Origin of the sequence: Pseudomonas sp. SIMBA_067 (assembly GCF_046534675.1) — a bacterium.
In the GTDB taxonomy this organism is placed as follows: domain Bacteria; phylum Pseudomonadota; class Gammaproteobacteria; order Pseudomonadales; family Pseudomonadaceae; genus Aquipseudomonas; species Aquipseudomonas putida.
The window spans coordinates 114,647-227,926 of sequence record NZ_JAWRYH010000003.1; the positions used below are offsets into that span (position 1 = coordinate 114,647).

Annotated in this window: 102 protein-coding genes, 1 tRNA gene and 3 pseudogenes (2 of these 106 only partly in view); 57 read left to right on the forward strand and 49 right to left on the reverse strand. The window is 63.1% G+C overall.

Annotated elements, in window-relative coordinates:
* The 7 genes from SB765_RS08955 to cmoB all read left to right on the forward strand — a co-directional run.
* Window positions 1-915: the end of a TonB-dependent receptor gene (locus SB765_RS08955; RefSeq protein ID WP_410931215.1), read on the forward strand. The gene continues 1,134 nt to the left of window position 1, outside the view; 915 of the gene's 2,049 nt are visible here — the last part of the coding sequence; its start codon lies off the left edge, out of view; its stop codon occupies window positions 913-915.
* Between the two features lie 217 nt (window positions 916-1,132).
* Complete coding sequence (locus tag SB765_RS08960; protein ID WP_410931216.1) at window positions 1,133-2,467, forward strand: carbohydrate porin; 1,335 nt, start codon at window positions 1,133-1,135, stop codon at window positions 2,465-2,467.
* Between the two features lie 30 nt (window positions 2,468-2,497).
* Window positions 2,498-4,909, forward strand: coding sequence for a glucose/quinate/shikimate family membrane-bound PQQ-dependent dehydrogenase (locus SB765_RS08965; RefSeq protein WP_341796638.1), 2,412 nt, complete (start codon window positions 2,498-2,500; stop codon window positions 4,907-4,909).
* 240 nt (window positions 4,910-5,149) lie between these two features.
* On the forward strand, window positions 5,150-7,567 hold the full coding sequence (gene lon, locus SB765_RS08970; RefSeq protein ID WP_341796639.1) for an endopeptidase La: 2,418 nt from the start codon (window positions 5,150-5,152) through the stop codon (window positions 7,565-7,567).
* 109 nt (window positions 7,568-7,676) lie between these two features.
* A complete protein-coding gene (locus tag SB765_RS08975; RefSeq protein ID WP_016498183.1) occupies window positions 7,677-8,069 on the forward strand; it encodes a protease inhibitor I42 family protein in 393 nt (130 codons plus the stop codon).
* Window positions 8,070-8,158: 89 nt separating this feature from the next.
* Window positions 8,159-8,902, forward strand: a complete 744-nt coding sequence (cmoA, locus tag SB765_RS08980) for a carboxy-S-adenosyl-L-methionine synthase CmoA (protein ID WP_016498182.1) — start codon at window positions 8,159-8,161, stop codon at window positions 8,900-8,902.
* Window positions 8,899-9,855, forward strand: a complete 957-nt coding sequence (gene cmoB / locus SB765_RS08985) for a tRNA 5-methoxyuridine(34)/uridine 5-oxyacetic acid(34) synthase CmoB (protein WP_410931217.1) — start codon at window positions 8,899-8,901, stop codon at window positions 9,853-9,855. Before cmoA ends, cmoB begins: the two co-directional genes overlap by 4 nt.
* Before the next feature lie 71 nt (window positions 9,856-9,926).
* Here the strand turns inward: cmoB and SB765_RS08990 are convergent, their stop codons facing one another.
* Window positions 9,927-10,130 carry a hypothetical protein gene (locus tag SB765_RS08990; protein ID WP_003252072.1) on the reverse strand — a complete coding sequence of 68 codons (204 nt, stop codon included), beginning with the start codon at window positions 10,128-10,130 and terminating at the stop codon, window positions 9,927-9,929.
* Between the two features lie 320 nt (window positions 10,131-10,450).
* Here SB765_RS08990 and SB765_RS08995 point away from each other — a divergent pair, with 320 nt between their 5' ends.
* Both SB765_RS08995 and SB765_RS09000 read left to right on the forward strand, forming a co-directional pair.
* A complete protein-coding gene (locus SB765_RS08995; RefSeq protein ID WP_341796640.1) occupies window positions 10,451-11,125 on the forward strand; it encodes a heavy metal response regulator transcription factor in 675 nt (224 codons plus the stop codon).
* Window positions 11,122-12,504 (forward strand): heavy metal sensor histidine kinase, encoded by a 1,383-nt coding sequence (locus tag SB765_RS09000; RefSeq protein ID WP_410931218.1) that lies wholly within the window; start codon window positions 11,122-11,124, stop codon window positions 12,502-12,504. Before SB765_RS08995 ends, SB765_RS09000 begins: the two co-directional genes overlap by 4 nt.
* A 128-nt stretch (window positions 12,505-12,632) precedes the next feature.
* Here the strand turns inward: SB765_RS09000 and pdxJ are convergent, their stop codons facing one another.
* The 10 genes from pdxJ to rpoE all read right to left on the reverse strand — a co-directional run bounded on the left by pdxJ (window position 12,633) and on the right by rpoE (window position 22,638).
* Window positions 12,633-13,355 carry a pyridoxine 5'-phosphate synthase gene (gene pdxJ / locus SB765_RS09005; RefSeq protein ID WP_410910968.1) on the reverse strand — a complete coding sequence of 241 codons (723 nt, stop codon included), beginning with the start codon at window positions 13,353-13,355 and terminating at the stop codon, window positions 12,633-12,635.
* A gap of 61 nt (window positions 13,356-13,416) precedes the next feature.
* Complete coding sequence (gene recO, locus SB765_RS09010) at window positions 13,417-14,100, reverse strand: DNA repair protein RecO (protein WP_410910932.1); 684 nt, start codon at window positions 14,098-14,100, stop codon at window positions 13,417-13,419.
* A gap of 156 nt (window positions 14,101-14,256) precedes the next feature.
* Entirely contained in the window at window positions 14,257-15,159 is a 903-nt protein-coding gene (gene era / locus SB765_RS09015) for a GTPase Era (RefSeq protein WP_264360582.1), read from the reverse strand.
* Window positions 15,152-15,841 carry a ribonuclease III gene (rnc, locus tag SB765_RS09020; RefSeq protein WP_016488825.1) on the reverse strand — a complete coding sequence of 230 codons (690 nt, stop codon included), beginning with the start codon at window positions 15,839-15,841 and terminating at the stop codon, window positions 15,152-15,154. The genes era and rnc overlap by 8 nt, the downstream gene beginning before the upstream one ends.
* Before the next feature lie 161 nt (window positions 15,842-16,002).
* Window positions 16,003-16,857, reverse strand: coding sequence for a signal peptidase I (gene lepB, locus SB765_RS09025; protein WP_049276347.1), 855 nt, complete (start codon window positions 16,855-16,857; stop codon window positions 16,003-16,005).
* A gap of 5 nt (window positions 16,858-16,862) precedes the next feature.
* Window positions 16,863-18,662: a translation elongation factor 4 gene (gene lepA / locus SB765_RS09030; RefSeq protein ID WP_016498174.1), complete on the reverse strand. Its 1,800-nt coding sequence runs from the start codon at window positions 18,660-18,662 to the stop codon at window positions 16,863-16,865.
* Window positions 18,663-18,844: 182 nt separating this feature from the next.
* Window positions 18,845-20,245 carry a DegQ family serine endoprotease gene (locus SB765_RS09035; RefSeq protein ID WP_410910967.1) on the reverse strand — a complete coding sequence of 467 codons (1,401 nt, stop codon included), beginning with the start codon at window positions 20,243-20,245 and terminating at the stop codon, window positions 18,845-18,847.
* A gap of 209 nt (window positions 20,246-20,454) precedes the next feature.
* A complete protein-coding gene (locus SB765_RS09040; protein WP_410910931.1) occupies window positions 20,455-21,420 on the reverse strand; it encodes a MucB/RseB C-terminal domain-containing protein in 966 nt (321 codons plus the stop codon).
* Between the two features lie 8 nt (window positions 21,421-21,428).
* Complete coding sequence (locus tag SB765_RS09045; protein WP_016498171.1) at window positions 21,429-22,025, reverse strand: sigma-E factor negative regulatory protein; 597 nt, start codon at window positions 22,023-22,025, stop codon at window positions 21,429-21,431.
* A gap of 31 nt (window positions 22,026-22,056) precedes the next feature.
* Window positions 22,057-22,638 carry an RNA polymerase sigma factor RpoE gene (gene rpoE, locus SB765_RS09050; RefSeq protein ID WP_003252049.1) on the reverse strand — a complete coding sequence of 194 codons (582 nt, stop codon included), beginning with the start codon at window positions 22,636-22,638 and terminating at the stop codon, window positions 22,057-22,059.
* Window positions 22,639-23,082: 444 nt separating this feature from the next.
* Here rpoE and nadB point away from each other — a divergent pair, with 444 nt between their 5' ends.
* On the forward strand, window positions 23,083-24,687 hold the full coding sequence (gene nadB, locus SB765_RS09055) for an L-aspartate oxidase (protein WP_241799942.1): 1,605 nt from the start codon (window positions 23,083-23,085) through the stop codon (window positions 24,685-24,687).
* 275 nt (window positions 24,688-24,962) lie between these two features.
* On the opposite strand, the gene SB765_RS09060 is transcribed toward nadB, so the two are convergent.
* Both SB765_RS09060 and SB765_RS09065 read right to left on the reverse strand, forming a co-directional pair.
* Window positions 24,963-25,427, reverse strand: a complete 465-nt coding sequence (locus SB765_RS09060) for a protein YgfX (RefSeq protein ID WP_410931219.1) — start codon at window positions 25,425-25,427, stop codon at window positions 24,963-24,965.
* Window positions 25,411-25,665, reverse strand: a complete 255-nt coding sequence (locus SB765_RS09065) for a succinate dehydrogenase assembly factor 2 (RefSeq protein WP_016498168.1) — start codon at window positions 25,663-25,665, stop codon at window positions 25,411-25,413. The genes SB765_RS09060 and SB765_RS09065 overlap by 17 nt, the downstream gene beginning before the upstream one ends.
* Before the next feature lie 133 nt (window positions 25,666-25,798).
* On the opposite strand from SB765_RS09065, the gene SB765_RS09070 reads away from it, so the two are divergent.
* Together SB765_RS09070 and SB765_RS09075 are read left to right on the forward strand one after the other, a co-directional pair.
* Window positions 25,799-26,740 (forward strand): YgfZ/GcvT domain-containing protein, encoded by a 942-nt coding sequence (locus SB765_RS09070; protein ID WP_341796648.1) that lies wholly within the window; start codon window positions 25,799-25,801, stop codon window positions 26,738-26,740.
* Window positions 26,741-26,795: 55 nt separating this feature from the next.
* Complete coding sequence (locus SB765_RS09075) at window positions 26,796-27,602, forward strand: HDOD domain-containing protein (protein ID WP_341796649.1); 807 nt, start codon at window positions 26,796-26,798, stop codon at window positions 27,600-27,602.
* Between the two features lie 109 nt (window positions 27,603-27,711).
* On the opposite strand, the gene SB765_RS09080 is transcribed toward SB765_RS09075, so the two are convergent.
* On the reverse strand, window positions 27,712-29,091 hold the full coding sequence (locus SB765_RS09080; protein WP_016488836.1) for a sensor histidine kinase: 1,380 nt from the start codon (window positions 29,089-29,091) through the stop codon (window positions 27,712-27,714).
* Window positions 29,084-29,755, reverse strand: a complete 672-nt coding sequence (locus SB765_RS09085; protein WP_016498165.1) for a response regulator — start codon at window positions 29,753-29,755, stop codon at window positions 29,084-29,086. The genes SB765_RS09080 and SB765_RS09085 overlap by 8 nt, the downstream gene beginning before the upstream one ends.
* A gap of 200 nt (window positions 29,756-29,955) precedes the next feature.
* On the opposite strand from SB765_RS09085, the gene SB765_RS09090 reads away from it, so the two are divergent.
* The 5 genes from SB765_RS09090 to SB765_RS09110 all read left to right on the forward strand — a co-directional run bounded on the left by SB765_RS09090 (window position 29,956) and on the right by SB765_RS09110 (window position 35,469).
* Window positions 29,956-31,245, forward strand: coding sequence for an OprD family porin (locus tag SB765_RS09090; protein ID WP_063422238.1), 1,290 nt, complete (start codon window positions 29,956-29,958; stop codon window positions 31,243-31,245).
* Between the two features lie 46 nt (window positions 31,246-31,291).
* On the forward strand, window positions 31,292-32,272 hold the full coding sequence (locus tag SB765_RS09095; protein WP_049275301.1) for a Bug family tripartite tricarboxylate transporter substrate binding protein: 981 nt from the start codon (window positions 31,292-31,294) through the stop codon (window positions 32,270-32,272).
* Window positions 32,273-32,471: 199 nt separating this feature from the next.
* Entirely contained in the window at window positions 32,472-32,930 is a 459-nt protein-coding gene (locus SB765_RS09100) for a tripartite tricarboxylate transporter TctB family protein (protein ID WP_410931220.1), read from the forward strand.
* Window positions 32,931-32,933: 3 nt separating this feature from the next.
* The gene (locus SB765_RS09105) at window positions 32,934-34,448 is read left to right on the forward strand and encodes a tripartite tricarboxylate transporter permease (RefSeq protein WP_063422240.1); all 1,515 of its coding nucleotides are present in this window, start codon (window positions 32,934-32,936) and stop codon (window positions 34,446-34,448) included.
* Window positions 34,441-35,469, forward strand: a complete 1,029-nt coding sequence (locus SB765_RS09110; protein WP_410910929.1) for an AbrB family transcriptional regulator — start codon at window positions 34,441-34,443, stop codon at window positions 35,467-35,469. Before SB765_RS09105 ends, SB765_RS09110 begins: the two co-directional genes overlap by 8 nt.
* A gap of 61 nt (window positions 35,470-35,530) precedes the next feature.
* Here the strand turns inward: SB765_RS09110 and ung are convergent, their stop codons facing one another.
* On the reverse strand, window positions 35,531-36,223 hold the full coding sequence (gene ung, locus SB765_RS09115; RefSeq protein WP_049275302.1) for a uracil-DNA glycosylase: 693 nt from the start codon (window positions 36,221-36,223) through the stop codon (window positions 35,531-35,533).
* Window positions 36,224-36,348: 125 nt separating this feature from the next.
* On the opposite strand from ung, the gene SB765_RS09120 reads away from it, so the two are divergent.
* Window positions 36,349-37,455 (forward strand): enoyl-CoA hydratase/isomerase family protein, encoded by a 1,107-nt coding sequence (locus SB765_RS09120; protein ID WP_059395463.1) that lies wholly within the window; start codon window positions 36,349-36,351, stop codon window positions 37,453-37,455.
* A gap of 30 nt (window positions 37,456-37,485) precedes the next feature.
* On the opposite strand, the gene SB765_RS09125 is transcribed toward SB765_RS09120, so the two are convergent.
* Window positions 37,486-37,935, reverse strand: a complete 450-nt coding sequence (locus tag SB765_RS09125) for a hypothetical protein (RefSeq protein WP_410931221.1) — start codon at window positions 37,933-37,935, stop codon at window positions 37,486-37,488.
* Window positions 37,936-38,147: 212 nt separating this feature from the next.
* Between SB765_RS09125 and SB765_RS09130 the strand changes: the two genes are divergently transcribed.
* The 7 genes from SB765_RS09130 to SB765_RS09160 all read left to right on the forward strand — a co-directional run bounded on the left by SB765_RS09130 (window position 38,148) and on the right by SB765_RS09160 (window position 44,992).
* Entirely contained in the window at window positions 38,148-39,629 is a 1,482-nt protein-coding gene (locus tag SB765_RS09130; protein ID WP_341796653.1) for a diguanylate cyclase, read from the forward strand.
* Window positions 39,622-39,834 carry a cysteine-rich CWC family protein gene (locus tag SB765_RS09135; protein WP_080889236.1) on the forward strand — a complete coding sequence of 71 codons (213 nt, stop codon included), beginning with the start codon at window positions 39,622-39,624 and terminating at the stop codon, window positions 39,832-39,834. Before SB765_RS09130 ends, SB765_RS09135 begins: the two co-directional genes overlap by 8 nt.
* A gap of 9 nt (window positions 39,835-39,843) precedes the next feature.
* Window positions 39,844-40,536, forward strand: coding sequence for a 16S rRNA pseudouridine(516) synthase (locus SB765_RS09140; protein ID WP_341796654.1), 693 nt, complete (start codon window positions 39,844-39,846; stop codon window positions 40,534-40,536).
* 347 nt (window positions 40,537-40,883) lie between these two features.
* A complete protein-coding gene (gene phaG, locus SB765_RS09145; protein ID WP_197898586.1) occupies window positions 40,884-41,771 on the forward strand; it encodes a (R)-3-hydroxydecanoyl-ACP:CoA transacylase in 888 nt (295 codons plus the stop codon).
* Window positions 41,772-41,882: 111 nt separating this feature from the next.
* Window positions 41,883-41,956, forward strand: a tRNA-Gly gene (locus SB765_RS09150).
* Window positions 41,957-42,167: 211 nt separating this feature from the next.
* Entirely contained in the window at window positions 42,168-43,874 is a 1,707-nt protein-coding gene (locus SB765_RS09155) for a SulP family inorganic anion transporter (RefSeq protein ID WP_410931222.1), read from the forward strand.
* Between the two features lie 107 nt (window positions 43,875-43,981).
* Complete coding sequence (locus tag SB765_RS09160) at window positions 43,982-44,992, forward strand: DUF4917 family protein (protein WP_341796656.1); 1,011 nt, start codon at window positions 43,982-43,984, stop codon at window positions 44,990-44,992.
* A gap of 45 nt (window positions 44,993-45,037) precedes the next feature.
* Here the strand turns inward: SB765_RS09160 and SB765_RS09165 are convergent, their stop codons facing one another.
* On the reverse strand, window positions 45,038-46,252 hold the full coding sequence (locus SB765_RS09165) for a class I SAM-dependent methyltransferase (protein ID WP_410910925.1): 1,215 nt from the start codon (window positions 46,250-46,252) through the stop codon (window positions 45,038-45,040).
* A gap of 144 nt (window positions 46,253-46,396) precedes the next feature.
* A complete protein-coding gene (locus SB765_RS09170) occupies window positions 46,397-47,014 on the reverse strand; it encodes a TPM domain-containing protein (protein ID WP_410931223.1) in 618 nt (205 codons plus the stop codon).
* 186 nt (window positions 47,015-47,200) lie between these two features.
* On the opposite strand from SB765_RS09170, the gene bglX reads away from it, so the two are divergent.
* The 5 genes from bglX (at window position 47,201) to SB765_RS09195 (ending at window position 55,544) form a co-directional block, all read left to right on the forward strand.
* A complete protein-coding gene (bglX, locus tag SB765_RS09175; protein WP_341796659.1) occupies window positions 47,201-49,492 on the forward strand; it encodes a beta-glucosidase BglX in 2,292 nt (763 codons plus the stop codon).
* An 85-nt stretch (window positions 49,493-49,577) separates the two neighbouring features.
* Window positions 49,578-51,335: an ATP-binding protein gene (locus SB765_RS09180; protein WP_410931224.1), complete on the forward strand. Its 1,758-nt coding sequence runs from the start codon at window positions 49,578-49,580 to the stop codon at window positions 51,333-51,335.
* Window positions 51,329-52,663, forward strand: a complete 1,335-nt coding sequence (locus tag SB765_RS09185; protein ID WP_410931225.1) for a sigma-54-dependent transcriptional regulator — start codon at window positions 51,329-51,331, stop codon at window positions 52,661-52,663. Before SB765_RS09180 ends, SB765_RS09185 begins: the two co-directional genes overlap by 7 nt.
* Window positions 52,664-52,894: 231 nt before the next feature.
* On the forward strand, window positions 52,895-54,214 hold the full coding sequence (locus tag SB765_RS09190) for an MFS transporter (protein ID WP_016498146.1): 1,320 nt from the start codon (window positions 52,895-52,897) through the stop codon (window positions 54,212-54,214).
* Between the two features lie 190 nt (window positions 54,215-54,404).
* Window positions 54,405-55,544 carry a Fic family protein gene (locus SB765_RS09195; protein WP_410931226.1) on the forward strand — a complete coding sequence of 380 codons (1,140 nt, stop codon included), beginning with the start codon at window positions 54,405-54,407 and terminating at the stop codon, window positions 55,542-55,544.
* On the opposite strand, the pseudogene SB765_RS09200 reads toward SB765_RS09195, so the two are convergent.
* A pseudogene (locus SB765_RS09200) lies at window positions 55,523-55,792 on the reverse strand (hypothetical protein); the annotation flags it as partial. The gene SB765_RS09195 and the pseudogene SB765_RS09200 overlap by 22 nt on opposite strands.
* 377 nt (window positions 55,793-56,169) lie before the next feature.
* Here SB765_RS09200 and SB765_RS09205 point away from each other — a divergent pair.
* Both SB765_RS09205 and SB765_RS09210 read left to right on the forward strand, forming a co-directional pair.
* On the forward strand, window positions 56,170-56,496 hold the full coding sequence (locus tag SB765_RS09205; protein ID WP_410931227.1) for a hypothetical protein: 327 nt from the start codon (window positions 56,170-56,172) through the stop codon (window positions 56,494-56,496).
* 118 nt (window positions 56,497-56,614) lie between these two features.
* Window positions 56,615-57,220: a flavin reductase family protein gene (locus tag SB765_RS09210; RefSeq protein WP_341796664.1), complete on the forward strand. Its 606-nt coding sequence runs from the start codon at window positions 56,615-56,617 to the stop codon at window positions 57,218-57,220.
* Here the strand turns inward: SB765_RS09210 and SB765_RS09215 are convergent, their stop codons facing one another.
* Window positions 57,221-57,454, reverse strand: coding sequence for a hypothetical protein (locus tag SB765_RS09215; protein WP_041167964.1), 234 nt, complete (start codon window positions 57,452-57,454; stop codon window positions 57,221-57,223). It lies immediately after the preceding gene.
* Window positions 57,455-57,503: 49 nt separating this feature from the next.
* Entirely contained in the window at window positions 57,504-57,797 is a 294-nt protein-coding gene (locus tag SB765_RS09220) for a putative quinol monooxygenase (protein ID WP_049278214.1), read from the reverse strand.
* Window positions 57,798-57,999: 202 nt separating this feature from the next.
* Here SB765_RS09220 and SB765_RS09225 point away from each other — a divergent pair, with 202 nt between their 5' ends.
* Window positions 58,000-58,920: an AraC family transcriptional regulator gene (locus SB765_RS09225; RefSeq protein ID WP_341796665.1), complete on the forward strand. Its 921-nt coding sequence runs from the start codon at window positions 58,000-58,002 to the stop codon at window positions 58,918-58,920.
* A 72-nt stretch (window positions 58,921-58,992) separates the two neighbouring features.
* Here SB765_RS09225 and SB765_RS09230 read toward each other — a convergent pair whose 3' ends face one another.
* Complete coding sequence (locus SB765_RS09230) at window positions 58,993-60,630, reverse strand: 5-guanidino-2-oxopentanoate decarboxylase (protein ID WP_341796666.1); 1,638 nt, start codon at window positions 60,628-60,630, stop codon at window positions 58,993-58,995.
* Window positions 60,631-60,744: 114 nt separating this feature from the next.
* On the opposite strand from SB765_RS09230, the gene SB765_RS09235 reads away from it, so the two are divergent.
* Complete coding sequence (locus SB765_RS09235; protein ID WP_341796667.1) at window positions 60,745-61,620, forward strand: LysR substrate-binding domain-containing protein; 876 nt, start codon at window positions 60,745-60,747, stop codon at window positions 61,618-61,620.
* Window positions 61,621-61,656: 36 nt separating this feature from the next.
* Here SB765_RS09235 and SB765_RS09240 read toward each other — a convergent pair whose 3' ends face one another.
* Window positions 61,657-62,271 carry an NAD(P)-dependent oxidoreductase gene (locus SB765_RS09240; protein WP_341796668.1) on the reverse strand — a complete coding sequence of 205 codons (615 nt, stop codon included), beginning with the start codon at window positions 62,269-62,271 and terminating at the stop codon, window positions 61,657-61,659.
* A gap of 28 nt (window positions 62,272-62,299) precedes the next feature.
* Window positions 62,300-63,175 (reverse strand): MBL fold metallo-hydrolase, encoded by an 876-nt coding sequence (locus SB765_RS09245; protein WP_410931229.1) that lies wholly within the window; start codon window positions 63,173-63,175, stop codon window positions 62,300-62,302.
* Window positions 63,176-63,277: 102 nt separating this feature from the next.
* Here SB765_RS09245 and SB765_RS09250 point away from each other — a divergent pair, with 102 nt between their 5' ends.
* On the forward strand, window positions 63,278-64,183 hold the full coding sequence (locus tag SB765_RS09250) for a LysR family transcriptional regulator (RefSeq protein ID WP_410931230.1): 906 nt from the start codon (window positions 63,278-63,280) through the stop codon (window positions 64,181-64,183).
* 252 nt (window positions 64,184-64,435) lie between these two features.
* On the opposite strand, the gene SB765_RS09255 is transcribed toward SB765_RS09250, so the two are convergent.
* Window positions 64,436-65,305, reverse strand: a complete 870-nt coding sequence (locus tag SB765_RS09255) for an oxaloacetate decarboxylase (RefSeq protein ID WP_016498133.1) — start codon at window positions 65,303-65,305, stop codon at window positions 64,436-64,438.
* A gap of 362 nt (window positions 65,306-65,667) precedes the next feature.
* Between SB765_RS09255 and SB765_RS09260 the strand changes: the two genes are divergently transcribed.
* Complete coding sequence (locus tag SB765_RS09260) at window positions 65,668-67,119, forward strand: MDR family MFS transporter (protein ID WP_341796670.1); 1,452 nt, start codon at window positions 65,668-65,670, stop codon at window positions 67,117-67,119.
* Between the two features lie 99 nt (window positions 67,120-67,218).
* Here SB765_RS09260 and ttgR read toward each other — a convergent pair whose 3' ends face one another.
* Entirely contained in the window at window positions 67,219-67,851 is a 633-nt protein-coding gene (ttgR, locus tag SB765_RS09265; protein ID WP_016488872.1) for an efflux transport transcriptional regulator TtgR, read from the reverse strand.
* A 257-nt stretch (window positions 67,852-68,108) separates the two neighbouring features.
* Between ttgR and ttgA the strand changes: the two genes are divergently transcribed.
* The 6 genes from ttgA to SB765_RS09295 all read left to right on the forward strand — a co-directional run bounded on the left by ttgA (window position 68,109) and on the right by SB765_RS09295 (window position 77,227).
* Complete coding sequence (ttgA, locus tag SB765_RS09270) at window positions 68,109-69,263, forward strand: toluene efflux RND transporter periplasmic adaptor subunit TtgA (RefSeq protein WP_341796671.1); 1,155 nt, start codon at window positions 68,109-68,111, stop codon at window positions 69,261-69,263.
* 3 nt (window positions 69,264-69,266) lie between these two features.
* Complete coding sequence (ttgB, locus tag SB765_RS09275) at window positions 69,267-72,419, forward strand: multidrug efflux RND transporter permease subunit TtgB (RefSeq protein WP_410910920.1); 3,153 nt, start codon at window positions 69,267-69,269, stop codon at window positions 72,417-72,419.
* On the forward strand, window positions 72,416-73,870 hold the full coding sequence (locus SB765_RS09280) for an AdeC/AdeK/OprM family multidrug efflux complex outer membrane factor (protein WP_016498128.1): 1,455 nt from the start codon (window positions 72,416-72,418) through the stop codon (window positions 73,868-73,870). Before ttgB ends, SB765_RS09280 begins: the two co-directional genes overlap by 4 nt.
* 318 nt (window positions 73,871-74,188) lie before the next feature.
* Window positions 74,189-75,445: an OprD family porin gene (locus tag SB765_RS09285; RefSeq protein ID WP_410931231.1), complete on the forward strand. Its 1,257-nt coding sequence runs from the start codon at window positions 74,189-74,191 to the stop codon at window positions 75,443-75,445.
* 202 nt (window positions 75,446-75,647) lie between these two features.
* Window positions 75,648-76,571, forward strand: a complete 924-nt coding sequence (locus tag SB765_RS09290) for a LysR family transcriptional regulator (RefSeq protein WP_410910919.1) — start codon at window positions 75,648-75,650, stop codon at window positions 76,569-76,571.
* A 131-nt stretch (window positions 76,572-76,702) separates the two neighbouring features.
* Window positions 76,703-77,227, forward strand: coding sequence for a DUF962 domain-containing protein (locus SB765_RS09295; RefSeq protein ID WP_341796674.1), 525 nt, complete (start codon window positions 76,703-76,705; stop codon window positions 77,225-77,227).
* Window positions 77,228-77,340: 113 nt separating this feature from the next.
* On the opposite strand, the gene pcaC is transcribed toward SB765_RS09295, so the two are convergent.
* From pcaC to pcaR, 7 genes are all read right to left on the reverse strand, one after another.
* On the reverse strand, window positions 77,341-77,736 hold the full coding sequence (gene pcaC / locus SB765_RS09300; RefSeq protein ID WP_016498124.1) for a 4-carboxymuconolactone decarboxylase: 396 nt from the start codon (window positions 77,734-77,736) through the stop codon (window positions 77,341-77,343).
* 10 nt (window positions 77,737-77,746) lie between these two features.
* The gene (gene pcaD / locus SB765_RS09305; protein WP_410910917.1) at window positions 77,747-78,538 is read right to left on the reverse strand and encodes a 3-oxoadipate enol-lactonase; all 792 of its coding nucleotides are present in this window, start codon (window positions 78,536-78,538) and stop codon (window positions 77,747-77,749) included.
* Window positions 78,539-78,549: 11 nt separating this feature from the next.
* Complete coding sequence (locus SB765_RS09310) at window positions 78,550-79,902, reverse strand: 3-carboxy-cis,cis-muconate cycloisomerase (protein ID WP_410931232.1); 1,353 nt, start codon at window positions 79,900-79,902, stop codon at window positions 78,550-78,552.
* Between the two features lie 9 nt (window positions 79,903-79,911).
* The gene (locus SB765_RS09315) at window positions 79,912-81,201 is read right to left on the reverse strand and encodes an MFS family transporter (RefSeq protein WP_341796677.1); all 1,290 of its coding nucleotides are present in this window, start codon (window positions 81,199-81,201) and stop codon (window positions 79,912-79,914) included.
* Between the two features lie 185 nt (window positions 81,202-81,386).
* Entirely contained in the window at window positions 81,387-82,589 is a 1,203-nt protein-coding gene (gene pcaF, locus SB765_RS09320; protein WP_016498120.1) for a 3-oxoadipyl-CoA thiolase, read from the reverse strand.
* A gap of 260 nt (window positions 82,590-82,849) precedes the next feature.
* A complete protein-coding gene (locus SB765_RS09325; protein ID WP_016498119.1) occupies window positions 82,850-84,196 on the reverse strand; it encodes an MFS transporter in 1,347 nt (448 codons plus the stop codon).
* 326 nt (window positions 84,197-84,522) lie between these two features.
* Complete coding sequence (gene pcaR / locus SB765_RS09330; RefSeq protein ID WP_033732052.1) at window positions 84,523-85,332, reverse strand: pca regulon transcriptional regulator PcaR; 810 nt, start codon at window positions 85,330-85,332, stop codon at window positions 84,523-84,525.
* Window positions 85,333-85,871: 539 nt separating this feature from the next.
* Here pcaR and SB765_RS09335 point away from each other — a divergent pair.
* Both SB765_RS09335 and SB765_RS09340 read left to right on the forward strand, forming a co-directional pair.
* Complete coding sequence (locus SB765_RS09335) at window positions 85,872-86,072, forward strand: hypothetical protein (protein ID WP_410931233.1); 201 nt, start codon at window positions 85,872-85,874, stop codon at window positions 86,070-86,072.
* 311 nt (window positions 86,073-86,383) lie between these two features.
* On the forward strand, window positions 86,384-87,856 hold the full coding sequence (locus tag SB765_RS09340; RefSeq protein WP_341796678.1) for an inorganic phosphate transporter: 1,473 nt from the start codon (window positions 86,384-86,386) through the stop codon (window positions 87,854-87,856).
* Window positions 87,857-88,007: 151 nt separating this feature from the next.
* Here SB765_RS09340 and SB765_RS09345 read toward each other — a convergent pair whose 3' ends face one another.
* The gene (locus tag SB765_RS09345) at window positions 88,008-89,483 is read right to left on the reverse strand and encodes a helicase HerA-like domain-containing protein (RefSeq protein WP_341796679.1); all 1,476 of its coding nucleotides are present in this window, start codon (window positions 89,481-89,483) and stop codon (window positions 88,008-88,010) included.
* A gap of 170 nt (window positions 89,484-89,653) precedes the next feature.
* Here SB765_RS09345 and SB765_RS09350 point away from each other — a divergent pair.
* The 5 genes and pseudogenes from SB765_RS09350 to SB765_RS09370 form a co-directional block, all read left to right on the forward strand.
* A pseudogene (locus tag SB765_RS09350) lies at window positions 89,654-90,670 on the forward strand (cache domain-containing protein); the annotation flags it as partial.
* A gap of 261 nt (window positions 90,671-90,931) precedes the next feature.
* Window positions 90,932-91,528 (forward strand): annotated as a pseudogene (locus tag SB765_RS09355) (methyl-accepting chemotaxis protein); the annotation flags it as partial.
* Between the two features lie 237 nt (window positions 91,529-91,765).
* Window positions 91,766-92,887, forward strand: coding sequence for a glycosyltransferase family 4 protein (locus SB765_RS09360; protein WP_341796681.1), 1,122 nt, complete (start codon window positions 91,766-91,768; stop codon window positions 92,885-92,887).
* A complete protein-coding gene (locus tag SB765_RS09365) occupies window positions 92,880-93,644 on the forward strand; it encodes a DUF2334 domain-containing protein (protein ID WP_410910916.1) in 765 nt (254 codons plus the stop codon). The genes SB765_RS09360 and SB765_RS09365 overlap by 8 nt, the downstream gene beginning before the upstream one ends.
* The gene (locus SB765_RS09370) at window positions 93,641-94,633 is read left to right on the forward strand and encodes a lysylphosphatidylglycerol synthase transmembrane domain-containing protein (protein ID WP_016498112.1); all 993 of its coding nucleotides are present in this window, start codon (window positions 93,641-93,643) and stop codon (window positions 94,631-94,633) included. The genes SB765_RS09365 and SB765_RS09370 overlap by 4 nt, the downstream gene beginning before the upstream one ends.
* 187 nt (window positions 94,634-94,820) lie before the next feature.
* Here the strand turns inward: SB765_RS09370 and purU are convergent, their stop codons facing one another.
* Window positions 94,821-95,672, reverse strand: a complete 852-nt coding sequence (purU, locus tag SB765_RS09375; RefSeq protein ID WP_063422272.1) for a formyltetrahydrofolate deformylase — start codon at window positions 95,670-95,672, stop codon at window positions 94,821-94,823.
* Between the two features lie 285 nt (window positions 95,673-95,957).
* Here purU and mvaT point away from each other — a divergent pair, with 285 nt between their 5' ends.
* The gene (gene mvaT, locus SB765_RS09380) at window positions 95,958-96,335 is read left to right on the forward strand and encodes a histone-like nucleoid-structuring protein MvaT (protein ID WP_016498109.1); all 378 of its coding nucleotides are present in this window, start codon (window positions 95,958-95,960) and stop codon (window positions 96,333-96,335) included.
* 73 nt (window positions 96,336-96,408) lie between these two features.
* On the opposite strand, the gene sbcB is transcribed toward mvaT, so the two are convergent.
* From sbcB to SB765_RS09395, 3 genes are all read right to left on the reverse strand, one after another.
* Complete coding sequence (gene sbcB, locus SB765_RS09385; protein ID WP_341796684.1) at window positions 96,409-97,842, reverse strand: exodeoxyribonuclease I; 1,434 nt, start codon at window positions 97,840-97,842, stop codon at window positions 96,409-96,411.
* A gap of 42 nt (window positions 97,843-97,884) precedes the next feature.
* Window positions 97,885-98,244: a PilZ domain-containing protein gene (locus SB765_RS09390; RefSeq protein WP_016498107.1), complete on the reverse strand. Its 360-nt coding sequence runs from the start codon at window positions 98,242-98,244 to the stop codon at window positions 97,885-97,887.
* A 123-nt stretch (window positions 98,245-98,367) separates the two neighbouring features.
* Window positions 98,368-98,754: a tetratricopeptide repeat protein gene (locus SB765_RS09395; RefSeq protein ID WP_016498106.1), complete on the reverse strand. Its 387-nt coding sequence runs from the start codon at window positions 98,752-98,754 to the stop codon at window positions 98,368-98,370.
* A gap of 179 nt (window positions 98,755-98,933) precedes the next feature.
* Here SB765_RS09395 and pyk point away from each other — a divergent pair, with 179 nt between their 5' ends.
* Complete coding sequence (gene pyk / locus SB765_RS09400) at window positions 98,934-100,388, forward strand: pyruvate kinase (RefSeq protein ID WP_016498105.1); 1,455 nt, start codon at window positions 98,934-98,936, stop codon at window positions 100,386-100,388.
* A gap of 35 nt (window positions 100,389-100,423) precedes the next feature.
* Here pyk and SB765_RS09405 read toward each other — a convergent pair whose 3' ends face one another.
* Complete coding sequence (locus tag SB765_RS09405; RefSeq protein ID WP_063422274.1) at window positions 100,424-101,344, reverse strand: iron-sulfur-binding ferredoxin reductase; 921 nt, start codon at window positions 101,342-101,344, stop codon at window positions 100,424-100,426.
* Between the two features lie 296 nt (window positions 101,345-101,640).
* Between SB765_RS09405 and SB765_RS09410 the strand changes: the two genes are divergently transcribed.
* Window positions 101,641-103,164, forward strand: coding sequence for a fumarate hydratase (locus SB765_RS09410; protein ID WP_016498103.1), 1,524 nt, complete (start codon window positions 101,641-101,643; stop codon window positions 103,162-103,164).
* Window positions 103,165-103,207: 43 nt separating this feature from the next.
* On the opposite strand, the gene SB765_RS09415 is transcribed toward SB765_RS09410, so the two are convergent.
* A complete protein-coding gene (locus tag SB765_RS09415) occupies window positions 103,208-104,080 on the reverse strand; it encodes a carbon-nitrogen hydrolase family protein (RefSeq protein ID WP_410931234.1) in 873 nt (290 codons plus the stop codon).
* Window positions 104,077-104,667: a GNAT family N-acetyltransferase gene (locus SB765_RS09420; RefSeq protein ID WP_016498101.1), complete on the reverse strand. Its 591-nt coding sequence runs from the start codon at window positions 104,665-104,667 to the stop codon at window positions 104,077-104,079. Before SB765_RS09420 ends, SB765_RS09415 begins: the two co-directional genes overlap by 4 nt.
* A gap of 115 nt (window positions 104,668-104,782) precedes the next feature.
* On the opposite strand from SB765_RS09420, the gene SB765_RS09425 reads away from it, so the two are divergent.
* Window positions 104,783-105,181: a nuclear transport factor 2 family protein gene (locus SB765_RS09425; RefSeq protein ID WP_016498100.1), complete on the forward strand. Its 399-nt coding sequence runs from the start codon at window positions 104,783-104,785 to the stop codon at window positions 105,179-105,181.
* 126 nt (window positions 105,182-105,307) lie between these two features.
* On the opposite strand, the gene SB765_RS09430 is transcribed toward SB765_RS09425, so the two are convergent.
* The 6 genes from SB765_RS09430 to SB765_RS09455 all read right to left on the reverse strand — a co-directional run bounded on the left by SB765_RS09430 (window position 105,308) and on the right by SB765_RS09455 (window position 110,082).
* A complete protein-coding gene (locus tag SB765_RS09430) occupies window positions 105,308-105,886 on the reverse strand; it encodes a DJ-1/PfpI family protein (protein ID WP_016498099.1) in 579 nt (192 codons plus the stop codon).
* 44 nt (window positions 105,887-105,930) lie between these two features.
* Entirely contained in the window at window positions 105,931-107,088 is a 1,158-nt protein-coding gene (locus SB765_RS09435; RefSeq protein WP_341796686.1) for a phospholipase D-like domain-containing protein, read from the reverse strand.
* A gap of 1 nt (window position 107,089) precedes the next feature.
* Entirely contained in the window at window positions 107,090-107,671 is a 582-nt protein-coding gene (locus SB765_RS09440) for a YceI family protein (protein WP_016498097.1), read from the reverse strand.
* A 44-nt stretch (window positions 107,672-107,715) separates the two neighbouring features.
* Window positions 107,716-108,021, reverse strand: a complete 306-nt coding sequence (locus SB765_RS09445) for an amidase (RefSeq protein ID WP_341796687.1) — start codon at window positions 108,019-108,021, stop codon at window positions 107,716-107,718.
* On the reverse strand, window positions 108,018-109,100 hold the full coding sequence (locus tag SB765_RS09450; RefSeq protein ID WP_410931235.1) for a serine hydrolase domain-containing protein: 1,083 nt from the start codon (window positions 109,098-109,100) through the stop codon (window positions 108,018-108,020). The genes SB765_RS09445 and SB765_RS09450 overlap by 4 nt, the downstream gene beginning before the upstream one ends.
* A 94-nt stretch (window positions 109,101-109,194) precedes the next feature.
* Window positions 109,195-110,082 carry an acyl-CoA dehydrogenase gene (locus tag SB765_RS09455; protein ID WP_341796689.1) on the reverse strand — a complete coding sequence of 296 codons (888 nt, stop codon included), beginning with the start codon at window positions 110,080-110,082 and terminating at the stop codon, window positions 109,195-109,197.
* 157 nt (window positions 110,083-110,239) lie between these two features.
* Between SB765_RS09455 and olsB the strand changes: the two genes are divergently transcribed.
* Entirely contained in the window at window positions 110,240-110,995 is a 756-nt protein-coding gene (gene olsB / locus SB765_RS09460) for an L-ornithine N(alpha)-acyltransferase (RefSeq protein ID WP_016498093.1), read from the forward strand.
* Window positions 110,995-111,783, forward strand: coding sequence for a lysophospholipid acyltransferase family protein (locus SB765_RS09465; RefSeq protein ID WP_341798923.1), 789 nt, complete (start codon window positions 110,995-110,997; stop codon window positions 111,781-111,783). Before olsB ends, SB765_RS09465 begins: the two co-directional genes overlap by 1 nt.
* 259 nt (window positions 111,784-112,042) lie before the next feature.
* Here SB765_RS09465 and SB765_RS09470 read toward each other — a convergent pair whose 3' ends face one another.
* On the reverse strand, window positions 112,043-112,630 hold the full coding sequence (locus SB765_RS09470; RefSeq protein WP_410931236.1) for an ACP phosphodiesterase: 588 nt from the start codon (window positions 112,628-112,630) through the stop codon (window positions 112,043-112,045).
* A 150-nt stretch (window positions 112,631-112,780) separates the two neighbouring features.
* Here SB765_RS09470 and SB765_RS09475 point away from each other — a divergent pair, with 150 nt between their 5' ends.
* Window positions 112,781-113,083 carry an ArsR/SmtB family transcription factor gene (locus SB765_RS09475; protein WP_016498090.1) on the forward strand — a complete coding sequence of 101 codons (303 nt, stop codon included), beginning with the start codon at window positions 112,781-112,783 and terminating at the stop codon, window positions 113,081-113,083.
* A gap of 17 nt (window positions 113,084-113,100) precedes the next feature.
* Window positions 113,101-113,280, forward strand: partial view of an alkene reductase gene (locus SB765_RS09480; protein WP_016498089.1) — the beginning only. It continues 870 nt past the right edge of the window; only the first 180 of its 1,050 coding nucleotides appear in the window; its start codon is at window positions 113,101-113,103; its stop codon lies off the right edge, out of view.

Sequence of the window (113,280 nt, forward strand, 5' to 3'; positions counted from 1 at the left end):
AACCTGAGCCTGGGGGCACGCATGGAGCACACCCGGGTAGACCCGGACGCCAAAGGCAACGAAAACTTCGTCGATGCCGACAGCGCCAGCAGCTTCAACGCCTTCAGCCTGTCCACCGGTGCGGTGTACCAGCTCGACCCGATCTGGTCGCTGGCCGCCAACCTTGGCTACACCGAGCGCGCCCCGACTTTCTACGAGCTGTACGCCAATGGTGCGCATGTGGCCACCGGCGCCTTTGAAGTGGGTGACGCCAGCCTGAACAAGGAAAAGGCCATTTCCGCCGACCTGGCGCTGCGCTTCGACAATGGCACCCACAAAGGCAGTGTCGGGGTGTTCTACAGCCACTTCCGCAACTACATCGGGCTGATCGGCACCGGCAACCTGCGCGAGGGCGGACATGACCACGACCATGGCGAGGATGACCACGACCACGATCATGACCACGAGGGCTTTCCGGAATACCAGTACCAGGGCGTGCGGGCGCGCTTCTACGGCATCGAGGCGCAGGACCGCTGGCAGCTGGTCGAGAACCGCTACGGCAGCTTCGCGCTGGAGTTGTCCGGTGACTACACCCGGGCCAAGAACCTCGACAGTGGCGAACCTTTGCCACGCATCGCCCCGCTGCGCCTGAACAGCGGCCTGGTGTGGGAACTGGACCGCTGGCAGGCGCGGGTCGATGTGCAGCATGCCGCGTCGCAGCACCGCAAACCGGCCAACGAAACCAGCACCGATGGCTACACCACACTGGGTGCAAGCGTTGGCTACCGCTTCGAAGTTGGCCAGAGCCAGTGGTTGGCGTTTGTACGCGGCGAAAACCTGACCGACCAGACCGTGCGTTATGCCAGCTCGATATTGCGCGATATCGCACCGGCACCGGGGCGCAGTGTGGAAGTGGGGTTGCGTACCACCTTCTGAAATCGCGGGGGCGCTTTGCGCCCCCTTCAGACCATTGTTACCCGCTGAACAACAATCCCCTGCGACAATTTGTCTTTTTTTCTTACAACTTCCGCTATATCCTCCCCGCCTGAAGCTGAATCGCTTCACTGAAACCATCTTGTCGCCATATCCATTGAAGGGCACGCCCTTCGATGCGCTTGCCGTTTTTTCAATAATCAAAAGATAGCGCTATCTCATGCTCCAACTGCCCAAAACCTGTTACATCGGCCTTGCCCTCAGCGCTTTGGCGACACCCGCCGCCGCCAGCGAAATGTTTGCCAGCGACTCCCCATGGATGCTCGGCGACTGGGGCGGCACCCGCAGCGAATTGCTGGAAAAAGGCTACGACTTCACCCTCGGCTACACCGGGGAGATGGGCAGCAACCTGCACGGTGGCTACGACCACGACCGTACCGCGCGCTACAGCGACCAGTTCACCTTTGGCAGCCACCTGGACCTGAACAGGATCCTTGGCTGGCAAGACGCCGAATTCCAGCTGACCATCACCGAGCGCCACGGCGACAACATCAGCAACGACCGCATCAACGATCCCCGCGTTGGCGGTTTCACCTCGGCCCAGGAAGTCTGGGGCCGGGGCGAAACCTGGCGGCTGACGCAGATGTGGATCAAGCAGAAGTACTTCGATGGCGCGCTGGACGTGAAATTCGGCCGCTTCGGCGAAGGCGAGGACTTCAACAGCTTCCCTTGCGACTTCCAGAACCTGGCCTTCTGCGGCTCGCAGGTGGGCAACTGGGTGGGTGGCATCTGGTACAACTGGCCGGTCAGCCAGTGGGCCCTGCGCGTGCGCTACAACCTCAGCGACGAGCTTTACACCCAGGTCGGCGTGTTCGAGCAGAACCCCTCCAACCTGGAATCCGGCAACGGCTTCAAGCTCAGCGGCAGCGGCACCCAGGGCGCGGTAATGCCGATCGAACTGGTATGGACACCAAGCATCCAAGGCCTGAAAGGGGAATATCGCGCCGGCTACTACTACAGTAATGCCAAGGCACAGGATGTTCTCAAGGACAGCAACGGCCAGCCGGCCGCCGTCAGCGGCGCCGCCTACCGCAGCAGTTCGAGCAAGCACGGCATGTGGCTCGGCGCCCAGCAGCAGGTAACTTCGCTGGCCTCCGACCAGTCGCGTGGCCTGAGCCTGTTCGCCAACGCCACGGTGCATGACAAGAAGACCAATGCCATCGACAACTATGTGCAGGCAGGACTGGTATACAAAGGGCCTTTCGACGCCCGGGCCAAGGACGACATCGGTTTCGCCCTCGCCCGCGTGCACGTCAACCCTGCCTACCGCAAAAACGCCCGCCTGGCCAACCAGGCCGCCGGCCTCTACGACTACGACAACCCCGGTTTCCTGCCCGTGCAGGACACCGAGTACAGCGCCGAGCTGTACTACGGCATCCATTTGGCCGACTGGCTCACGGTGCGCCCCAACCTGCAGTACATCCGCCACCCGGGCGGGGTGTCGCAGGTGGATGGCGCCCTGGTCGGCGGCCTGAAGATCCAGAGCAGTTTCTAACCCCCTTTTTGACCTGACGGAGAACCTACGATGAGCACTGAAGGTGCCAACCAAGGAAGCCGCTGGCTACCTCGCCTGATCGGCGCGCTGCTGTTGCTGATGGGCCTGGCCCTGCTGGCCGGCGGTATCAAGCTGAGCCAGCTGGGCGGATCGCTGTACTACCTGATCGCCGGTATCGGCTTTGCGCTTTCGGGCATCCTGCTGCTGGCCCAGCGCCGCATTGCCTTGGGCCTGTACGGCCTGGTGCTGCTGGGCAGCACCGTGTGGGCCCTGCTTGAAGTGGGCCTGGACTGGTGGCAACTGGTGCCACGCCTGGCCATCTGGTTTGCCATCGGCGTGGTGCTGTTGCTGCCATGGGCACGTCGCCCGTTGACCGGCCCGGCCAGCAAGGCCAACACTGCACTGCTGGGCGTTGCCGTGGTTGCTTCGGGCGCATGTGCCCTGGGCAGCCAGTTCACCCACCCCGGCGAAGTGTTCGGCGAACTGGGCCGCGAAAGCAGCGAAATGGCCAGCGCCGCCCCGGCCATGCCTGACGGCGAGTGGCAGGCCTACGGCCGCACCGAGCATGGCGACCGCTATTCGCCGCTGCGCCAGATCACCCCGCAGAATGCCTACCGCCTGGAAGAAGCCTGGCGCATTCAAACCGGTGACCTGCCGACCGAAAACGACCCGGTGGAGCTGACCAACCAGAACACCCCGCTGAAGGTCAACGGCATGCTCTACGCCTGTACCGCACACAGCCGCCTGCTGGCCCTGGACCCGGACACCGGCGCGGAAATCTGGCGCTACGACCCGCAAGTCAAGAGCCCGACCGGCACCTTCAAAGGCTTTGCCCACATGACTTGCCGTGGCGTTTCGTACTATGACGAAAACCGCTATGTCAGCCGCGACGGCAGCCCGGCGCCGAAAATTACCGACGCAGGCCAAGCCGTGGCACAGGCCTGCCCGCGCCGCCTGTATCTGCCTACCGCAGATGCCCGCCTGATTGCCATCAACGCCGACAACGGCAAGGTGTGCGAAGGTTTCGCCAACCAGGGCGTAATCGACCTCACCACCGGCATCGGCCCATTCACCGCCGGCGGCTACTACTCCACCTCGCCTGCCGCTGTCACCCGTGACCTGGTGATCATCGGTGGCCATGTCACCGACAACGAGTCGACCAACGAGCCGTCGGGCGTGATCCGCGCCTACGATGTGCACGACGGCCACCTGGTGTGGAACTGGGACAGCAACAACCCGGAAGACACCAAGCCGTTGGCCCCAGGCAAGATGTACAGCCGCAACTCGGCCAACATGTGGTCGATTGCCAGCGTCGACGAAGACCTGGGCATGATCTACCTGCCGCTGGGCAACCAGACCCCGGACCAGTGGGGCGCCGACCGTACCCCGGGCGCCGAGAAGTACAGCGCCGGCGTGGTCGCCCTGGACCTGGCCACCGGCAAGGCCCGCTGGAACTACCAGTTCACCCACCACGACCTGTGGGACATGGACGTCGGCAGCCAGCCGACCCTGGTCCACCTGAAGACTGACGATGGCGTGAAACCTGCGATCATCGTGCCGACCAAGCAAGGTAGCCTGTACGTACTCGACCGCCGCGACGGTACGCCGATCGTGCCGATCCGCGAAATCCCCACCCCGCAAGGCGCAGTGAAGGGCGACCACACCTCGCCGACCCAGGCGCGCTCCGACCTCAATCTGCTCGGCCCTGAGCTGACCGAACAGGCCATGTGGGGCGCCACGCCGTTCGACCAGATGCTGTGCCGCATCCAGTTCCGCGAACTCCGCTACGAAGGCCAGTACACCCCGCCATCCGAGCAGGGCTCGCTGATCTATCCGGGTAACGTGGGGGTCTTCAACTGGGGCAGCGTGTCGGTCGACCCGGTGCGCCAACTGCTGTTCACCTCGCCCAACTACATGGCCTTCGTGTCGAAGATGGTGCCGCGCGAGCAGGTCGCCGAAGGCAGCAAGCGCGAAAGCGAGACCAGCGGCGTGCAGCCCAATACTGGCGCGCCCTACGCGGTGACCATGCACCCGTTCATGTCGCCGCTGGGCGTACCGTGCCAGGCCCCGGCCTGGGGCTATGTCGCCGCCATCGACCTGTTCACCAACAAGGTGGTGTGGAAGCACAAGAACGGCACCACCCGCGACAGCACCCCGGTACCGATCGGCCTGCCGGTTGGCGTGCCGAGCATGGGCGGTTCGATCGTTACCGCAGGCGGCGTCGGCTTCCTCAGCGGCACCCTCGACCAGTACCTGCGTGCTTATGACGTGAACAACGGCAAGGAATTGTGGAGTGCTCGCCTGCCAGCGGGTGGTCAGGCCACGCCGATGACCTACACCGGCAAGGATGGCAAGCAGTATGTGCTGGTGACTGCTGGCGGCCATGGCTCGCTGGGCACCAAAATGGGCGATTACATCATCGCTTACAAATTGGCTGAGTAAGTTACTGACTTAAGTATCGAGCCCTGCTTGCGGGGCTCATTCCCATCGCCGGCAAGGCAGCTCCCACAGATATTCCACAGCCCTTGAAAATAGTGGGTTACCTGTGGGAGCTGGCTTGCCGGCGATGAGGCCGGGGCAGGCAAGCAAAGATGAAACCCCTGGGCTGCTGCCTACATCTACCATTGAAACCCATTCCCCTGCGCCCCATCTAAGCACCATAGCCATTCACGCAGGTGCCCCATGAGCAACCAGCAGGATTTCCCGGAACACCCCGACGAAGACAGCGAAGTCGAGCACACCACTCCGGCCGAACCCGGCCATGCCCTCGCCCTGCCCGGCCAGAACCTGCCGGACAAGGTCTACGTGATCCCGATCCACAACCGACCGTTCTTCCCGGCCCAGGTACTGCCTGTCATCGTCAATGAAGAACCTTGGGCCGAAACCCTCGACCTGGTCGCCAAGTCTCCGGACCACTGCCTGGCGCTGTTCTTCATGGACACCCCGGCGGAGGACCACCGCCATTTCGACACCTCGGCCCTGCCGCAGTACGGCACGCTGGTCAAGGTGCACCATGCCAGCCGCGAAAACGGCAAACTGCAGTTCGTCGCCCAGGGCCTGACCCGGGTACGCATCCGCAACTGGCTCAAGCACCACCGCCCACCCTACCTGGTCGAAGTTGAATACCCGCGCCAGCCCGCCGAGCCGACTGACGAGGTCAAGGCCTACGGCATGGCCCTGATCAACGCGATCAAGGAACTGCTGCCGCTCAACCCGCTGTACAGCGAAGAGCTGAAGAACTACCTCAACCGCTTCAGCCCCAACGACCCCTCACCGCTCACCGACTTCGCTGCCGCGCTGACTTCGGCCACTGGCAACCAGTTGCAGGAAGTACTCGACTGCGTGCCCATGCTCAAGCGCATGGAAAAGGTCCTGCCGATGCTGCGTAAAGAGGTGGAAGTCGCGCGCCTGCAGAACGAGATCTCGGCCGAGGTGAACCGGCAGATCGGCGAACACCAGCGCGAGTTCTTCCTCAAAGAGCAACTCAAGGTCATCCAGCAGGAGCTGGGCCTGACCAAAGACGACCGCAGCGCCGACCTTGAACAGTTCGAACAGCGCCTGGAAGGCAAGACCCTGCCGCCCCAGGCACGCAAGCGCCTGGATGAAGAGATGGGCAAACTGGCCATTCTCGAAACCGGTTCGCCCGAGTACGCCGTCACCCGCAACTACCTCGAATGGGCCACCGCCCTGCCGTGGGGCGTGTACGGCAAGGACAAGCTCGACCTCAAGCATGCGCGCAAAGTGCTCGACCAGCATCATGCCGGCCTCGACGACATCAAGGAACGCATTATCGAATTCCTCGCCGTGGGCGCCTGGAAAGGCGAAATCAGTGGCTCGATCGTGCTGCTGGTGGGCCCGCCTGGGGTGGGCAAGACCAGCATCGGCAAGTCCATCGCCGAGTCGCTTGGCCGGCCGTTCTATCGCTTCAGCGTTGGCGGCATGCGTGACGAAGCCGAAATCAAGGGCCACCGCCGCACCTACATCGGCGCCCAGCCTGGCAAGCTGGTACAGGCCCTGAAAGACGTCGAAGTGATGAACCCGGTGATCATGCTCGACGAGATCGACAAGATGGGCCAGAGCTACCAGGGCGACCCGGCTTCCGCCTTGCTGGAAACCCTCGACCCGGAGCAGAACGTCGACTTCCTCGACCACTACCTCGACTTGCGCCTGGACCTGTCCAAAGTGCTGTTCGTGTGCACCGCCAACACCCTCGACTCGATCCCCGGGCCGTTGCTCGACCGCATGGAAGTGATCCGCCTGTCCGGCTACATCACCGAGGAAAAACTGGCCATTGCCAAGCGCCACCTGTGGCCAAAACAACTGGAAAAAGCGGGTGTTTCAAAGACCAGCCTGAGCATCAGCGACAGCGCCCTGCGCCTGGTGATCGAAGGCTATGCCCGCGAGGCGGGCGTGCGCCAGTTGGAGAAGCAACTGGGCAAGCTGGTGCGCAAGGCCGTGGTCAAGCTGCTGGAAACCCCCGAAGCCAAGCTGAAGATCGGCACCAAGGACCTGGAAGCCGCACTCGGCATGCCGGTGTTCCGCAGTGAGCAGGTACTGGCGGGCAAAGGCGTGATCACCGGCCTGGCCTGGACCAGCATGGGCGGCGCCACGTTGCCGATCGAGGCAACCCGCATCCACACCCTTAACCGCGGCTTCAAACTGACCGGCAAACTGGGTGACGTGATGAAAGAGTCGGCCGAAATTGCCTACAGCTACGTCAGCTCCAACCTCAAGCAGTTTGGCGGTGACCCTGGCTTCTTCAACGAAGCGTTCATCCACTTGCACGTTCCTGAAGGCGCCACGCCCAAGGACGGCCCGAGTGCCGGGGTCACCATGGCAAGTGCCCTGTTGTCGCTCGCCCGCGACCAGGCACCGAAGAAGGGCGTGGCCATGACGGGCGAGCTGACGCTCACCGGCCAGGTGCTGCCGATTGGCGGGGTGCGCGAGAAGGTGATTGCGGCGCGCCGGCAGAAGATCTTCGAACTGATCCTGCCGGAGCCTAACCGTGGCGACTTTGAAGAACTGCCGGACTACCTGCGCGAAGGCCTGACAGTGCATTTTGCCAAGCGCTTTGCCGACGTGGCCAAAGTCCTGTTCTAACCTGCACCGGCCACTTCGCGGCTTTGGCTTCGAAGTGGCCGGCACTGGCAACACAAAACTCGTCGATCATCGGTTATCCTCAGGTCATCGTCAGCCCCCCGGAGCCAACATGACCGCCCCTCGTCTGCTCGTTCCCCTGAGCTTCGCCCTGCTTTCTGCCTGCACGCAACACCCCACGCAGCCCGTAGAACTGGACGCCGAAAGTGAATGCCCAAAGCGCCTGCAGGTCGGTCAGATGCTGACCCTCACCCTGCCCAGCAACCCAACCACCGGCTACCGCTGGCTGGTACAGAACCCGGCACCCAACGTGCTGCAAAGCCTTGGCCCCGAGGTTTACAGCGCGCCGGAAGACGCCGGTATCGTCGGCAGCTCGGGTATTTCGACCTGGCGCTTCCAGGCCCGAGCTACCGGCGACGGCCAGCTGGTACTGGTCTACCAGCAACCCTGGGCTCCGGAAGTACGCCCGGTGCAGACCTTCGATTGCGCCATCCGGGTCAATTGAACGCACAGCGCTGGTCAGCCGACCATGCATCCAGGCTGCGGTTTGGCTAGAATGCGCCCCCTGCCTATCACCAGCCGCCTGGATTCGCCGTGAGCAAACAACCCGACCGCCTTTTCTCCCAACCTTTGGAGCAGGTGCCCGACTTCGTTTTCAACGAAGACGTGGTGCGCGTGTTCCCGGACATGATCAAGCGCTCGGTGCCCGGTTACCCAACCATCGTCGAAAACCTCGGCGTGCTGGCCGCCCGCTTCGCCCAGCCGCACACCGCGCTGTACGACCTGGGCGCCTCGCTGGGTGCAGTCACGCAGTCGTTGCGCCGCCACGTGCGCAGCGACGGCTGCCGGGTGATCGCGGTGGACAATTCTGCGGCCATGGTCGAGCGCTGCCGCCAGTACCTCACCGCCCAGGACTCGATGTTCCAGGAGTTGCTGCCGGTGGATGTGCTGGAAGCCGATATCCTCGCCCTGCCCTTCGAGCCCGCCTCGGTAGTGGCGATGAACTTCACCCTGCAGTTCATCGCCCCCGACCAGCGCCTGGAACTGCTCGGGCGCATCCGCCAGGCACTGCTACCGGGTGGTGCGCTGATCCTTTCGGAGAAACTTCGCTTCGCCGATGAGCAAGCGCAGGACCTGCTCAATGAACTGCACCTGGATTTCAAGCGGGCCAATGGCTACAGCGAACTGGAAATCGCCCAGAAGCGCAGCGCCATCGAAAACGTGATGCGCCCCGACACGCTCGAAGCCCATCAAGAACGCCTGCGCGCCGCCGGCTTCTCCAAAGTGGTGCCCTGGTTCCAATGCCTTAACTTCGCCTCGTTGATAGCCCTGCCATGATCGATCTGTCCCCCCTCGTCCGCCGCCTGACGGGCACGCCCCTGGCTTCCTGGTCACAAGGCCTGCAAGCGCAACTGGAAGCCAAGCTGGAGAAAGGCCACGGCGACCTCGACCGCTGGCGCGGTGCGCTCGACGCCCTGCCTGCCCTGAAACCCAGTGAAATCGACCTGGTCAACGGGCTGCGCCTGGACTGCGACTGCGACGACGCTACCCGCGCGCAGATGCGTCAGGCACTGATGGGCCTGTCGCCGTGGCGAAAAGGGCCGTTCGATCTGTTTGGCGTGCACGTAGACACCGAATGGCATTCGGACTGGAAATGGTCGCGGGTAGGCCCGCACCTGGACCTGAAGGGCAAACGCGTGCTCGACGTCGGCTGTGGCAACGGCTACTACCAGTGGCGCATGCTCGGTGCCGGCGCCGAGATGGTGATCGGAGTCGACCCCAACTGGTTGTTCTTCTGCCAGTTCCAGGCCGTACAGCAGTACCTGCCGGAGCTGCCGGCCTGGCACCTGCCCTTCGCCCTGGAAGAACTGCCTGCCAATCTGGAAGGCTTCGACACCGTGTTTTCCATGGGCGTGTTCTATCACCGCCGCTCCCCCATCGAGCACCTGCTGGCGCTCAAGGACTGCCTGGTCAAAGGGGGCGAGCTGGTTCTGGAAACCCTGGTGATCGAGGGCGATGAAAACCAGGTGCTAGTCCCTGAGGACCGCTACGCGCAGATGCGCAACGTCTGGTACCTGCCGTCGGTACCCGCCCTGGCGCGCTGGTTGCGCCGTGCCGGCTTCAGCGATGTGCGTTGCGTCGATGTGAGCGTGACCAGCGTCGAGGAGCAGCGCAGCACCGAGTGGATGCGCTACCAGTCGCTGGGCGACTTCCTCGACCCGAACGACCACAGCAAGACCATCGAAGGCCTGCCTGCCCCACGCCGCGCCACCCTGCTGGCGCGCAAATAAAAGAAGGCGCCCGGTTGGGCGCCTGAATACACCTGCGCCGAGGAGCTGTCGCGGCGCAGGTGTTTGTTACCTCAATCCTTGGCCACCTCGCGGGCCTTCTCTTGCGCTTTGCGCTCACGTTCTGCAACGGCCTGTTGCTTGTCGCCGTGCAGGCGCTGCTGGTCTTCGCGGAAGGCTTGCCAGAACTGCTTCGAACGCTCCGCGCCGCCCTCGGCATAAACACTGGCACTGCCCAGGGCAAGGGTGGCCAACAGCAGGTATTTGGTCAGGTTCATCGTGTTTGCCTCGTGATAACCGATCAGATGCGGCCATCCTAGCCAGGGGCGGCTAACAGCAAGGTGAGGCGGGGATTACAGTCCTGCAATGTGGCCTTGTGTTGCCTGTCGGGGCCTCTTCGCAGCACAAGGCTGCTCCTACAGGATCTGTGGGAGGGGGTTTACCCGCGAAAGGGCCCTGACAGACAGCCAGATAACAGCAGGATTACAAATCCGTTATCTGCGCCGCAGTGCCATATGCATGCCGTAACATCCTGCTCCTTGACCCTGATGTCACTACAGGGTCGAGAATCCCCCCCTTTCATCATATCGAGCCTCCCATGCGCCTACTGATCATCGAGGACGAACTGCGTACCGCCGATTACCTGCAACAGGGCCTGCGCGAAAACGGCTACGTGGTCGACTGCGCCCACACCGGCACCGACGGCCTGCACCTGGCCCGCCAACAGCCCTACGACCTGGTCATCCTCGACGTCAACCTGCCTGAAACCGATGGCTGGACCGTGCTGCAGCGGCTGCGTGCCGAATCGGCCACGCGCATCATGATGCTGACCGCCCATGGTCGCCTGGCCGACCGGGTCAAAGGCCTGGACCTGGGCGCCGATGACTACCTGCTCAAGCCCTTCGAATTCCCTGAACTTCTGGCGCGTATCCGCAGCCTGCTGCGCCGTAACGATCAGCAGCTGCAGCCCAGCACCCTGCGCGTCGCCGACCTGGAACTGGACCCCGGCCGCCACCGCGCCTACCGCGGCGGGCAGCGCATTGACCTGACCGCCAAGGAGTTCGCCCTGCTGCACCTGCTGATGCGCCAAAGTGGTGAAGTGCTTTCGCGCACCCAGATCATCTCGTTGGTATGGGACATGAATTTCGACTGCGACACCAACGTGGTCGAGGTTTCGATCCGTCGCCTGCGGGCGAAGATCGACGACCCGTTCGACAACAAGCTGATCCATACCCTGCGCGGCGTAGGCTATGTACTGGAGGCGCGCGCTTGAAAAACGCCAGCCTGTCACTGCGCCTGGGCCTGAGCGTGACACTGATGGGCGCCGCACTGGTGCTGCTGCTGGCCTGCCTGGCCGTGTTCGCCCTGGATCACGAACTGGACAGCCGCGCCCGCAAAGACCTGGCGCGCAAGATGCTGCAGGTTGAACACAACCTGCGCGTCGATCTGCGCAGCGAGGACTTGGGCACCCGCGCCCATCCGCTGCTCGACCTGGTAATGGGGCATGACAACCTCAGCCTCAGCGTACTGGCCCTGGACGGCCGCCACCCGCACCTGCTCAGCCTCGGCCCGGCCCTGGAGTCGCGGGTGAGCGAGTTGCACACCGATGCCCGCCTGGCCTTTCACGCATGGCGCGACAGCAGCGGCAACCAGTTCCTCAGCGTGACCCGGCTGATGCGCCTGCGCGACAACACGCCGGTGAAGGTGATGATGTCGCTCAACCGCGCCGACGACAACGCCCTGCTGCAGGCCTACCTGCATTCGACCTTGCTCGCCTTGCCACTGCTGCTGCTATTGATCGGTGCTGGCGCCTGGTGGCTGATGCAGCGCGGCCTGAAACCGCTCCGGCGCTTCCGGCGCATTGCCGGGCAAGTGTCGGCCCAGGACCTGCAACATCGCCTGCCGGCGACCGGCCTGCCGCAAGAACTGGCGCAACTGGCCAGCAGCATCAACGTGATGCTCGACCGCCTCGATCAGGGCGTGAGCCAGTTGTCGCAGTTCTCCGACGACCTGGCCCATGAGTTGCGTACCCCGTTGAGCAACCTGATGGGCAAGGCGCAAGTGACCCTGGCCCGTGAGCGGGACAACGCCAACTACCGGGAAGTGCTGGAAGACAGTATCGAGGAGCTGACCCGGCTCAACCGCATCATCAATGACATGCTGTTTCTTGCCCAGGTCAGCCAGCCGCAAACGCAGGTTGCATTGAAACCCTTGGCCTTGGCTGACGAGGCAGCGCGAGTTGTCGAGCTGTTTGCCTTCAGTGCCGAGGGGAAAGCAGTTGAGCTGCGTGTGCTGGGGTGGGGAACGGCGCTGGGGGATCGGCTGATGTTTCAGCGGGCGTTGTCGAACCTGTTGAGCAATGCCATCCGCCATAGCCCTGAGGGTGAGCGAGTCGAGTTGCGGATTAAACGTTCAGGCAGCGAAGTATGGCTTTCGGTAGAGAACCAGGGGCCCGGCATTGCTACAGAACACCAGTCGCGCCTGTTCGAGCGGTTTTACCGGGTGGGCCCGGGGCGTTCGCGGCTGGAGGGCGGAACCGGGTTGGGGTTGGCAATCGTGAAGTCGATCATGCAGCTGCATGGCGGGCGAGTCGAAGTGAACAGCAACCCCTTGGGGCCTACCCGCTTCACTTTGGTGTTTGCTGCAGAGTAATTGGCTGCCAGCACCGGCCCTTTCGCGGGTAAAGCCGCTCCCATAGGGACTTCACAGGCCTTGAGGCTTATACAATCCCTGTGGGAGCGGCTTTACCCGCGAAAGGGCCAGAACAGGCAACCACCCTATCAGCGCGAAGCCGCCACGATCAGTGCCTTCATCTCGGCCACTGCGGCTTTGAAGCCTACAAACAAGGCATGCGCCACCAGCGCGTGGCCAATGTTCAGCTCATTGATGCCCTTGATCGCCGCCACCGCCTCGACGTTGTGGTAATGCAGCCCGTGGCCAGCATTGACGATCAGCCCCTGCCCCACGCCAAACGCCACGCCATCAACAATACGCTGCAACTCCTCGGCCACTTCGGTCGGGGTTTCGGCGTCGGCATAACGCCCGGTATGCAGCTCGATGGCCGGCGCACCCACCCGGCGTGAGGCCTCGATCTGGCGCTCGTCAGCATCGATGAACAGCGACACTTCGGCACCGGTGCGGGCAAGGCGCTCCACGGCCGCCTTGACCCGTGCCTCCTGCCCCGCCACGTCCAGGCCACCTTCGGTAGTCAGTTCCTGACGGGTTTCAGGCACCAGGCAGATGTGCGCCGGGCGGATCTTCTCGGCAAAGGCCATCATCTCTTCGGTGACGCCCATTTCGAAGTTCATGCGCGTCTGCAGCACATCCTTGAGCAGCACCACGTCGCGTTCCTGGATGTGCCGACGGTCTTCGCGCAGGTGCACGGTGATGCCATCGGCGCCCGCTTCCTCGGCGTCCAGGGCAGCCTTGACAGGGTCAGGGTAACGCGTGCCCCGGGCTTGGCGCAGGGTCGCCACGTGGTCGATGTTTACGCCAAGAAGCATGCGGTTGCTGTGAGTCACGAAAGGCTCTCCTGAAGGTTAAGCCCCACAGCATACGTCGTGATCAGCGCTTGCGAAACAGTTCCCGGCTGACCAACGGTTTTGCGCCCAGGTGAACCGCCAGTGCCTGGCGCATCAGGCGCTTGGCCGCGAGCAAAGCGCCTGGAGTGCCCCAGTCGGCGTCGGCCAGGGCCAACAGCTCGATGCCGCGAAACAGGCCGGGTTGCACCAGTTCGACCCGCTCCAGGCCGGCATCCACACGCAAGCGGTACAGCCCGTCTGCGGCGATGGGTTGGTCGTTGACGTCATGATTCAAGGAGAACGCATAACCGAGTTCGTCCAGCAGCCGCCATTCGAACGAACGCAGCAGCGGCTCCAGCGGGCGCCCGGCGGCCAAGGCCTGCAAGGTCAGGGCGTAGTGCTCGAACAGGGCCGGGAACGGCGCTTCGGCGGGCAGCAGGCGCATGAGCAGTTCATTGAGGTACAACCCGCTGAACAGGGCATCGCCGTGCAGCCAGGCGGCGATGCCGGCGCTGTCCATCCGCCCGACATTCTTCAGCTCGCCACGCCCGCGCAGCTCCACCTCAAGCGGCACGAACGGCCGCACCAGGCTGCCGCCCTTGCCACGCGCACGCCGCAGTACAGCGCGCATGCGGCCCTGCGGCGTGAGGAAGTCCACCAGCGCGCTGGTTTCCTTGTAGGCACGGCTGTGCAGCACGTAGGCTGGCTGGCCGACAGTTTGTTCCATTAGCGTTCACCCAGCCCGTGGTTGTGGGAGCGGCCTCGTGTCGCGAAAGGGCCGCAACGCGGCCCCCCGGATTTCAGCATTGCCGCCAAAATGGCTGGGGCTGCTTCGCAGCCCTTTCGCGACGCAAGGCCGCTCCTACAAGGGCCGCCTTGAGCCTTAGAGGTCGCCGTAGCCCAGCGAGCGCAGGGCGCGCTCGTCGTCGGACCAGCCGCCCTTCACCTTGACCCACAGGTTGAGCATGACCTTGGAGTCGAACAGCACTTCCATGTCCTTGCGCGCCTCGGAGCCGATGCGCTTGATGCGCTCGCCCTTGTCGCCAATGATGATTTTTTTCTGGCCGTCGCGCTCGACCAGGATCAGCGCGTGAATATGCAGCACATGGCCCTGCTGCTTGAATTCTTCAATTTCCACGGTGATCTGGTACGGAAGCTCGGCACCCAACTGGCGCATGATCTTCTCGCGCACCAGTTCGGCGGCCAGGAAGCGGCTGCTGCGGTCGGTGATCTGGTCTTCCGGGAAGAAGTGATCGTTCTCGGGCAGATACTTGGCGATCTGTGCTTCCAGCGCTTCGAGGTTGTGCCCCTGCTGCGCAGAAATAGGCATGACTTCGGCGTTTGGCAGTTGCTCCTGCAGCCACTGCAGGTGCGGGATCAGCTCGGCCTTCTCTTCCATGCGGTCGGTCTTGTTGACCGCGATGATCAGCGGGCCGGTCACGTACTGCACACGCTCCAGCACCAGTTGGTCCTCGTCGGTCCACTTGGTGCGGTCGACCACGAAGATCACCACGTCGACGTCCTTCAGGGCCGCCGAGGCGTTGCGGTTCATGTAGCGGTTCAAGGCTTTGTCGTTGGCCTTGTGCATACCGGGGGTGTCGACGTAGATCGCCTGCACATCACCTTCGGTCTTGATGCCGAGCATGTTGTGGCGGGTGGTCTGCGGCTTGCGCGAAGTGATCGCCAGCTTCTGGCCCAGGATGTGGTTGAGCAAGGTCGACTTGCCCACGTTGGGGCGGCCGACAATGGCCACGTAGCCGCAGCGCGTCGGGTTGTTATCAGTCATTGCCATTCTCCACGCCCAGGGCGATCAGTGCGGACGCGGCAGCGACTTGCTCGGCAATACGCCGGCTAACGCCCTGACCACGACTTTTGTTGTTCAGCAGCACCACTTCGCATTCGACGAAGAAAGTACGGCAGTGCGGTTCACCCTGGATATCCACTACTTCGTAACGCGGCAGCTCACAGCTGCGCGATTGCAGGAATTCTTGCAGGCGGGTTTTCGGGTCCTTGTTGGTGTCGACCAGGGTCAGGCCTTCGAACTCGTCGGCCAGCCAGGCAAGGACGCGTTCCCGGGCCGTGTCCATGTCGGCGTCCAGGTAGATGGCACCGATCAGTGCCTCCAGGGCGTCGGCCAGGATCGACTCACGACGGAAACCGCCACTTTTGAGCTCACCCGAACCCAGGCGCAGGTATTCGCCCAGGTCGAAACCACGGGCCAGGCGGGCCAGGGTCTCGCCCTTGACCAAGCGCGCGCGCAAGCGCGACAGCTGGCCTTCGCGAGCCTGCGGGAAGCGCTCGAACAGCGCTTCGCCGGCGACGAAGTTGAGAATGGCGTCACCGAGAAACTCCAGGCGCTCGTTATTGCGCCCGGCGTAGCTGCGATGGGTCAGCGCCAGAAGCATCTGGTCCTGATTCTTGAAGGTATAACCGAGCTTTCGCTCCAGATGGGCAAGGGAAGCACTCATGCAACCACCCGTTTGTTGTTCAACGCGTTGTTCAAATCAACATCCTGAAAGACTGTTTGGCTGTGGCCCGCCGCCGTATGCGACGAATCTCCCGATCCCTGAGAACACAGCCTATGTCAGAAATGCATTCGGCGCTGTCTGCTGGACAGCGCCGATGGGTATCAATGGATCAGGCCGACCCGCGACAGGTTGGGCAGGTGGCTGAGCTTGGGCTCTGGCCAGCTCATCCACACCGCAAAGGCCTTGCCGACGATGTTCCGGTCCGGAACCATGCCGTGCAGTTCCTTGGGAATGTTCGGATCATCCCAGTAACGGCTGTCGTTGGAGTTGTCGCGGTTGTCGCCCATCATGAAGTAATGGCCTGCCGGCACGGTCCACTGCTGGTCCGGCGGCATGCGATAACGGCTCATTTCCTTGCGGATCAGGTGTTCGGCCTCTCCGAGCTTTTCCTTGTACAGCTCGGCGCTGCCCAAGGTGCCCGGTTCGGTGCCCACCAGTTGTTCGGCAATCGGCTGGCCGTTGACGAACAGCCGCTTGTCGTTGGTGTAGCGGATCTGGTCGCCCGGCAGGCCGACCACTCGCTTGATGTAATTGACGTTCGGGTCGCTCGGATAGCGGAACACCATTACATCACCGCGTTGCGGGTCACCCACCTCGATGACCTTCTTGTCGATCACCGGCAGGCGAATACCGTACGAGAACTTGTTCACCAGGATGAAGTCGCCCACTTCCAGGGTCGGTTTCATCGACCCCGAAGGGATCTGGAACGGCTCGACCAGGAATGAACGCAGCACCAACACGATGAACAGCACCGGAAAGAACGATTTACCGTACTCGACCAGCAACGGTTCCTTGTTCAGGCGCTCGACAACGGCCATCTCGGGCTGGCTGACGCTGCCCTGATAGTTGGCGATTGCCGCACGCCGGCGCGGGGCCAGGAACAGCAGGTCGATCAAGCCCAGCAGACCGCAGACAAAGACGGCGATGACTAGCAACAGCGGGAAATTTAGCGACATAGGACCTAGCTATCCAACCTGAGCACGGCGAGGAAGGCTTCTTGTGGAATTTCCACGTTGCCTACCTGTTTCATGCGTTTCTTACCGGCCTTCTGCTTCTCCAGCAGTTTCTTCTTACGGCTGACGTCACCACCGTAGCACTTGGCCAGTACGTTCTTTCTGAGCGCCTTGACGGTTGTCCGCGCGATGATCTGGCCGCCAATGGCTGCCTGGATCGCCACGTCGAACATCTGCCGAGGGATCAGTTCCTTCATCTTCTCGGTCAACGCACGGCCTTTGTAGGCCGCGTTGTCGCGGTGCACGATCAATGCCAGGGCATCGACCTTGTCGCCGTTGATCAGTACGTCCAGTTTGACCAGGTTGGCCGACTGGTAGCGATCAAAATGATAATCCAGCGAAGCATAGCCGCGGCTGGTGGACTTGAGACGGTCGAAGAAGTCCAGGACCACTTCGTTCATCGGCATGTCGTAACGCACCTGCACCTGGCTGCCGAGGAACTGCATGTCGCGCTGCACGCCACGCTTCTCGATGCACAGGGTGATGACGTTACCCAGGTGTTCCTGCGGCACCAGGATGGTCGCGGTGACGATCGGCTCGCGGAAGTCGGTCACAGCCGAGACATCCGGCAGTTTTGACGGGTTATCGACGATGATGGTTTCGCCGGTTTTCAGCTCGAGCTCGTAGATCACGCTCGGTGCGGTGGTAATCAGGTCCAGGTCGTATTCGCGCTCCAGGCGCTCCTGGATGATCTCCATGTGCAGCATGCCGAGGAAACCGCAACGGAAGCCGAAGCCCAGGGCGTCGGAGCTTTCCGGCATGTACTGCAGCGACGAGTCGTTGAGGGTGAGCTTCTGCAATGCGTCGCGGAAGTCTTCGAAGTCGTCGGAGCTGACCGGGAACAGGCCGGCGTAGACCTGCGGCTGGATTTTCTTGAAGCCCGCCAGCACTTCGACCTCGGGGGTCGAGGACAAGGTCAGGGTGTCACCCACCGGCGCACCGTGGATGTCTTTGATGCTGGCGATGATGAAGCCTACTTCGCCGGCTTTCAGATCAGCGGTCTGGGTATGTTTCGGGGTGAACACACCCACGCTGTCGACCAGGTGCACCTTGCCGGTGGACTTGACCAGAATCTTGTCGCCCTTCTTGACGCGGCCCTGACGCACACGCACCAGCGAGACCACGCCCAGGTAGTTGTCGAACCAGGAGTCGATGATCAGCGCCTGCAGGGGCGCGTCGATTTCGCCTACAGGCGCGGGGATGGTGTGCACCAGGCGCTCGAGCACCTCGTCTACGCCCATGCCGCTCTTGGCGCTACAGGCCACGGCGTCGGTGGCGTCGATGCCGATGATCTTCTCGATCTCGTCCTTGACGCGGTCCGGGTCGGCCTGGGGCAGGTCCATCTTGTTCAGGACCGGCATGACTTCCAGGCCCTGCTCGATGGCGGTGTAGCAGTTGGCAACGGACTGGGCTTCAACGCCTTGGCCAGCGTCCACCACCAGCAGTGCGCCTTCACAGGCCGCCAGCGAGCGCGAGACTTCGTAGGTGAAGTCGACGTGGCCGGGGGTGTCGATGAAGTTCAGCTGGTAGGTCTTGCCGTCTTGCGCCTTGTAGTGAAGCGTGACGCTGTGGGCTTTGATGGTAATCCCGCGTTCGCGCTCCAGGTCCATCGAATCAAGCACCTGGGCTTCCATTTCGCGCGCCGACAGGCCACCGCACATCTGGATGAAACGGTCGGCCAGCGTCGACTTGCCATGGTCGATGTGGGCGATGATGGAGAAATTGCGGATATGACTCAAATCACTCACGGGTCAACACTCGAAAAGGCTGCGAGCCGGGACGCCCGCCGAAAAATAGCCGGGAATTGTACCTCAAGCAGCAGGGATATGGGAGATTCCTCTATCGGGCTGTACCGCGCTTTGGCGCCCGCAATTGTGAATTTTCATGAAAAAGGGCAGCCGTAGCTGCCCTTTCCTGCCTGCAAAACCGCTTATTCAGCGAGCTTGAAGGTGATGAAGCTGGCACGCCCCTGACGCAGCACGCGCATGGACACCGAGCGGTTCTTCGGCAGTTCCTTGGCGATTTCGGTGAATTCCTTGGCCGAACCGATGGCCTGGTTGTTCAGGTGACTGATGACGTCACCCGGGCGCAGGCCGATCATCGCTGCCGGGCCATCCTGCACTTCCTTGATAACCACGCCGCCTTTGAGTTCGAGGGACTTTTTCTGCTCGGCGGTCAGGTCGGCCACCGAAACGCCCAGGCGGTTGCTGCTACGCTCGGCGCTGCCTTGGGCACCGGCACCGATGTCGGCATCGTCATCCGGCATCGCGCCGACACCCACATCCAGAGTCTGGCGCTTGCCGTTGCGGATGATCTCCAGCTTGGCCTTTTCGCCGTCCTTGAGGCTACCGACCAGGTGCGGCAGGTCGGCCGACATGACGATCGGCTGGCCGTTCATGCTCAGGATCACGTCACCCACCTGCAGGCCACCTTTGGCTGCCGGGCCGTCTTCCAGCACCTGGGCCACCAGCGCACCCGCCGGCTTGTCCAGACCGAAGGATTCAGCCAGGTCCTTGTTGACCTCCTGAATCACCACGCCCAGCCAGCCGCGGCTGACCTTGCCGTCTTTCTTCAACTGGTTGGACACATCGATCGCCACATCGATCGGGATGGCGAACGACAGGCCCATGAAGCCGCCAGAACGGGTGAAGATCTGCGAGTTGATACCCACCACTTCGCCCTTCATGTTGAACAGCGGGCCGCCCGAGTTACCCGGGTTGATGGCCACGTCGGTCTGGATGAACGGCACATAGGTCTCGTTGGGCAGCGTGCGGCCCTTGGCGCTGACGATACCTTTGGTCACCGAATGGTCGAAGCCGAACGGCGAACCGATGGCCAGCACCCACTCGCCCACCTTGAGCTTCTCGGAATCACCCAGCTTCACGATCGGCAGGTTCTTGCCTTCGACCTTGAGCAGGGCCACGTCGGTGCGCGGGTCGGTGCCGACCAGCTTGGCCTGCAGCTCGCTGCGGTCCGACAGGCGGACAATGATTTCGTCGGCGTCGGCCACCACGTGGTTATTGGTCAGCACATAACCATCGCTGGAAATGATGAAGCCCGAACCGAGCGATTGCGCCTCACGCTGACGGTCGCCACGCGGCGAGGGCGGCTGCTGCGGCATGTTGCGCTCGAAGAATTCGCGGAACATCGGCGGCAGGCCTTCCAGGTCCGGCATCTGCCCAGCGGCAACGCGACGGTCCGGCAGCTTCTGCTTGGTACTGATGTTGACCACTGCCGGCGAGGCCTGCTCTACCAGCGTGGTGAAGTCGGGCAGGGCTTCCTCGGCCTGGGCGGTGAGCACCTGGCCGAGCATGAGCACGGCGGCGAACATCGATAGGTAGGATTTCAAGCGTGGTGTTGACATACGACTCCCGTCACAACGAGCGGTAGTTTAGAAAGGCCCCTGCACAAAGCAGGAAAGGCCAGACTCCAAGAAGCCTGACCTATAAAAAATTTGCCAGTAGATTGCAAATGACAATGCTTTAATTTCATTTCAGGCGCATATCCATTCGCCTTCGCATGGCCCGCAAAAGCGCACCATTACTGGCGCGCCTGGGCATCCTGAGGGCGCATCGACAATGCGACGCGTTCTGCCGTACCCAGCGGAATTTCGCCGACCACGGTGACGATCACCTTGCCCTTGGGCGTATTCAGGCGCCGCGAAACCGCCGATGTCGGGCCAAGCTGGGTACGCACATCGGTCCCGGCATCGTCCTTCACGGGTTCAAGGAACACCGAGAAGCGCGCCAGGCCATCATCGTACATCAGGCTACTGACCGTGCTGTCACGCTTGGGGTCACGCCGTACCGAGCTGTTGACCAGCTCGAACCCTGGCGGGAGCCAGTCCGAGCGCCAGCCGGCGACACTGTCACTGCTGGCAGGGGCAACACGCTGCACCGGCTTGCAGGAAGCACTGGGGCGCAGGTCATCGTCGCTGGGCGGCTTGGTGGTATCGAGGCGAGTCATCTGGAAGCGCTCCAGCAACTGCCCTTTGTCGTTGAGCATCAACGAGCGAAGCGGCAGGCCAGTGTTGCGATCCAGGTGCAGTTCGAAGGCATAGCGGTGCTGGTCGCGGGGAGTGAGCGTCACGATCACGGCATCGCGCCCGGCGACCCGTGACTTGCCCGCCACGCTCAAATCGTACCAGCCCATCAGTTTCAGCGGATCAAGCACACGCTGAGCAGCATCCGCAGGAGTAGTCACACCGCTGACCAACGCCCCACTGACGCACTCCACCTTGCCATCCACGCGCAGGATTTCCTGGGCGGCGCCATCAAGCTGCAGCAGCCGCTCGCTGACCTTGCCGTCATCGACCCTGTGCCAGATATCGTGGGAAGAGAAGCTACCGTTGCGTTCGTAGACGAACGAGCCCTGATAACTCTGCTTTTGCTCGGCTTGTGCCAGCTTGCCAAGCCACTCGCTCGCTTGGGGCGAGGAGTTGGCTGCCAATACCGGCACAGTCATGCAGCTGCCAATCAGCAGCGACAGAAGAGGTAGCGCGCGCATGATCCTCCTTACTTAGCGGGGTTTCCCATGCTGGCGGCACGGGCGTACGGCAGGGCAGTCTCAGTGCCTTGGAGCGCGGACTCCTGGGCATGCTGACGCAGATAGCCCGGCAGACGCTGATCCCAGCCAGCCTGGTTTTGCAGCACACCGTTGGCCATCGGACCGGTCGGTTGCTCACTGCTTTCACTATAGCCTGCCAACACCGCCGGACCCTGAGTCTGTGGCATGCTCAGGCCCTGTTGTGCAGGCTGCTGCGAAGCCAGCTCGGCGCCGGTGATCTCGTCCTGGTTGTACATCCGCACGCCTGCCAGCACCGCAACGGTGACCGAGGCGGCGACCGCCAGGCGAGCGACGCTGCGCCATGGGCCCTTGTTGACCTTGGCCGGCACGGCTTCGTCAGCCAGCGCCGCAGACACCGCCGAGGCGATATCCAGGTTGGGCAGCAGCAGCTCCTTGTGCATGGCTGCACGCGCTACTTGGTAACGCGACCAGGTGGCACGGGTTTCGGCATCGTCTACGGCGCTCAGCACCCGACGCAGTTCCAGTTCGTCCGCTTCGTTATCCATCACCGCGGACAGCGATTCCTGCAAAGCTTCACGACTCATGGCGGTTCCTCTCTTGGCTGTCGCCGCTGTCTCAGGTTTCCTGCAACAACGGCTGCAGGGCTTTATCTATGGCCTCCCGAGCGCGGAAGATTCGAGAGCGCACGGTACCCACCGGACATTGCATGACACTGGCAATGTCTTCGTAACTCAGCCCGTCGAACTCGCGCAGGGTCAACGCCGTACGCAGGTCTTCGGGCAGTTGCTGGATGGTGCGATGGACGGTGCCTTCGATTTCATCCCGCAACAACGAGCGCTCTGGGGACTCGAGATCCTTGAGGCCATGATCGCCGTCATAAAACTCCGCATCCTCGGAGCTCACATCGCTGTCTGGCGGCCGTCTTCCACGGGACACCAGGTAGTTCTTCGCCGTGTTGATGGCGATGCGGTACAGCCAGGTATAAAACGCACTGTCACCGCGGAAATTGCCAAGCGCACGGTAGGCCTTGATAAAGGCTTCCTGTGCTACATCCTGGGCCTCGTGGGTATCGTGAACGAACCGCACGATCAACCCGAGAATCTTGTGCTGATACTTCAGCACCAACAGATCGAACGCTCGCCTGTCACCGCGCTGCACGCGCTCGACAAGCTGCTGATCCTCTTCCTGGGTTAGCATGAACACTCCTCAGTGAACTCGAAGGAGCGGTGCAACACCCATCGATCAGGCTTGCAACCATAGACTCGGGCTTTACGCAAAAGTTCTCCCCTCCAAGCAAGTTTCCTGCAGCCCTTGGTCGGCTGGCACGGAAGACGTGGCGCGGTCACGGCCGGCTACGTCGATAATCAGGTTTCGAATACGCCGGGACAGCCCGGACAGGCCTGCAACCCTGCGTCGCCGCGGCAAATTGTGACGTGCGGGCAACCTTCATAGGATTTCCGGCCATATCGGAAAGTTCCCACAAAGGTTGCCGCGCGCCTCGGTAAGTGGCCAAGTGGCATGGAAATTGGCCACCTCGGGCTGCTATAAAGGCAACCTGGCCAAGTTTAACGATAGTTTCACAATGCCATCTGCGCGTGACTATTGTGCCGCGCCCTCTCTAAAGATTACTAGTGTCCCGACATGAGCCAACAATTCCAACATGATGTCCTGGTGATCGGCAGCGGTGCCGCCGGTCTCAGCCTGGCACTGAACCTTCCCAGCCACCTGCGCGTTGCCGTGCTCAGCAAGGGCGACCTGGCCAACGGCTCGACCTTCTGGGCCCAAGGTGGCGTCGCGGCGGTGCTGGACAATACCGATACCGTGCAGTCGCATGTCGAGGACACCCTCAATGCCGGCGGCGGCCTGTGCCATGAAGATGCAGTGCGGTTTACCGTCGAACACAGCCGCGAAGCCATCCAGTGGCTGATCGAGCAAGGGGTGCCCTTTACCCGCGACGAGCACTCCAGCGTTGACGATGGCGGCTTTGAATTCCACCTCACCCGTGAGGGCGGCCATAGCCACCGACGCATCATCCACGCCGCCGACGCCACCGGCGCAGCCATATTCACCACGCTGCTGGAACAGGCGCGCCGACGCCCGAACATCCAGCTGCTGGAGCAACGCGTGGCGGTCGACCTGATCACCGAACGCCGCCTGGGCCTGCCGGGCGAGCGTTGCCTGGGCGCCTACGTGCTCGACCGCAACACCGGTGAGGTGGACACCTTCGGCGCGCGCTTCACCGTGCTGGCCACCGGCGGTGCAGCCAAGGTCTACCTCTACACCAGCAACCCCGATGGCGCCTGCGGTGACGGCATCGCCATGGCCTGGCGGGCGGGCTGCCGGGTGGCGAACCTGGAATTCAACCAGTTCCATCCGACCTGCCTGTACCACCCGCAGGCCAAGAGCTTCCTGATCACCGAAGCACTGCGCGGTGAAGGTGCGCTGCTGCGCCTGCCCAATGGCGAGCGCTTCATGCCACGCTTCGACCCGCGCGAAGAGCTGGCCCCGCGCGACATCGTGGCCCGCGCCATCGACCACGAGATGAAGCGCCTGGGCGTGGACTGCGTGTACCTGGACATCACCCACAAGCCGGCCGATTTCATCATGGGCCACTTCCCCACCGTGTACGAGCGCTGCCTGGCCTTTGGCATCGACATTACCCGCCAGCCGATCCCGGTCGTACCGGCGGCGCACTACACCTGTGGCGGGGTGATGGTCGATGATCGCGGCCACACCGATGTGCCAGGCTTGTACGCCATCGGCGAAACCAGCTTCACCGGCCTGCACGGTGCCAACCGCATGGCCAGCAACTCGCTGCTGGAATGCTTTGTCTATGGCCGTGCCGCCGCTGCCGACATCGAGGCGCATCTGGAACACGTGTCCATGCCCACGGCGCTGCCGGGGTGGGATGCCAGCCAGGTCACCGACTCGGACGAAGACGTGATCATCGCGCACAACTGGGACGAGCTGCGGCGCTTCATGTGGGACTACGTGGGTATCGTGCGTACCAGCAAGCGCCTGCAGCGCGCCCAGCACCGCATTCGCCTGCTGCTGGATGAAATCGACGAGTTCTACAGCAACTACAAGGTCAGCCGCGACCTGATCGAACTGCGCAACCTGGCGCAGGTGGCCGAACTGATGATCCTGTCGGCCATGCAGCGCAAGGAAAGCCGTGGCTTGCATTACACACTGGATTACCCGGGGATGCTGGACGAAGCCAAGGACACCATCCTCAGCCCACTCTGAAATGTGCAGCGTCTGTGAGGTCGAGCGCCGCCCGCGCGGCGCTTCGCAGCACAAGGCTGCTCCTACATCTGTTTCGGGCCAATTATTTCTGTGAGATTTGCGCGCGAACGCCTTGGAACACGGCTCGATATCGCGTCGTTCAAACAAGGAGGTCGCGCGCGTCTGCCACAGGCGATACTGGCCCGAAACAAAGGTAGGAGCAGCCTTGTGCTGCGAAGCGCCGCGCGGGTGGCGCTCGATCTCACAGGCGCTGAACCTGCTACGGCGAACACCTGTCAGCCCCGACTCGCCCCCGCCTCAGCCCACCTGCGCCGGCTGAACTTCAGCCGCACCCGCAAGCGCCGATGTTCATCCGCCCCCAGCGCATCGTGCGGTATGCACTGGCTCTGCCCCATCCATCGCCCCGCCCGCTCAAAGCGCAACACCACCAGCCGCGGCAACGCCACGCTGTCCCGGCACAATCGCACCGGTTGCCAGCCACGGGCACGGCAGAACACCTGCCAGCCGCGCACATCACGGCGCAGGCCGACAACGGCATGCTCATGGGTCAACAGGATTCGTCGGGGAATGGCCCAGCCAGCGTGGGCGATACAGGCGGCGACAACAGAAAAGGAGAGCCAATCAGGCAACGGGCTCGCCCACACGGCAAGCCACGCCAGCACCTGGCAACCCAGGTAGGCCGCTAGCAGCAGGCGCGAGCCTTGCCAGCGGCACTCGAAACACTCACTTGGGCTGGACACGGTCCAGGATGATGCGGACCATGCGTTGCAGCTCCGGGTCTTCGGACTCGGTGCGCTCCATGAACCAGCCGAACATGTCCTGGTCCTCGCAGCTCAACAGACGCACGTACAGTTCGCGGTCGGTCTCGTTGAGGGTGGAGTAGACTTCCTGGGTGAAAGGCACCAGCAGTACGTCCAGTTCCAGCATGCCGCGGCGGCTATGCCAGAAAAGCCGGTTGAGTTCAGTTTGTTCGACCATGGGGCCCTCCTCGAATGGCCCGCCAGTATACAGCCCGGCGAGCGCAGCGACACCGGGCGTTGGTCTAGTCACCTACCTATTTTGTTACCGGCGTTCTATGATGGCCGCCAGTCTTTAGCCACCGCGATGACCCATGGCCGATTCCGCTTTCTTCTGCCCCCTGTCCCACGAGGGCATCCTCGCCGTCCGCGGCTCCGATGCAGGCAAGTTCCTGCAAGGCCAGCTGACCTGCAACATCAACTACCTCAGCCAGGAACACGCCAGCCTGGGCGCCCGCTGCATGGTCAAGGGGCGCATGCAATCGAGCTTCCGCATCTTGCCCGAAGGCAACGGCTACCTGCTGGCCATGGCCAGCGAACTGCTTGAGGCGCAACTGGCCGACCTGAAGAAATACGCTGTATTTTCCAAGGCCACGCTGACTGATGAAAGCGCCGCCTGGGCACGCTTTGGTCTGCAAGGCGGTGACGCTGCGCTGCTGGCACTGGGTCTCGACGTGCCCGAAGGCGCCGGCAGTACCGTGCGCCATGAAGGCCTGATCGCCATTACCGTGTCCGAGGGGCGTGTGGAGCTGTGGGTACCGGCGGAAAACGCCGACACGGTACGCCAGGCCCTCGCCGGCGCCCTGCCTGAAGGCAGCCTGAACGACTGGCTGCTTGGGCAGGTGCGTGCCGGTATCGGCCAGGTCATGGGGCCGACCCGTGAGTTGTTCATCCCGCAGATGATCAACCTGCAGGCCGTCGACGGCGTGAGCTTCAAGAAAGGTTGCTACACCGGCCAGGAAATCGTTGCCCGCATGCAGTACCTGGGCAAGCTCAAACGCCGCCAGTACCGCCTGGCACTGGACCAGCAGGCCATTCCGGCCCCAGGTGCCGAGATCTTCTCGCCCACCCATGGTTCCTCGGTCGGTGAAGTGGTCATTGCTGCCGGCAACGGCGCCGGCTGTGAACTCCTCGCGGTGCTCAGCGCCGACGCGGTGGCAGACGACAACCTGCACCTGGGCAGCCTCGAAGGCCCGCGCCTGCAGGTGCTGACCCTGCCCTACGAACTGGACCGCGACCGGGAAATCCAGCGCTGACCAGCCTGCCCCGCCACCGTGGCGGGGCCGCACCACCACTGCGGTAGACACGCCCATGAACAAGCTGGCCGAGATGGTTCAAGCACAGTTGCTCAATGCCATCGAAAAGGATGATCTGGTCTTGCCGACCCTGCCCGAGGTTGCCTTGAGCATCCGTGAGGCGGCGGAAGACAGCGAGATCAGCGTAGCGGCCCTGAGCAAGGTGATCGGTCGCGACGCGGCCCTTTCAGCGCGCCTGATCAAGGTGGTCAACAGCCCGCTGCTGCGCGCGGCGGTCGAGGTCACCGACTTGCATACCGCCATCACGCGGCTGGGTATCAACTACAGCTGCAATTTGGCCATCGGCCTGGTGATCGAGCAGATTTTCCATGCCCGCTCACCGGCGGTTGAACAGAAGCTTCGCGATATCTGGACCAACAGCCTGGAAGTGGCAGGCATCAGCTACGAAATCTGCCGTCGCTATACCCAGCTCAAGCCTGAACAGGCCACTTTGGGCGGCTTGGTCAACCAGATCGGCGCCTTGCCGGTGCTGATCTATGCCGAAGAGCACAACGAGCTGTTGTCCGACCCGGTTTGCCTGCACTACGTGATCGAGCAGATCCAGCCAGTGCTGGGGGACAAGATCCTCAAGGCCTGGGAGTTTCCGGAGCAGTTGATCAAGTTGCCGAGCCAGGTTCAGGACCTGGACCGGCAGACCGACAAGGTCGACTACATCGACATCGTGCAGATCGCCCGCTGCATCAGCCAGCGTGGCCGCCATCGGCCGTTGGCGGCACTGCCGGCGTACCGCCATCTTGGGCTGCCGTTCGGTACAGAGCTGGAAGTGGATGAACTGCTCGAGGCGCGGAGCATGTTGCGCTGACGTGCCTCAGCCTGTGCCGGCCCTTTCGCAGCACAAGGCTGCTCCTACAGGAATGTACATTACCTGTGGGAGCGGGTTTACCCGCGAAGAGGCAGGTACAGGCAACACATCAATCGGCAATAAAACTTACACGCACCCGCAACCCGCCCTTCTCGCCATCATGCAGGCTTACCTGCGCCAGGTGCGCCCGGCAGATCTCGCCGACAATCGCCAGGCCAAGCCCGCTACCCTGCGCACTGCGCCGGTAGAACCGCTCGAACACCCGCTCACGTTCAGCCTCGGGAATGCCCGGGCCGTCATCCTCCACCTCCAGCACAGCCGGCGCCACTACCCGCAAGATCACATTGCCCCCCGCTGGCGTATGTGCCAGGGCGTTGTCCACCAGGTTGCTCAACAGCTCGTTGAGCAGCGTCGGCTCACCCTTGAGCCATACAGGGGCCTCGGCCTCCAGGGCCAGCGCCACCCCTCGCTTGTGCGCCAAAGGCGCCATGGCCATGCCCAGCTCACGGGCCAGCTGACTCAGGTCCAGGCGCTGCGCACCGCCTTCGGCAATCGCCCGTGCACCGTTTTCAACCCGCGCCAGCGACAACAACTGGTTGGCCAGATGGGTCAGCTTGTCGGTGCCCTGGGCCGCAGATTCCAAGGTCTGCCGCCACTCCTGCGGCTCGGAAGAGCGCAACCCCAGCTCGACCCGAGCCTTCAAGGCCGCCAGCGGCGTACGCAGTTCATGGGCGGCATCGGCAATGAACTGTGCCTGGCGCTCGAACTGGCCGCGCAAACGCTCGGTAAAGTGGTTCAAGGCCCGCACCAGTGGGCTGAGCTCACGCTGCACCTGCACCACCGGCAGCGCCCGCAGATCATCCGGTTGGCGCTCCTCTACCGCCGTGCGCAGGCGCTCCAGCGGCCGCAACGCCGCGCTCACGGCAAACCACACCATTACCAGCGCTCCCAGCGCCAGCATGCCAAGGCGCAGCAGGGTGTCGGCCATCAACCCACGGGCCATGCGCACCCGCGCCTCCTCAGTCTCGGCCACACGGATTTCTGCCATGCCGTTCATGTTCGGCTCGCTCACTGCCTTCAGCAGGCTGACGACGCGCACGTCCTGACCCAGGTAGGTGGCGTTGTAGAACCGCGCCAAGGCCGGATAGTCATCAGTACGTGGCGTACCGGGTGGCGGCGGTGGCAGGTTCTCGTAGCCGGAAATCAGCCGCTGCTTGATGTCCAGCACCTGGTAGTAGATACGCCCGGCACTGTCGTAGGCGAAGGTGTCCAGCGCCACGTAGGGCACATCCGCGCTCAGCGAGCCGTCACGCTGCGAAAGCCCGGCGGCGATGGTTCGTGCCGAGGCCAGCAGGGTGCGGTCGTAGGCCGTGTCGGCGGCTTCGCGGCCGTTCCAGTAGGCACTCAGGCCGCTGGCCAGCATCAGCACCACCAGCAGCAAGGCCAGGTTGCCCAGCAGTCGCCCGCGCAGGCTGCCGTTGTCACGCATCGCGGTGCTCTAGCAGGTAGCCCAGGCCGCGGAAGGTGACGATGGCCACCGGGTGGCCGTCGAGCTTCTTGCGCAGGCGGTGGATGTAGATCTCGATGGCGTCGGGGCTGGCTTCTTCGTCCAGGCCGAATACCTGGGCAGCCAGTTGCTCCTTGCTCATCACCCGGCCTGGGCGGGCGATCAGCGCTTCCAGCACGCTTTGCTCGCGCGAGGTCAGGGTCAGGTTGTCGTCGCCCAGGGCGAAGCGCCGGGTATCCAGGTCGTAGACCAGCGGCCCGCAACGTTGCTGGCGCTCACCACCTAGCACACTGCGGCGCAGCAAGGCTTTGACCCGTGCTTCCAGCTCGGTCAGCTCGAACGGTTTGGCCAGGTAGTCGTCGGCCCCCAGGTTCAGGCCATGGACACGGTCCTTGACGTCACTGCGGGCAGTCAGCATCAGCACCGGCACGGTCTTGCCACGGCCGCGCAGGCGCGCCAGTACCTCGAAGCCGTCCATGCGTGGCAAGCCGACATCCAGCACGACCACGGCGTATTCCTCGCTGGCCAGGGCCAGGTCGGCGGCCACGCCGTCATGCAGCACATCCACAGTCAGGCCGTGGCTTTTCAAGGCCTGGGCCACGCTTTCGGCCAGTTGCAGGTGGTCTTCGACCAGCAGCACACGCATCGGTTTCTCCCTGCTCGGGTGGGGCGGTGGCGCGGAGTGTACCGCTGTCGCCAGGCCTGTGAAGCCCCTTCTGACAAACCTTTCTCGTTGAAAGGTTAGCGAAAGGTTCGTTGCCTAGCATCGCACCACGGTCGCTCCTCGCGCCGAAAAAAGCACCAGCAAGGTGCAACGAATAAGAACAATAAACGGAGTCATCGACGATGCTGTCATTGCAGCCGCAGGCGTTCGCGCCTACCCGTTCCTTTGCCGCACGCCCCTCTGCCATCGCCAGCGCCCTCGCGCTTGCCGGTGTCGCCCCGATGAGCCAGGCCGCCTTCTTCGAAGACAGCACGGCCACCTTCGAAACCCGCAACATGTACTTCAACCGCGACTTCCGCGATGGCACCAGCGCGCAGCAATCCAAGCGCGACGAGTGGGCCCAGGGCTTCATCCTCAATTTCGAGTCCGGCTACACCGATGGCACCGTAGGCTTCGGTCTGGACGCATTGGGTATGCTCGGCATCAAGCTCGACTCCAGCCCCGACCGCACCGATACCGGCCTGCTGCCGACCCATGATGACGGCAAGGCCGCCGACGAATACTCCAAGCTGGGCCTCACCGGGAAGGTGAAGATTTCCCAGACCGAACTCAAGATCGGCACCCTGATCCCTGAGCTGCCGACGCTGCAGCCCAACGATGGGCGCATCCTGCCGCAAACCTTCGAGGGCGGCCTGCTCACTTCGAAAGAGATCAAGGGCCTGACCTTCACGGGCGGGCGCCTGGACAAGGCCAAGGACCGCAACGACACCAATTGGGAAGACCTGGCGCTGAACAACAAGAACGGCCGCTTTGGTGGCACGTTCAGCGCCGACAACCTGGCCCTGGCCGGCCTGGACTACCAGTTCACCGACCGCATCACCGGCAGCTACCACTTCGCCCAGCTCGACGACATCTACCGCCAGCACTTCATCGGCATGGTCGCCACCCAACCCTGGGGGCCGGGCACCTTGGGCGCCGACCTGCGCCTGGCAGTGAGTGACGATGCTGGCGCTGCCAAAGCCGGCAACATCGACAACACCACCGTCAACGGCATGCTCAGCTACGCCCTGGGCGGGCACAAGGTCAGCGCCGCCTGGCAGCAGCTATCCGGCGACAGCGCCTTCCCGTATGTCGATGGCGCCGACCCGTACCTGGTCAACTTCGTCCAGATCAACGACTTCGCCGGTGCCGACGAGCGTTCCTGGCAGGCGCGTTACGACTACAACTTTGCCGCGCTCGGCGTACCCGGCCTGACCTTCATGACCCGCTACATCAGCGGTGACAACGTCAGCCGTGCCGCCGGTGGCGAAGGCAAAGAGTGGGAACGCAACACCGAATTGAAGTACGTGGTACAAAGCGGCCCGTTGAAGAACGTCGCCGTGCGCCTGCGCAATGCCACCTTCCGCTCCAACTTCGCCCGCGACGCGGACGAAGTGAGGCTGCTGGTGAGCTACAGCGTAGCGCTGTGGTAACCCCATAGCGGTAATCCAAAAACAACAACGCTCACGGAGATAGACGATGACCTTTTCACTGCGCCGCCTCGTCCTCGCTACCGGCTGCCTGCTGCTGGCCGGCAACGCCCTTGCCGCCGAACCGAAACGCCCTGAATGCATCGCCCCCGCCTCGCCCGGCGGTGGCTTCGACCTGACCTGCAAGCTGGTGCAAAGCGCCCTGGTGCAGGAAAAGATCCTCAGCAAGCCGATGCGCGTCACCTATATGCCCGGCGGTGTCGGCGCGGTGGCCTACAACGCCGTGGTCGCTCAACGCCCGGCCGATGCCGGCACCCTGGTGGCCTGGTCCAGTGGCTCCCTGCTGAACCTGGCCCAAGGCAAGTTCGGCCGCTTCGACGAGAACGCCGTGAAGTGGCTGGCAGCTGTCGGCACCAGCTACGGCGCCATTGCGGTGAAAAGCGACTCGCCCTACAAGACCCTCGACGACCTGGTCGCGGCCTTGAAGAAAGACCCCAGCAAGGTGGTGATCGGCTCTGGCGGCACCGTCGGCAGCCAGGACTGGATGCAAACCGCATTGATTGCCAAGGCCGCCGGCATCAACCCGCGTGACCTGCGCTATGTGGCCCTGGAAGGCGGTGGCGAAATTGCCACGGCGCTGCTGGGCGGCCATATCCAGGTCGGCTCTACCGACATCTCCGACTCCATGCCGCACATCCAGAGCGGCAACATGCGCATCCTTGCGGTGTTCTCGGAAAACCGCCTGGACGAGCCCGAGATGAAAGACATCCCTACCGCCAAGGAGCAGGGCTACGACATCGTCTGGCCGGTAGTGCGCGGCTTCTATCTGGGGCCAAAGGTGAGCGACGAGGACTACGCATGGTGGAAGGCATCGTTCGACAAGATGCTGGCCTCGCAAGACTTCGCCGAGCTGCGGGACCAGCGCGAGCTGTTCCCGTTCGCCATGACCGGCGAAGAGCTGGACGGCTATGTGAAGAAGCAAGTGGCCGACTACAAGGCACTGGCCAAGGAATTTGGCCTGATCCAGTAAGCCTGTCGGACTCACCACCACCCCTGTAGGAGCGGCCTTGAGCCGCGATGGGCCGCACAGCGGCCCCTGGCACAGCCGATACGATGCTTCGGACAGATCGCATCGGCAGGTTTGGCGGCCGCTTCGCGCCCGATCGCGACGCAAGGCCGCTCCCACAGGATTTGCATCTCACTTGAGCAATCCCGACGAGGATTCCCCAATGATCCTGCAACGCATCTTCGCCCTGGCCCTGCTGGCGGTGTGCGCCGCCCTGGCCGTGATGGCCTGGCCCTACCAGGCGGCGTTTTCCTATGAACCGGTGGGCCCGCGCGCCTATCCGCTGCTGATGCTCGGCCTGATGGGCCTGGGCCTGTTGTACCTGGTGTTCCGCCCCACGCCCATCGTGCGCAAGGACGACGAACCGGAACTGGACCGCGAAACCCTGACCAAGATCACCGCCTGCGTCGGCCTGCTGATCGTCTTCGCGGCCACCTTCGAAGCCTTGGGTTTCATCCTCAGCGCCATCCTTGTCGGCCTGCCCATGGCCCGGCTGTATGGCGGCCGCTGGCTGCACAGCGCCCTCGTGGTCGTCGGCATGAGCCTGCTGCTCTACTGGCTGTTCGACCGCGTGATGGACGTGCCCCTGCCCCTTGGCCTGCTGAGCGTACTGGAGAACTGACACATGGATACCTTGAGCTACCTGGGCCAGGGCTTCGGCGTTGCCCTGACCCCTTACAACCTGGTCACCGCCCTCTCCGGTACCCTGATCGGCACGGTGGTCGGCCTGCTGCCGGGCCTGGGACCGATCAACGGCGTGGCCCTGCTGATCCCCATCGCCTTCGCCCTGGGCCTGCCGCCAGAGTCGGCGCTGATCCTGCTGGCCGCGGTGTACCTGGGCTGCGAATACGGCGGGCGTATCAGCTCGATCCTGCTGAACATCCCGGGCGAAGCCTCGACCGTGATGACCACCCTGGACGGCTACCCGATGGCTCGCCAAGGCCTGGCGGGCGTCGCACTGTCGCTGTCGGCCTGGAGTTCGTTCATCGGCGCCTTCATCGCCACCTGCGGCATGGTGCTGTTCGCCCCGCTGCTGGCGAAATGGGCCATCGCCTTCGGCCCGGCGGAATACTTCGTACTGATGGTGTTTGCCATCGTCGCCCTGGGCGGCATGGCAGGTGACAAACCGCTAAAAACCTTCATTGCCGCACTGATCGGCCTGTTCCTTTCGGCGGTCGGCATCGATGCCAACAGCGGCGTCTACCGCTTCACCGGTGACAGCGTGCACCTGGCCGACGGCATCCAGTTCGTGGTGCTGGTGCTAGGCCTGTTCTCCATCAGTGAAATCCTGCTGCTGCTGGAAAAGACCCACCATGGTCACCAGGCGGTAAAAGCTACCGGCCGCATGCTGTTCAACTTCAAGGAAGCGGCTTCGGTATTCGTGGTCAACATCCGTTGCGGCCTGCTTGGTTTCATCATGGGCGTTCTGCCCGGCGCCGGCGCGACGCTGGCCAGTGCCGTGGCCTACATGACCGAGAAACGCCTGGCCGGGGAAAGCGGCAAGTTCGGCAAAGGCGATGCCCGTGGCCTGGCAGCGCCGGAAACTGCCATTGGTGCGTCCTGCTGTGGCGCCTTGGTCCCGATGCTGACCCTGGGCGTACCGGGCTCTGGCACAACGGCCGTGATGATCGGCGCCCTGACCCTGTACAACATCACCCCTGGCCCACTGCTGTTCGAACAGCAGCCGGACATAGTCTGGGGCCTGATCGCTTCGCTGTTCGTCGCCAACATCATGCTGGTGATCCTCAACATCCCGATGATCCGCATCTTCACCCGCATCCTCGCCGTGCCAAACTGGGCGCTGGTGCCAGTGATCGCCATCATCACGGCCATTGGCGTATACGCCGTTCATGCCACCACCTTCGACCTGTTCCTGATGGTCGGCATCGGCATCATGGGTTACATCCTGCGCAAGCTGGACTTCCCACTGTCGCCGATCCTGCTCGGTTTCATCCTGGGCGGGCTGATGGAGCAGAACCTGCGCCGTGCACTGTCGATCTCCAACGGTGAACTGGGCATCCTCTGGTCGAGCCCGATCAGCATGGGCGTCTGGGCGCTGGTGGCGCTGATGCTCGCCCTGCCGCTGCTGCGTATCTGGCGCAAACGCAGCCTGCAGCGTCGGGCCCTGGCCGATGCCTGATCGACCGTTGCCTTTGTTTGTCGCAACCGGGCTGGTCGGCCTTGCTGGCGGTTACCTCGCCAGCAAGGTTGGCTGGCCTTTGCCGTGGATGGTGGGTTCGCTGCTGGCCATCATCCTGGTGCGCTGCCTGACGCCCTGGCAGTTGTCGGAAATTCCCAGCGGCCGAAAATGCGGGCAGTGCATCATCGGCATCGGCATTGGCCTGCACTTTACGCCGGCAGTGATCGAGCAAGTGGGTAGCCATTTTGCGCTGATCTTCTTCGGCGCCCTGTTCACCACCCTGTCCAGCGTGATCGGCGTGTGGCTGCTGCGGCGCACCGGTGAAGACCGCGCCACGGCATTCTTCGCCAGCATGCCTGGCGGCTCGGGGGAGATGGTCAACCTTGGTGCCCGGAACGGTGCAGTGCTAAGCCAGGTGGCAGCAGCGCAGAGCCTGCGGGTGCTGGCAGTGGTGCTGTGCGTGCCCGCGCTGTTCAAGTTTCTGCTGGGTGACGGGGTGCCGCTCAATCATGCCGGCAGCGTCAGCTGGGGCTGGCTGGCCCTGATCACCCCGCTCGGCGTTGCCGTTGCGCTGCTCTGGCAACGGTTGCGCCAGCCCAACCCCTGGCTGTTCGGGCCATTGCTGGTGGCGGCCACGGTCAGCCTGGCCGGCAACCTGCAGATCGCCCTGCCCAATGGCGCCAGCCAGATCGGCCAGTGGCTGATCGGCAGTGGCCTGGCCTGCCACTTCAACCGCGCCTTCTTCCGCCGGGCCCCATCGTTCCTGGGGCGCACGCTGCTGGCCACGGCGCTGTGCATGGCCATTGCCGGCAGTGCCGCGTGGGTGTTGAGCGTAATGACAGCGCTGGACCTGCGTTCGCTGACGTTGGGGATGATGCCGGGGGGCATTGCCGAAATGAGCCTGACAGCAGAGACCCTGCAACTGTCCGTGCCTTTGGTGACGGCGCTGCAGGTGATGCGCTTGCTGTTCGTGCTGTTTCTGGCGGAGCCGTTATTCCGGCTGTGGAACGCAAACCAGTAATAATCGCGTCGCCTGCTTCGCGGGCTTGCCCGCGAAGAAGGCGACGCGGTGTTTCAGGTGATTAGAGCGGTGGCACCGCCCAGTTGATCGGCGCCAGCCCACGTTGTTCGAGGAAGCTGTTGGTCCGGCTGAAATGCCCACACCCCAGGAACCCGCGGTAAGCCGACAACGGCGACGGATGCACCGACTTCAGCACCAGGTGCTTGGTCCCGTCGATCAGCTTCTGCTTGCTTTGCGCATGTGCCCCCCACAACAGGAACACCACGTTCGGGCACTGCTCGCTGACCACCTGGATCACCCGATCGGTAAAGAACTCCCAACCCTTCTTGGCATGCGACGCCGCATTGGCCCGCTCCACGGTCATGGTGGTGTTGAGCAGCAGCACGCCCTGCTCGGCCCAGCTTTGCAGGTAGCCGTGGCTGGCGATCGGGATGTTCAGGTCGCGCTGCATTTCCTTGTAGATATTGACCAGCGACGGCGGCGTGGCCACGCCCGGCTGTACCGAGAAGCACAGGCCGTGCGCCTGGCCTGGCCCGTGGTAGGGGTCCTGCCCGAGTATGACCACCTTCACCTGGTCCAGCGGCGTCGAGTTCAGCGCATTGAAGATCAGCGGCCCTGGCGGGTAGATTTCCTTGCCGGCGGCACGCTCGCTGCGCAGGAACTCGCGCAGTTGATGCATGTAGGGCTGGTCGAATTCAGCGCGCAATGCGGCTTTCCAGCTGGGTTCGAGTTTGATGCGATCGTCGTCAGTCATGGGGCCATCCGTAATCAATGGCGCGACACTAGGTAAGCCCTTCCCGCTTGTCAAACGATCCGACCGACGACCGGCATGTTCGGTCAGGCAGGCCATACTTGTGCGATGACTGAGCGAGGTAGTCCATGGCCATTCATTGTGAGGTACTCACCGGCGCCGACGGCGCCCGCATCGGCATCGCCACCCTGGATGCGCCCAAGGCGCTCAATGCCCTGAGCCTGCCGATGATCGAGGTGCTGGGCGAGCAATTGCACGCCTGGGCCCGCGACCCGGGGGTTGTCTGCGTGCTGCTGCGCGGCAACGGCGCCAAAGCCTTCTGCGCCGGAGGCGATGTGCGGGCGCTGGTGCAGGCCTGCCGTGACCACCCCGGGAGCGTACCGCCCCTGGCCGCCTCTTTCTTTGCCGCAGAGTACCGCCTGGACTACGCCCTGCACACCTACCCCAAACCGCTGCTGTGCTGGGGCCACGGGCATGTGCTGGGGGGTGGCATGGGGCTGCTGCAGGGCGCCAGTGTACGCATCGTCACACCCAGCAGCCGTTTGGCCATGCCGGAAATCAGTATCGGGCTGTACCCCGACGTGGGTGCCAGCTGGTTCCTCGCCCGGCTGCCGGGCAAACTGGGGTTGTTCCTGGGGCTGACGGGCGCGCCAATCAACGCACGCGACGCCCTTGACCTGGGCCTGGCCGACCGTTTTTTTGGCGAGCATCAGCAAGAGGCGCTGGTCGAAGAGCTGCTGCAACTGAACTGGCAGGAGCAGACCGCCCTGCAACTGAACAGCCTGCTCAAGGCCGAACAGCACCGCGCCTGCGCCGAGTTGCCCGAAGCCCAGTGGTTGCCGCGGCGGCAGGTGATCGATGCATTGCTCGACGTGGCCGATGCGGCGGCGGCCTGGCGTGCACTGGAGGGGCTCAAGCACCATGACGACCCACTGCTCGCAGAAGCAGGCCAGCGGCTGCACGAAGGCTGCCCGCTGACCGCCCATCTGGTATGGGAGCAGATTCGCCGGGCGCGTCACCTCTCATTGGCGCAGGTGTTCCAGATGGAATACTGCATGAGCCTGAATTGCTGCCGCCATCCGGAATTCAGCGAAGGCGTACGAGCCCGCTTGCTGGACAAGGACAACCACCCCCGCTGGCACTGGCCGGATGTGGCTCAGGTACCGGCGGCGGTGGTCGAGGCGCATTTTTCCAAGGCATGGGAAGGGCGGCATCCATTGGCGGACCTGAGTTGATTTCAACAACCTGGGGCTGGGTTCAATCACCTACCGCTGCCAGTTACCCCCGCGCCCTTGGCCACGTCGGCCATCCCAGCGCCCGCCGTCATTGCGCTGCCCATTGGAGTGCCAGTTGCCATGCTGGTAGCGCTGGCTGCCATCACGATAATCATGCCGGTCCCGATCCTGCCTGTAGTCCTGGCGCTGGCGGTTGCCGTAGTCATTGCGCGGGTTGCCGTGCCACTGCTGCATCCCCGGCTGCGGATACGGCCGGTATTGCGGCGCAGGCGCCGACCGATGGTAATAGCGCGGTGCCGGCTGGTAGTAATAGCGCGGTTGCGGCGTCACGTAGTAGCGGTCATAGCGGTAATACCCTGGCGACACGTAGCGGTCGGTGGAGTAGTAATCCGAACGGTAATAGCCCCCGCTCTCGTAGTACGGGGCGCAGGCGGAAGTCATCAGCCCTAGCAGGGCGATCAACAGGACTCGATAAGACATGGCGGCCTCCTGGACCGCTGGAGTGCCCGAACAGCGGCGCTGACGAGCGTCGATGCGTAATGCGTTCATCGACACTGAATAAGACAGTGAAGCCGAGGTGCAGTGCCATTTTTGCAATAATTTGATACAGGTGCGATAACCCTGAAAAACTTGCAGTCATTTGCCGGTCATCTCACTAGAATAGGCGCCCAGGCACACATCACGGGAAGATCATGCCGCTACGTTCCGCTCTGTTCTCGCAGCGCTCGCTGATCCTGACCCTGCTGGTGCTACTGGCCTGCGGCTTCCTCGCCACTTCGCTACTCAGCTACTTCTCCTCACGCAGCGCCATCCGCGACGGCATCATCAATACGGAACTGCCGCTGACCTCCGACACGGTCTACTCGGAAATCCAGAAGGACCTGATTCGCCCGGTGCTGATCGCCTCGATGATGGCCCAGGACACCTTCCTGCGGGACTGGGTGCTGTCCGGCGAGCAGGATACCGAGCGCATGACCCGCTACCTTGGCGAAGTCATGGGCAAGCAGGACACCTTCACGTCGTTTTTCGTGTCTGACCGCACCCTCACCTACTACCAGGCCAAAGGCGTGCTCAAGAAGGTAGAGCCCGGCACCTGGCGCGATGCCTGGTATTTCCGCCTGCGCGACCTCAAGGCGCCCTATGAGATCAACGTCGATCTGGACATGGCCAACCAGGACAGCCTGACCGTGTTCATCAACTATCAGGTACATGACTACCAGCACCGCTTCATCGGAGCCGCCGGTGTCGGGCTGAGCGTATCGTCGGTGGTCCAGCTGATCGACCAGTACCAACGCCGCTACCAGCGCTCTGTGCTGTTCACCGACGCCAAGGGCAAGGTGCTGATGACCGGCTCGGAAGGTGGCCCGCATGGTCTGCGGGTCGGCCAGCCGCTCAGCGACAACCCTGAACTGAACGACGTACTGGCCGAGCAGTTGGTGCCCGGTGAAGGCAGCCACGAATACCGCGACAGCGACAACCACAGCCACTTCCTCAACGTGCGCCACCTGCCCGAACTGGACTGGTACCTGTTGGTGGAAAAGCGCGAAACCGGCGCCCTCGACCGCATCCGCCACTCCCTGTACCTGAACCTGGCCATCTGCACGATGATCACCCTGGTGGTGCTGGCGCTGGTGCATGCCATGGTCCGCCGTCACCAGGCCAGCACCGAAGCCCTGGCCACCCTCGACAGCCTCACCGGCCTGCCCAACCGGCGCAGCTTCGACCTGCTCGCCGCCCAGGCTTTGCACGAAGCCCAGCGCGACAGTGGGCCGCTGGTGGCGTTGCTGATCGACCTGGACCACTTCAAGGCACTGAACGACACCCACGGCCACCTGGCAGGCGACGAAGTGCTGCGCCAATTTGCCAATGTACTGCAAGGCAGCCTGCGCCAGTCGGATATACTGTGCCGCTGGGGCGGTGAGGAATTCATCGTGCTGCTGCGTGAAGCCGAAGGCCGGCAGGCCATCGAGGTGGCGGAAAAGATCCGCCGCCGCACCGAACAGTTGACCTTCAGCTACGAAGAACAGCCGCTGCGCCTCACCACCAGCATCGGCCTGAGCAGCCTGCAGCCAGGGGATACCCTACACGCCCTGCTGACCCGCGCCGACCGTGCGCTCTATCGTGCCAAGCAGGCCGGCCGCAACCGCGTCTGCAGTGAAACCCGCCATGAATGACAGCCAACACTGCCCCGCTTGCGGTGCCCTCAACCAATGCAGCCTGGCCGACCCGCGCCGCGCTACCCAGGCCTGCTGGTGCTACAGCGTGACCATCGACCCGGCCGTGCTGCAGGCCCTGCCCGCCGAGTTGCGGAACAAAGCCTGCCTGTGCCCGCGTTGCGCTGCCGTTGAAGAGCAACTCCGATCAACCACTCCCCACTGACCTGTTCCAATGCGCCTCGACCGTTTCCTCGCCAACCTCCCCAGCCACAACCGCCAGCAAGTTCGCCTGATGCTGGCGCAACGCCGTGTGCGGGTGGAGGGCGTGGTGGTCAGCGACCCGCTGACCGAGATACGTGAATTCAGCCGTGTCGAGTTGGACGACCAGTTGCTCCAGGCGGGCCGCCCCGCGCGTTACCTGATGCTGCACAAGCCACAGGGTTGCGTCAGCGCCACCCAGGACCCGCAGCACCCCACCGTGCTCGACCTGCTGCCAACAGCGCTCCGCGATGACCTGCACATTGCCGGGCGACTGGATTTCAACACCACCGGGCTGATGATCCTGACCAACGATGGCCAGTGGTCACGGCGCCTGACCCAGCCTGCCACCAAGCTGCCCAAGCATTATCTGGTGGAAACCGAAGACGACATTGCCGAGCACTATGTGGCCAAGTTCCGTGAGGGCTTCTACTTCGCCTTCGAAGACCTCACCACCCAACCTGCCCAGCTGGACATCCTCGGGCCGCGACGCGCTCGATTGGCTATCTTCGAAGGGCGCTATCACCAGGTAAAACGCATGTTCGGGTTCTTCGACAACAAGGTGGTGGGGCTGCATCGGGAGAGCATGGGGGCGATCCGGCTGGACACGAGTTTGGCGCCGGGGGAGTTCCGGGAACTGACGGCGGCCGAGATAGCCACTGTCTAGGCCGGGGCAGACACTAAGGGGTCGCCATACGACCACTCAGCGACAAAAGTCACATTTCTCCCCGAACGGCACTTGCGCGATCCGCGAGCCACTGCTTGAATCCAAATCGTCAGTCTGCATGTGACTAGCAAGTCACGCCCGCAGTCGAAGACACCTTTTGCCGGCTACCCAAGGCCTCGATGCCTTGGGGCACGGCAAATTGCCCCGCCAAAAACAATACCGTCGACGCAAGTGCCAAGGATCGACACAGGGCCCCCCGGTTTTCTCTTCAGGCAAATGCCTACCTGTCATAAAGAACGTGCACCCTAGGTGACGCGAATACCCTTTTTGCGCCAGGAGTCGATGACATGAGGCCAGAAATCGCTGTACTTGATATCCAAGGTCAGTATCGGGTTTACACGGAGTTCTATCGCGCGGATGCGGCCGAGAATACGATCATCCTGATCAATGGCTCGCTCGCCACCACCGCCTCGTTCGCCCAGACGGTACGTAACCTGCACCCGCAGTTCAACATCGTGCTGTTCGACCAGCCGTATGCTGGCAAGTCCAAGCCGCACAACCGTCAGGAACGCCTGATCAGCAAGGAGACCGAGGCGCATATCCTCCTTGAGCTGATCGAGCACTTCCAGGCAGACCACGTGATGTCGTTCTCGTGGGGTGGCGCAAGTACGCTGCTGGCGCTGGCGCACCAGCCACGTAAGGTGAAGAAGGCAGTGGTGAGTTCGTTCTCGCCGGTGATCAACGAGCCGATGCGCGACTATCTGGACCGTGGCTGCCAGTACCTGGCCGCCTGCGACCGGTATCAGGTCGGCAACCTGGTCAACGACACCATCGGCAAGCACTTGCCGTCACTGTTCAAGCGCTTCAACTACCGGCACGTCAGCAGCCTGGACAGCCATGAGTACGCGCAGATGCACTTCCACATCAACCAGGTGCTGCAGCACGACCTGGAGCGAGCGCTGGATGGTGCGCGAAATATCGACATCCCGGTACTGTTCGTCAACGGTGACCGCGACGAGTACACCACGGCCGAAGATGCCCGGCAGTTTGGCAAGCATGTGGGCAGAAGCCACTTCAGCGTGATCCGCGACGCGGGCCATTTCCTCGACATGGAAAACAAGACCGCCTGTGAAAACACCCGCAGTGTCCTGCTTGGCTTCCTCAAGCCGACCGTGCGTGAACCTCGTCACCGCTACCAGCACGTTCAACAGGGGCAGCATGCATTGGCTATCTGAGCGCCTCGGCACTCTGTAACTGATACCCGCAGGCTATGGGGTGCCGACAAGCTTTTTTATAACTTGGGCTTCTAATTCGTGAAGGGTTCTGGTAAAAAGTGCTGCGCAGACGCGGGTATAGTTTAGTGGCAAAACGAAAGCTTCCCAAGCTTTAGTTGAGGGTTCGATTCCCTCTACCCGCTCCACATCGCATTCCAGCATGACGTTCCAGCAACGTCATCGCAGTCAAAAGGAGCCTTGGCTCCTTTTTTCGTTTCTGCCCCCCACGTTGACCTGGCCCATGGCCATTTGCCTGCCGATCCGCTTCAATGCGCAGCGGGTGCATACGCCTGCAAGCGAAACGGCTTGTGGCGGATATGCTCACTGGATTCTTGAAACATTTCGAAAGGATGACGCATGTTTCTATCCCGCTGGCTACCAGGCCTTGCCAACCTCCTGCACTATCGGCGCGAGTGGCTGCATGCCGACCTGCAGGCCGGGCTCTCGGTCGCGGCGATCCAGATCCCCATCGCCATCGCCTACGCGCAAATCGTCGGCCTGCCACCACAATACGGCCTGTATGCCTGCGTCCTGCCGATGATGGTCTACGCCCTGATCGGCAGCTCGCGCCAACTGATGGTCGGCCCCGACGCTGCCACCTGCGCGATGATCGCCGGCGCCGTGGCACCGCTGGCCATGGGCGACCCGCAGCGCATTGTCGAACTGTCGGTGATCGTCACCGTGCTGGTTGGCGTGATGCTGATTGGCGCCGGCCTGGCCCGTGCCGGCTTCATCGCCAGCTTCTTTTCGCGGCCGATCCTGATCGGCTACCTTAACGGCATCGGCCTTAGCCTGATCGCCGGGCAGCTGTCCAAGGTGGTGGGCTTCAAGATCGAAGGCGACGGTTTCATCCTCAGCCTGATCAACTTCTTCCAGCGCCTGGGCGAAATTCACTGGGTCACGTTGCTCATCGGCCTGGCCGCCCTGGGCCTGCTGATCTGGCTGCCGCGGCGCTACCCGCGCCTGCCTGCAGCCCTCACGGTCGTGGCGCTGTTCATGCTGCTGGCCGGCCTGTTCGGCCTTGACCGCTTCGGCGTTGCCGTCCTCGGCCCGGTACCTGCCGGCATCCCGCAGCTGGCCTGGCCGCACAGCAACCTGGAGGAAATGAAAAGCCTGTTGCGCGACGCCCTGGGTATTGCCACCGTCAGCTTCTGCAGTGCCATGCTGACTGCGCGCAGCTTTGCCGCCCGGCATGGCTATGCGATCAACGCCAACCACGAGTTTGTCGCCCTGGGCGTCAGCAACCTGGCCGCCGGGGTTTCCCAGGGCTTTGCCATCAGTGGCGCCGACTCGCGTACGGCGGTCAATGACATGGTCGGTGGCAAAAGCCAGCTGGTGGGCATCATCGCGGCACTGGTCATCGCCCTGATCCTGCTGTTTTTCACCGCGCCCATGGCGTGGATCCCGCAGGCTTCACTGGGCGCCGTGCTGCTGATGGCCGGTTGGGGGCTGATCGACATCAAGTCGCTGGGTAGCATCCGGCGTCTCAGCCGCTTCGAGTTCTGGCTGTGCCTGCTGACCACGGCGGGCGTACTGGGCCTGGGTGTGCTGCCCGGTATCGTGTTTGCCGTGACCCTGGCGATCCTGCGCCTGCTGTACAGCATCTATCAGCCCACCGATGCGGTACTGGGCTGGCTGCCGGGCACCGAAGGCCAGGTCGACATCCGCAAATTCAAGGACGCGCGCACCGTGCCTGGGCTGGTGGTTTACCGCTTCGACGACGCGATCCTGTTCTTCAACGCCGACTACTTCAAGATGCGCCTGTTCGAGGCGGTACAGAGCCAGGACCAGCCCAAGGCCGTGCTGTTCGATGCCGAAGCTGTCACAAACATCGACGTCAGCGGCATCGCTGCCCTGCGTGAAGTACGCGACACCCTGGCAGCGCAGGGCATCTTCTTTGCCATCGCACGCGCCCGGGGTACGTTCTTGCGCATGCTGGTGCGCTCGGGGATGGCGCGGGAAATGGAAGAAAAGCTGCTGTTTGGTTCGGTGCGGGCCGGGATTCGGGCGTACCGGGTTTGGCGTAACCGGAGCCGCAGTGTGCCGGCTGCCGAGCAGGGCTAAAGAGGTGTTTTATTGCCACTGGCCCTTGGCGTGGACACCAACCCTCGCACACCGTGCATGACATGCTAAAGTCGCCCCCGTTCTCCGCTCCACCAACGGACCCCAGCATGCCCGCACTTGACGCCACCCTCACCCCCTGGCCAGAACTCGCTGCCCGCCACCCCTGCGACGCCCTGCTGCTGGGCAACGGTGCCAGCCGCGCAGTGTGGAAGCCGTTCGGCTACTTCTCGCTGTTCGAGGAAGCGCAACGCGCCGGCCGCAAGAAAGGCCTGGCGGTCAGCGACCAGGCGCTGTTCAAATCCTTGGGCACAGAGCTGTTCGAGCCCGTGCTCAGCGCCCTCAACACCACCGTGCGCGCCAACGCGGCGCTGGCCATCAACTCCACCGCGCCGCTGAACCGCTACTACTCGATCAAGGAAGGGTTGATCCACGCCGTGCGCACAGTGCACTTGCCGTGGTCACTGATGCCAGCCACCACGCTGGCAGCCTTCAATCAGGCCTTGCGCGGCTACCGCAGCGTCTACACCAGCAACTACGACCTGCTGCTGCCATGGGCTGTGCAACACGCCCCGCAGGGCTTCGCCAGTTTGTTCGACGAGCAAGGCTTCTTCGATGTGCGCCGCACCCGAAGCGAAGGCACCCGGGTGCTGCACCTGCATGGCGGCCTGCACCTGCTCAAGCTGCCCGACGGCACCACCCGCCAACGCAGCGCCGACCACGCAGAGCTGCTCGATGGCTTTGCGGTGAACATCCCGGGGGAGGTGCCGCTGTTCGTCAACGAAGACCGCAGCGACGAAAAACTGCGCGCCATCCGCAACTCGGACTACTTGGGCTGGTGCCTGGGGCAGCTGGCACAGGAGAGCCAGGGGCTATGCCTGTTCGGGCAGCATCTGGACAGCAGCGACCAGCACCTGCTCGAAGCTATCCGACAGGCGCGGCCAAAGCATCTGTCGATTGCCATAAGGCCGTTGAGCGAGGCTTCGGTGATCAACCAGAAGCAACACTACATTGATCGGTTCGGGGATCTGACGGGCACGCAGGTGCATTTCTTTGATGCCAGTACGCATCCGTTGGGGCTGGCAGATTTGGCGATCGAGCTACCAGCCGCTCGACGCTAGCACGCTCCCAGCAGGAGCGCGCGCGCAGGCTTGCTGGGGTTGCCGTCAGAGCAACCCATCCGCCCGCAGCAACGTCTCCAGGCAATGCTCCTGCACCCCATAAAACGCCTTGAGCTGGCCAATCTTCTCCAGCAACGCCCCGTTGTCCCCCGCCTTCTGCCGCTTCACCGCAAGAATCATCTTGTTCTTGTTGGTGTGCTCCAGCGAGATGAACTCGAATACCTTGGTTTCGTAACCGCACGCTTCAAGGTAAAGCGCCCGCAGGCTGTCGGTCAGCATTTCGGCCTGCTGGCCCAGGTGCAGGCCGTACTGCAGCATGGGTTGCAGCAACCCCGGGCTGTGCAGTTGCGGGCGGATCTGTTTGTGGCAGCACGGCGAGCACATGATGATCGCGGCGTTGCAGCGGATGCCGGTATGGATGGCGTAGTCGGTGGCGATGTCACAGGCATGCAGGGCGATCATCACCTCGATGGCCTCTGGCACCACGCTGCGCACGTCACCGCACTGAAACTCCAGGCCCGGGTGCTCCAGGCGAGCGGCAGCGGTGTTGCACAGGTCGACCATGTCCTGGCGCAGTTCCACACCTGTCACCTGTGCATCGCGGCCCAGGCTGTTGCTCAGGTAGTCGTGCATGGCGAAGGTAAGGTAGCCCTTGCCCGAGCCAAAGTCGGCCACCCGCAGTGCCTGCCCGGCCGGCACCGGGGCGCTGGACAGGGCGTGGTCGAAGACCTCGATGAACTTGTTGATCTGCTTCCACTTGCGCGACATCGACGGAATCAACGCGCCTTGTGCATCGGTTACGCCCAGGTCGCGCAAAAACGGGCGCGACAACTCCAGGTAACGCTTCTTCTCGCGGTCATGGCCGCTGCTGGCAGTGACCTCACGCGGTGCCTGTGCGCCGTGACGCTGCAGCATCGGCTTGCCCTTCTTGCTGAAGGTCAGTTGCACTTCGCCGTCAGCATCGAACAGGTGGGCGTTGCGGAAGCTGTCTGGCAGCAGCTCGGCGACCAGCGCCTGGGCCTGGTCCAGCGGCAGGTTGCGGGTGATGTCGCGGGTCTGGTGGCGGTAGACCAGCGAAAGGCACGGCTGGCCCTTGACCTGCAGCGGCTTGGCGATGATCCGTTGCAAGGTCTGGTCGGCACCGACATGGCGCGCCAGCACCAGTTTGACCAAGGTATCGCCGTGCAGGGCGGCGTTCAGCAGGTCGAGAAACTGAGCGCGCGCATCCGGCGCGGAGGGGGCGGAAGTACTGGCGGACATGGAGAAACGGTGCCTCGAATAGCGGGAAGCGCATTCTACACCCTGTGGGAACGGGTTTACCCGCGAATGCGTCGGTGGCCTCCAGGCAGCATTCGCGGGTGAACCTGCTCCCACCGGGAACGCGTCAAGCCAGGCGGATCCGAATCAGTCGAGAATCACCAAGCGGTTGGGCAACTCGTTGCGAGTATGGGTTGGCGGCACGTGCTGGCTAAGCAGCTCGCCACACGCCTCGATGCACTCGACAAAGCCCTGCAAGGTCCGGCCCTGGCGCACCTGTTCGGCAAAGCGGGCACCGATCGCTGCCCGGGCTTCGGCATCCAGGCAGTGCTCGATACCGCGGTCGACCAGGATCTCCACATGCCGCTCCGCCTCGCTGACAAAAATCAGCACACCCGTAGCGCCTGCGGTGCGGTGCAGGTTCTGCTCGCGAAACTGCTGGCGGGCCAGCCGTGAAGCACGCCAGCGACGCAGGGCACGGGGGATCAGCCAGCCGGCCAGGCGCGGGTTGCGCAGCAGCAGGCACAAGCCGACGAACAGCAACACGTTGGCCACCAGCAAGCCACGCACGCTGGGCCAACCCAGCAGCCAATGCAACAGGCCTGGCACCGCCAGCGCCAGCACGGCGGCCCACAACAGCGGCCAATAGGCGTAATCGTCGGCGCGGCGAGCCAGCACCGTCACCAGTTCGGCATCGGTGCGCCGTTCGGCACGCGCAATGGCTTCGGCAATCTGCCGTTGATGGTACTCGTCGAAGGGGGTCATGCCGTCGGTCTCTTGAGCGTTCTTATAGTTGTTGTCCCGGCACTCGGGGCTTCATCCGCAGACGACATATTCAGGCATAATCCGCTGCTGGAAAGTAAGCCTGCGAATCGTACAACAATAGCCGCCTGAAAACTTCGGCCGCGCGCGTATCACCCTGGATACGGCAGAGGCCCCACAACGGAATTGATGATGAAACTGTCTTTGCTGGGCCTGGCCATGGGCCTTGCCAGTCAGGCGGCCCTTGCCGCCCCCTATGCCCCGCCCCTGCAGGACAAGCAGGCGTTCATCGAGCACCTGATCAGCCAGATGACCGAAGCCGAGAAAATCGGCCAGCTGCGCCTGATCAGCATCGGCCCGGAAATGCCCCACGAAAAGATCCGCGAAGAAATTGCCGCCGGCCGCATCGGGGGTACCTTCAACTCGCGCACCGCACCCGAAAACCGCCCGATGCAGGACGCGGCCATGCGTAGCCGCCTGAAGATCCCGATGTTCTTCGCCTACGACACCATTCACGGCGAACGCACCATCTTCCCGATCGGCCTGGGCATGGCCGCCACCTGGGACATGGACGCCGTCGCCAAGGTGGGCCGCACGGCAGCCATCGAAGCCTCGGCCGACGCCCTGGACATGACCTTCGCACCCATGGTCGATATCGCCCGCGACCCGCGCTGGGGCCGTACCAGCGAAGGCTTCGGCGAGGACACCTACCTGACCTCGAAAATCGGCCAGGTGATGGTGCGGTCGTTCCAGGGCAGCAGCCCGGCCAACCCCGACAGCATCATGGCCATCGTCAAGCACTTCGCCCTATACGGCGCAGTGGAAGGCGGGCGCGACTACAACACGGTCGATATGAGCCTGCCGAAAATGTACAACGACTACCTGCCGCCCTACCGCGCCGCGCTCGACGCCGGTGCTGGCGGGGTAATGGTGGCGTTGAACTCGATCAACGGTGTGCCGGCCACCTCCAACACCTGGCTGATGAACGACCTGCTGCGCAAGGAGTGGGGCTTCAAAGGCGTGACCATCAGCGACCACGGCGCCATCCAGGAACTGATCCGCCACGGCGTCGCCCGCGACGGCCGTGAAGCCGCCAAGCTGGCGATCAAGGCCGGCATCGACATGAGCATGAACGACACCCTGTACGGCGAAGAGCTGCCAGGCCTGCTGAAGTCCGGCGAAGTGACCCAGCGCGAACTTGACCAGGCGGTACGCGAAGTGCTCGGCGCCAAGTACGACATGGGCCTTTTCAAGGACCCCTACGTGCGCATCGGCAAAGCCGAAACCGACCTGAAGGACTATTACGGCAACGACCGCCTGCACCGCGAAGCTGCGCGTGACGTGGCACGCCGCAGCCTGGTGCTGCTGGAAAACCGCAACCAGACCCTGCCGCTGAAAAAGGCCGGCACCATCGCCCTGGTCGGCCCGCTGGCCGATGCCCCCATCGACATGATGGGCAGCTGGGCCGCCGACGGTAAACCGGTGCACTCGGTAACCGTGCGCGAAGGCCTGCGCCGCGCCGTGGAAGGCAAGGCCAAGCTGGTCTACGCCAAAGGCTCCAACGTCACGGGCGACAAGGCGATCCTCGATTACCTGAACTTCCTCAACTTCGATGCCCCGGAAATCGTCGACGACCCGCGCCCGCCTGCGGTGCTGATCGATGAAGCGGTCAAAGCGGCCAGGCAAGCCGATGTGGTGGTGGCAGTGGTCGGCGAGTCCCGCGGCATGTCCCACGAGTCGTCGAGCCGTACCACCCTGGAGATCCCGGCCAGCCAGCGCGAGCTGATCAAGGCCCTGAAGGCCACTGGCAAACCGCTGGTGCTGGTGCTGATGAACGGCCGGCCGCTGTCGATCAGCTGGGAGCGCGAGCAGGCCGACGCCATCCTCGAAACCTGGTTCGCCGGCACCGAAGGTGGTAATGCCATCGCCGACGTGCTGTTTGGTGACTACAACCCGTCCGGCAAGCTGGCCATCACCTTCCCGCGCTCGGTCGGGCAGATCCCGATGTACTACAACCACACCCGCATCGGTCGCCCGTTCACCCCTGGCAAACCAGGCAACTACACCTCGCAGTACTTTGAAGAGCCCAACGGCCCGCTGTACCCGTTCGGCTATGGCCTGAGCTACAGCAGCTTCGAGCTGTCGGGCCTGAAGCTGTCGAACAAGGACCTCAAGCGCGGCGACACACTGGAGGCCAAGGTGACGGTGGCGAACACCGGCAAGGTAGCCGGCGAGACCGTGGTGCAGCTGTACCTGCAGGACGTGTCGGCGTCGATGAGCCGCCCGGTCAAGGAACTCAAGAACTTCCAGAAGCTGATGCTCAAGCCGGGCGAGTCACGCACCTTGACCTTCCGCATCAGCGAGGACGACCTGAAGTTCTACAATGGCCAGCTGCAGCGGGTTGCCGAGCCAGGGGAATTCAATGTCCAGGTCGGGCTGGATTCCCAGGCGGTGCAGCAGCAGAGCTTCGAACTGCTGTAACTGAAAGGTCGCCTGTACCGGCCTTTTCGCGGGCTTGCCCGCGAAGAGGCAGGCCCCGATATCACAATCATCCGGATCCGCCCCGATGCCCTTTTCCTTTCGCGCCCTGCGTCTGGGGCTGATCACTCTGCTGATCGTGCTGGGTACCGCCCTCAGTGCTGGTTGGGCCATGCACCAGGCCAAGCGCCAGGCCATGGAAGACGACGCCCAGCGTGCCAGCCAGCAGTTGGGCCTGTACGCCAATACCCTGCACACCCTGATCGACCGCTACCGCGCCCTGCCCGCCGTGCTGGCGCTGGACCCGGAGCTGATCGCCGCCCTGCGTGGCCCGGCCAGCGAAGAGGTGCAGGACGCCCTGAACCGCAAGCTTGAACGCATCAACGGCGCCGCAAACTCCTCCACCCTCGAACTGCTCGACCGCACCGGCCTGGCCATCGCCGCCAGCAACTGGCGGCTGCCCAGCAGCTATGTCGGCTCCAACTACGGCTTCAGGCCCTATTTCAAGCAAACCCGCAGCCAGGGCAGTGGCCGCTTCTACGCCGTGGGCGTGACCAGTGGCGTGCCGGGCTACTTCCTCGCCAGCGCGGTGAACGACGAGCATGGCCGCTTCCTCGGTGCCATGGTGGTGAAGCTGGAGTTCCCGGAACTTGAACGCGAGTGGCGCCAGGGCAGCGACATCCTGCTGGTGAGCGATGCCCGCGGCATCACCTTCATCGCCAACCAGGACGGCTGGCGCTACCGCGAGCTGCAGCCGCTCAGTGGTGCCGACCGTGCCGAGCTTGCCGAAACCCGCCAGTACGACAAACAACCGCTGGTGCCGTTGCAGCATCAGGTGCTGACGCGCTTTGCCGCCAACAGCACCCTGAGCCGCGTGCAAGGCCCTGAGGGCAGCGCCGAATACTTGTGGGAAAGCCTGCCACTGGAAGGCGAAAACTGGACTTTGCACCTGCTGCGCAAACCGCAGGTCACTGCCGACGGCCGCAATGCCGCCTTGGGCGCCGCCGCCGTTTGGCTGAGCCTGGTGTTCGCCGCCCTGTTCGTCAGCCAGCGCCTGCGCCTGGCCCGTCTGCGCCAGCGCAGCCGCGAAGAGCTCAAGCGCCAGGTCGAGGAACGCACTCGCGAACTGCGCACGGCTCAAGAAGGCCTGGTGCAATCAGCCAAGCTGGCGGCGCTCGGGCAGATGTCGGCAGCCATGGCTCACGAAATCAACCAGCCGCTGACCACCCAGCGCATGCAACTGGAAACCCTGCGCCTGCTGCTCGACCATGGCCGCCATGACGAGGCGCGCCAGGCCCTGGAGCCGCTGGAGCAGATGCTGACGCGCATGGCCGCGCTCACCAGCCACCTGAAAACCTTTGCCCGCAACAGCCCGGTCGGCCTGCGCGAGCGCCTCGACCTGGCCACCGTGGTCGACCAGGCCCTGCACCTGCTGGAAACCCGCATTCGCAGCGAAGAGGTAGAGGTGGCCCTGTACCTGGCGCGCCCGGCCTGGGTACGCGGCGATGCCATTCGCCTGGAACAGGTGCTGATCAACCTGTTGCGCAATGCTCTCGACGCCATGGCCGACAAGCGCTACAAACGCCTGGAGGTGCGCATCGAACCCGAGGGCGAGCGGTGGCGCCTGAGCGTGCTGGACTCGGGGGGCGGCATTGCCGAGGGCGACCTGGCCAGAGTCTTCGACCCGTTCTTCACCACCAAGCCGGTGGGCGAAGGCCTGGGCCTGGGGCTGGCCATTTCCTACGGTATCGTCCACGAGGCCGGTGGCCAGCTGCAGGTCGAAAACCTGCCCGGTGGTGCACGCCTGAGCCTTACCCTGCCCCGTGACCTGGAGCCTGTATGTTGAATTCAGTGATCGTCGTCGATGATGAACCCAGTATCCGCAGTGCGGTCGAGCAATGGCTGAGCCTGTCCGGCTTCAGCGTGCAACTGTTCGCGCGCGCCGAAGAGTGCCTGGCCCACCTGCCGCAGCACTTTCCCGGGGTCATCATCAGCGATGTGCGCATGCCGGGCATGGATGGCCTGCAATTGCTCGAACGCCTGCAGGCGGACGACCCCGACTTGCCCGTCATCTTGTTGACTGGCCACGGCGACGTGCCCATGGCAGTGGAAGCCATGCGCAGCGGTGCCTACGACCTTCTCGAAAAGCCCTTCACCCCGCAGCACTTGCTGGGCAGCCTGCGCCGGGCCCTGGAAAAGCGCCAGCTGGTGCTGGAAAACCGCCGGCTGCACGAACAGGCAGACCTCAAGTCACGCCTGGAAGGCACCCTGCTGGGCATGTCGCAGGGCCTGCAACAGCTGCGCCGACAAGTACTGGAGCTGGCCAGCCTGCCGGTCAATGTGCTGATCCGTGGCGAAACCGGCAGTGGCAAGGAGCGCGTGGCCCGCTGCCTGCACGATTTTGGCCCTCGCGCCGGTAAACCCTTCGTCGCACTCAACTGCGCGGCCATTCCCGAGTCGCTGTTCGAGGCCGAGCTGTTTGGCCACGAAAGCGGCGCCTTTACCGGCGCCCAGGGCAAGCGCATCGGCAAGCTGGAGTACGCCAACGGTGGTACGGTGTTTCTCGACGAAATCGAGAGCATGCCGCTGGCGCAGCAGGCCAAGCTGTTACGCGTGATCCAGGAGCAGAAGCTGGAGCGCCTGGGTGCCAACCAGAGCATCAGCGTCGACCTGCGTGTCATTGCCGCGACCAAGCCCGACCTGCTCGAAGAGGCCCGCGCCGGGCGCTTTCGCGAAGACCTTGCCTATCGCCTGAATGTGGCCGAGTTGCGCCTGGCGCCGCTGCGTGAGCGGCGTGAAGACATTCCTCTGCTGTTCGAGCACTTTGCCCGCGCTGCAGGCGAAAAGCTGGGCCGTGCCGCCCCGCTGCTGTCGGGTGGACAACTGGCTCAGCTGCTGTCCCATGACTGGCCGGGCAACGTACGTGAACTGGCCAATGCGGCGGAACGCCATGCGCTGGGGCTGAGTTCGCCGAACATCGAAGTGGCACCTGCCGGGCAGTCGCTGGGCGAACAGATGGAAGCGTTCGAGGCGCAATGCCTGCGCGCAGCCTTGCGCCAGCATGGGGGCGAGATCAAGTCGGTGATGGAGGCGTTGCAGTTGCCGCGGCGTACGCTTAACGAAAAGATGCAGCGGCATGGGCTGGTGCGCGAGGATTTTGTCGGGCGCGAATGAGCGGATTTCCGCTTACCTGCAATCGCTGATAGGCAAAAATCCGCTTATTTCAGAACGATCATGGGGCTGCTTCGCAGCCCATCGCGACGCAAGGCCGCGCCTACAGGTCAGTTACCACTGCGGTTTTGCCCTCAAATGAATCAGCCTGCACCCATTTGGCACACCTTCTGCAATTGCCTTGGCAAGCTGCGCCACGGCGCGCTCCACAAAAACAACGAGAAGGTATCCCTGATGGATAACGCCACCTCCCTGCCCGCTGGGGCGGCCACTGCGCCCGCCGCAGAAAAAACCACCGCCAGCCGTTTGAAGTCGATCTTCAGCGGGTCCATCGGCAACATGGTCGAATGGTACGACTGGTACGTCTACGCCGCATTCTCGCTGTACTTCGCCAAGGCCTTTTTCCCGGCCGGTGACTCCACCGCACAATTGCTCAATACCGCCGCGATCTTCGCCGTGGGCTTCCTCATGCGCCCGATCGGTGGCTGGCTGATGGGCCTGTACGCCGACCGCAAAGGCCGCAAGGCCGCGCTGATGGCCTCGGTACTGCTGATGTGCGCCGGCTCGCTGGTCATCGCCCTGACCCCGGGCTACGAAACCATCGGCGTCGCCGCACCGGTCCTGCTGGTCGTCGCACGCCTGCTGCAAGGCTTGTCGGTGGGTGGCGAATACGGCACCTCGGCCACCTACCTCAGCGAAATGGCCAGCAAGGAACGCCGTGGCTTCTTCTCCAGCTTCCAGTACGTGACCCTGATCTCCGGCCAGCTCATCGCCCTGGCGGTACTGATTGTCCTGCAGCAGACCCTGACCACAGAGCAGCTGTATGCCTGGGGCTGGCGCGTGCCGTTCGTGATCGGTGCACTGTGCGCAGTGGTGGCCCTGTACCTGCGTCGCGGCATGGAAGAAACCGCCTCGTTCACCAAGAAGGAAAAGGCCAAGGAAAGCCTGATGCGCACCCTGCTGCGCCACCCCAAGGAACTGATGACCGTGGTCGGCCTGACCATGGGCGGCACCCTGGCCTTCTATACCTACACCACCTACATGCAGAAGTACCTGGTCAACACCGTGGGGATGAGCATCAGCGACTCGACCACCATCTCGGCCGCTACACTGTTCCTGTTCATGTGCCTGCAGCCGGTGATCGGTGGCCTGTCGGACAAGATCGGCCGACGTCCGATCCTGATCGCCTTCGGTGTGCTCGGCACTCTGTTCACCGTACCGATCCTCAGCACCCTGCACACCATCCAGACCTGGTGGGGCGCATTCTTCCTGATCATGGCGGCGCTGATCATCGTCAGCGGCTACACCTCGATCAATGCCGTGGTCAAGGCAGAGCTGTTCCCAACGGAAATTCGCGCCCTGGGCGTTGGCCTGCCGTACGCCCTGACCGTGTCGATCTTCGGCGGCACCGCCGAGTACGTGGCCTTGTGGTTCAAGAGCGCAGGCATGGAAAGCGGCTTCTACTGGTATGTCACCGCCTGTATCGCCTGCTCGCTGCTGGTTTACGCGACCATGAAGGACACCAAGCAACACTCGCGGATTACTACTGACTGACGCTGGTTGGCAACACTGAAAGGGGGCGCTCCATTACATGGGCGCCCCCTTTTTCATGACGCACGACAACCTGTGAGCCGATTAGCGGCATTATTCGGCTCACAGGTTGAGCCGAATAGCGCTATTATTCGGCTCACCCAATGAGCCGAATAGCTGGCTTATTCGGCTCACAGGACGGATCGGCACAATCATGAACAGCCCTTTGTGGATCTGGCAGCAACCAGCCTGGCCCCAATTTACCTGGCAAAACGAAGCCATTGCCCCGCTCCTGCGCAACTGCATCAGCATGCAAGGTCGTCTGCTGGGCAAGATCGGCAGCATCGATGGGCTCAGCGAGTGCCAGAACATGCTGGATACGCTGCTGCAGAACATCGTCACCTCCTCGGCAATCGAAGGTGAACAGCTGAATGTGGGCTCGGTGCGCTCTTCTCTTGCCCGTCGGCTGGGCATGGATGAACCGGGAGCTACCAGTGCCCGCAGTGAAGGGCTGGCGGAACTGATGCTGGATGCAACACAAGGGTATGACCGACCACTGACCCTGCAACGCCTGTTCACTTGGCACCAGTGGCTATTCCCGGAAGTACAAGGCGCCTTGAGCAAGGCGGTACTGGTCGGCCGGTTACGTGATGAAGTGCCCATGCAGGTGATCTCCGGCCGTCTCGACAAGCCCACCGTGCATTTCCAGGCACCACCGCGCGAGGGTCTTGAAACACAGCTCGCGGCGTTTCTCGACTGGTTTGCCAACAGCCTCGATATCGCTGGTCTGGATCCGCTGTTACGCGCCGGTATTGCGCACTTCTGGTTTGTCACGCTGCACCCGTTCGATGATGGCAATGGTCGGCTGACCCGGGCGATCACCGACCTGGCGCTGGCCCAAGCTGAGCGCCAGGCCATTCGCTTCTATGCCATGTCCGCCAGCATCCTCGAGGACAGGGCCGGCTATTACCAGGTCCTGGAGAGCAGCCAGAAAGGCGACCTGGATATCACCCGCTGGTTGTCCTGGTTCCTTGCCACATTGCTGCGCAGCCTCGAACAGGCACTGGCAAACATAGACCGGATACTGGCCAAGGCCAGGTTCTGGCAGGCGCATCGCGCAGATGGCTTGCTGCCTGAACAGGTCAAGGTGCTCAACAGGTTGCTTGATGGCGGCCCCCGCGGTTTCGAGAAGGGCATCAGCGCCACGCAGTACCAGGCAGTGGCGAAGGTTTCCAAGGCCACTGCGACCCGCCACCTTACCGACCTGCTCGACAAGGCTTGCCTGGTTCGCCTGCCAGGCGGGGGCCGCAGTACCCGCTATCGCATCAACACTCAGGACATCTCCAACGCCTGACGCGGCTCACGGCGCTGGTACCAGGTGGCCATCAGCACGAGCACCAGCAGCACCCCGCCCAGCACGGCCGACGAACCGATTGTGCCGAAGTCCAGGCCGCCCTTTTCATGTGGCTTGGTGAGGAAGTCGCCCAAGGTGGCGCCAAACGGGCGGGTGAGCACGAACGCCACCCAGAACAACACCACGCCGGGGATGCGCGTCCAGTAACGGGCCACGACCACCAATGCGATGGCGCTGCCGATCATGACCCAGAACGCCAAGGTGATTTACGGGAGTTTGTTCATTGTTTTGCCGCTCCAGTTTGAGGTGCGGCGATGGTGCTGAGCAGCGTCTGAAAAATCGGTTGGCGATGTATGAAAAAAGCGTGGAGCGGACTTTGAAACAAGATAATTCGCTGTTAACGCCCCATTAATTCCCGACCTTCAAGCTGCAATGGCTGACAAAACGACGACGCGAGGGCTTGCGGCTACTGACTGACACCGCTGCCTGACCCACGCGAAGCCTGCCCAAACACATCGATTTACTCGATTTTTAAACGCTATTTTTTGCGCTTTTTAATCAAATAAATCGGCGTAGGATTAAACCCATAGAAACAAACAACTTCTCGAACCCCGGAGCAACGACCATGAAAAACAAACTGATCCTCACCCTGGCCCTCTCGGTTTTCGCAGCTGGCGCCTTCGCCGAAGATGGCTTCGACCGTACCAGCGCTCACACCTTTGCTGCGGCTCAAACCCAGTCCGCCAGCTACGCTGAAGACGGCTTTGACCGCACCGGAGGCCAACGTTTCGCTGAAGACGGTTTCGACCGCACCAACGGCCAGCGCTTTGCTGAAGACGGCTTCGACCGCACCGGCGGCCAGCGCTTTGCTGAAGACGGCTTCGACCGCACCGGCGGCCAGCGCTTTGCTGAAGACGGCTTCGACCGCACCAACGCCCACCGCATCAGCTGATACCTGATGCGAGCACCCAGCCCGGCTTCGGCCGGGCTTGATCATTTGCAGGCGAGCACAGGCTTGGCACACTAGGCACCTTGTCCACCAGGAGGTAGGGCCAACAAGCCCAGCACAGATGTATTACTACGAACCTGCCAAAGGCCACGGCCTGCCCCACGACCCGTTCAACGCCATCGTCGGCCCCCGCCCTATCGGCTGGATTTCCTCGCATGACCGCGAAGGCCGCCTGAACCTGGCGCCCTACAGCTTCTTCAACGCCTTCAACTACATCCCGCCGATCATCGGTTTCTGCAGCGTCGGGCGCAAAGACAGCCTGAACAACATCGAGCAGACCGGCGAATTCGTCTGGAACCTGGCCACCCGCCCACTGGCCGAGCAGATGAACCAGAGCTGCGCGCCGGTTGCTGCCCAGGTGAGCGAGTTCGAGTTGAGCGGCCTTACCGCCACGCCGTCGAGCATCGTCAGCGTGCCCCGCGTAGGCGAAACCCCGGTGGCGTTCGAGTGCAAGGTCAGCCAGATCGTCCAGCTCAAGCGGGCCGACCAGGCACTGGTGCCCAGCTGGCTGATCCTCGGTGAGGTGGTTGCGGTGCACATTGCCGAGCACCTGCTGAAAAACGGCATCTATGATACCGCTGCCGCCGAACCGATCCTGCGTGGCGGTGGCCCGGCGGACTATTTCGAACTGGGCAACCTGTTCAAGATGGGCCGCCCGCCGGCCTGATCACCAGATCAGTTCACCCTCTTCGCTGACGCCTTGCAGGCGCTGCAGCTCGGCCGTGGCCGCTTCGTCGGCGGCCACGGCGCCCTTGAACACCTGCCCGTCCAGGACCTTGTGAAAGCGCGGCGCGCCGCCCATGGCCAAGGCCTTGACCGCAATGGCCGCGTTGTAGCCGCCACCTTCCACCGGCACCATCGCCGATACCGCTTCGAAATGAGTGAATTCCCTACGTGCCATGTTGCTATCCGCGTGGTTGAACAAGGGCGCTACTTTACCTCATCCACCCTCAATCGAAGGTGTGCAAGTCCAGGCTGCTGACCACCTGTGCCTGCACCAGCTCGCCAAACACATCCAGTGTCGGCGAAGCAAAGTAGCCACTCATCGCCTGCTGATCCTGCCAGCTGCCACTGAGCAACCACAGGTCGGCATCGGCCTGGGAGCGCTGTACCGTGAAGCTCAGGCAGCCCGGCGCACGCAGCGAGGGCTCGAGCAGGTCGCGCAGGCGCGCGCCCAGTTCTGCCGAGCGCCCGCTGCTGGCACGGATGAAAGCAAGATGGGTGACCGGTTGTTTTAGGGTCATTGCACAATCTCCTTGAAGCAGGCGGACGAAAAAGCCAGGCTGCCAAGGTTAGGGGCTCACCCGCGCGCCGCGTTAGGCCATTACTGCTCGCCGATTGCCTGATCCTGCTGCGCGGCAGGATCAGGCAAGCGACGTGCAGCTTTCGACTAGCGCCCCTCTTTGCCCAAACCTATGCTGCGTCGGTCAGCAGAGGAAAGCCATCATGACCACCGTCACGTCCATCGACCCGACCCTGGAACTGCAGCGCCTGGAACTGGCCGAGCTGATCCGCCGCCATGCCGGCGACCCCCATGGTCCCGCATCGGCCATCGATGACCTGTATCTGGTGCGCTACACCGAGAACGTGCGCTCGGTGCCGACCCTGGCGCAACCGGCGCTGTGCATCCTTGCCCAGGGCAGCAAAAGCCTGTTCCTTGGTGACGAGCAGTACGCCTACGACCCCCTGCACTACATGGTGGTGTCGGTGACCTTGCCGCTGAGCGGGGTGAGGCTCGACGCCAGCCCGGAAAACCCCAGCCTGGGCCTGCGCATGGACCTGGACCCGGCCGAGATCAGCCAGCTGATCGCCGAGAGCGGGCCGATGCTGGTACCCAACCGGCCTTCAGGCCGTGGTTTGTATGTGGAAAGGACCGATGCCGCATTGCTCGACGCCTTGCTGCGGCTGCTACGCCTGCTGGATACCCCGCGCGACATCGCCATGCTCGCGCCACTGTTCCGCCGCGAGATTCTCTATCGCCTGCTGCGTGGGCCGCAGGGTTGCCGGCTGTATGAAATTGCCTTGGCCAACAGCCAGACTCACCGGGTGTGCCAGGCCATTACCTGGCTCAACAACAACTACCAGTTGCCCCTGCGCATCGAGGACCTGGCCCGGGAGGTCAACCTCAGCACTTCGACCTTGCACCATCGCTTCAAGGCCGTGACGTCGATGAGCCCGTTGCAGTACCAGAAGCAGCTGCGCCTGCAGGAGGCGCGGCGGTTGATGCTCAACGACGGGCTAGAGGCGGCGGTGGCAGCCTACAGGGTGGGGTATGAAAGCCCGTCGCAGTTCAGCCGTGAATACAGCCGGCTGTATGGCGCACCACCGATTCGGGATGTGGCGCGGCTGCGGGCTACTGCTGGCTGAGTCCTGTTTTTCCTGTACCGGCCTCTTCGCGGGCTTGCCCGCGAAAGGGCCAGTACAGGCAATAGCTTGACTTCAACCCGCCACGGTTTCCTGCCACTGATTCTGGTCAACCTGGATCAAGGTCGGCCCCTTGCGCTCCACCGCCTGCCCCAGCGCCGCCTGCAGCTGCTTCACGTCGGTCACATGCTCCGCCGCAGCCCCCAGCGCCCGCGCCACGCCGATGAAGTCCGGGGTATGGATATCTACCCCGACCGGCTCGATCGCCCGGTTGACCATGTACTTCTTGATCTCCTCGTACCCCTGGTTATTCCACAGCAGCACGATCAGCGGCACCTGCGCCTCCACCGCACTGGCCAGCTCCGGCAGGGTGAACTGCAAGCCGCCGTCACCAATCAGGCACACCGCAGGCGCGCGCTGGCCGATTTGCTCCGCACTCCCCAACCACGCGCCCATGGCCGCAGGCAGCGCATAACCCAGGGTGCCGTAGCCGGTTGAGGCATTGAACCAGCGACGTGGCTGGTGCATGTCCAGGGTCAGGTTGCCGGTGTACACCGGCTGGGTCGAATCGCCCACCAGCACGGCATTGGGCAGTCGCTCCAGGATCGCGCTCAGCAGACGCGTCTGGCTCAGGGTTGGCTGGTCCCAACCTGCCGCCAGTGTCTGGCGCAGGTTGGACACGCGAGCCACACCCCAGGTGCTTTCGCGCACAGGTTGCGGCTGGGCCTGCAAGGCAGCGAGCAATGCCTCGGCGGCCAGCTCGGCATCGGCTACCAGCGCCAGCTCCGGCAGGTAGTTACGCACGGTCTGGTCCGGATCGATATCGATGCGCAGCAGGCTACCCGGGATCTCGAAGCCACCCTTGAAGGTCACGTCATAATCGGTTTCAGCCAGTTCGGTACCGATCGCCAGCACCACGTCCGCTTCAGCCACCAGCTCTCGAGTAGCCGGCAGTGACTGGGTCGAACCGATCTGCAGCGGGTGGCTGGCCGGCAGCAAACCCTTGGCATTGATGGTCAGCGCCACCGGGGCCTGAAGGTGTTCGGCCAGGCGCGCCAGCGCAGCACCCGCGGCCAACGCGCCACCGCCCGCCAGGATCAACGGCCGCTTGGCACCTGCCAGGCGCTCGGCCATCTGTGCCACGGCCTGCGGCGCTGCCCCTGCCCGGCTACCACGCACCGGGCGGCCCGGCAGCAGGAAGTCGGCCGGTTCGACCAGCACGTCCAGCGGGATTTCGATATGCACCGGGCGTGGCCGGGCGCTCTCGAACACGGCAAATGCCCGCGCCAGCACCTGCGGCAGGTCTGCAGCACTCATCAAGGTGTGAGAAAACGCGGCCACTCCCGACACCAGCGCCGACTGGTTGGGCAGTTCGTGCAGCTTGCCGCGGCCACCGCCCAGCTGATCACGGGACTGCACACTGGAAATCACCAGCATCGGGATCGAGTCGGCATACGCCTGGCCCATGGCAGTGGTGATATTGGTCATGCCAGGGCCGGTAATGATGAAGCAAACCCCAGGTTTGCCACGGGTGCGCGCATAGCCGTCAGCCATGAACCCTGCACCCTGCTCATGGCGCGGGGTGATGTGGCGAATGGACGAGCCCGCCAGGCCACGGTAGAGCTCAACGGTATGTACACCGGGAATGCCGAAGACATGGTCGACGCCATAGCCTTCAAGGAGATTGACCAGTACTTCGCCGCAGGTTGCCATCGGGTTTCACCATGAATCTTGTTGGAGTATGCCCTTATTGGACCCAAGCCACGGCTATCGCCACAATGCAAAAAAACACATACTAGCCATGTCCTGTCATCATGGCTTAGTGCGATGAAACGCCTCCCGCCCCTGCCCGCCCTGCACACCTTTCTGGTCACCGCCCAGCACTGCAACTTCACCCGTGCAGGGCAACAGCTGCACATCACCCAAGGCGCCGTCAGCCGCCAGATCGCCGCCCTCGAAGAGCACCTGGGTTATGCCCTGTTCCAGCGCCAGGCCCGCGGGCTTAGCCTGACCCGTGAAGGGCAGGACTGGCTGCCTCGGGTGCAGCAGGTGTTCGCGCTCATCGAGCAAGGCGTGCGTGAAGTGGGTGGGCGCAGCACGACCTTGCAGCTCAAGGCCCCGACGTGCGTGATGCGCTGGCTGCTACCGCGCCTGATGGAATGGCAGGCACTGCGCCCGGATGTACCGGTGGAATTGACCACCACGGTGCAGCATGGGGTGGATTTTCGTCGCGAGGGCTTCGATGCGGCGGTGGTCTACGGCGATGCGCCGAACCACGGGCTGCAGGTGCGCAAGCTGTTCGATGAACAACTTACGCCAGTGTGCGCCCCCTCGCTGCGTGAGGGGCCGATACCGTTGCGCCAGGTGGAAGACCTGGCGCGACACATGCTACTGCACCCCTCGCGGGATGAACATGACTGGCAATTGTGGCTACAGGCCGCTGGGGTGACGTTGGCCACTCATGGGCCGAAGCAGCATTTCGAGACACTGGACATGGCGATGGCCATGGCCTCGCAGGGGACAGGCGTGGCCATCGGCGACTGGTCGCTGATTGGCGATGACTTGCGCGGGGGGCGGCTGTGCATGCCGTTTGCGCTGAAGGTGGTGACCGGGAAAGGGTATTACCTGGTGAGCCAGGCCAGAAGCTTGCCGCCGGGGTTGGTGGAGTTACTGGACTGGCTGGAGAGCCAGGCTAGCCAATAAGGGTCTCTTCGCGGGCGCGCCCGCGAAGCAGGCGACTCAATACCCGACGGTAAACCGCTGCCGCGAATGCGCCGGCTTTTCCAGCTCGTCGAGCATGGCAATCGCATAGTCGGCAAAGGTGATCCAGCTTTTGCCATCCGCACCGATCAGCAGATGATCCTTGCCCACTTTGTAGCGCCCGCTGCGCTCACCTTCAACAAACTCCGCCGACGGCGAGAGGAAGGTCCAGTCCAGGTTCGGGTCGCGCTGCAACGCTTCCAGAAAACGTACCCCGGCCGTGGCCTCGGCCTTGTAGGCTTCCGGGAAGTCCGGGCTATCGATCACCCGATGCCCCGACGGCAGCAACAAGCTGCCGGCACCCCCCACCACCAGCAGGCGCTTTACCCCGGCCCGCTTGACCGGCTCGATGATGGCATGCGGCTCGATGGTCGAGAAATGCGCCGCGCTCACCACTACGTCCACACCCGTTACCGCCGCTTGCAGGGCGGCACTGTCCTTGGCATCCAGCGCCTTGACGGTCACCCCTTCACGCCCCTGCAGTGGCGAAGGGTCGCGGGCGATGGCCAGCACACTGTGGCCACGGCGCAGGGCTTCTTCCAGCAACTGGCTACCAGCGCGGCCAGTGGCACCGATGATTGCGATCTTGCTCATGGGAACACTCTCCATCAATTGAACGGAATTACCACTTCATCTCGCCCTTGGCGACCTTGGCCCCGAGCTCCAGCGAGCTTTCATCGGCCAGGCCCGGGTAACGCTGCTTCATGGCCTCGATCAGCGCGTTGGCGTCTTTCGCCTTGGCGGTTTCAGCATCGAACCCACGAATGTAGTCTGCAGTGAAGCGAACAGCTTTCAGTGAACGGCTGCTGTCTCCCAGGTAGTGCCCAGGGATGACCGTGCGTGGCCCCAGCGCTTCGATATGCGCCAATGTGCCAAGCCAGTCGGCGTGCGACTTGGCCGATTGAGTATCGGCCATCCACACATGAATGTTCTCGGCCACCACCACGCCACCCACCACCGCCTTGATTGACGGGATCCACACGAAGCTGCGGTCTGGCTGCGGGCCGTCCAGGCCAACCACGTCGAGGGCTTGCCCTTCCAGAGTCAGGCGCTGGCCTTCGAGCACATGCGGCACCACCAGTCGCGCCGGTTTGTCTGCCCCCATCTGCGGCCCCCAGTACGCCAGCTTGGCATCCATGGTCTGGCGAATATGCGCAACCGTGGCGGCAGAGGCCAGCACCTTGGCGTCGGGGAAGGCCTGGGTCAGGGTGTCCAGGCCAAAGTAATAGTCCGGGTCGCCGTGACTGATGTAGATGGTGGTCAGGTGTTTGCCGCCAGCCTGCAGGCGCTGCACCAGTTGCTGGGCTTGGGCCTTGCCGAACTGGGCATCGACCAGCACGGCATCGTGCTCGCCACTGACAATCACCGAGCTGACCGGGAAAATGGCCGCGTACCCGGGGTTGTAGACGTCCAGTTGCAACGGTTCGGCAGCCAGCGCCGGGCCGGCCAGAGTCACGCAGGCCAGTAGCAGGCCACGCAGGGGGGTGAACAGGGACATGGGCAAGGCCTTCAGTTGAACGATGCCCAACAGCTTAGTTGCCCGATCCGTCGCAAAAAATGCGATGCTCGAACATAGTTTGTTTCTAAAACCGGGCAAATCATGGACCGTCTCAACGCCATGCGCGTTTTCGTCACCGTCGTCGACCTGGGCAGCCAGTCAGCAGCGGCAGACCATCTGCAGCTGTCTCGCCCCGTGGTGTCGCGTTACCTGGCAGAGCTGGAGGACTGGGTTGGCGCGCGGCTCATGCAGCGCACCACTCGCAAACTCAGCCTCACCGCAGCCGGCCAGGAAACCCTGCCCCGCTGCCGGCAACTGCTGGAACTGGCCGGCGACCTGCAGGCCGCAGTGCAGCAGCCGGATGACGCGCCAAAAGGCGCGCTGCGCATCAGCGTCAGCACCTCGTTCGGCCAGGCACAGCTGGTGGACGCGGTGGCTGCCTATGTGCGGCGCTATCCTGGGGTGAAGGTGGAACTGCAAATGCTCGATCGCACCGTCAACCTGGTGGATGAGCGCATCGACTTGGCCATCCGCACCAGCAACGAGCTGGACCCCAACCTGATCGCCCGGCGCCTGAGCGTGTGCCGCTCGGTGGTGTGCGCGTCCCCGGCCTACCTGAGCGAGCACGGCGTGCCGCAACGGGTCGAGGACCTGAGCCGGCACAACTGCCTGACCCATGCCTATTTCGGCCATAGCCTTTGGCATTTCAAGGTAGCCGGCCAGCCGGTCGCCGTGCCGGTCGCGGGAAACATCAGCGCCAACGAAGCGATGACATTGCAGAAGGCGGCACTGGCCGGCGCTGGCATCGCCATGCTGCCGAGCTACCAGACCGCCGACGCCCTGCGCAGGGGCGAACTGGTGCGCCTGCTGCCCGAAGCGCAGCCGCGTACACTGAACCTGAATGCGGTTTATACGTCGCGCAAGCACATGCCGGCGACCTTGCGCAGCATGCTGGACTTTCTGGTGCAGCGGTTCAAGGACGAACCGGAGTGGGATCGGCATCTGTGACGCTTGAATTGGCCTAAGCTGGAAGGTATCACCTAGCGCTGTAACAGGAGGTGAGTACCATGGGCATCAAGTCCAGAAGAGTCGCCCTCGTCATGGCCCTGACGGCCGTCGCAGGGCTGTACGGTTCTGCCTGCTGGCGCGCCGAGCTGCTACGCAGCCAGCCCAGCGCCGCAGCCAGCTGCGAGCAGGCACATTGCGTGCCTCACACTGCAACCTTGAGCGCCGTCCGTTGAGTTGACGGCGCCCTGCCGGTCACTCTTCGACGCTCATGTATTCCTTGGCCCAGCGGATGTAATCCTCGGGCTGGGTGTAGGTGTGCGAGAGTTCGGTGGCGCTCAGGTTTTCCGACTTGTTCTGCTTGCCACGCTGCAAGCGCAGGCAATCGTAAGTGGCCTTGATCGCAGCGAAGTAGGCGCCATGGCCGTCGACTGCGATACGCACACCCAGGCGCGCCAGGCGTTCATCGTCATGCAGGTTGGGGTTGCCATAGGTGACCAGCATCAGCGGCACCGTCAGGTGCTCGGCAATCTGCTCGAGCTGCTCGAAGTCCTTCACGCCCACCATGCAGATGCCATCGGCACCGGCCTTCTGGTAGCTCTGGGTGCGCACGATGATTTCTTCGGTGGTGAGCACGCCAGCGTTGGTGCGGGCGATGATCGACAACGACGAATCGACCCGTGCCTCCAGCGCCGCACGAATCTTGCCAACGCCTTCCTCGACCGGGATCAGGTCAGTGGACTTGCGCCCGAACTGGGCAGGCAGCAAGGTGTCCTCGATGGTCAGCCCGGCCACGCCGGCGCGCTCCAGTTCGATCACCGTGCGCATCACGTTCAGCGCGTTGCCGTAGCCGTGGTCGGCATCAGCCAGCACGGGCAATTGCGCTACCCGGCCAATACGGGTGGCCTGCTCGACGAACTCGCTGAGGGTAATCAGGGCGAAGTCCGGCGCGGCCAGTACCTGCAACGAAGCGACAGACCCCCCCAGGATGCCGACCTCGAAGCCCAGGTCTGCGGCAATGCGTGCCGACATCGGGTCGAACACCGATGCCGTGTGGTAACAGGAACCTGAAGCGAGCAGTTCGCGGAAGGCAAAACGCAGATCTTGATGGGAAGCCTTGGGCATGATCACTCCGCAAATAAGTTGAAATTTGAACGGTAACTACCGACCCCTGTAATCGGGTCTACCTGACCTGTTCCAACCGTCGCCATCTGGGCGGTCATGCTCGACATGCAGGCAGAGGAATAAAAGGTGTGGGAGACAGCGGGCTGAAAAACCTGCGGCATATTGTTGCACCAAGCTGGTGCAAGCCCCGGATTTCAGCCCCTGTGGCATACCAACGATATCACGCAGCCATGCTGCACTGGATGAATGCGCCAATGCCGATTCGGCATAGGGGATGCAGATAGTACATAGGAAGCTACCTAACTCAGGTTACAATCCGACTTGCCCGCGAAGAGGCCGCCACAGACAAACAAGGTATTCCCGTGACCGCCGCCCTGCCCCCCACCACACTGCGCAATGTGCTGACCGCCCTGATGCTGGCGATCTTCCTTGGCGCACTGGACCAGACCATCGTCGCCGTTTCGCTGCCCGCGATCTCGGCTCAGTTCAACGATGTCGGCCTGCTGGCGTGGGTCATCTCCGGCTACATGGTGGCCATGACCGTGGCCGTGCCGATTTACGGCAAGCTGGGTGACCTCTACGGGCGGCGGCGGATGATCCTGACCGGCATCAGCCTGTTCACCCTGGCCTCGATCGCCTGCGCCCTGGCCCAGGACATGCAGCAACTGGTGCTGGCCCGGGTACTGCAGGGCATTGGCGCGGGCGGCATGGTTTCGGTCAGCCAGGCAATCATCGGCGACTTCGTGCCCCCGCGTGAACGCGGCCGCTACCAGGGCTATTTCAGCAGCATGTATGCAGTGGCGAGTGTCGCCGGGCCGGTGCTGGGAGGATGGTTGACCGAGTACCTGTCATGGCGCTGGGTGTTCTGGATCAACCTGCCGCTGGGGCTGGTTGCCTTGTGGGCGATCCACCGGGCCCTGGGCGGCATGCCGGCGCAGCGCCGCGAGGCACAGGTGGACTACCTCGGCGCCGTGCTGCTGATCCTCGGCCTGGGCAGCCTGTTACTGGGCATCACCCTGGTCGGCCAGGGCCACGCCTGGGTTGACCCGGCCGTAGTGGCCCTGTTCGCCTGCGCCGTGCTTGGCCTGGCGCTGTTCATCGTTCATGAGCGCCGCTGCCCGGAGCCGCTGCTGCCCTTGGGCCTGTTCGGCAACCGGGTGGCGGTGCTGTGCTGGGGCGTGATCTTTTTCGCCAGCTTCCAGTCGATTTCGCTGACCATGCTCATGCCGTTGCGCTACCAGGGCATCACCGGCGCCGGTGCCGACAGCGCCGCCCTGCACCTGCTGCCACTGGCGATGGGGCTGCCCCTGGGCGCCTTCACCGGCGGGCGCATGACCAGCCGCACCGGGCGCTACAAGCCGCAGATTCTGGCGGGCGCACTGCTGATGCCAGTGGCCATTTTTGCCATGGCGCTGACCCCGCCGCAGTCTGGGTGGCTCAGTGCATTGTTCATGCTGCTGACCGGCATTGCCTGCGGGTTGCAGTTCCCGACATCGCTGGTGGGCACGCAAAGCGCGGTGGACAGCAAGGACATCGGGGTGGCCACCAGCACCACCAACCTGTTCCGTTCGCTGGGCGGGGCGATGGGCGTGGCCTGCATGTCCAGCCTGCTGCTGGCGCTGCTGCACCAAGGCGGGTTCGAAATGCTGGGGAATCCATTGCTGGGGAGCCTGAAGGCCGGGGAGGTGGACCTGGTGACGCAGGGCCGGTTGACGGAGACGTTCCGGCATTTGCTGATGGGGAGTGCACTGGTTGCGGTGCTGGGGGTGTTTGCGGCATTTGCGCTGCCCGACCGGCAATTACGCGGCCGCTGAAGGGTGCGCTGTTCCTGTGCTTCGTTCAGGGCACCCCGGAAGTATTAATCCTCTGTTAATACAGACGGGAAACACTCCCTCACAATCCTTAACAAAGTGTCATTTGCGCAGCGCCGGGCTCAAGCGCAGCATATCCAGCCCGGTGTCGACCCATTTTTCGACATCACCCAACAGATCGACACTGTCCGGCAGCAACAACCAGCGCCCGATCAGGCCATCGACATAGGCAAACATGGCCACCGCCGCGCGCTCCACGTCCAGCTCGCCAGGCAACTGGCCCCGGCGAACCGCATTGGCCAACGCCAGGGCAATGCCCTTGTGGCAATCCAGCACTGCGCCCTGGCGCTGCTGGCGAATTTCACACATGTCATCGGTGAACTCGCACTTGTGATGCAGGATTTCATTGATACGCCGGGTTCGGGCATCGAGCACCAGCTCGTTGAACACTTGCAACAGCAGCTTGCGCATGCAGCCAAGCGGGTCGACTTCGTCCTCGCTTTCACTCGCCCGCGCCAAGTGGTCATGGGTTTCGTGCAGGCTGTCGAGCAACGCCTGCACCAGCTCTGCCTTGTTGTTGAAATGCCAGTAGATCGCCCCGCGCGTCACACCCGCCAGCTCGGCGATGTCGGCCAGGGTGGTTCGCGCAACCCCGCGCTTGTAGAAGGCCTTTTCCGCCGCCTCGATGATCTGGGCGCGGGTTTCCTGGGCTTCTTCTTTGGTTCGACGGACCATGGCAGTACAACCTCATCTGGCCCGAACGCGCGGCGCGTGCGGGGGACGCTCCGGGGCTCCTCTGCAGGGAACCTCGCGGATGAGCTAATCAAGAGCTGTGGCAGTACCTGAGTACAACCCAGCGGTATTTACAAACAACCATGAATGTAAGTATATTCCTTAGCAAGCTATTTATCCACCGGATAGCAATTTTTCCAGATCAAGATCTCTTCCATTACTCTTGAGCGTCTCCCTGCTCCAGCGACCCGAGGATCCTCATGCAATTCAAGCCAGCCGTTACCGCTCTGGTTTCCGCCGTCGCCCTGGCAACCCTGCTCAGTGGCTGTAAGAAAGAAGAAGCAGCGCCAGCGGCGCAGGCTCCTCAGGTCGGCGTGGTTACCCTTCAGCCGCAAGCCTTCACCCTGACCTCGGAACTGCCGGGGCGTACCAGTGCCTACCGGGTCGCCGAAGTGCGCCCGCAGGTCAACGGCATCATCCTCAAGCGCCTGTTCAAGGAAGGCAGTGAGGTGAAGGAAGGCCAGCAGCTGTACCAGATCGACCCTGCCGTGTACGAAGCCAACCTGGCCAACGCCCAGGCCAACTTGCAAGCTACTCGCTCCCTGGCCGAGCGCTACAAGCAGCTGATCGACGAACAGGCGGTGTCCAAGCAGGAATACGACGACGCCAATGCCAAACGATTGCAGGCCGATGCTTCGCTCAAAAGCGCCCAGATCGACCTGCGCTACACCAAGGTGCTGGCGCCCATCAGTGGTCGCATCGGCCGCTCGTCGTTTACCGAAGGCGCGCTGGTGAGCAATGGCCAGACCAACGCCATGGCCACCATCCAGCAGCTCGACCCGATCTACGTCGACGTCACCCAGTCCACCGCCGAGCTGCTGAAGCTGCGACGTGAACTGGAAAGCGGCCAACTGCAGAAGTCTGGCGCCAACACCGCATCGGTTCAGCTGGTACTGGAAGACGGCAGCCTGTTCAAGCAGGAAGGTCGCCTGGAGTTTTCCGAAGTGGCGGTCGACGAGACCACCGGCTCGGTGACCCTGCGTGCCATCTTCCCCAACCCGGACCACACCCTGCTGCCAGGCATGTTCGTGCATGCGCGGCTCAAGGCCGGGGTCAACAGCCAAGCCATCCTGGCACCGCAACAGGGCGTGACGCGCGACCTCAAAGGCGCCCCAACCGCCCTGGTGGTCAACCAGGAGAACAAGGTCGAACTGCGCCAGCTGAAGGCCAGCCGTACCCTGGGCAGCGACTGGCTGATCGAGGAAGGCCTCAACCCAGGCGACCGCCTGATCACCGAAGGGCTGCAGTACGTGCGCCCGGGCGTCGAGGTCAAGGTCAGCGAAGCCACCAACGTCAAGAAGCCGGGCAGCCCTGATCAGGCCAACGCGGCGAAAGCAGACGCCAAAGCGGAGTAAACCATGTCGAAGTTCTTTATCGATCGCCCGATCTTCGCCTGGGTGATCGCCTTGGTGATCATGCTGGTCGGCGCCTTGTCGATCCTGAAGCTGCCTATCAACCAGTACCCCAGCATCGCGCCGCCGGCCATCGCCATCGCCGTGACCTACCCGGGCGCCTCGGCGCAAACCGTGCAGGACACCGTGGTACAGGTGATCGAGCAGCAGCTCAACGGTATCGACAACCTGCGTTATGTGTCGTCGGAAAGCAACTCCGACGGCAGCATGACCATTACTGCCACCTTCGAACAAGGCACCAACCCCGACACCGCCCAGGTCCAGGTACAGAACAAGCTGAACCTGGCCACCCCATTGCTGCCGCAGGAAGTGCAGCAGCAAGGTATCCGCGTCACCAAGGCAGTGAAAAACTTCCTGCTGGTGATCGGCCTGGTGTCCGAAGACGGCAGCATGACCAAGGACGACCTGGCCAACTACATCGTCTCCAACATGCAGGACCCGATCTCGCGTACTGCGGGTGTGGGTGACTTCCAGGTGTTCGGTGCGCAGTACGCCATGCGTATCTGGCTCGATCCGGCCAAGCTGAACAAGTTCCAGCTGACCCCGGTCGACGTCAAGACCGCCGTGGCCGCGCAGAACGTGCAGGTTTCGTCCGGCCAGCTCGGCGGCCTGCCAGCCCTGCCTGGTACCCAGCTGAACGCCACCATCATCGGCAAGACCCGCCTGCAAACCGCCGAGCAGTTCGAGAAGATCCTGCTCAAGGTCAACAAGGATGGCTCCCAGGTACGACTGGGTGACGTCGCGCAAGTGGGCCTGGGCGGTGAAAACTACGCGGTCAGCGCCCAGTTCAACGGCAAGCCGGCTTCCGGCCTGGCCGTAAAACTGGCTACCGGCGCCAACGCGCTGGACACCGCCAAGGCACTGCGCGAGACCATCAAAGGCCTGGAACCATTCTTCCCGCCTGGCGTGAAAGCGGTATTCCCGTACGACACCACCCCGGTGGTCACCGAATCGATCAGCGGTGTGATCCACACCCTGATCGAAGCCGTGGTCCTGGTGTTCCTGGTGATGTACCTGTTCCTGCAGAACTTCCGCGCCACCATCATCACCACCATGACCGTACCGGTGGTGTTGCTGGGTACGTTCGGCATCCTTGCCGCCGCAGGCTTCAGTATCAACACCCTGACCATGTTCGCCATGGTCCTGGCCATCGGCTTGCTGGTGGACGACGCCATCGTCGTGGTGGAGAACGTCGAACGGGTCATGTCCGAGGAAGGGTTACCGCCCAAGGAGGCGACCAAACGTTCGATGGAACAGATCCAGGGCGCCCTGGTGGGTATTGCCCTGGTACTGTCGGCGGTACTGCTGCCCATGGCGTTCTTCGGTGGTTCCACAGGTGTGATCTACCGGCAGTTCTCCATCACCATCGTGTCGGCCATGGGCCTCTCGGTGCTGGTAGCGCTTATCTTCACCCCGGCACTGTGCGCCACCATGCTCAAGCCGCTGAAGAAAGGTGAGCACCACACTGCCAAAGGCGGGTTCTTTGGCTGGTTCAACCGCAACTTCGACCGCAGCGTGAACGGCTACGAGCGCAGCGTGGGCACGATCCTGCGCAACAAGGTACCGTTCCTGCTCGGCTACGCGCTGATCGTGGTCGGCATGATCTGGCTGTTCACCCGCATCCCTACTGCTTTCCTCCCGGAAGAAGACCAGGGCGTACTGTTTGCCCAGGTACAGACCCCGGCCGGCTCCAGTGCCGAACGTACGCAGGTTGTGGTTGACCAGATGCGTGAGTACCTGTTGAAGGAAGAGGCCGACACCGTGGCATCGGTGTTCACTGTCAACGGCTTCAACTTCGCCGGCCGCGGCCAGAGCTCGGGCATGGCGTTCATCATGCTCAAGCCGTGGGGTGAACGCTCCAAGGAAAACAGTGTGTTCGCCCTGGCCGAACGTGCCCAGAAGCACTTCTTCACCTTCCGCGACGCAATGGTGTTCGCCTTCGCGCCGCCTGCGGTACTCGAACTGGGTAACGCTACCGGCTTCGACGTGTTCCTGCAGGACCGCGGTGGTGTCGGCCATGCCAAACTCATGGAAGCGCGCAACCAGTTCCTGGCAAAGGCCGCACAAAGCAAGGTGCTCAGCGCCGTGCGCCCGAACGGCCTGAACGATGAGCCGCAGTACCAGCTGACTATCGATGACGAACGTGCAAGCGCCTTGGGCGTGACCATTGCCGACATCAACAACACCCTGTCGATTGCACTGGGTGCCAGCTATGTCAACGACTTCATCGACCGTGGCCGAGTCAAGAAGGTGTACATCCAGGGCGAACCAAACGCGCGGATGAGCCCGGAAGACCTGCAGAAGTGGTACGTGCGCAACGGTGCAGGCGAAATGGTCCCGTTCTCGTCGTTCGCCAAAGGCGAGTGGACGTACGGTTCGCCCAAGCTGTCCCGGTACAACGGCGTCGAGGCGATGGAAATCCTGGGTGCTCCGGCCCCGGGCTACAGTACCGGTGATGCTATGGCCGAGGTGGAACGCATCGCAGGCGAGTTGCCGGACGGTATCGGCTTCTCCTGGACCGGCATGTCTTACGAGGAAAAACTCTCCGGCTCGCAGATGCCGGCACTGTTCGCCCTCTCTGTGCTGTTCGTGTTCCTGTGCCTGGCTGCACTGTATGAAAGCTGGTCGATCCCGATCGCCGTCGTGCTGGTAGTACCGCTGGGTATCATCGGTGCACTGATCGCCACCAGCCTGCGCGGGCTGTCCAACGACACGTACTTCCTGGTCGGCCTGTTGACCACCATCGGTCTGGCGGCGAAAAACGCCATTTTGATCGTCGAGTTCGCCAAGGAACTGCACGAGCAAGGCCGCAGCCTGTACGACGCAGCGATCGAAGCGTGCCGCATGCGTCTGCGCCCGATCATCATGACCTCGCTGGCGTTCATCCTCGGCGTGGTACCGTTGACCATCGCCAGCGGCGCCGGCGCCGGCAGCCAGCACGCCATCGGTACAGGTGTGATCGGCGGCATGATCAGTGCGACCGTGCTGGCTATCTTCTGGGTACCACTGTTCTTCGTCGCAGTGTCGTCGCTGTTCGGCAGCAAAGAGCCGGAAAAAGACGCCACCCCTGAAACTCCACGTTATGAGGCTGGGCAATGACCAAGTCTTTGTTGTCCCTGGCGGTAACCGCTTTCATTCTTGGCGGCTGCTCGCTGATCCCTGACTACCAGACCCCGGAAGCGCCGGTGGCAGCGCAGTGGCCGCAAGGCCCTGCGTACTCGCCGACGCAATCGGCAGACGTTGCTGCCGCCGAACAGGGCTGGCGCCAGTTCTTCCACGACCCGGCACTGCAACAGCTGATCCAGACTTCGCTGGTCAACAACCGCGACCTGCGCGTCGCGGCGCTGAACCTCGACGCTTACCGCGCGCAGTACCGCATCCAGCGTGCCGACCTGTTCCCGGCGGTTTCGGCCACCGGCAGCGGCAGCCGCCAACGCGTACCGGCGAACATGTCGCAAACCGGCGAATCTGGCATCACCAGCCAGTACTCGGCCACCTTGGGCGTCAGCGCTTATGAGCTGGACCTGTTCGGCCGTGTGCGCAGCCTGACCGAGCAGGCGCTGGAAACCTACCTGTCCAGCGAGCAGGCGCGTCGCTCCACGCAAATCGCCCTGGTGGCCAGCGTGGCCAACGCCTACTACACCTGGCAGGCCGACCAGGCCCTGTTCAAGCTGACCGAAGAAACGCTTAAGACCTACGAGCAAAGCTACAACCTCACCCGTCGCAGCAATGAAGTCGGCGTGGCTTCTGCCCTCGACGTCAGCCAGGCGCGCACCGCTGTGGAAGGCGCCCGGGTCAAGTACTCGCAGTACCAGCGCCTGGTCGCCCAGGACGTCAACAGCCTGACCGTGCTGCTGGGTACCGGCGTTCCTGCCAACCTGGCGAAGCCGCTGGAGCTCAACGCCGACCAGCTGGCCGAAGTGCCGGCCGGCCTGCCGTCGGACATCCTCCAGCGTCGCCCGGACATCCAGGAAGCCGAGCACCTGCTCAAGGCCGCCAATGCCAACATTGGTGCCGCCCGTGCAGCGTTCTTCCCGAGCATCAGCCTGACCGCCAACGCTGGCAGCCTGAGCCCCGACATGGGTCACCTGTTCGCCGGTGGCCAAGGCACCTGGCTGTTCCAGCCGCAGATCAACCTGCCGATCTTCAACGCCGGCAGCCTGAAGGCCAGCCTGGACTACTCGAAGATCCAGAAGGACATAAACGTCGCCAAGTACGAAAAAACCATCCAGACCGCCTTCCAGGAAGTCTCCGATGGCCTGGCGGCGCGCAAGACCTTCGAAGAGCAGCTGCAGGCCCAGCGCGACCTGGTGCAGGCGAACCAGGATTACTACCGCCTGGCTGAGCGCCGTTACCGCATTGGGATCGACAGCAACCTGACCTTCCTCGACGCCCAGCGCAACCTGTTCAGCGCCCAACAGTCGCTGATTACCGACCGCCTTTCGCAGCTGACCAGCGAGGTCAATCTGTACAAGGCGCTCGGCGGTGGCTGGTATGAGCAGACCGGGCAGGCCAACCAGCAGGCATCGGTGCAAGCACCGAAAGGCTGATTGAGTTTGTAGCAGCATCGAGCCCACCTTTACGGTGGGCTTTTTGTTTGTCGCTGCCAGTGCAGGGCTCGTAGGCAAGGGTTCATCGAGGCATCGAACCGCCGCGAAACGTCTGTCAAAGCAAAACAATTAACCAGCTGGAACATTCCGTTCGATTATCGCCCCGTTCCGTTTGCGGCGAATTGCCTCACCCCCGCACTACCCCGCAACATCCGCTTACGCAACGTTGCCCAAGTTCATCAAAAAAAAGACCCGCACCTGCAGGCTTGATCCAGCAGTGCACCGGCTCGCCCCATAAAAACAAGAGATCCACGACAGATGAGCACTTTGCAACCCGCACGCCAGCTGCTGCCCGGCCTGTTGGCCATGTCCTGCGCCCTCCCCGTCTTCGCCGCCAACGAAGGTGGTTTCATGGAAGACGCCAAGGCCACCCTCAACCTGCGCAACTTCTATATCAATCGCAATTTCGTCGACCCGGCCAACCCGCAGGGCAAGGCCGAAGAATGGACGCAAAGCTTCATTCTTGACGCCCGCTCCGGCTTCACCCAAGGCACCGTCGGTTTCGGGGTGGACGTGCTGGGCCTGTACTCGGTCAAGCTCGACGGCGGCAAAGGCACCACCAACACACACCTGCTGCCCGTGCATGACGACGGCCGCCCGGCCGATGACTTCGGCCGCCTGGGTGTGGCACTGAAAGCCAAGTTGTCCGAAACCGAGCTGAAAGTCGGTGAATGGATGCCGGTACTGCCCATCCTGCGCTCGGACGATGGCCGCTCGCTGCCGCAAACCTTCCGTGGTGGCCAGTTGACCTCCAAGGAAATTGCCGGCCTGACGCTGTACGCCGGGCAGTTCCGCGGTAACAGCCCGCGCAACGACGCCAGCATGGAAGACATGTCGATGAACGGCAAAGGCGCGTTCACCTCCGATCGTTTCAACTTCGGCGGTGGTGAGTACACCTTCAACGACAAGCGCACCATGATCGGCCTGTGGGATGCCCAGCTCAAGGACATCTACCGTCAGCAATACCTCAACCTGACGCACAGCCAGCCGCTGGGCGACTGGACCCTGGGCGCCAACCTGGGCTACTTCATCGGCAAGGAAGACGGCGCAGAGCGCGCCGGCAAACTGGATAACCGCACCGCCTCGGCCATGCTTTCGGCGCGTTACCAGGGCCACACCTTCTACGTCGGCCTGCAAAAGGTCAGCGGCGACGACGCCTGGATGCGGGTCAACGGTACCAGCGGCGGCACTCTGGCCAACGACAGCTACAACTCCAGCTTCGACAATGCCAAGGAGCGTTCCTGGCAAGTGCGCCATGACTTCAACTTCGCTACCGTTGGCGTGCCTGGGCTGACCCTGATGAACCGCTACATCAAGGGTGATAACGTCACCGTGGGCAGCGTGGATGATGGCAAGGAATGGGCTCGCGAGACCGAACTGGCCTATGTGGTGCAGTCGGGCAGCTTGAAGGACCTGTCGGTGAAATGGCGCAACTCCACCATGCGCCGGGACTTCAGTACCAACGCCTTTGACGAGAACCGGCTGATCGTGAGTTACCCGCTGAATCTCCTTTGAATGCTTCGCGGGCACGCCCGCTCCCACAGGGATTGCACCAGCCTTGAATTCTGCGCCCTACCTGTGGGAGCGGGCATGCCCGCGAAGAGGCCAGAAGCCCTTGCAAATAACCAAAAGAAATAACCAAATCCATAAACCTTCTTGGACGACATAAGCTGTAACAGCTTGAATAGGGCCCTGATCCCCGCCCCAGAGCCGTGACATGGACCTCCGCCAGCTGCGTTACTTCATCGCCCTCACCGAATACCGCAGTTTCGTCCGTGCCGCCGAGGCCATGGGCATCACTCAACCCGCCTTCAGCCGCGCCATCCAGGGCCTCGAACACACGTTCGGCTGCCCGCTGGTGGACCGCGCCAGCAAAGCCCTGCTGCCAACCCCCGAGGGCCTGGTGGTACTGCAGCACGCCCGCCGCCTGGTGCAGGGTGCCGCGCAACTGAGCAACGAAGTACTGCAAATGACCAAGCTCGACGCCGGCGAGCTGCATTTCGGCAGTGGCCCGGCGCTGGCCGTGCGCCTGGTCCCCGACGCCTTGCGCCATTTCATCGAACGCCACCCGGGCATCCGCACCTCGCTGCTGGTAGATAATGCCGAACGCCTGGGCCAGGCCCTGCGCCGTGAACAGATCGAGTTTTTCGTCGACGATATCCGACCGTTCGAAGCCGACCCCAATTTCCACACCGAGCCCCTGTCGCCACGGCCCGGCCTGTTCTTCTGCCGGCCTGGCCACCCGTTGCTGGCCAAGGACAGCCTGTCGACCAACGACCTGTTCAGCTACCCGCTGGCCAGCGCCCTGCTCGCCCCCGGCGTGCGCAAGCGCCTGGCCAACCTGAGCGGGCGCAGCGACTTCATCCCGCACCTGCAGACCGAGCACCTGGCGATACTGCGCAGCGTGGTGCAGGCCAGCGACGCCATTGGCACGGCCAGCGAGGAGGCCGTGGCCGAAGACCTGGCCACCGGCACACTGGTGCGCCTGCACTGGCGCAACCTGCCGCCGGCGCTGGAGGTACTGAGCGTGCGCTGCGGCGTGGTCAGCCGTAGCGGTTACCGGTTGTCGCCGGCGGCGCGGGCGATGATCGAGACACTGGTAGGGCTGGATACGCCGGTACGGGCTGCTGCCATTCGCTGAGCTGATGATAGTAGTAGCTGCGGGCTATCCTGAGCTATATGGGTTACCAGTGCCGGCCCTTTCGCGGGTTCACCCGCGAAGGGCCGGTACAGGCAATACACCTAGATCAGGCACACCAGGGAGGCACAACAATGAAAACCCTCGTCGACCACCTGAGCCAATACGCCAGCTACCACCGCGACCCACGCAACATCGCCACCCACTTCGTAGGCATCCCGATGATCGTGTTGGCAGTCACCATCCTGCTGTCACGCCCAGGCTGGGAAATAGTTGGCATGTGGCTGTCCCCTGCCCTGCTGGCAGCGGCGGCTTCGGTGTGGTTTTACCTGCGCCTGGACCTGCGCTTCGGGCTGGTGATGGGGCTGTTGCTGGGACTGTGCTTGTGGGTCGGCCAGGTGCTGGCAGTACAGACGACAACACTGTGGCTCAGCGCCGGGCTGGGGGCATTCCTGGTGGGCTGGATCATCCAGTTCGTCGGCCATTACTACGAAGGCCGCAAACCTGCATTTGTCGACGATGTCAGCGGGCTGATCATCGGGCCGCTGTTCGTGGTGGCAGAAGCGGCATTCATGCTCGGCCTGTGCCCGAACCTGAAACACGCCGTAGAAAACAACGCAGGCCCGGTAGCCATGCGTCAGAAGAATACGGTCATGTAAACATTCCATGGCCCTATCGCCTGCAAGCCAGCTCCCACAGGGAGTGCACTGCCCTCAGGCCTAATGCAATCCCTGTGGGAGCTGGCTTGCCGGCGATAGGGCCAGTGCAGGCATTACTGCTGTCGAGACTCTACACCTAGTTCATCCCACACCGACTCAGCCAAGTGGAACGTGGCATTGGCCGCCGGGATGCCGCAATAGATCGCGCTCTGCATCAGCACTTCCTTGATCTCTTCACGGGTCACGCCATTGTTGGCTGCGGCGCGCAGGTGCAGTTTCAGTTCATCATTGCGGTTCATGCCGATCAGCATGGCGATGGTGATCAGGCTGCGGGTATGGCGCGGCAGGCCGGGGCGGGTCCAGATATCACCCCAGGCGTGGCGGGTGATCATCTCCTGGAACTCGCCGTTGAAGTCATTGAGCTTTTCCAGGCTACGGTCCACGTGGGCATCGCCAAGTACCGCACGGCGCACTTGCATGCCCGCGTCGTAACGTTGTTTCTCATCCATGGCGTTGTCCTCAGTGAGCCAGCAGGAAGTCGAGCACGCGGCGGCTGAACGCCTCACCGATTTCGACGTTGGACAGGTGCGCTGCCGGGAAGTCGACGTACTCGGCACCTTTGATACCGGCCTGCATGAAGCGGCCATGTGCAGGGGTGGTGACCACGTCTTCGGTGCCAGCAACGATCAGCGCGGGCACCTGGATGCGGCCCAGTTGCTCACGGTAATCGGCATCACGCACCGCTGCGCAGTTGGCGGCATAACCTTGCGGGCTGGTGTGCGCCAGCATCTGGCAAATGCGCTGGGCTTGCTCAGGCTGGGCCTGGACGAAGCCCGGGGTGAACCAGCGGGCGATAGAGCCATCGCGCAGGTCGACCATGGCCTGCTGGCCACCCTTGAGCACGGTGTCGATACGGGGGTTCCACACCTCGTCACTGGCGATCTTGGCGGCGGTGTTGCACAGGGTCAGGCTGTGCAGGCGCTCACCGGCGTTGATGCCCAACCACTGGCCGATCAGGCCACCCATCGACAGGCCGACGAAATGCGCTTTCTGGATGTCCAGGCCATCAAGCAGGGCGAGCACGTCACCGCCCAGCTGTTCGATGGTGTAAGGGCCTTCGGTGACCAACGATGCGCCGTGGCCACGGGTGTCGTAGCGCAGCACGCGAAAGTGCTGGCTCCACAGCGGAATCTGGGTGTCCCACATGCCCAGGTCGGTGCCCAGCGAGTTGGACAGGACCAGCACCGGGGCGTTTTCCGGGCCATCGATCTGGTAGTTCAAAACGCCATCGGCCAGTTGCAAATGCGCCACAGCAGTCTCCTTCAGGCAGTGAAATGTTGATGTTCGGATACGGCGCGCGCGACCCAGACGCGGGCTTGGCCCAGGTAATGGGCAGGGTCGAGCAGGCGATCAAGTTCTTCGGCAGACAGCTCGGCACTGACCTGCGGGTCATCACCCAGCACCGCACGCAGGTGGCGCTGTTCGGCCACGGCGCGCTGGCAGCATTGTTCCAGCAAGTGGTGGGCACGGTCGCGGCCCAGGCGTTGGGCCAGGACGATACTCACCGCTTCTGCCAGCACCAGCCCTTGGGTCAGGTCGAGGTTACGGCGCATGCGCGCTGCGTCCACTTCCACGCCCTCGGCAATCACCTGGGCCTGGCGCAGCGCGCCGGAGACCAGGCAGCAGATGTCCGGGAGGGTTTCCCATTCGGCATGCCACAGGCCCAGGCTGCGCTCGTGCTCCTGGGGCATGGCGGCGAACAGCGTCGATACCAGCCCCGGCACGCGGGTCGCGGCACCGATCAGCACCGCAGCGCCCACCGGGTTGCGCTTGTGTGGCATGGTCGAAGAGCCGCCCTTGCCTGGTGCGGAAGGCTCGAATACCTCCCCCGCCTCGGTTTGCATCAGCAGGCTGACATCGCGGCCGAACTTGCCCAGGCTGCCGGCCACAAGGCCAAGCACCGAGGCAAACTCTACCAGGCGATCACGCTGGGTGTGCCAGGGTTGCTCGGGCAGGGTCAGCTTCAGTTGCTCGGCCAGGGCCTCGGCCACCGGCATCGCCTTGCTGCCCAGAGCGGCCAGGCTGCCCGAGGCGCCGCCGAACTGCAGCACCAACAGGCGCGGGCGCAGCTCTTGCAGGCGCTGACGGTGGCGGGTCAATGCCCCCAGCACGCCAGCCAGTTTCATGCCCAGGGTCACCGGGGTAGCGTGTTGCAGCCAGGTGCGGCCCACCATTGGCGTATCGGCGTGCTTCAAGGCCTGCTGCGACAGGGTATCGGCCAGTTTGCCCAGGTCCGCTTCGATCAGGTCGAGGGCATCGCGCAACTGCAACACCAGACCGGTGTCCATCGCGTCCTGGCTGGTGGCGCCCAGGTGCACATAGCGCTCGGCCTCGGGCACGCCACTGGCAATCACCTTGCCCAACGCCTTCACCAGCGGGATTGCCGAGTTGCCAGCGGTTGCGATGGCATCGGCCAGCGCCCCCACGTCATAGCGCTCGGCCTTGCATGCCGCCTCGATGGCGGCCACGGCGCTGTGCGGGACCAGCCCCGCAGCAGCTTCGGCACGGGCCAGCGCGGCTTCGAAATCGAGCATGCCCTGTAAGCGGCCACGGTCGGAGAAAATCTCGCGCATGGCCGGCGCGGTGAAGTAGGCGTCGAACAGTTGGTTGGTCATGCCACGTCCTTAGTCATCGTGGTGCAGGTACGCGGCCTGCCTCGGCAGGCGCAGGCTGAACAGGAAGGCAATCGCCATCATGGCCGTCACGTACCAGTAGAAAGTGTTTTCCATGCCCAGGGTCTTCAGGCCCAAGGCCACGTACTCGGCGGAGCCGCCAAATGCCGCGTTGGCCACTGCGTAGGCCAGGCCTACACCCAGCGCACGTACTTGTGGCGGGAACATCTCGGCCTTCACCAGGCCGCTGATCGAGGTGTAGAAACTGACAATACACAACGCCAGGCTGATCAGCACGAAGGCCATGAACGGACTGGTGACTGTTTTCAGCGCCATCAGCAGCGGCACGGTGCACAAGGTCCCGAGCGCGCCAAACAGCAGCATCGAATTGCGTCGGCCGATGCGGTCGGACAGCATGCCGAAGAACGGCTGCACCACCATGAACAGGAACAGCGCGCCGGTCATCACGTAGCTGGCGTTTTTCGCCGTCATACCCGCGGTATTGACCAGGTACTTCTGCATGTAGGTGGTGAAGGTGTAGAAGATCAGCGAGCCGCCGGCGGTGTAGCCAAGCACGGTGATGAAGGCCGCCGCATGGTTGCGGAACAGGCCCTTGATGGTGCCTGCATCTTTGTCGTTGCGGGTTTCGGCGCTGCTGGTCTCGTGCAGCGAGCGGCGCAACATCAACGAGATCAGCGCGGCGATGGCCCCTACCACGAATGGAATGCGCCAGCCCCAGGCACGCAGTTCATCCTCAGTCAGCAACTGCTGCAGGATCACCACCACCAGCACCGCCAGCAACTGCCCACCAATCAGGGTGACGTACTGGAACGAGGCAAAGAAGCCACGCTGCCCACGCAGGGCCACTTCACTCATGTAGGTGGCGGTGGTGCCGTATTCGCCACCCACCGACAGGCCCTGGATCAGGCGGGCCAGCAACAGCAGCGCCGGGGCCCAGGTGCCGATGCTGTCATAGGTGGGCAGGCAGGCGATCATCAGGGAGCCGAAGCACATCATCAGCACCGAGATCATCAGGGAATTCTTGCGACCATGGCGGTCAGCGAGGCGGCCGAAGATCCAGCCACCGATGGGGCGCATCAAAAACCCTGCGGCGAACACACCAGCCGTGTTCAACAGCTGGACGGTAGGGTCGTCGGAGGGGAAGAAGGCCGGGGCGAAGTAGATTGCGCAGAAGGCGTAGACGTAGAAGTCGAACCATTCCACCAGGTTGCCTGAGGAGGCACCGACGATAGCGAAGATGCGCTTGCTGCGTTCTTCGCCGGTGTAATAGGTTGAGGTCATGAAGGTTTTACTCCTGGAGGGTCCTAGGTAAGTCTAGACATACCTGGTAACACACTCGTTCCGCTATCTGGCTGGCAATTGGCCTTATGTCGAAGCTACCGGCCCTATCGCGGGCAAGCCCGCTCCTACAGGGAGAGCGTGGTTCCTTGTAGGAGCGGGCTTGCCCGCGATAGGGCCGGTACAGGTCAAACCCGCTCGATGGCCAGCGCCAGACCTTGGCCGACACCCACACACATGGTCGCCAGGCCCTTGCGCCCGCCACTTTTCTCCAGCTGATGCAGCGCAGTCAGCACCAGGCGCGCACCGCTCATGCCCAGCGGGTGCCCCAGGGCGATTGCGCCGCCATTAGGGTTCACCTGCGGCGCATCGTCGGCCACACCCAGCTCACGCAGCACCGCCAGGCCTTGGCTGGCAAAGGCTTCGTTGAGCTCGATCACGTCGAAATCACTTACCGCCACACCCAGGCGCTCGGTCAGTTTACGCACCGCCGGCACCGGGCCAATGCCCATCACCCGTGGTGCAACACCGCCGCTGGCCATGCCCAGTACCCGGGCACGCGGGGTCAGGCCGTGCTTCTTCACCGCTTCTGCCGACGCCAGGATCAGCGCCGCAGCACCGTCGTTCACGCCCGAGGCGTTGCCGGCGGTGACCGTCTTGTCCGGGCCGTTGACCGGCTTGAGCTTGGTCAGCGCCTCCAGCGTGGTTTCCGGGCGCAGGTGCTCGTCACGCTCGACGATGGTTTCGCCCTTCTTGTGGGCAATGCGCACCGGCACGATCTCTTCGGCGAAGAAGCCGGCAGCCTGGGCGGCTGCAGCCTTCTGCTGGCTGCGCAGGGCGAAAGCGTCCTGGTCAGCGCGCGAAACCTGGTAATCATCGGCTACGTTATCGGCGGTTTCCGGCATGGAGTCCACACCGTACTGGCTCTTCATCAGCGGGTTGATGAAGCGCCAGCCGATGGTAGTGTCTTCCAGCTTCATGTTGCGCGAATAGCCGCTTTCAGCCTTACCCATGACGAACGGAGCGCGCGACATCGACTCGACGCCGCCGGCAATCGCCAGCTCCATTTCGCCGCTGGCGATGGCGCGGAAGGCAGTGCCGATGGCATCCATGCCCGATGCGCACAGGCGGTTCAGGGTGACGCCCGGGATGCTCTCCGGCAGGCCGGCCAGCAGCAGCGCCATGCGCGCCACGTTGCGGTTGTCTTCACCGGCCTGGTTGGCGCAGCCGAAGAACACTTCATCAACCTGGTCCCACTGCACCGCAGGGTTGCGCTCGATCAGCGCTTTCAGCGGCACGGCAGCCAGGTCGTCGGCACGCACACCCGCCAGGGCGCCGCCGAAGCGGCCGATGGGGGTGCGGATGGCGTCACAGATAAATACGTCGCGCATTAGGCTTCTCCTGCCACTGGCCATGGGCCGCGGCGGTACGTGTGGAGGCTACTGGTCAGGGTGCTTCGATGAGCTCAGATTAAGGAGAGTAGCGGTAGGCTTACAATCCGATAATCGACTATTTGTGCGATTATCGAACTATTTGTTGCGCTGCTACTTATCTGCAGGCCGGGCTGCTGCGCAGCCCTATCGCGACACAAGGCCGCTCCCTGTAGGAGCAGCCTTGTACTGCGAAGGGTCCACAAAGTGGCCCCCGCTTCTCAGGTCGCGTCGGCGTGGCTGACCAACCCTTTGACGATCACACCTACGGTCGCCAGCGCCGCAGGCACCAGCAACGCGGTCAGCACCTGCTCGAAGTTCCAGCCCAGGCCCAGTAGCGTTGCGCCGCTCCAGGCCCCCAGAATCGCACCAAAGCGGCCGATACCCAGCATCCACGATACACCCGTGGCACGGCCCTGGGTCGGGTAGAAGCGTGCCGCCAGCGACGGCATTGCCGATTGCGCGCCGTTCACGCACATGCCGGCGATCAGCACCAACGTGGCCAACACGGTGATGTTGCCCAGGCTCTGCCCCACGGCGTAGGCGAACACCCCTGCCAGCAGGTAGAAAATGCCGATCACCTTGTGTGGGTTGTAACGGTCCATGGCCCAGCCCACACCCACGGCACTCAGCACGCCGCCGAACTGGAACAACGCACCGATGAATGCGGCCTGCTCCATGCTCGCGCCGCTATCACGCATCAGGGTTGGCAACCAGCTGGTCAGCAGGTAGACGATTACCAGGCCCATGAAGTAGGTCAGCCACAGCAGCATGGTGCCCAGGCCATAAGTGCCGGAGAAAATCACCGCAAACACGCTGCGCGCGGCCACGGCCTTTTGCTCTGGCACGCTGAAGCTGCCCGCCTCGGCCACCACCTGCGGCGCAATGGGCGAGAGGGTCTTGCGGATCTTGTCGGTACCACGGTTGCGCACCACCAGGAACCGCGCCGACTCCGGCAACCACACCATCAACACCAGCGCCAGCAGCAGTGGCAGCACGCCGCCGATCACCAGCAGGCTGTGCCAGCCATAGGCCGGGATCATCTTGGCGGAAATGAAGCCACCACCGGCCATGCCCAGGTTGAAGCCGCAGAACATGCTGGTCACCAGCAGCGACTTGAGGCGTTCGGGGGTGTATTCGGACAGCAGCGTGGTGGCATTGGGCATGCCGGCACCCAGGCCCAGGCCAGTCAGGAAGCGCAGCACCAGCAACTGGTCGACGTTGGTGGCATAGGCCGAGGCCAGGCTGAAACCGCCAAACACCAGCACCGCGCCCACCAGCACACCTTTGCGGCCGAAGCGGTCAGCCAACGGCCCGGAGCCCAGGGCACCGAACACCATGCCGATCAATGCGGCGCTCATCACCGGGCCAAGGCTGGCCCGGTCGATGCCCCACTCCTGCGACAGCGCCGGGGCGATGAAGCCCATGGCGGCCGTGTCCAGGCCGTCGAGGAAGACGATCAGAAAGCACAGCAACACGACCCGCCACTGGTAGCGGGACAGCGGCTGCTGGTTGATGAATGACTGGACGTCGAGGCTTTTGCCGACGCTGTTTTGTGCTTGGTTCATTGTTGTTATCCAGAATGTAGGGCACAGCCAGACCACTGCACACGGGCAACCGGTACAGGGGACGATGATTAGGGAATATGGCCTGCGTCAGCCTGGATACAACGGTACTGCGTGCGGGTGCGGCCGCAGCAATAAGTGGACAGTATTCATGGTAAGTGCCTCTTGTATTTTTTGTTCGGTCGGCTTGGCCGACCGTTGCGAGAGACATTAATCAGCGGGCGGCGGTGGCGCAATTCGCCCGGAGCGACACTGTGCGTTTATCGCACAAGAAACCGTTTTGCCTGTTCTAAATGTGAAAGGGGGCCGCTTGGCGCCCCCCTGCAATCTCAGCCAAACAACTGATGGCAAAGGTCCCGGCTGGCCGCCAGCAGGATCGGCAGGAAGCGCTGTTCCAGCTCGCTACGCGTCACCCGACCCACATGGGTGCTCACGTTCAGCGCCGCCAACACCTGCCCCGACGCGTCGTAGATCGGCACGGCAATCGAACGCAGCCCCTGCTCCAGCTCCTGGTCCACCACGCACCAGCCCTGGGCGCGCACCTGCTGGATGCAGGCGAACAGTGACTCAGGGTCATGCAGCGTACGGCTGGTGCGCGCTTTCAGGTCGGCACGCTCCAGGTATTCACGCAGGCTGGTGTCGTCCATCGCCGCCAGCAGGATGCGCCCCATCGATGTGCAATAGGCCGGCAGGCGCCCGCCCACCGACAAGTCGACCGATATCAGCCGCTCCACCGTGGCCGAACGGGCTATATAAAGAATGTCGTCGCCTTCGAGGGTGGCCATGTTGGCCGCTTCGTGCAGTTGGTCACTGATACGGTCCAGATAAGGCTGGGCAGAAATCGCCAACGGCGTCGACGACAGGTAGGCATGCCCCAACGTCAATACTTTGGGCAGCAGCGAATAGGTACGCCCGTCGGAGGTGGCGTAACCCAGCTTGATCAGCGTGTGCAGGCAACGGCGCACCGCTGCGCGAGGGATTTCGGTGCGGTGGCTGATCTGGGCGATGGTCAGGTGGCGCTTGCGCTCCTGAAAGGCCTGGATCACGGCCAGGCCACGTGCCAGGGAGGTCATGAAGTCGGGATCGCCGGTAAACGCCTGGATGCGCTTGGCCGGGGAAGCCACGATCGGCGGCGCCATGGCGGCCGAAGCGGGTCGCGCCGGCTCTGGATTGACCGGATCGTTGACCAGGGTTTCGTCACTCATCGCACACCTCAAAAAAAACGCCCGTTCGTGCGATTATCGAACAAACGGCCGATAATCGCAATTGACCGCTGACACTTTTGCTTATACCTTTCTCCTGCCACTTGTGGCTTCTTTGGAGAGACTGGTCAGGTACCCACCGTAGAAGTCCCCAGGCAACGGCCTCGCCTTTTGGCGAGGCCGTTTTTCATTCGGGCCTCACCCCGGCGTTGCATCGAACTATCCGCCATGCCTTTCAAACTTGTACGAAACGTCCAAACTGTTTGCCGACACCTGCCACTACTTGCGTCAGATGATGTCAGGGCTGTTAAATAACGATGTTCGGCGAATTATCGGTTGCTATAATCGATTGCGCAGGCCCCGACGCTAGCGTAGTAATGGAACCTTCCGCTGTATCTAGCCGTTGCGGCCAGCGAGGCATGTGCATGCTGCACAATGCATAACAACAGTCATCACACTTAATTCAGGTACTGCATGTGACGAAAGATGAACTGCGCGCAGAACTCGAGCGCCAGGCTGAACGTTACAAGGATGTTTACGGTGGTGAAGTCACCACTTACGCCGCACAACCGGATCCAGAGCGCAAACCTTGGCGCAAACGTGCCAGCGTGCGCGACCAGGCGTTCAACCACGAACTGGAACGCATTGAAAAGGAACTGCGCAGCGACAATCCCTGACCCTGGACCACGCCAGCGCGTCGTCGCCCGGCCAGCCCGGGCGCGGTCGATCTTTACCATCTGACCGATGATGAAATGGAATTACACAAATTTCATACGCCCGTTTGAATGATGGCGAATCGGCCATTTCTTCGTTTTTCTGCCTGATTTAGCCACGCTTTGCGCTTTTTAGCCGATATTTCCCTGCCTCAGCGCCCCTACGTGCACCGTGCGCTCACCCCATGAAGATTGCCATCGGTCTGTAGCAGGTGCATCGATTGCCAAGGTTTTCTGGCATAATCCCGCCCCCCTATACCCGCCAGACAACCTTCATGATCGATTTATTCAGCGGACTGGATGCCTGGGTGTTGGTGAGCCTGCTGCTCGCCTTGACCTTCGTACTCGCCTTCGAGTTCATCAATGGCTTTCATGACACCGCCAACGCGGTAGCTACCGTCATCTACACCAAAGCCATGCCGCCGCACCTCGCCGTGTTCTTCTCCGGCGTGTTCAACTTCCTTGGCGTTCTGCTCGGCGGTGTCGGGGTGGCCTATGCCATCGTGCACCTGCTGCCGGTAGAGCTGCTGATCAATGTGAACACCGGACACGGCCTGGCCATGGTCTTCTCGTTGCTGGCTGCGGCCATCACCTGGAACCTGGGCACCTGGTACTTTGGTATCCCCGCCTCCAGTTCGCACACGCTGATCGGCTCCATTCTCGGTGTCGGCCTGGCCAACGCCCTGATCAACGACATCCCGCTGGCCGATGGCGTCAACTGGCAGAAGGCGATCGACATCGCGATGTCGCTGGTGGTTTCGCCAATGGCCGGCTTCGCCGTCGCAGCCCTGGTGCTGATCGGCCTTAAGTGGTGGCGCCCGCTGTCGAAGATGCACAAGACCCCCGACCAGCGCCGCAAGCTCGACGACAAGAAGCACCCGCCATTCTGGAACCGCATGGTACTTGTGGTTTCGGCCATGGGCGTGAGCTTCGTGCACGGTTCCAACGACGGTCAGAAAGGCATCGGCCTGATCATGCTGGTGCTGATCGGTATCGTCCCGGCCAAGTTCGTCCTCGACCTGAACAGCACCACCTACCAGATCGAGCGTACCCGCGACGCTACCCTGCACATGAGCCAGTTCTACCAGCGCAACGCCGCCACCCTTGGCGAGTTCCTGGCACTGGGCAAGGCCAAGTCCAACGACCTGCCGGAGCAGTTCAGCTGCAACCCGCAGCAGACCGAGCCGACCATCGCCGCGCTGCAGTCCTCGCTTCAGGGCGTGACCGACTACCACAGCCTGGATACCGACAAGCGCGTTGAAGTGCGTCGCTATCTGCTGTGCCTGGATGACACCGCGAAGAAGGTTGGCAAGCTGCCAGGCCTCGACGCCCGTGAAAAGGCCGACCTGGAAAAACTGCGCAAAGACCTGACCGCCACCACCGAATACGCACCGTTCTGGGTGATCGTGGCCGTCGCCCTGGCCTTGGGCCTGGGCACCATGGTTGGCTGGAAGCGTGTGGTACTTACCGTTGGCGAGAAGATCGGCAAGCAGGGCATGACCTATGCCCAGGGCATGTCGGCACAGATCACCGCGGCCTGCGCCATCGGCATGGCCAACGTGTTCGCCCTGCCGGTATCGACCACCCACGTGCTGTCGTCAGGCGTGGCCGGCACCATGGTCGCCAACAAGAGCGGCCTGCAAGGCGGCACGGTGAAGACCATCCTGCTGGCCTGGATCCTGACCCTGCCGGCCTCGATGGGCCTGGCCGCCGGCCTGTTCTGGCTGGCATCCAAAGCCATTGGCTGAGTGACACTGCTCTCAGTATAAAGGCGCCTTGGGGCGCCTTTTTCATTTGTGCTTTTCTGCACCGGCCTCTTCGCGGGTAAACCCGCTCCCACACGGGCAACGAGATCCCTGTGGGAGCTGGCTTGCCGGCGATAGGGCCGGTACAAGCAAACTACCTTTTCTTGCCCCCCAGCAACGACCCCATCAACCCGCGCACCAGTTGCCGCCCCAACTGGTTGGCGGCTTGGCGCACAGCCGACTTGATAGCCTGCCCCGCCGCACTCTGCAGGAAGTCACCGGCCTTGTCGGCAAAGCTCTCCTCATCCGCCTTTGGCTGCGGGGCTGGCTCCACCGCCTCGCCCTTGCGCTGGGTCAGCATTTCATAGGCCGACTCACGGTCCACCGGCTTGTCATAGCGCCCCGCCAGCGGCGAAGCGGCAATCAGCGCACTGCGCTCGGCCGCACTCAGCGGCCCGATACGCGACTGCGGCGGTGCAATCAGCACCCGCTGCACCATGGCAGGCGTACCCTTCTCTTCCAGTGTCCCCACCAACGCCTCGCCAATCCCCAGCTCGGTCAGCACCGCCAGGGTTTCGAACGCGGGGTTCGGGCGAAAGCCATCGGCCACTGCCCTCAGCGACTTTTGCTCCTTGGCGGTAAAGGCCCGCAGGCCATGCTGAATGCGCAACCCCAACTGGGCCAGCACCGCATCCGGCAAGTCACCCGGTGACTGGGTGACGAAGTACACCCCCACGCCCTTGGAGCGGATCAGCCGCACCACCTGCTCCAGGCGGTCCTGCAGCGCCTTGGGCGTACCGTTGAACAGCAAGTGCGCTTCATCGAAGAACAAGGCCAGTACCGGCTTGTCGGCATCTCCACGCTCGGGCAATTGCTCGAATAGCTCGGCCAGCAGCCACAGCAGGAAGGTTGCGTACACCTTGGGTGCCTCATGCACCAGCCGGCTGGCGTCGAGCAGGTGGATGCGCCCACGGCCATCCGAGCCCGGCCGCAGCAGGTCTTCAAGCTGCAATGCCGGCTCGCCAAACAGCGCCTCGGCGCCCTGCTGCTCCAGGGTCGCCAGCCGCCGCAACAAGGCCTGGGTAGAGGCCGTGGTCATCAGTGCACTGTCTTCACCCAGCAATTGCGGGTTGTCCTTCAGGTGCGCCAGCAGCGCCTTGAGGTCCTTGAGGTCCAGCAGTAACAGGCCCTCTCGGTCGGCAACCTTGAAGGCCGCATACAGCGCCGCCTGCTGGCTGTCGGTCAGCTCCAGGAGGTTGCCCAGCAGCAACGGCCCCATTTCACTGAGGGTAGTGCGCAGCGGGTGGCCGGACTGCCCGGCGATGTCCCACAGGCTTACCGGGTAGGCCTGGGGCGTGTGCCCGAGCCAAGGCATACCGGCGATTCGCTCGGCCACCTTGCCCTGTGGTGTGCCAGCGGCACCCAGGCCACACAAGTCACCTTTGACATCGGCCGCGAATACGGCAACCCCTGCGTCGCTGAACACTTCCGCCAAGTGCTGCAAGGTCACGGTCTTGCCGGTGCCCGTCGCGCCCGCCACCAGGCCATGGCGGTTGGCCAGCCGCATCGCTTGCCCGACTGGCTGGCCATCCGGGCCAGCACCTACAACTATGGTCGATGTTTCCGACATCTCTGTAATCCTCTGCTCAAGCTTTACCTTAATTCGGCCGATACCTTTGGGTGATATTCGCCTTAATTAGAGAGGAACAACCGAAAAGGGACTTTTCGGGATGTTGCACTGCTTTGCGGCTCCACCCGTGCGAACGCCTGATATAACACCTTAGCGGAACCGATTACGCCATGAACAAAAGCCTTCGTTTCAGCCACAAGATTCTTTTGGCAGCATCATTGATCGTGATACTCGCCTTCAGCCTTTTCACGCTCTACAACGATTACCTCCAGCGTAATGCGATCCGCGAGGACCTGGAAAACTATCTGGCTGAAATGGGCGCCTCCACTTCGACCAACATCCGCAACCTGTTCGACGGCCGAATCAAGCTGGTGGAAAACCTGGCACAGAACATTGCCCAGGACCCCACCAACGCCGAAACCCTGATGGCCCAGAACGCGCTCATTTCCAGCTTCCTCACCGTTTACCTGGGCAAGGTGGACGGCGGTTTCAGCGTACGCCCGGACGCAAAAATGCCCGATGGCTACGACCCGCGCACGCGCCCCTGGTACAAGGACGGCATGAGTGCCGCCGGCGCGACACTGACCGAACCGTACATCGACATGACCACCAACAAGATGGTCATTGGCATCCTCAGCAAGGTTTCCAGCAGTGTCGGCGTGGTCGGTGGCGACCTGGCCCTGGATGGCCTGGTGCAGATCATCAACTCGCTGAACTTCGGCGGCATGGGCTACGCCTTCCTGGTCAACGACCAGGGCAAGGTCCTGGTGCACCCTGACAAAGACCTGGTGATGAAGTCGCTGTCGGACCTGTTCCCGCAGCACACGCCAAAACTGACCGGTGAGCTGACCGAAGTGCAAAGCGATGGCCAGGCCCGCCTGCTGACCTTCACCCCGATCACCGGCCTGCCTTCGGCCAACTGGTACATCGGCCTGTCGGTGGACAAGGACAAGGCCTTCTCGATGCTCAGCACCTTCCGCACCTCGGCGGTGATCGCCACGGTAGTGGCGGTGGTGATCATCATCGGCCTGCTCGGGCTGCTGATAAACGTGCTGATGCAGCCGCTGCACACCATGACCCGCGCCATGGAAGACATCGCCGAAGGTGAAGGCGACCTGACCAAACGCCTGCGCATTCACAACCACGACGAGTTCGGCATCCTGGGCACCGCCTTCAACCGTTTCGTCGAGCGCATTCACAGCTCGATCAGCGAGGTGTCCTCGGCCACCGAACAAGTCAACGAAGTAGCCCTGCGTGTCATCAGCGCCTCGAACTCGTCGATGACCAACTCTGACGAGCAGTCCAACCGGACCAACAGCGTGGCGGCCGCCATCAACGAACTGGGCGCCGCCGCACAGGAAATCGCGGGCAACGCCGCCCAAGCGTCGCAACATGCCAGTTCGGCTCGCCTGCTGGCCGAAGAGGGGCAACAGGTGGTCGAGCGCAACATTGCGGCGATGAACCGCCTGTCCGACCTGATCGTCAGTTCCAGCGGGCACATCGAGACGCTGAACAACAAGACCGTCAACATTGGCCAGATCCTCGAAGTGATCACCAGCATTTCCCAGCAAACCAACCTGCTGGCGCTGAACGCCGCCATCGAAGCGGCCCGTGCCGGTGAAGCCGGCCGTGGTTTTGCGGTGGTGGCCGATGAAGTGCGCAACCTGGCGCACCGCACCCAGGAATCGGCGCAGCAAGTGCAGACCATGATCGAAGAGCTGCAGGTTGGCGCCCGCGCGTCGGTCGAGACCATGGACCAGAGCCAGCGCCACAGCCAGGACAGCGTGCAGATCGCCAACCAGGCCGGTGAGCGGCTGGACAGCGTTACCGTGCGCATCAGCGAGATCGACGGCATGAACCAGTCGGTGGCCACCGCCACCGAAGAGCAGACCGCCGTGGTCGAGGCGATCAACATGGACATCAACGAGATCAACATGCTCAACCAGGAAGGCGTGGAGAACCTGCAAGCCACCCTGCGCGCCTGCTCGGACCTTGAGCAGCAGGCCGGCCGCCTGAAGCAACTGGTGGGCAGTTTCCGCATCTGACCGGAGCTACACCCTCCTCTGCAGGAGCAACCTTGTGTTGCGAAGAGGCCAGTACAGGCAGTACTGCCATGTTGCCTTCACCGGCCTCTTCGCAGCACAAGGCTGCTCCTACAAGGATTCCGAACTCCCCCTCTCCTCAAACCGATCGAACAAACTATCCTTCTGAAAGGTCCACCTTTAGGCGCGTCATCGCCGGCAGTTACCGCCGAATGACAGACCGAAGATGATCCCGGAGGGATGCTGATCGTGCACATCGCCGACATCACCATGTTCTACGCCCCGGCCAGCGGCGGCGTACGTACCTATCTTGATGCCAAACACCGCCGCCTTGACGCCATGCACGGCGTACGCCACAGCCTGCTGATCCCCGGTGCCAGTGCACAGCACGCCGATGGCATCTATCAAGTGCCCGCCCCGCCTCTGCCATTCGGCAAGGGTTACCGCTTCCCGGTACGCCTGGCCCCCTGGTGCAGTGAACTGCGACGGCTCAAGCCCGACCTGATCGAAGTCGGCGACCCCTACCTGACCGCCTGGGCAGCGCTGGAGGCACGGCGTCAACTGGATGTGCCGGTGATCGGCTTCTACCATTCCGACCTGCCGTTGCTGGTCAGCAACCGTATGGGCAACTGGTTCACGCCCAATGTCGAGGCCTATGTCAGCAAGCTGTACGGCAATTTCGACCGGGTGCTCGCGCCCAGCCAGGTAATGGCCGACAAATTGCGCCGCCTGGGCGTTCGCGATGTGCATGTGCAGCGCCTGGGCGTGGACCTGGCCACCTTCAACCCCGGCCAGCGCGACCCGCACCTGCGCGCAGAACTGGGCATTGCCGACACCAGCCGTTTGCTGATCTATGCCGGCCGCGGCTCGCGGGAAAAGAACCTGCCGGTGCTGCTCGACTGCATGAAGCAGCTGGGTGCCCCCTACCACCTGCTGCTGGTGGGTTCGAACATGCCGGCCAACGTGCCGCGCAACGTCAGCGTGATCGACCACTTCTGCCCGGCCCCGGAAGTTGCCCGGCTGCTGGCCAGCGCCGACCTGCTGGTGCACGCCGGAGACCAGGAAACCTTCGGCCTGGTCATCCTCGAAGCGATGGCCAGCGCCACCCCCGTGGTGGCCGTGCGCGCCGGCGCCTTCGGCGAAATCGTCAACGAACAGTGCGGGCGCCTGTGCCGCCCCAACGATGGCCAGGCCATGGCAGCGGCCGTGCGCGAAGCGTTCGAGGCCGGCGTACGCTCACTCGGGGCGCAGGCTCGCCGCCACGTGGAGCAGCACTATTCATGGGACAACGTGGTCTGCGGCCTGCTGCAACACTATCAGGCCGTGCTCGGCCACCCGCCGCAGGTGCGCGCTCATGGTTGAGGCACGGCCGGCGTCACGTAGCCTGATGCTGGTGCTGCATGATGTTGCGCCCGAGACCTGGCCGGACTACCAACCCTTCGTCGAAGCCGTCGACAGCCTCGGCGGCGTCCCGATGACCTGGCTTGTGGTGCCGGACTTCCACCAGCGCAACCTGCTGCTGCGTTCTCCCACCTTCTGCCGCTTGCTTGACCGGCGCCTGGGTCAGGGCGACGAACTGGCCTTGCACGGCTATTACCATGCCGACAACGGCCCGCCGCCCCGCACGCCCGGCGACTACTTCATGCGCCGTATCTATACCCACGAAGGTGAGTTCTACGGCCTCGACCAGCAGCAGGCCCTGCAACGGCTGGAGCGCGGCCTGGCAATGTTCCACCAGCAGGGGTGGCCTGTGGCCGGCTTTGTCGCGCCAGCCTGGCTGATGAGCGAGGGCACCCGCCAGGCCTTGCGCCGCCTGCCGCTGCGTTACACCAGCACGCCACAGCACCTGTACCGCTTACCGGACTTCACCGCGATCGAAGCCCCGGGGCTGGTGTGGAGTGCCCGCAGCGCCTGGCGCCGAGGGCTTTCAAGGGTGTTGTGCGACTGGCAATGCCGCCGTTGGCGCGATGCCGAGACACTGCGCCTGGGCTTGCACCCGGTGGACATGCGCCACCGCACCTCCCGTGAATACTGGCTGAACACCTTGCGCAGCCTGCTGGCTCAAGGCCGCGAGCCACTGACCAAATCGGCCTGGCTGGACCGCCAGGCCAGCGCATGAACCGCCTGGCCTGGCTGGGCCTGGCACTGCTCGCGGCATTGCTGGTGCCGATCCTGCTCGGTGGCAGCGAGCTGCTGCCGAGGCTGCAACGCTTCGACCCTGTGCTGATGCTCACTCTGCTGGGCATGATCCTGCTGTGCTGGGCGATCAACGCCATTCGCTTGCGCCTGTTGCTCGGCCAGCAAGGTGCCAGGCTTGGGCCACTGCGCAGCCTGGGCGTGGTCATGGCCACCGAATTTGCCATCTGCACCACCCCCGGCGGCAGCGGCGGGCCCTTGACCCTCATGGCCCTGCTGGCGCGTGACCGCATCAGCCCGGCACGCAGCGGCGCTGTATTCGCCATGGACCAGTTGAACGACCTGGTGTTTTTCTTCTGCGCAATGCTGGCGATAGCCGGTTACGCACTGTTCCACAGCCTGGGCCGCAGCCAGGAAAGCATGTTGCTGGGCAGTGCGCTGCTACTGTGCACAGCACTGGCCGGGGTGGCCGGGCTGCTGCGCTATCGCCGCCAGGTCATGCGCTTGAACGGCAGGCTGCTGCGGCGCCTGGGCATGAGCCAGCAGCGCAAACGACGCTGGGCACGCAAGCTGTTGCACTTCATGCACGCGCTGGCGCAGACCTGGCAGTTGCCCAAGCGCACGTTAAGCCTGGTGTTCACCTTGACCTGCCTACACTGGGGCCTGCGCTACAGCGTTTTGTATCTGGTATTGAGGGGGTTGGGGGTGGACCTGGCATGGATCCCCAGCTTTCTGGTGCAGATGCTGTCGCTCAGTGCCGGCCAGTTCAGCCTGCTGCCAGGGGGCGCCGGTGCCGCCGAGCTGACTTCGGCCAGCCTGCTGACGCCATGGGTGGGCAGTTCTACCGCAGCGGCGGCGATCCTGATATGGCGGGCGGTTACTTACTACTTTTATCTGCTGGCAGGCGGCCCGGTGTTCGTGTGCCTGCTGGCGCGTCCGTTGCTGGAGCGCTGGCGGCGTCAGGCGGGTTGAGCTGTTGCCAGAGTTCGGCAGCGCCGGGGAAGTCGGTGCCGTCGGTGTCATCCAGGGCTTCGGGGTCGTAGCGGGCCAGGCAACCTTCGCCGAGAGTGGGAGGTGGTGAGGCGGTAGGGGTGTTGCGTTGTTTGGCCATCAGTGTTCCTTTCAAGATTGCCGGGGGCGCTTTGCGCCCCCTGCATCATCAATCGAAAACGACAGTCTTGTTGCCATGCACCAGCACCCGGTCTTCCAGGTGATAACGCAGGCCACGGGCCAGCACCATCTTCTCCACATCACGGCCAAAGCGGACCATGTCCTCGATGCTGTCGGCATGGCTGACACGCACCACGTCCTGCTCGATGATCGGGCCGGCGTCGAGCTCTTCGGTGACGTAGTGGCAGGTCGCGCCGATCAGTTTCACCCCACGCAGGGAGGCCTGGTGGTAAGGCTTGGCGCCGACGAACGACGGCAGGAAGCTGTGGTGGATGTTGATCACCTTTTCAGCAAAGTCCCGGCACAGTTGCGGCGGCAGGATCTGCATGTAACGGGCCAGCACCACCACATCGGCGGCGTGCTCCTGGACCAGGCGCGACACTTCGGCAAAGGCCGGTGCCTTGTCCTTGGGGTCGACCGGTACATGGAAGAACGGAATGCCATGCCACTCGACCATGCTGCGCAGGTCGTCGTGGTTGGAAATCACGCAAGGGATCTCGCAATCCAGTTCATCGGTGTGCCAGCGATGCAGCAGGTCGGCCAGGCAGTGCGACTCACGGCTGGCCATCAGTACCACACGCTTTTTCTGCGCCGAGTCGGTAATGCGCCAGGTCATGGAGAACTCTTCGGCGATCGGCGCAAACGCCTCGCGGAAGGCTTCGATACCGAACGGCAGCGATTCGGCACGGATTTCATGGCGCATGAAGAACCAACCGCTCTGCTCATCAGAGTGGTGGCTGGCTTCGTTGATCCAGCCATTGTACAAGGCCAGGAAATTACTGACTTTCGCCACGATGCCTACACGGTCGGGGCAGGCGATCACGAGACGATAGGTGCGCATGAATGAGACTCCAGAACTTCGCAAAGGCGCCTATTCTAGCGGTCCGCCAGAAAAAACGCAGTATTGATCGCAGCGGCGATGGCGTATGCCGACCCGCATACCCGGCGCAGGCATTGCCTGACAGAGATGACGAAATGCAGGGTTTGTAAGTAAATTTTTGTTCACGTAGCGAAATGTTGTCACAGCTTAATTAACAGTTAATCGCGGAATATCATGTTTACTTGCGAGTATGGCCTGTCTATTATTGCCCCACACATTTCTGAACACGCATTAAAGGAACACTCCATGTCCCTGATCAACGAGTACCGCGCCACCGAAGAAGCCATCAAGGAACTTCAGGCCCGCCTGGCCAACCTGTCGCAGGATGACAAGCTGAAGAAAGAACTGGAGTTCGAAGGCAAACTGCGCACTCTGATGGGCGAGTACTCCAAGTCGCTGCGCGACGTGATTGCCCTGCTCGACCCAGAGTCGAAACTGAGCAAGGCACCTCGCGGCGCGGTCAAACCTACTGCCACCAAACGTGCGCGCAAGGTCAAGCAATACAAAAACCCGCACAACGGTGAAGTGATCGAAACCAAAGGCGGCAACCACAAGACCCTGAAAGAGTGGAAAGCCACTTGGGGTGGTGATGTGGTTGAGAGCTGGGCAACCCTGCTGGACTGATTGTCAGCATTTGCCTTTTGCTTAACGCAACAAAAACGCCGGCACATTGCCGGCGTTTTTGTTTGCGCCGCTGTCAGTCAATTGCAAATTGTGTCTGCAATTGCCGGGCATGCATTTGCCAAGCCTCCAGTACACGCCGGCCAGCCTCGTCAGCGCCTTCCCAGGCTTGCTGACGCGCCTGCTCGAAGTCGCCCAGCGTATTGGGTGCTCCCCACTGCGGGTCACTCAGTCGTTGCTGACAGAAGCCATACCAGCGCTGGCGTTCTTCGCTGGTCAAGGTCTCAGGGAAGTTGCGCGCCCGATAGCGGAACAGCAATTCCGGTAAACGCGGGTCATCGAACATCCACTGGCCACGGCCCAACTGCGCGGGTTCCAGCGCACGCACTTGCTCACATAAGCGGCGGTCTCGGTCCCCCACAAAACCGTCATACAACTGCTGTTCCGGGTCTTCACTCGGGGCGAAGTCTTCCTTGCCGTAGATGTGCTCCAGCTTGTCTTGCCATTGCGCCTGTTGATTAGCCAACTGTTCGCCGCGCAATTGTAACAACGTCAAGTCCAGGCCCAATCGTTGTTGATCGGCCGGGCGCAATACCGACAATGGCGCCAGTACCGGGCAGCGATTGATCTGCACCAATTTGAGCGGCACCGGTAATTCACCCTCGGCCAGCGCATCGTGACGGGTATACAAGCGCTGGCGTAGAACCTCAGCACTTTCCCTCAGTAACGGTAGGGATTCCTGATGCAAGTCGCAGACGATCAGCGCATTGCGATTACGCGGGTGCCAGGCTAATGGCAATACGACACCCAGGTAATTACGCGCCGCCGAAAAGCGCCCGGATATATGCACCAGTGGCTGCAACAAACGGATCTGTTCCATCACCTTATGCTTGCTGCGCAACTGGAAGAGCCAGTCATACAACTTGGGCTGTTTTTGCCGAATCAGACGGGCCAGGGCAATGGTTGCCCGCACGTCGGAAAGCGCCTCGTGGGCATGCCCATGGTCAATGCCATTGGCCTTGCTCAACAGTTCAAGGCGCAGGCTGGTGCGCCCATCCTGTTGTGGCCATTGAATACCGTCAGGACGCAAGGCGTAGGCGGTCCGCACGATGTCGATCAGGTCCCAGCGGCTGTTGCCGCCCTGCCACTCCCGGGCATACGGGTCGAAAAAGTTACGGTACAAACTGTAGCGGGTCACTTCATCGTCGAAGCGCAGGGTGTTGTAGCCAGCGCCACAGGTACCCGGCTGCGCCAGTTGCGCATGCACCCGGGTCATGAACTCGGCCTCGCACAGGCCTTGCTCGGCCAGCAACTGCGGGGTGATGCCTGTCACCAGGCAAGCCGCCGGGTGCGGCAGGATGTCGTCGGAAGGCCGGCAATAAAGGCTGATCGGCTCGTCGATTTCGTGAAGGTCGAAATCGGTGCGCACGCCGGCCACCTGCAGTGGCCGGTCGCAACGCGGGTTGATGCCGGTGGTTTCGTAGTCGTGCCAGAAAATGCTTGAGGTCACGGGGTCTTCCTGTATCAAGGTCGACCCGATTCTAGCGCAGCCTCAGACAGAAGCGTTGGCAGGAAGGAAACTGAAATAATCACGCAGTGAGCGCACGAACTCGTCGAATTCGCGGGGGGCCTGCAACAGCATGAAGCCCGAATCGTAGTGCCCGGGCGTCTGGTCTTCGCGGCACCACAGGCAACTGGCGGTCAGGTTGACGAACTGATGCCCGCCGCCGACCAGCGGCAAGCGCAATTGCAGTTCGTAATCGGGCCCTACCAGCACAGGCAGCTGGCTGATTACCATCAGGCCGTCCTCGGAGGCATTACCCAGCTGGCCGATTTCTTGACCGGTAAAACGGTTGAATACCTTGAGGACACAAGGCAGTTGATGGCGTTCGATGTGGCGCTTGTTGAACATGATCGCGAGTGTATTCCGTACCTGATGCCAGGAATACAAGGTACTGGCGGTTGTTGTAACAGCTGAGTTACAGATTAGCGCAGGGCGCGCCGCAAATCTCGTGAAATAAACCACACCTTGGTGTTATCGCCAAGGTGTGGTCGTCACCGGGTTGGCCACAGCCGCTTCGCCGCTACGGGCATGACCAAGTTTTTCAAGGGTCTGCAGGCGCGCCCGGGCACGATAGGCGTACTCGTTGCCCGGGTACTTCTGGATCAGGTACTGGTAAGTCTGCGCGGCATCCACGTAAAGCGCCTGGCGCTCCAGGCACTGGCCACGCAGCAGCGACACCTCCGGATGGATGAACGGCCGCGAACGGCTGGTGCGGTCGACCTGCGACAGTTCCAGCATGACCCGTGCGCAGTCGCCACGATCATAGGCGCGGTAGGCATTGTTCAGGTGGTGGTCCATGGACCAGCGGGTGCAGCCGACGGCGCTGGCCGCCAGGGCTAAAACGATCAGGGCTCGCATGGGGATCTCCTTTGATGCCTGTGTATCGGCCAACGCCAACAAATCTTCACAGGCTTTTGCAAGGATACCCCGACCGTTCAAATGCCACCCTGCCTTGGTCGCAGGTAGTGCAACGGAACAATGACTACAGCGAGATTCAGGAGTAGCCTTTCGCTGCGCTTCACTATAGGAGTCTGTGCATGACCATCCGCCGTACCAAAATCGTCGCCACCCTTGGCCCCGCCAGCAACTCGCCGGAAGTGATCGAGCAACTGATCCTTGCCGGCCTGGACGTGGCACGCCTGAACTTCTCCCACGGCACTCCGGACGAGCACAAGGCCCGCGCCCGCCTGATCCGTGACATCGCCGCCAAGAACGGCCGCCATGTCGCGCTGCTGGGCGACCTGCAGGGTCCGAAGATCCGCATCGCCAAGTTCGCCAACAAGCGCATCGAATTGAAGATCGGTGACAAGTTCACCTTCTCCACCGCCCACCCGTTGACCGAAGGCAACCAGGACATCGTCGGTATCGACTATCCCGACCTGGTCAAGGACTGCGGCGTCGGTGACGAACTGCTGCTCGACGATGGCCGTGTGGTCATGCGCGTCGAAACCGCCACTGCAGACGCCCTGCACTGCGTGGTGATCATCGGTGGCCCGCTGTCGGACCACAAAGGCATCAACCGTAAAGGTGGCGGCCTGACCGCGCCGGCCCTGACCGAAAAAGACAAGGCCGACATCAAACTGGCTGCGGAAATGGACCTGGACTACCTGGCCGTTTCCTTCCCGCGTGACGCCAGCGACATGGAATACGCACGCAAGCTGCGTGACGAGGCCGGCGGCAGCGCCTGGCTGGTGGCCAAGATCGAACGCGCCGAAGCGGTTGCCGACGACGAGACCCTCGACAAGCTGATCGCCGCCTCCGACGCGGTGATGGTTGCCCGTGGCGACCTGGGTGTGGAAATCGGCGACGCCGAGCTGATCGGCATCCAGAAAAAGATCATCCAGCACGCCCGCCGCAACAACAAGGCGGTGATCGTGGCGACCCAGATGATGGAGTCGATGATCCAGAACCCGATGCCGACCCGCGCTGAAGTGTCCGACGTGGCCAACGCCGTGCTGGACAACACCGATGCGGTGATGCTGTCGGCCGAAAGTGCTGCCGGTTCCTACCCGATCGAAGCCGTACAGGCCATGGCGCGGATTTGCCAAGGTGCCGAAAAGCACCCGACCAACCAGAAGTCCAGCCACCGCCTGCACACCACCTTCGAGCGTTGCGACGAAAGCATCGCCCTGGCGGCCATGTACACGGCCAACCACTTCCCGGGCGTGAAGGCGATCATCGCCCTGACCGAAAGCGGCTACACCCCGCTGATCATGTCGCGCCTGCGTTCGCACGTGCCGATCTTCGCCCTGTCGCCGCACCGCGCCACCCAGGCTCGCGTCTCGATGTTCCGCGGCGTCTACCCGATCGCCTTCGACCCGGCCTCGCTGCCGGCCGACAAGGTAAGCCAGGCGGCAGTCGACGAACTGCTCAAGCGCGGCCTGGTGGAACAGGGTGACTGGGTGATCCTGACCAAAGGTGACAGCTACCACACCATCGGTGGCACCAACGGCATGAAGATCCTGCATGTCGGTGATCCGCTGGTCGGCTGATCTACCCCGGGGGCCGCTTTGCGGCCCCTTTTTGTTCAAGCATGCTCGACAAACACATCGGCAAACACCTGGTTCCTGGGCACCCCTGCAATAAACAGCCGCCGTGCAAACTGCTCCACGCTCGCCGGCGAGCCACATACCAGTGCAACCGTCTGCCGTGATGTCGGCCGCAATGCCGCAAGCGCTTCATCCAACTGCTCCGCCAGCACCAGCTCGACACTCACGCCTTCAATCCCCTGCAACGGCTCAGCCAGGTAGTGCTGAACGTGGCCATGCGCCACATGCATCACCTTGATTTCCCCCTGATGCCCCTGCCGCATCGCCTCGCGCAAAATGCCCCACAAAGGCGCAAGCCCAGTACCCGCAGCCAGCAACCAGAGCGGTCGTCCTTGCCAGTCCGGGTCGTAATGCAACGCTCCGCCCCTGAGCTCCCCCAAGCGCATCGAGTCGCCAACCTTGAACCCGCGGGCCTTGCTGCAAAAAGCACCGGGCCGCTCGCAGTCGATATGAAATTCAAGGAAGTCGTCTTCACCCGGCAGGCTTGCCAGGGAATAGGGCCGCGCTACCGCCCCGCTCCACAACACCACATGCTGGCCCGCCTGATATCGCACTGCGCGCTCTGGGCGCAGGCGCAGGCGCAGCACGTCACCGAACCAGTCCAGCGCGCAAACCTGTGCGGGAATGCCATCCTGCTGCGGGTCGAACACCGCCACACGCAGGTCACCTACTACCCGACACTGGCAAGCCAGTCGCCAGCCCTGGGCGTGTTTCTCCAGCGCCAATGCCTCGGGCAAGGCGTCCGCTGGCAGCCCGTCCAGGCAATGCACCAGGCAGGCATGGCAGCTACCGGCGCGGCAACTGTAGGGCACATTCAACCCGGCCTCGTTCAAGGCATCGAGCAGGTTGCTGCCGGTCGGCACCGCCCAGCGGCGCTCGCCCACGCATATTTCGGGCATTGTCAGCTATCTCTCCTGGCTCTATATCTTGCCGGGGCCGCTTTGCGGCCCAATCGCCGGCAAGCCAGCCCCCGTCAAGCATCCTATCTCTTCAGCCAGACAGCAAGAACAGTGCCTGCCCGCGGCCGACCATGGTCCAGACCGGCCGAAGGTGTGCCCGGCACAGATGCGCGCTATACTGCCGCGCCTTTTTCCGCCGGCCTGACCTGCCGGCGCCTTGCAAGGCGTTTCGACATGCTGGTCGGCACCGTCGAGCGTCTTTATGAATGTTCCCGTCTTTAAGAGGAGCGCGCTGCATGACCGTGATCAAGCAAGACGACCTGATTCAGAGCGTCGCCGACGCCCTGCAATTCATTTCGTACTACCACCCCGTCGATTTCATCCAGGCCATGCACGAGGCCTATCTGCGTGAAGAGTCGCCTGCTGCGCGTGACTCCATCGCCCAGATCCTGATCAACTCGCGCATGTGCGCCACCGGCCACCGCCCGATCTGCCAGGACACCGGTATCGTCACCGTGTTCGTGCGCGTGGGCATGGACGTACGCTGGGACGGCGCCACCCTGAGCGTCGACGACATGATCAACGAAGGTGTGCGTCGCGCCTACAACCTGCCTGAAAACGTGCTGCGTGCTTCGATCCTGGCCGACCCGGCCGGTGCCCGCAAGAACACCAAGGACAACACCCCGGCAGTGATCCACTACTCCATCGTCCCTGGCGACAAGGTCGAGGTCGATGTCGCAGCCAAAGGCGGCGGCTCGGAGAACAAGTCGAAGATGGCCATGCTCAACCCGTCCGACTCGATCGTCGACTGGGTGCTGAAGACCGTTCCGACCATGGGCGCTGGCTGGTGCCCGCCTGGCATGCTCGGCATCGGCATCGGCGGTACCGCCGAGAAGGCCGCCGTCATGGCCAAGGAAGTGTTGATGGAATCCATCGACATCCACGAGCTGAAAGCCCGTGGCCCGCAGAACCGTCTGGAAGAAATCCGCCTGGAGCTGTTCGAGAAGGTCAACCAGCTGGGCATCGGTGCCCAGGGCCTGGGTGGCCTGACCACCGTGCTCGACGTCAAGATCATGGACTACCCGACCCACGCCGCGTCGCTGCCGGTGTGCATGATCCCCAACTGCGCCGCCACCCGTCACGCCCACTTCGTGCTCGATGGCTCCGGCCCGGCCGAACTGGAAGCGCCGTCGCTGGACGCCTACCCGGAAATCGTCTGGGAAGCCGGCCCAAGTGCCCGCCGCGTCAACCTCGACGACATCACCCCGGAAGAAGTCGCCAGCTGGAAACCGGGCGAAACCATCCTGCTCAACGGCAAGATGCTGACCGGCCGCGATGCCGCGCACAAGCGCATGGTCGAAATGCTCAACCGTGGCGAAGAGCTGCCGGTGGACCTGAAAGGCCGCTTCATCTACTACGTAGGCCCGGTCGACCCGGTCGGTGACGAAGTGGTAGGCCCTGCCGGCCCGACCACCGCTACCCGCATGGACAAGTTCACCCGCCAGATCCTTGAGCAGACCGGCCTGCTGGGCATGATCGGCAAGTCCGAGCGTGGCCCGACCGCCATCGAAGCGATCAAGGACAACAAGGCCGTGTACCTGATGGCCGTTGGTGGCGCTGCCTACCTGGTGGCCCAGGCCATCCGCAAGTCGAAGGTCCTGGCCTTCGCCGAACTGGGCATGGAAGCGATCTACGAGTTCGACGTCAAGGACATGCCGGTTACCGTTGCCGTAGACAGCAACGGTGAATCGGTACACATCACTGGCCCTGCCCTGTGGCAGAGCAAGATTGCCGAGAGCCTGGCAGTCGAAGTGAAGTAAGCCTGATGTAGCATTGGCGCCTGCTTTGCGGGCGCCACTGTTTTCACAAGACTCTGTCAAACTGCTCCGGCCAGTCCCTGCGGGTAAACACCTGCCCTTCCCGCCTCACCCGCCGCACTTCCTCCAGGTCCACCTCACACACCAGCCACTGGCTGCTCGCCGGGCTCAGTGCCTCGCTCAACGCCACCACTCCATCCCCCGGCATCCCGTGATCCGGCGGAACGAACAACCCTGCCCGCCCGATATTCTCGTCCAACGCAGGCGACCATGGCGCATGCCCCACCGTAGGGCTCTGCAACACGGCAATCTGGTTCTCCAGTGCCCGCGCCTGGGCGCCGATACGTACCCGGTGGTAACCCGCCTCGGTATCGGTACAGCTGGGCGCCAGGATCAGGTCGGCACCCGCCTCTGCCAGGCCCCTGGCCAGCATGGGGAATTCGTTGTCATAACAGATCAAAATCCCCAGGCGCCCCAACTCGGTGTCAAACACCTGTAGCCCCTGGCCCGCCGCGATGTCCCACTGCTCTCGCTCGAACCGGGTCATCATCAGCTTGTCCTGGTAACCCAGCACACCCTTGGGGCCGAACAGCCAGGCACGGTTGCGGTACCGCCCATCGCTGTCCAGCACCGGCACGCTGCCCGGTTGCAGGTAGATTCCCCAGCGCCGCGCAAGGCTCTCGCACAGCGCCCTCCACGGCTCGATCAACGGCTGGATGCCGGCAATCGAAGCCTTCAGGTCACCCCGCTGCTCGGCACTCAGTTGGCCGCTCAATACCAGACCGGCGTATTCCGGCAGCAGCAGCAAGCCTGCGCCCGCCTCCACGGCCTCGGCGCACAGGCCCTGCAGGTGGTCGGCGTAGGCGTCCCAGGTTTCATGCAGTTCGATGGCGTACTGGCAGGCCGCCAGGCGGATCATATCGGCAGTTCCTTCAGCCAGAACGACATCAGCTTGTCGGAGCTTTCCTGTTCATCCAGGTCGCGCCAGGCGTAGGTGGTACGCAATGACGGGTCATGCAGGAAGCCGCGGTTGCGCCAGAAACCGTGCAAAGGTTTGTAGTCTGCCGGCCGTCTCGGGTGCACACCTGGCCGCTCCACCGCGCAGAACGCGCAGTAATCGAACTCGGCCAGTTTGTGCGCATAGGACTCGCGTTCGATGAAGAAGCGCACGCCCAGGCCCTGGCCACGGTACTCCGGCAGCACCAGCGACTCACCGAAGTAATACACGCTGGCCGGGTCGCGGCCCTGGGCCAGGAACGGCTGCTGGAACTCGGGGGCGACATCCACCAGCGGCAGGCCGGTGGAAGCGCCTACCACTTTGCCATCGTCCAGCGCCAGCACCACCAGGCTACGCCCGGAGCGCGCATAGGCGGCCAGGTAGTCAGCCTCGTACTCCGGGGTACCGTCATACAGGTAGGGAAACTCGCGAAACACGCTAAGGCGCAGGCGAGCGAGGTCATCGATGTATGGCGCGATAGCGGCGCCGTGCAACAGGCGTATTTCCATGCGTGGCGGTCGTTTTGTCGATGTGGATGACGCGCTCGGCTAAGCCGGGCTTGAAGGGAAACCCTATCATCCGAGGCAGCGACCCGCCTTTTCCCTACACGACAGGTACTGTTCCATGACCGCTACCGAACTGGTAAATGCTTACTACGCCGCGTTCAACGCCGGCGACATGCCGGGCTTTCTCGCCCTGCTGAGCGAGGACGTGATCCACGACATCAACCAGGGCGAGCGGCAAATGGGCAAGGCCCGGTTTGCCGCGTTCATGGACAAGATGAACCGCTGCTACCGCGAACGCCTGGCCGATATCGTGGTGATGCAGAATGCCGACGGCAGCCGCGCGGCGGCGGAGTTCACCGTGCATGGCGAGTATCTGGCGGATGACCAAGGGTTGCCGGCAGCCAACGGGCAGACCTATGTGCTGCCGGCGGGGGCGTTTTTCTATATCCACTGCGGCAAGATTGCCCGGGTGACCAACTACTACAACCTCAATGACTGGGTTGAGCAAGTAGCCTAAGCCTGAGAGAGCTGCATTGCCTGTACCGGCCTCTTCGCAGCACAAGGCTGCTCCTACAGGGCCAGCACAAGACCTGAGTGTTGTGGGGTCCCTGTAGGAGCAGCCTTGTGCTGCGAAGGGGCCCGGTCAGACGATACGGGTACCCAGCACTTTCAGGAAGGCCGCCAGCCATGCCGGGTGCGCTGGCCAGGCCGGTGCAGTCACCAGGTTGCCATCCACATGGGCCTGGTCCACCGCGATGTCGATGAACGTGCCGCCCGCCAGACGCACTTCCGGCGCACACGCGGGGTACGCGCTGCATTCGCGCCCCTCCAGCACACCCGCCGCCGCCAACAGCTGGGCACCATGGCACACCGCCGCAATCGGCTTGCCGGCCTGGTCGAACGCCCGCACCAGCTCCAGCACTTTCTCATCCAGGCGCAGGTACTCCGGCGCACGGCCACCCGGGATCAGCAGCGCGTCGTAACTCTCGGGCCGCACCCGCACGAAGTCGTAATTCAGGGCAAAGTTGTGCCCCGGCTTTTCGCTGTAGGTCTGCTCACCCTCAAAATCATGGATGGCAGTGCGCACGGTCTGCCCCGCCAATTTCTCCGGGCACACCGCATGCACGGTATGGCCCACCATGCTCAAGGCCTGGAACGGCACCATCGCTTCGTAATCCTCGACGTAGTCGCCCACCAGCATCAGAATCTTCTTCGCCGTCATCGCACCCACTCCTTCGGTAAACAGTCAATGCACGATAGCCTCTGTCAGTCACGGCGGTCGAGCACGTTGACCACCAGTCGGTCGATCCAGCCCCAGATCCGCTGCTTCACCCTGCGCCAGAGGGGGCGGGCATGCCAGTGGTCGAGGTCGACTTCCTGGCTCAAGGCAAAGTCGCGCTCGAAGCTGGCCACCACCGCCGCTGTCAACGGCGGGTCCAGCGCCTCGATGTTGGCCTCAAGGTTGAAGCGCAGGTTCCAGTGGTCGAAGTTGCACGACCCGACGCTGACCCAGTCGTCTACCACGGCCATTTTCAGGTGCAGGAAGCACGGTTGGTATTCAAAAATTCGCACGCCGGCGCGCAGCAGGCGTGGGTAATAGCGGTGCCCTGCATAGCGGACCGACGGGTGGTCGGTGCGTGGGCCGGTCAGCAACAGGCGCACATCAAGCCCCTTGCTGGCGGCACGGCGCAAAGAACGGCGCACGCTCCAGGTCGGCAGGAAGTACGGCGTGGCCAGCCATACCCGTTGCTTGCCACTGTTCAGCGCCCGCACCAGCGAATGCAGGATGTCCTGGTGCTGGCGGGCGTCGGCATAGGCCACCCGGCCCATGCCCTGCCCATGGGCCGGCACCTTGGGCAGGCGCGGAAGGCCGAAGCCTTCGGCAGGGCGCCAGGCGGTGCGGCGGTTGTTGGCGGACCACTGGCGGTCGAACAGCAGTTGCCAGTCGGTTACCACCGGCCCCTGAATCTGCACCATCACCTCATGCCATTCGCTGGTCGCGTCGCCCGGCTTCCAGAACTCGTCGGTTACGCCCGTGCCGCCCACCACCGCCCAGCGTTCGTCCACCAGCAAAAGCTTGCGGTGGTCGCGGTACAGGTTGCGCAGGCCACGCTTCCAGCGTAGGCGGTTGTACCAGCGCAGGTACACACCGGCTTCCAGCAGGCGCTGGCGCAGGGCGCTGTTGAAGGCCAGCGAGCCATAGTCATCGAACAGGCAACGCACTCGCACACCACGCCGGGCGGCCTGCTCCAGCGCTTCGACCACGGCCTCGGCACAGGCCCCGGCCTCGACCAGGTACAGCTCCAGGTCAACCTGAAACTCGGCACCCACGATTGCCTCCAGCATGCGCGGAAAGAACTCGGGGCCGTCGATCAGCAGTTCGAACTGGTTGCCATCCCGCCAGGGGAAGACCGGCCCCGGCATGTCAGCGGGCGGTGAAAATCAGCACCGCGCTAACCGGCACCGACGGGTTGATGGACTTGAGCCCGGCAAACTTGCGCAGGCTTTCCAGCCCCGGCAGCAAACCGAAATCCTCGGCGCGCAGCAGCAGCGGTTCCAGGGTCACAACCTGGAACCGCCGCGCATCCAGGCGAGTGGCCAGCAGCAAGGCGTTGTAGCTGTGCGACTGGCCATGCAACGTGACCGTCAGCGGCAGGCGCAACTCGATCTGTGCACCATCGGCCAGGTCATTGATCGGCCGCAGATCGATCTGCGCCTTTACCGTGGCCTCGGCGAAGCGCCCGACCTCGAACAGGTTGTCGCGCATTTGCTCATCACGCAGCGGGATGCCGCTGCTGACAGAGTCCATCTCGATGCTCAGCCCCGCCACGCCTTTGCGGTCGACCGTACCGTGCAGCACCAGGAAGCGGTGCACTTCGGCGGTGTCACCGTTCTTGCCGGTAATGAACGACAGGCGCGACGATTCGCCATCGAGGTGCCAATTGGCGTGGGCGGGCAGGCACAAAGCCAGCAACAAGGCGGGCAGTAGACGGGGCAGTTTGAACATGACAAATCTCGTGAAACCAAGCCGCCAACCTTACCCGCCCGCCTTCATGGCAGCAAGCGGCAACCCTCGCGCAGGCCCTGCCAGGCAGCCTGGTTGCGCCGCCCAAGCCCCTCGGCAGTGACTAGCCGCTGCTGGCTGTTTTCCTCCAGCAGGCTCAGCGGCAGCCACTGCTTTACATAACCTTGGCAGTAGGCCTGCTCGAAGCCCATGACGAAGCGGCACGAGCAGTATTCCTTGGCCGAGTAGGCCGAGAGGATGCCGGGGAAATCCGCCAAGGCCTGACGCTCCTGCCAGGCCCAGAACAACAGGCCCAGCAGCATCACCAGTAGCAGCAACAAGGCCCGCTTCATGTGCCCTCCCGGGCCATGGCCGCCAGTACCCGCTTAAGCAGTTCGTCATGCTGGTAACTGCCGTCGCGGTCATCGGCATAGCGCACGACCACCAGCTTTTGCGCGGGCAGCACGTACAGCGCCTGGCCCCAGTGGCCAAGGGCGGCGTAGGTGTCTTCGGGCGCACTTGGCCAAGGCCGCGCGGCGCCGGCCAGCGGCTGGTTGAGCCACCAGTGGCCGCCAGGGTTGGCCTCACCCGGCACAGGCTCGGCATGGTCAAACGCTGTGCGGTTGAAGGCCACCCAGTCCTTGGGCAGCAGTTGCCGGCCTTGCCAACGGCCGTCGCGCTGCATCAGCAAGCCGATACGCGCCAGGTCACGGGCGCTGAGGTACAGATAGGAAGAGCCCACGTAGGTGCCCGCCCGGTCACGCTCCCACACTGCGCTGTCGATACCCAGCGGGGTGAACAGCGCGTGCCAAGGGTAATCGGGATATTGCCCGGCATCCAGCATGCCGCGCAGCGCGGCGGCCAGCAGGTTGCTGTCGCCACTGGAGTAGAGGAATCGCTGACCGGGGCTGGCCGACGCGCCCCGCGCCGCCGTATAGGCCGCCATGTCCTCGCGGCCACGGGTATACAGCATGGCCACCACCGAGGACTTGAGCGGGGCGTATTCGTAGTCTTCCTGCCAGTCCAGGCCACTGGCCCAGTGCAGCAGATCGGCCATGCGTATGCCCGGATGACCGCGCATGGCGGGGTAGAAACGGGTGACCGGATCTTCCAGCTCGAAGCGCCCTTCGCCTTGGGCCACGCCCATCAGCGTGGCGAGTACGCTCTTGCTTACCGACCAGGTCAGGTGCGCGGTGGCGGCAGTGGTGGGGGCGGTGTAGCGCTCGTGGAGGATACGGCCGTCGCGGATGATCAGCAGCGCGTCGGTGCGGATGCCGCTGCGGTCGGGGGCAGTGCGAGGGGGGAAGGCGTAGGCGTCGACGGCTTGCCAGTCGAACGTGGCAGGGTCGTTCTGCCAGGCAGGGTCAGGCCAGTCCTCGGCTTCGGCGGTTGCCAGGGCCAGGCAAAGAACCAATAGCAGACCTTTCAGCATTGCGTTTCAGGCTCGCAGTTTTGGGGCTGCTGCGCAGCCCATCGCCGGCAAGGCGGCCCCCGGTATCATCGGTTCACAAAAACCTATCAGGCCTTCATGACAATCCCGCAGCAGCCCAAGCCTTGTTCAGCCGCTTCTCTCTCGCCGCCGCGGCCAGCGTCATCACCCCTTGGTCACGCTGCCAGATTTGTGCCCAATGCACCGGCCCTGCCGCCAAGGCCGCATCGATCGCCCCCCGCAATGCCTGGAACTGCGCAAACAACCCGCCCAGCAACAAATGGCAACTCACGCTATCGGCACACTGCCGACTGCCCTCGGCGCACCCTGCCAGCAGCCCAAGCAGCTGCAGCCGTAAATCCTGGGGCCAGGCGCTTTCCTGCCCCACGCCATACAGCCAGGCCGTAAGCGACGTGAGCACATACAAGTCCTCCAGCGAGCGGAACGGCTTCACATAGGCATCCCAGCCGTCACCGGCCAGCAACTCGCACGTTGCCTGCTCCAGCAGCAAGCGCCCGTGGCCCACCTCCGGCATCAGCGGCAGGGTCGGCAATGGCTCCAGCGTCACGCCAGGCTCCCCGGGGTAGACCACCGCCAGGTTCAATTGTGGCGCCGCGCCTGCGGTTTCGCTGCGCGCCGCCACCAGCAGCCACTCCGCCTCCAGCCCGGCTGTGACGAAGTCCTTGCTGCCGCTCAGCCGCAAACCGTCCAGGCGCGTGTGCATGTCCGCCGGCCTTACGCTGCGCCGCTCGGTGGCGCACAGGGCGCCGAGGCTGGGCGGTGCACTGGGCCACAGCACGCGCAAGGCGGCCTGGTAACCCACCAGAAAAGCCAGGCCCGGCGTGGCCATCGCGCGCCCGCCCAGTGCCGCCAGTTCGAAGGGGGCAACCGGGCCGAGGCGCTCGAGCAGCGCGGCATAGGTTTCGCCCAAAGTGCCCGCCGGCGCGTGGCGAAGCGGGTCGTTCAATCGTTGCAACCAGGCCATGGGACGGCTCCTTGCTGGGGCTTTCTGGTCAAGGTTCGGGAGTGTCACGCAAGCATCACCAAAGATTCACAGGGGTGACACCGCGCCTACCTAGGCTGACTTTGCACAACAAAGCCGACCGGCCGCAACCCTCATGGCTGGCTTATGGAGACTCGTAATGACTCGGATCGCTCATTCTGGCGACAACAGCACTGAACGCCGTCTGCAAGCCGAACGCCTGGTTGGCGCCGCGGCGCTGCAAGAGGCCCAGGCCCTGCGTTTCAAAGTGTTCAGCGCAGAATTCAAGGCCAAGCTCAAGGGTGCCGAGCAGGGCCTGGACATGGACGACTACGACGTGCACTGCCGCCATATTGGTGTGCGTGACCTGAGCACCGGCGAGCTGGTGGCCACCACCCGTCTGCTCGACCACCAGGCCGCCAGCAGCCTGGGCCGCTTCTACAGCGAGGAAGAATTCCGCCTGCACGGCCTGTTGCAGCTGCAGGGCCCGATCCTGGAGCTGGGCCGAACCTGCGTAGCCCCCGACTACCGCAACGGCGGCACCATCGCCGTGCTGTGGGGTGAACTGGCCGAGGTGCTCAACGAGGGCCGCTACAGCTACCTGATGGGCTGCGCCAGCATCCCCATGCAGGATGGCGGCATACAGGCCCATGCCGTGATGCAGCGCCTGCGTGACCGCTACCTGTGCAACGAGCACCTGCGTGCCGAACCGAAGAAGCCGCTGCCAAGCCTGGCCCTGCCGGGTAACGTCATCGCCGAAATGCCACCGCTGCTCAAGGCCTACATGCGCCTGGGCGCGAAGATTTGCGGCGAACCGTGCTGGGACGAGGACTTCCAGGTGGCCGACGTGTTCATCCTGCTCAAGCGCGACGACCTGTGCCCGCGCTACGCCCGCCACTTCAAGGCAGCGGTGTGATGCCGAAGCTGCGGGTAGTAGCCCGCCTGAGCAGACTGCTGCTGGTACTGTTGCTGGGCATGTTGATGGCCAGCCTTATCGCCCTCGGTGAACGCCTGGGCTTCAAGGCCCCCATCGAACGCCGCCAGCGCTGGACCTGCCTGTTCATGAAACGCCTGGTCGCCGCCCTGCCCTTCGATGTGCGGGTGGTGGGTGAGTTGCCGCAACGGCCGATGCTGTGGGTCAGCAACCATGTCTCGTGGACCGATATCCCCCTGCTCGGCATGCTGCTGCCGCTGTCATTCCTGTCCAAGGCCGAGGTGCGTCATTGGCCGGTGGCGGGTTGGCTGGCGGAAAAAGCCGGCACGCTGTTCATTCGCCGTGGCGGGGGTGACAGCCAGCGCCTGCGCGAACAGATCGCCGGGCAACTGGGGCTGGCCCGGCCGCTGCTGATCTTCCCCGAAGGCACCACTACCAGCGGTCGCACCTTGCGCACCTTCCATGGCCGCCTGCTGGCAGGTGCCATCGATCGCGGCGTGGCGGTGCAGCCGGTGGCTATCCAGTATTTGCGTGATGGCCAGATCGACCCGATTGCGCCGTTCATTGGCGATGATGACCTGGTGTCGCACCTGATGCGCCTGTTTGCCCAGCCGCGGGGCGAGGTGTGCATTCACCTGCTGCAACCTGTCGGCAGCGTGGGCAAGGAACGGGCGGTGCTGGCGTTGCAGGCGCAGCAGGCAATTCACCTGGCGTTGTTCGGGGTTGAGGAAGTTGAAGCAGTGCCAAGGCGGCAGGCGCGGGCTGCCTGAGCCTGGCGTGGGCAAGCTGGCGCCTGCGAGATCGAGCGCCGCCCGCGCGGCGCTTCGCAGCACAAGGCTGCTCCTACATCTGTTTCGGGCCAATTACGCCTGTACCAATGCGCGCGACCGCCTTGTTTGTCCGACACGATATCGAGGTGAACACCAAGGGACCGCGCGCCTATGCCCCAGGAATAACTGGCCCGAAACAGATGTGGGAGCAGCCTTGTGCTGCGAAGCGCCGCGCGGGCGGCGCTCGATCTCACAGGCGCTACAGGTCCTCAGCCCTACGCTGCGCCGCTGCAAAGGCCTGCAGCTGCGGATAGAACTCGCGAAAATCCGCCAGCAGCGGCTCATACAGCCGCTCAAGCTCCCCCATCACCCCCGCCATGCCCTCAGGCCGCGACAAGCGCCGGGCAATGCCGTTGAACACCTGCTCCAGGGTGGCAAAATCGCCATACGCCCCTAGCCAGTCATCCGCTGCCATGAACGGTGCAATCCGCGCCAGCCGCCCCGGCAGCTCTGGCTCCGCCAGCAGCACCCGATAAAAAGCGCCAGTAAACTGCTCAAGGGGCTGCTCGGCGTAGTTGCCCCAATCCCGCGCCAGGCAATGGTCGAAGAATACATCCAGGACGATGCCGGCAAAGCGCCGCCGCTCACGCGGAAAGCGCGCCAGTGCGGCCAGCACCAACGGGTGCCGATCGGTGTAGCTGTCGATATGCCGGTGCAGCCGGATAGCCGCCTCCAGCGCAGGTGGAAAGCGCCCTTCCAGCGAGCCTTTGACAAAATCGCCATACAGGCTGCCAAGCAGTTGTTGCGGCGCCGGGCCGCCCAGGTGCAGATGTGCGAGATAGTTCATGGGCGCAGTCTAGCACCGCTCACCAGCATATCGTTATAACCCGATATAGCGATTCGTACTCAGCTCAGAACCTCTTCGTATTTGTGTATCGGGATCGGGCGATTTACATTTCGCCCTATCGCGATATACCGCTACAACGAGCCTCAACCCATGCCTCTCGATCTCGACGAAATCATAAAAGCGCTGGCCCATCCGGTCAGGCGAGAAATCCTCAGCTGGCTGAAAGACCCGGCAACGCAGTTCCCCGACCAGTACCACAGCACCGAAAACGGTGTGTGTGCCGGGCAGATCGACCAACGCTGCGGCTTGTCGCAGTCGACCGTCTCCGCCCACCTGGCCACCTTGCAGCGCGCCGGGCTGATCAGCAGCCAGAAGATTGGCCAATGGCACTTCTTCAAACGCAACGAAGCCACCATCGAGGCGTTCCTCGAACAACTGCGCCAAGCACTTTGACAAGGCAGGTAACCGCTATGACCACGCTTTTCGATCCGATCACCCTGGGCGACCTGCAACTGCCCAACCGCATCATCATGGCCCCGCTCACCCGCTGCCGGGCCGACGAAGGCCGCGTGCCCAATGCGCTGATGGCCGAATACTATGTGCAGCGCGCCAGCGCCGGGCTGATCCTCAGCGAGGCGACTTCGGTCAGT

What these genes read in the sequence shown, in the direction of transcription:
- SB765_RS08960 (WP_410931216.1), top strand. Translation starts at nt 1,133, where the DNA reads ATGCTCCAACTGCCCAAAACCTGTTACATCGGCCTTGCCCTCAGCGCT.
- SB765_RS08965 (WP_341796638.1), top strand. Translation starts at nt 2,498, where the DNA reads ATGAGCACTGAAGGTGCCAACCAAGGAAGCCGCTGGCTACCTCGCCTG.
- lon (WP_341796639.1), top strand. Translation starts at nt 5,150, where the DNA reads ATGAGCAACCAGCAGGATTTCCCGGAACACCCCGACGAAGACAGCGAA.
- SB765_RS08975 (WP_016498183.1), top strand. Translation starts at nt 7,677, where the DNA reads ATGACCGCCCCTCGTCTGCTCGTTCCCCTGAGCTTCGCCCTGCTTTCT.
- cmoB (WP_410931217.1), top strand. Translation starts at nt 8,899, where the DNA reads ATGATCGATCTGTCCCCCCTCGTCCGCCGCCTGACGGGCACGCCCCTG.
- SB765_RS08990 (WP_003252072.1), bottom strand. Translation starts at nt 10,130, where the DNA reads ATGAACCTGACCAAATACCTGCTGTTGGCCACCCTTGCCCTGGGCAGT.
- SB765_RS08995 (WP_341796640.1), top strand. Translation starts at nt 10,451, where the DNA reads ATGCGCCTACTGATCATCGAGGACGAACTGCGTACCGCCGATTACCTG.
- pdxJ (WP_410910968.1), bottom strand. Translation starts at nt 13,355, where the DNA reads ATGCTTCTTGGCGTAAACATCGACCACGTGGCGACCCTGCGCCAAGCC.
- recO (WP_410910932.1), bottom strand. Translation starts at nt 14,100, where the DNA reads ATGGAACAAACTGTCGGCCAGCCAGCCTACGTGCTGCACAGCCGTGCC.
- era (WP_264360582.1), bottom strand. Translation starts at nt 15,159, where the DNA reads ATGACTGATAACAACCCGACGCGCTGCGGCTACGTGGCCATTGTCGGC.
- rnc (WP_016488825.1), bottom strand. Translation starts at nt 15,841, where the DNA reads ATGAGTGCTTCCCTTGCCCATCTGGAGCGAAAGCTCGGTTATACCTTC.
- lepB (WP_049276347.1), bottom strand. Translation starts at nt 16,857, where the DNA reads ATGTCGCTAAATTTCCCGCTGTTGCTAGTCATCGCCGTCTTTGTCTGC.
- SB765_RS09035 (WP_410910967.1), bottom strand. Translation starts at nt 20,245, where the DNA reads ATGTTCGCCGCCGTGCTCATGCTCGGCCAGGTGCTCACCGCCCAGGCC.
- SB765_RS09040 (WP_410910931.1), bottom strand. Translation starts at nt 21,420, where the DNA reads ATGCGCGCGCTACCTCTTCTGTCGCTGCTGATTGGCAGCTGCATGACT.
- SB765_RS09045 (WP_016498171.1), bottom strand. Translation starts at nt 22,025, where the DNA reads ATGAGTCGTGAAGCTTTGCAGGAATCGCTGTCCGCGGTGATGGATAAC.
- rpoE (WP_003252049.1), bottom strand. Translation starts at nt 22,638, where the DNA reads ATGCTAACCCAGGAAGAGGATCAGCAGCTTGTCGAGCGCGTGCAGCGC.
- nadB (WP_241799942.1), top strand. Translation starts at nt 23,083, where the DNA reads ATGAGCCAACAATTCCAACATGATGTCCTGGTGATCGGCAGCGGTGCC.
- SB765_RS09065 (WP_016498168.1), bottom strand. Translation starts at nt 25,665, where the DNA reads ATGGTCGAACAAACTGAACTCAACCGGCTTTTCTGGCATAGCCGCCGC.
- SB765_RS09070 (WP_341796648.1), top strand. Translation starts at nt 25,799, where the DNA reads ATGGCCGATTCCGCTTTCTTCTGCCCCCTGTCCCACGAGGGCATCCTC.
- SB765_RS09075 (WP_341796649.1), top strand. Translation starts at nt 26,796, where the DNA reads ATGAACAAGCTGGCCGAGATGGTTCAAGCACAGTTGCTCAATGCCATC.
- SB765_RS09080 (WP_016488836.1), bottom strand. Translation starts at nt 29,091, where the DNA reads ATGCGTGACAACGGCAGCCTGCGCGGGCGACTGCTGGGCAACCTGGCC.
- SB765_RS09085 (WP_016498165.1), bottom strand. Translation starts at nt 29,755, where the DNA reads ATGCGTGTGCTGCTGGTCGAAGACCACCTGCAACTGGCCGAAAGCGTG.
- SB765_RS09090 (WP_063422238.1), top strand. Translation starts at nt 29,956, where the DNA reads ATGCTGTCATTGCAGCCGCAGGCGTTCGCGCCTACCCGTTCCTTTGCC.
- SB765_RS09095 (WP_049275301.1), top strand. Translation starts at nt 31,292, where the DNA reads ATGACCTTTTCACTGCGCCGCCTCGTCCTCGCTACCGGCTGCCTGCTG.
- SB765_RS09100 (WP_410931220.1), top strand. Translation starts at nt 32,472, where the DNA reads ATGATCCTGCAACGCATCTTCGCCCTGGCCCTGCTGGCGGTGTGCGCC.
- SB765_RS09105 (WP_063422240.1), top strand. Translation starts at nt 32,934, where the DNA reads ATGGATACCTTGAGCTACCTGGGCCAGGGCTTCGGCGTTGCCCTGACC.
- SB765_RS09110 (WP_410910929.1), top strand. Translation starts at nt 34,441, where the DNA reads ATGCCTGATCGACCGTTGCCTTTGTTTGTCGCAACCGGGCTGGTCGGC.
- ung (WP_049275302.1), bottom strand. Translation starts at nt 36,223, where the DNA reads ATGACTGACGACGATCGCATCAAACTCGAACCCAGCTGGAAAGCCGCA.
- SB765_RS09120 (WP_059395463.1), top strand. Translation starts at nt 36,349, where the DNA reads ATGGCCATTCATTGTGAGGTACTCACCGGCGCCGACGGCGCCCGCATC.
- SB765_RS09125 (WP_410931221.1), bottom strand. Translation starts at nt 37,935, where the DNA reads ATGTCTTATCGAGTCCTGTTGATCGCCCTGCTAGGGCTGATGACTTCC.
- SB765_RS09130 (WP_341796653.1), top strand. Translation starts at nt 38,148, where the DNA reads ATGCCGCTACGTTCCGCTCTGTTCTCGCAGCGCTCGCTGATCCTGACC.
- SB765_RS09135 (WP_080889236.1), top strand. Translation starts at nt 39,622, where the DNA reads ATGAATGACAGCCAACACTGCCCCGCTTGCGGTGCCCTCAACCAATGC.
- SB765_RS09140 (WP_341796654.1), top strand. Translation starts at nt 39,844, where the DNA reads ATGCGCCTCGACCGTTTCCTCGCCAACCTCCCCAGCCACAACCGCCAG.
- phaG (WP_197898586.1), top strand. Translation starts at nt 40,884, where the DNA reads ATGAGGCCAGAAATCGCTGTACTTGATATCCAAGGTCAGTATCGGGTT.
- SB765_RS09155 (WP_410931222.1), top strand. Translation starts at nt 42,168, where the DNA reads ATGTTTCTATCCCGCTGGCTACCAGGCCTTGCCAACCTCCTGCACTAT.
- SB765_RS09160 (WP_341796656.1), top strand. Translation starts at nt 43,982, where the DNA reads ATGCCCGCACTTGACGCCACCCTCACCCCCTGGCCAGAACTCGCTGCC.
- SB765_RS09165 (WP_410910925.1), bottom strand. Translation starts at nt 46,252, where the DNA reads ATGTCCGCCAGTACTTCCGCCCCCTCCGCGCCGGATGCGCGCGCTCAG.
- SB765_RS09170 (WP_410931223.1), bottom strand. Translation starts at nt 47,014, where the DNA reads ATGACCCCCTTCGACGAGTACCATCAACGGCAGATTGCCGAAGCCATT.
- bglX (WP_341796659.1), top strand. Translation starts at nt 47,201, where the DNA reads ATGATGAAACTGTCTTTGCTGGGCCTGGCCATGGGCCTTGCCAGTCAG.
- SB765_RS09180 (WP_410931224.1), top strand. Translation starts at nt 49,578, where the DNA reads ATGCCCTTTTCCTTTCGCGCCCTGCGTCTGGGGCTGATCACTCTGCTG.
- SB765_RS09185 (WP_410931225.1), top strand. Translation starts at nt 51,329, where the DNA reads ATGTTGAATTCAGTGATCGTCGTCGATGATGAACCCAGTATCCGCAGT.
- SB765_RS09190 (WP_016498146.1), top strand. Translation starts at nt 52,895, where the DNA reads ATGGATAACGCCACCTCCCTGCCCGCTGGGGCGGCCACTGCGCCCGCC.
- SB765_RS09195 (WP_410931226.1), top strand. Translation starts at nt 54,405, where the DNA reads ATGAACAGCCCTTTGTGGATCTGGCAGCAACCAGCCTGGCCCCAATTT.
- SB765_RS09205 (WP_410931227.1), top strand. Translation starts at nt 56,170, where the DNA reads ATGAAAAACAAACTGATCCTCACCCTGGCCCTCTCGGTTTTCGCAGCT.
- SB765_RS09210 (WP_341796664.1), top strand. Translation starts at nt 56,615, where the DNA reads ATGTATTACTACGAACCTGCCAAAGGCCACGGCCTGCCCCACGACCCG.
- SB765_RS09215 (WP_041167964.1), bottom strand. Translation starts at nt 57,454, where the DNA reads ATGGCACGTAGGGAATTCACTCATTTCGAAGCGGTATCGGCGATGGTG.
- SB765_RS09220 (WP_049278214.1), bottom strand. Translation starts at nt 57,797, where the DNA reads ATGACCCTAAAACAACCGGTCACCCATCTTGCTTTCATCCGTGCCAGC.
- SB765_RS09225 (WP_341796665.1), top strand. Translation starts at nt 58,000, where the DNA reads ATGACCACCGTCACGTCCATCGACCCGACCCTGGAACTGCAGCGCCTG.
- SB765_RS09230 (WP_341796666.1), bottom strand. Translation starts at nt 60,630, where the DNA reads ATGGCAACCTGCGGCGAAGTACTGGTCAATCTCCTTGAAGGCTATGGC.
- SB765_RS09235 (WP_341796667.1), top strand. Translation starts at nt 60,745, where the DNA reads ATGAAACGCCTCCCGCCCCTGCCCGCCCTGCACACCTTTCTGGTCACC.
- SB765_RS09240 (WP_341796668.1), bottom strand. Translation starts at nt 62,271, where the DNA reads ATGAGCAAGATCGCAATCATCGGTGCCACTGGCCGCGCTGGTAGCCAG.
- SB765_RS09245 (WP_410931229.1), bottom strand. Translation starts at nt 63,175, where the DNA reads ATGTCCCTGTTCACCCCCCTGCGTGGCCTGCTACTGGCCTGCGTGACT.
- SB765_RS09250 (WP_410931230.1), top strand. Translation starts at nt 63,278, where the DNA reads ATGGACCGTCTCAACGCCATGCGCGTTTTCGTCACCGTCGTCGACCTG.
- SB765_RS09255 (WP_016498133.1), bottom strand. Translation starts at nt 65,305, where the DNA reads ATGCCCAAGGCTTCCCATCAAGATCTGCGTTTTGCCTTCCGCGAACTG.
- ttgR (WP_016488872.1), bottom strand. Translation starts at nt 67,851, where the DNA reads ATGGTCCGTCGAACCAAAGAAGAAGCCCAGGAAACCCGCGCCCAGATC.
- ttgA (WP_341796671.1), top strand. Translation starts at nt 68,109, where the DNA reads ATGCAATTCAAGCCAGCCGTTACCGCTCTGGTTTCCGCCGTCGCCCTG.
- ttgB (WP_410910920.1), top strand. Translation starts at nt 69,267, where the DNA reads ATGTCGAAGTTCTTTATCGATCGCCCGATCTTCGCCTGGGTGATCGCC.
- SB765_RS09280 (WP_016498128.1), top strand. Translation starts at nt 72,416, where the DNA reads ATGACCAAGTCTTTGTTGTCCCTGGCGGTAACCGCTTTCATTCTTGGC.
- SB765_RS09285 (WP_410931231.1), top strand. Translation starts at nt 74,189, where the DNA reads ATGAGCACTTTGCAACCCGCACGCCAGCTGCTGCCCGGCCTGTTGGCC.
- SB765_RS09290 (WP_410910919.1), top strand. Translation starts at nt 75,648, where the DNA reads ATGGACCTCCGCCAGCTGCGTTACTTCATCGCCCTCACCGAATACCGC.
- SB765_RS09295 (WP_341796674.1), top strand. Translation starts at nt 76,703, where the DNA reads ATGAAAACCCTCGTCGACCACCTGAGCCAATACGCCAGCTACCACCGC.
- pcaC (WP_016498124.1), bottom strand. Translation starts at nt 77,736, where the DNA reads ATGGATGAGAAACAACGTTACGACGCGGGCATGCAAGTGCGCCGTGCG.
- SB765_RS09310 (WP_410931232.1), bottom strand. Translation starts at nt 79,902, where the DNA reads ATGACCAACCAACTGTTCGACGCCTACTTCACCGCGCCGGCCATGCGC.
- SB765_RS09315 (WP_341796677.1), bottom strand. Translation starts at nt 81,201, where the DNA reads ATGACCTCAACCTATTACACCGGCGAAGAACGCAGCAAGCGCATCTTC.
- pcaF (WP_016498120.1), bottom strand. Translation starts at nt 82,589, where the DNA reads ATGCGCGACGTATTTATCTGTGACGCCATCCGCACCCCCATCGGCCGC.
- SB765_RS09325 (WP_016498119.1), bottom strand. Translation starts at nt 84,196, where the DNA reads ATGAACCAAGCACAAAACAGCGTCGGCAAAAGCCTCGACGTCCAGTCA.
- pcaR (WP_033732052.1), bottom strand. Translation starts at nt 85,332, where the DNA reads ATGGCGCCGCCGATCGTGGCTTCCCCGGCCAAGCGCATCCAGGCGTTT.
- SB765_RS09340 (WP_341796678.1), top strand. Translation starts at nt 86,384, where the DNA reads ATGATCGATTTATTCAGCGGACTGGATGCCTGGGTGTTGGTGAGCCTG.
- SB765_RS09345 (WP_341796679.1), bottom strand. Translation starts at nt 89,483, where the DNA reads ATGTCGGAAACATCGACCATAGTTGTAGGTGCTGGCCCGGATGGCCAG.
- SB765_RS09360 (WP_341796681.1), top strand. Translation starts at nt 91,766, where the DNA reads ATGCTGATCGTGCACATCGCCGACATCACCATGTTCTACGCCCCGGCC.
- SB765_RS09365 (WP_410910916.1), top strand. Translation starts at nt 92,880, where the DNA reads ATGGTTGAGGCACGGCCGGCGTCACGTAGCCTGATGCTGGTGCTGCAT.
- SB765_RS09370 (WP_016498112.1), top strand. Translation starts at nt 93,641, where the DNA reads ATGAACCGCCTGGCCTGGCTGGGCCTGGCACTGCTCGCGGCATTGCTG.
- purU (WP_063422272.1), bottom strand. Translation starts at nt 95,672, where the DNA reads ATGCGCACCTATCGTCTCGTGATCGCCTGCCCCGACCGTGTAGGCATC.
- mvaT (WP_016498109.1), top strand. Translation starts at nt 95,958, where the DNA reads ATGTCCCTGATCAACGAGTACCGCGCCACCGAAGAAGCCATCAAGGAA.
- SB765_RS09390 (WP_016498107.1), bottom strand. Translation starts at nt 98,244, where the DNA reads ATGTTCAACAAGCGCCACATCGAACGCCATCAACTGCCTTGTGTCCTC.
- SB765_RS09395 (WP_016498106.1), bottom strand. Translation starts at nt 98,754, where the DNA reads ATGCGAGCCCTGATCGTTTTAGCCCTGGCGGCCAGCGCCGTCGGCTGC.
- pyk (WP_016498105.1), top strand. Translation starts at nt 98,934, where the DNA reads ATGACCATCCGCCGTACCAAAATCGTCGCCACCCTTGGCCCCGCCAGC.
- SB765_RS09405 (WP_063422274.1), bottom strand. Translation starts at nt 101,344, where the DNA reads ATGCCCGAAATATGCGTGGGCGAGCGCCGCTGGGCGGTGCCGACCGGC.
- SB765_RS09410 (WP_016498103.1), top strand. Translation starts at nt 101,641, where the DNA reads ATGACCGTGATCAAGCAAGACGACCTGATTCAGAGCGTCGCCGACGCC.
- SB765_RS09415 (WP_410931234.1), bottom strand. Translation starts at nt 104,080, where the DNA reads ATGATCCGCCTGGCGGCCTGCCAGTACGCCATCGAACTGCATGAAACC.
- SB765_RS09420 (WP_016498101.1), bottom strand. Translation starts at nt 104,667, where the DNA reads ATGGAAATACGCCTGTTGCACGGCGCCGCTATCGCGCCATACATCGAT.
- SB765_RS09425 (WP_016498100.1), top strand. Translation starts at nt 104,783, where the DNA reads ATGACCGCTACCGAACTGGTAAATGCTTACTACGCCGCGTTCAACGCC.
- SB765_RS09430 (WP_016498099.1), bottom strand. Translation starts at nt 105,886, where the DNA reads ATGACGGCGAAGAAGATTCTGATGCTGGTGGGCGACTACGTCGAGGAT.
- SB765_RS09435 (WP_341796686.1), bottom strand. Translation starts at nt 107,088, where the DNA reads ATGCCGGGGCCGGTCTTCCCCTGGCGGGATGGCAACCAGTTCGAACTG.
- SB765_RS09440 (WP_016498097.1), bottom strand. Translation starts at nt 107,671, where the DNA reads ATGTTCAAACTGCCCCGTCTACTGCCCGCCTTGTTGCTGGCTTTGTGC.
- SB765_RS09445 (WP_341796687.1), bottom strand. Translation starts at nt 108,021, where the DNA reads ATGAAGCGGGCCTTGTTGCTGCTACTGGTGATGCTGCTGGGCCTGTTG.
- SB765_RS09450 (WP_410931235.1), bottom strand. Translation starts at nt 109,100, where the DNA reads ATGCTGAAAGGTCTGCTATTGGTTCTTTGCCTGGCCCTGGCAACCGCC.
- SB765_RS09455 (WP_341796689.1), bottom strand. Translation starts at nt 110,082, where the DNA reads ATGGCCTGGTTGCAACGATTGAACGACCCGCTTCGCCACGCGCCGGCG.
- olsB (WP_016498093.1), top strand. Translation starts at nt 110,240, where the DNA reads ATGACTCGGATCGCTCATTCTGGCGACAACAGCACTGAACGCCGTCTG.
- SB765_RS09465 (WP_341798923.1), top strand. Translation starts at nt 110,995, where the DNA reads ATGCCGAAGCTGCGGGTAGTAGCCCGCCTGAGCAGACTGCTGCTGGTA.
- SB765_RS09470 (WP_410931236.1), bottom strand. Translation starts at nt 112,630, where the DNA reads ATGAACTATCTCGCACATCTGCACCTGGGCGGCCCGGCGCCGCAACAA.
- SB765_RS09475 (WP_016498090.1), top strand. Translation starts at nt 112,781, where the DNA reads ATGCCTCTCGATCTCGACGAAATCATAAAAGCGCTGGCCCATCCGGTC.